The 115,343-nt window shown below is 65.5% G+C and carries 100 protein-coding genes, 1 tRNA gene and 1 pseudogene (1 of these 102 running past the window's edge); 65 read left to right on the forward strand and 37 right to left on the reverse strand.

The genetic code is table 11. The annotated features are described in order from the left end of the window. Positions 1–666: 666 nt before the first annotated feature. From dnaA to JQ616_RS25730, 9 genes are all read left to right on the forward strand, one after another. On the forward strand, positions 667–2,097 hold the full coding sequence (gene dnaA, locus JQ616_RS25690; RefSeq protein WP_212019370.1) for a chromosomal replication initiator protein DnaA: 1,431 nt from the start codon (positions 667–669) through the stop codon (positions 2,095–2,097). A 255-nt stretch (positions 2,098–2,352) separates the two neighbouring features. Next, positions 2,353–3,471, forward strand: a complete 1,119-nt coding sequence (dnaN, locus tag JQ616_RS25695; protein WP_212019372.1) for a DNA polymerase III subunit beta — start codon at positions 2,353–2,355, stop codon at positions 3,469–3,471. A 51-nt stretch (positions 3,472–3,522) separates the two neighbouring features. Then, positions 3,523–3,810 (forward strand): GIY-YIG nuclease family protein, encoded by a 288-nt coding sequence (locus JQ616_RS25700; RefSeq protein WP_212019375.1) that lies wholly within the window; start codon positions 3,523–3,525, stop codon positions 3,808–3,810. Between the two features lie 46 nt (positions 3,811–3,856). Beyond that, on the forward strand, positions 3,857–4,993 hold the full coding sequence (recF, locus tag JQ616_RS25705; protein WP_212019377.1) for a DNA replication/repair protein RecF: 1,137 nt from the start codon (positions 3,857–3,859) through the stop codon (positions 4,991–4,993). A 229-nt stretch (positions 4,994–5,222) separates the two neighbouring features. Further along, entirely contained in the window at positions 5,223–7,658 is a 2,436-nt protein-coding gene (gene gyrB, locus JQ616_RS25710; RefSeq protein ID WP_212019379.1) for a DNA topoisomerase (ATP-hydrolyzing) subunit B, read from the forward strand. 222 nt (positions 7,659–7,880) lie between these two features. Continuing rightward, positions 7,881–9,173, forward strand: coding sequence for a UDP-N-acetylglucosamine 1-carboxyvinyltransferase (gene murA, locus JQ616_RS25715; RefSeq protein WP_212019381.1), 1,293 nt, complete (start codon positions 7,881–7,883; stop codon positions 9,171–9,173). Between the two features lie 57 nt (positions 9,174–9,230). Further along, complete coding sequence (locus JQ616_RS25720) at positions 9,231–10,628, forward strand: MATE family efflux transporter (protein WP_212019383.1); 1,398 nt, start codon at positions 9,231–9,233, stop codon at positions 10,626–10,628. Then, on the forward strand, positions 10,625–11,098 hold the full coding sequence (locus tag JQ616_RS25725) for a DUF2867 domain-containing protein (RefSeq protein WP_212019385.1): 474 nt from the start codon (positions 10,625–10,627) through the stop codon (positions 11,096–11,098). The genes JQ616_RS25720 and JQ616_RS25725 overlap by 4 nt, the downstream gene beginning before the upstream one ends. Positions 11,099–11,101: 3 nt before the next feature. Then, complete coding sequence (locus tag JQ616_RS25730) at positions 11,102–11,758, forward strand: 2-hydroxychromene-2-carboxylate isomerase (protein ID WP_212019387.1); 657 nt, start codon at positions 11,102–11,104, stop codon at positions 11,756–11,758. Positions 11,759–11,765: 7 nt separating this feature from the next. Here JQ616_RS25730 and JQ616_RS25735 read toward each other — a convergent pair whose 3' ends face one another. Beyond that, complete coding sequence (locus tag JQ616_RS25735; RefSeq protein WP_212019389.1) at positions 11,766–12,905, reverse strand: FUSC family protein; 1,140 nt, start codon at positions 12,903–12,905, stop codon at positions 11,766–11,768. A 132-nt stretch (positions 12,906–13,037) separates the two neighbouring features. Here JQ616_RS25735 and JQ616_RS25740 point away from each other — a divergent pair, with 132 nt between their 5' ends. Then, on the forward strand, positions 13,038–14,408 hold the full coding sequence (locus tag JQ616_RS25740) for an MmgE/PrpD family protein (RefSeq protein WP_212019391.1): 1,371 nt from the start codon (positions 13,038–13,040) through the stop codon (positions 14,406–14,408). A gap of 197 nt (positions 14,409–14,605) precedes the next feature. On the opposite strand, the gene JQ616_RS25745 is transcribed toward JQ616_RS25740, so the two are convergent. The 4 genes from JQ616_RS25745 to JQ616_RS25760 form a co-directional block, all read right to left on the reverse strand. Continuing rightward, entirely contained in the window at positions 14,606–14,896 is a 291-nt protein-coding gene (locus JQ616_RS25745) for a DUF1330 domain-containing protein (protein ID WP_050425015.1), read from the reverse strand. 125 nt (positions 14,897–15,021) lie between these two features. Beyond that, entirely contained in the window at positions 15,022–16,449 is a 1,428-nt protein-coding gene (locus JQ616_RS25750; protein ID WP_212019393.1) for a serine hydrolase domain-containing protein, read from the reverse strand. A gap of 364 nt (positions 16,450–16,813) precedes the next feature. Further along, positions 16,814–17,875 carry a helix-turn-helix domain-containing protein gene (locus JQ616_RS25755; protein WP_212019396.1) on the reverse strand — a complete coding sequence of 354 codons (1,062 nt, stop codon included), beginning with the start codon at positions 17,873–17,875 and terminating at the stop codon, positions 16,814–16,816. 53 nt (positions 17,876–17,928) lie between these two features. Continuing rightward, a complete protein-coding gene (locus tag JQ616_RS25760; RefSeq protein WP_212019398.1) occupies positions 17,929–18,504 on the reverse strand; it encodes a GNAT family N-acetyltransferase in 576 nt (191 codons plus the stop codon). Between the two features lie 256 nt (positions 18,505–18,760). On the opposite strand from JQ616_RS25760, the gene JQ616_RS25765 reads away from it, so the two are divergent. From JQ616_RS25765 to JQ616_RS25780, 4 genes are all read left to right on the forward strand, one after another. Continuing rightward, on the forward strand, positions 18,761–19,678 hold the full coding sequence (locus tag JQ616_RS25765) for a pirin family protein (RefSeq protein ID WP_212019400.1): 918 nt from the start codon (positions 18,761–18,763) through the stop codon (positions 19,676–19,678). Positions 19,679–19,815: 137 nt separating this feature from the next. Beyond that, positions 19,816–20,730: a phosphoribosylaminoimidazolesuccinocarboxamide synthase gene (locus JQ616_RS25770; protein ID WP_212019402.1), complete on the forward strand. Its 915-nt coding sequence runs from the start codon at positions 19,816–19,818 to the stop codon at positions 20,728–20,730. 271 nt (positions 20,731–21,001) lie between these two features. Then, a complete protein-coding gene (locus tag JQ616_RS25775) occupies positions 21,002–21,808 on the forward strand; it encodes a crotonase/enoyl-CoA hydratase family protein (protein WP_212019404.1) in 807 nt (268 codons plus the stop codon). Positions 21,809–22,006: 198 nt separating this feature from the next. Next, entirely contained in the window at positions 22,007–24,160 is a 2,154-nt protein-coding gene (locus JQ616_RS25780) for an SLC26A/SulP transporter family protein (protein WP_212019406.1), read from the forward strand. A gap of 58 nt (positions 24,161–24,218) precedes the next feature. Here the strand turns inward: JQ616_RS25780 and JQ616_RS25785 are convergent, their stop codons facing one another. Both JQ616_RS25785 and JQ616_RS25790 read right to left on the reverse strand, forming a co-directional pair. After that, positions 24,219–25,589: an NAD(P)/FAD-dependent oxidoreductase gene (locus JQ616_RS25785; RefSeq protein WP_212019408.1), complete on the reverse strand. Its 1,371-nt coding sequence runs from the start codon at positions 25,587–25,589 to the stop codon at positions 24,219–24,221. A gap of 56 nt (positions 25,590–25,645) precedes the next feature. Continuing rightward, entirely contained in the window at positions 25,646–26,284 is a 639-nt protein-coding gene (locus JQ616_RS25790; protein ID WP_349630047.1) for a GntR family transcriptional regulator, read from the reverse strand. A gap of 203 nt (positions 26,285–26,487) precedes the next feature. On the opposite strand from JQ616_RS25790, the gene JQ616_RS25795 reads away from it, so the two are divergent. After that, positions 26,488–27,387 (forward strand): amino acid ABC transporter substrate-binding protein, encoded by a 900-nt coding sequence (locus JQ616_RS25795; protein ID WP_212019412.1) that lies wholly within the window; start codon positions 26,488–26,490, stop codon positions 27,385–27,387. 42 nt (positions 27,388–27,429) lie between these two features. Here JQ616_RS25795 and JQ616_RS25800 read toward each other — a convergent pair whose 3' ends face one another. The 3 genes from JQ616_RS25800 to JQ616_RS25810 form a co-directional block, all read right to left on the reverse strand. Continuing rightward, positions 27,430–29,424, reverse strand: coding sequence for a TonB-dependent receptor (locus JQ616_RS25800; protein ID WP_212019414.1), 1,995 nt, complete (start codon positions 29,422–29,424; stop codon positions 27,430–27,432). 675 nt (positions 29,425–30,099) lie between these two features. Further along, positions 30,100–31,596 (reverse strand): NAD-dependent succinate-semialdehyde dehydrogenase, encoded by a 1,497-nt coding sequence (locus JQ616_RS25805; protein WP_212019416.1) that lies wholly within the window; start codon positions 31,594–31,596, stop codon positions 30,100–30,102. 151 nt (positions 31,597–31,747) lie between these two features. Then, entirely contained in the window at positions 31,748–32,071 is a 324-nt protein-coding gene (locus tag JQ616_RS25810; RefSeq protein WP_212019418.1) for a hypothetical protein, read from the reverse strand. A gap of 350 nt (positions 32,072–32,421) precedes the next feature. On the opposite strand from JQ616_RS25810, the gene JQ616_RS25815 reads away from it, so the two are divergent. Beyond that, positions 32,422–33,615: a serine hydrolase domain-containing protein gene (locus tag JQ616_RS25815; RefSeq protein ID WP_212019420.1), complete on the forward strand. Its 1,194-nt coding sequence runs from the start codon at positions 32,422–32,424 to the stop codon at positions 33,613–33,615. A 147-nt stretch (positions 33,616–33,762) separates the two neighbouring features. Then, positions 33,763–35,463: an AMP-binding protein gene (locus JQ616_RS25820; RefSeq protein WP_249137276.1), complete on the forward strand. Its 1,701-nt coding sequence runs from the start codon at positions 33,763–33,765 to the stop codon at positions 35,461–35,463. A gap of 162 nt (positions 35,464–35,625) precedes the next feature. Here JQ616_RS25820 and JQ616_RS25825 read toward each other — a convergent pair whose 3' ends face one another. After that, the gene (locus JQ616_RS25825; protein ID WP_212019422.1) at positions 35,626–36,627 is read right to left on the reverse strand and encodes an adenosine kinase; all 1,002 of its coding nucleotides are present in this window, start codon (positions 36,625–36,627) and stop codon (positions 35,626–35,628) included. 240 nt (positions 36,628–36,867) lie between these two features. Between JQ616_RS25825 and murJ the strand changes: the two genes are divergently transcribed. From murJ to trmB, 16 genes are all read left to right on the forward strand, one after another. Further along, entirely contained in the window at positions 36,868–38,403 is a 1,536-nt protein-coding gene (gene murJ / locus JQ616_RS25830) for a murein biosynthesis integral membrane protein MurJ (RefSeq protein ID WP_212019424.1), read from the forward strand. A gap of 65 nt (positions 38,404–38,468) precedes the next feature. Then, positions 38,469–39,521: a tryptophan--tRNA ligase gene (trpS, locus tag JQ616_RS25835; RefSeq protein WP_212019426.1), complete on the forward strand. Its 1,053-nt coding sequence runs from the start codon at positions 38,469–38,471 to the stop codon at positions 39,519–39,521. A 140-nt stretch (positions 39,522–39,661) separates the two neighbouring features. Next, entirely contained in the window at positions 39,662–40,156 is a 495-nt protein-coding gene (locus JQ616_RS25840) for a universal stress protein (RefSeq protein ID WP_024584584.1), read from the forward strand. 145 nt (positions 40,157–40,301) lie between these two features. Then, on the forward strand, positions 40,302–40,871 hold the full coding sequence (locus JQ616_RS25845; RefSeq protein WP_212019428.1) for a NifU family protein: 570 nt from the start codon (positions 40,302–40,304) through the stop codon (positions 40,869–40,871). 75 nt (positions 40,872–40,946) lie between these two features. Beyond that, the gene (tsaB, locus tag JQ616_RS25850) at positions 40,947–41,642 is read left to right on the forward strand and encodes a tRNA (adenosine(37)-N6)-threonylcarbamoyltransferase complex dimerization subunit type 1 TsaB (protein ID WP_212019431.1); all 696 of its coding nucleotides are present in this window, start codon (positions 40,947–40,949) and stop codon (positions 41,640–41,642) included. Further along, the gene (rimI, locus tag JQ616_RS25855; RefSeq protein ID WP_212019433.1) at positions 41,639–42,124 is read left to right on the forward strand and encodes a ribosomal protein S18-alanine N-acetyltransferase; all 486 of its coding nucleotides are present in this window, start codon (positions 41,639–41,641) and stop codon (positions 42,122–42,124) included. Before tsaB ends, rimI begins: the two co-directional genes overlap by 4 nt. A 54-nt stretch (positions 42,125–42,178) precedes the next feature. Continuing rightward, the gene (locus JQ616_RS25860) at positions 42,179–42,631 is read left to right on the forward strand and encodes a Fur family transcriptional regulator (RefSeq protein ID WP_212019435.1); all 453 of its coding nucleotides are present in this window, start codon (positions 42,179–42,181) and stop codon (positions 42,629–42,631) included. A gap of 24 nt (positions 42,632–42,655) precedes the next feature. Next, positions 42,656–43,354 carry an HAD family hydrolase gene (locus tag JQ616_RS25865; protein WP_212019437.1) on the forward strand — a complete coding sequence of 233 codons (699 nt, stop codon included), beginning with the start codon at positions 42,656–42,658 and terminating at the stop codon, positions 43,352–43,354. A gap of 58 nt (positions 43,355–43,412) precedes the next feature. After that, positions 43,413–44,801, forward strand: coding sequence for a tRNA (N6-isopentenyl adenosine(37)-C2)-methylthiotransferase MiaB (gene miaB / locus JQ616_RS25870; RefSeq protein ID WP_212019439.1), 1,389 nt, complete (start codon positions 43,413–43,415; stop codon positions 44,799–44,801). Between the two features lie 5 nt (positions 44,802–44,806). Beyond that, complete coding sequence (locus tag JQ616_RS25875; RefSeq protein ID WP_433996002.1) at positions 44,807–45,877, forward strand: PhoH family protein; 1,071 nt, start codon at positions 44,807–44,809, stop codon at positions 45,875–45,877. Between the two features lie 68 nt (positions 45,878–45,945). After that, positions 45,946–46,443, forward strand: coding sequence for an rRNA maturation RNase YbeY (ybeY, locus tag JQ616_RS25880; RefSeq protein ID WP_212019443.1), 498 nt, complete (start codon positions 45,946–45,948; stop codon positions 46,441–46,443). A 1-nt stretch (position 46,444) separates the two neighbouring features. Next, on the forward strand, positions 46,445–47,557 hold the full coding sequence (locus tag JQ616_RS25885) for a hemolysin family protein (RefSeq protein WP_212019445.1): 1,113 nt from the start codon (positions 46,445–46,447) through the stop codon (positions 47,555–47,557). Next, a complete protein-coding gene (gene lnt / locus JQ616_RS25890) occupies positions 47,554–49,167 on the forward strand; it encodes an apolipoprotein N-acyltransferase (RefSeq protein WP_212019447.1) in 1,614 nt (537 codons plus the stop codon). The genes JQ616_RS25885 and lnt overlap by 4 nt, the downstream gene beginning before the upstream one ends. 261 nt (positions 49,168–49,428) lie before the next feature. Further along, the gene (locus JQ616_RS25895) at positions 49,429–49,845 is read left to right on the forward strand and encodes a helix-turn-helix domain-containing protein (RefSeq protein WP_212019449.1); all 417 of its coding nucleotides are present in this window, start codon (positions 49,429–49,431) and stop codon (positions 49,843–49,845) included. Between the two features lie 222 nt (positions 49,846–50,067). Further along, the gene (locus JQ616_RS25900; RefSeq protein WP_212019451.1) at positions 50,068–51,192 is read left to right on the forward strand and encodes a M20 family metallopeptidase; all 1,125 of its coding nucleotides are present in this window, start codon (positions 50,068–50,070) and stop codon (positions 51,190–51,192) included. Then, positions 51,189–51,929, forward strand: a complete 741-nt coding sequence (gene trmB, locus JQ616_RS25905) for a tRNA (guanosine(46)-N7)-methyltransferase TrmB (protein WP_212019453.1) — start codon at positions 51,189–51,191, stop codon at positions 51,927–51,929. The genes JQ616_RS25900 and trmB overlap by 4 nt, the downstream gene beginning before the upstream one ends. Positions 51,930–51,970: 41 nt before the next feature. Here the strand turns inward: trmB and JQ616_RS25910 are convergent, their stop codons facing one another. Both JQ616_RS25910 and JQ616_RS25915 read right to left on the reverse strand, forming a co-directional pair. Then, positions 51,971–52,804: a phytanoyl-CoA dioxygenase family protein gene (locus JQ616_RS25910; protein WP_212019455.1), complete on the reverse strand. Its 834-nt coding sequence runs from the start codon at positions 52,802–52,804 to the stop codon at positions 51,971–51,973. A gap of 205 nt (positions 52,805–53,009) precedes the next feature. After that, a complete protein-coding gene (locus JQ616_RS25915; protein ID WP_212019457.1) occupies positions 53,010–54,080 on the reverse strand; it encodes a DUF2336 domain-containing protein in 1,071 nt (356 codons plus the stop codon). Between the two features lie 346 nt (positions 54,081–54,426). On the opposite strand from JQ616_RS25915, the gene rimP reads away from it, so the two are divergent. The 10 genes from rimP (at position 54,427) to JQ616_RS25965 (ending at position 66,048) form a co-directional block, all read left to right on the forward strand. Beyond that, on the forward strand, positions 54,427–55,215 hold the full coding sequence (gene rimP, locus JQ616_RS25920) for a ribosome maturation factor RimP (RefSeq protein WP_212019459.1): 789 nt from the start codon (positions 54,427–54,429) through the stop codon (positions 55,213–55,215). Positions 55,216–55,218: 3 nt separating this feature from the next. Continuing rightward, positions 55,219–56,832, forward strand: a complete 1,614-nt coding sequence (nusA, locus tag JQ616_RS25925; protein WP_212019461.1) for a transcription termination factor NusA — start codon at positions 55,219–55,221, stop codon at positions 56,830–56,832. A gap of 15 nt (positions 56,833–56,847) precedes the next feature. Beyond that, positions 56,848–57,534 carry an RNA-binding protein gene (locus JQ616_RS25930; RefSeq protein ID WP_212019463.1) on the forward strand — a complete coding sequence of 229 codons (687 nt, stop codon included), beginning with the start codon at positions 56,848–56,850 and terminating at the stop codon, positions 57,532–57,534. A gap of 109 nt (positions 57,535–57,643) precedes the next feature. Continuing rightward, positions 57,644–60,331 carry a translation initiation factor IF-2 gene (infB, locus tag JQ616_RS25935; RefSeq protein WP_212019465.1) on the forward strand — a complete coding sequence of 896 codons (2,688 nt, stop codon included), beginning with the start codon at positions 57,644–57,646 and terminating at the stop codon, positions 60,329–60,331. Between the two features lie 158 nt (positions 60,332–60,489). Next, a complete protein-coding gene (gene rbfA / locus JQ616_RS25940; protein ID WP_212019467.1) occupies positions 60,490–60,903 on the forward strand; it encodes a 30S ribosome-binding factor RbfA in 414 nt (137 codons plus the stop codon). Continuing rightward, on the forward strand, positions 60,900–62,009 hold the full coding sequence (truB, locus tag JQ616_RS25945) for a tRNA pseudouridine(55) synthase TruB (RefSeq protein WP_212019469.1): 1,110 nt from the start codon (positions 60,900–60,902) through the stop codon (positions 62,007–62,009). The genes rbfA and truB overlap by 4 nt, the downstream gene beginning before the upstream one ends. Before the next feature lie 2 nt (positions 62,010–62,011). Further along, positions 62,012–62,281, forward strand: coding sequence for a 30S ribosomal protein S15 (rpsO, locus tag JQ616_RS25950; protein ID WP_016844725.1), 270 nt, complete (start codon positions 62,012–62,014; stop codon positions 62,279–62,281). A 314-nt stretch (positions 62,282–62,595) separates the two neighbouring features. Then, positions 62,596–64,752 carry a polyribonucleotide nucleotidyltransferase gene (pnp, locus tag JQ616_RS25955; RefSeq protein WP_212020162.1) on the forward strand — a complete coding sequence of 719 codons (2,157 nt, stop codon included), beginning with the start codon at positions 62,596–62,598 and terminating at the stop codon, positions 64,750–64,752. Between the two features lie 196 nt (positions 64,753–64,948). Next, a complete protein-coding gene (locus tag JQ616_RS25960; RefSeq protein ID WP_212019471.1) occupies positions 64,949–65,407 on the forward strand; it encodes a GNAT family N-acetyltransferase in 459 nt (152 codons plus the stop codon). Between the two features lie 44 nt (positions 65,408–65,451). Next, complete coding sequence (locus JQ616_RS25965; RefSeq protein WP_212019473.1) at positions 65,452–66,048, forward strand: glutathione S-transferase family protein; 597 nt, start codon at positions 65,452–65,454, stop codon at positions 66,046–66,048. 156 nt (positions 66,049–66,204) lie between these two features. Here JQ616_RS25965 and fabV read toward each other — a convergent pair whose 3' ends face one another. The 3 genes from fabV to fabA all read right to left on the reverse strand — a co-directional run bounded on the left by fabV (position 66,205) and on the right by fabA (position 69,244). Continuing rightward, positions 66,205–67,377: an enoyl-ACP reductase FabV gene (gene fabV / locus JQ616_RS25970; protein ID WP_212019475.1), complete on the reverse strand. Its 1,173-nt coding sequence runs from the start codon at positions 67,375–67,377 to the stop codon at positions 66,205–66,207. Between the two features lie 78 nt (positions 67,378–67,455). Continuing rightward, complete coding sequence (gene fabB / locus JQ616_RS25975; protein WP_212019477.1) at positions 67,456–68,679, reverse strand: beta-ketoacyl-ACP synthase I; 1,224 nt, start codon at positions 68,677–68,679, stop codon at positions 67,456–67,458. A 43-nt stretch (positions 68,680–68,722) separates the two neighbouring features. After that, entirely contained in the window at positions 68,723–69,244 is a 522-nt protein-coding gene (gene fabA / locus JQ616_RS25980; RefSeq protein ID WP_212019479.1) for a 3-hydroxyacyl-[acyl-carrier-protein] dehydratase FabA, read from the reverse strand. 331 nt (positions 69,245–69,575) lie between these two features. Here fabA and irrA point away from each other — a divergent pair, with 331 nt between their 5' ends. Next, positions 69,576–70,067: an iron response transcriptional regulator IrrA gene (gene irrA / locus JQ616_RS25985; protein WP_283812672.1), complete on the forward strand. Its 492-nt coding sequence runs from the start codon at positions 69,576–69,578 to the stop codon at positions 70,065–70,067. A 72-nt stretch (positions 70,068–70,139) separates the two neighbouring features. Here the strand turns inward: irrA and JQ616_RS25990 are convergent, their stop codons facing one another. Beyond that, entirely contained in the window at positions 70,140–70,664 is a 525-nt protein-coding gene (locus tag JQ616_RS25990; protein WP_433996003.1) for an SH3 domain-containing protein, read from the reverse strand. A 336-nt stretch (positions 70,665–71,000) separates the two neighbouring features. Here JQ616_RS25990 and JQ616_RS25995 point away from each other — a divergent pair, with 336 nt between their 5' ends. After that, on the forward strand, positions 71,001–72,005 hold the full coding sequence (locus tag JQ616_RS25995) for a 2-hydroxyacid dehydrogenase (RefSeq protein WP_212019483.1): 1,005 nt from the start codon (positions 71,001–71,003) through the stop codon (positions 72,003–72,005). Between the two features lie 259 nt (positions 72,006–72,264). Here the strand turns inward: JQ616_RS25995 and JQ616_RS26000 are convergent, their stop codons facing one another. Then, positions 72,265–73,176 (reverse strand): LysR family transcriptional regulator, encoded by a 912-nt coding sequence (locus JQ616_RS26000; RefSeq protein ID WP_212019486.1) that lies wholly within the window; start codon positions 73,174–73,176, stop codon positions 72,265–72,267. Between the two features lie 122 nt (positions 73,177–73,298). On the opposite strand from JQ616_RS26000, the gene JQ616_RS26005 reads away from it, so the two are divergent. Then, on the forward strand, positions 73,299–74,306 hold the full coding sequence (locus JQ616_RS26005; RefSeq protein ID WP_212019488.1) for an aldo/keto reductase: 1,008 nt from the start codon (positions 73,299–73,301) through the stop codon (positions 74,304–74,306). Here JQ616_RS26005 and JQ616_RS26010 read toward each other — a convergent pair. After that, positions 74,303–75,109, reverse strand: coding sequence for a HesA/MoeB/ThiF family protein (locus JQ616_RS26010; RefSeq protein WP_212019490.1), 807 nt, complete (start codon positions 75,107–75,109; stop codon positions 74,303–74,305). The genes JQ616_RS26005 and JQ616_RS26010 overlap by 4 nt on opposite strands. A 108-nt stretch (positions 75,110–75,217) precedes the next feature. On the opposite strand from JQ616_RS26010, the gene JQ616_RS26015 reads away from it, so the two are divergent. Beyond that, positions 75,218–76,576 carry a serine protease gene (locus tag JQ616_RS26015; RefSeq protein WP_212019492.1) on the forward strand — a complete coding sequence of 453 codons (1,359 nt, stop codon included), beginning with the start codon at positions 75,218–75,220 and terminating at the stop codon, positions 76,574–76,576. A 207-nt stretch (positions 76,577–76,783) separates the two neighbouring features. Here JQ616_RS26015 and ggt read toward each other — a convergent pair whose 3' ends face one another. The 3 genes from ggt to mutM all read right to left on the reverse strand — a co-directional run bounded on the left by ggt (position 76,784) and on the right by mutM (position 80,012). After that, the gene (gene ggt, locus JQ616_RS26020) at positions 76,784–78,463 is read right to left on the reverse strand and encodes a gamma-glutamyltransferase (protein ID WP_212019494.1); all 1,680 of its coding nucleotides are present in this window, start codon (positions 78,461–78,463) and stop codon (positions 76,784–76,786) included. Between the two features lie 108 nt (positions 78,464–78,571). Next, entirely contained in the window at positions 78,572–79,129 is a 558-nt protein-coding gene (locus tag JQ616_RS26025) for a GNAT family N-acetyltransferase (protein WP_212019497.1), read from the reverse strand. A gap of 1 nt (position 79,130) precedes the next feature. Beyond that, positions 79,131–80,012, reverse strand: a complete 882-nt coding sequence (gene mutM, locus JQ616_RS26030; protein ID WP_212019499.1) for a bifunctional DNA-formamidopyrimidine glycosylase/DNA-(apurinic or apyrimidinic site) lyase — start codon at positions 80,010–80,012, stop codon at positions 79,131–79,133. A gap of 139 nt (positions 80,013–80,151) precedes the next feature. Here mutM and ubiE point away from each other — a divergent pair, with 139 nt between their 5' ends. The 8 genes from ubiE to JQ616_RS26070 all read left to right on the forward strand — a co-directional run bounded on the left by ubiE (position 80,152) and on the right by JQ616_RS26070 (position 90,049). Then, positions 80,152–80,913, forward strand: coding sequence for a bifunctional demethylmenaquinone methyltransferase/2-methoxy-6-polyprenyl-1,4-benzoquinol methylase UbiE (gene ubiE / locus JQ616_RS26035; protein ID WP_212019501.1), 762 nt, complete (start codon positions 80,152–80,154; stop codon positions 80,911–80,913). After that, a complete protein-coding gene (gene ubiB / locus JQ616_RS26040; RefSeq protein WP_212019503.1) occupies positions 80,910–82,484 on the forward strand; it encodes a 2-polyprenylphenol 6-hydroxylase in 1,575 nt (524 codons plus the stop codon). Before ubiE ends, ubiB begins: the two co-directional genes overlap by 4 nt. 65 nt (positions 82,485–82,549) lie before the next feature. Beyond that, positions 82,550–83,974, forward strand: coding sequence for a bifunctional phosphopantothenoylcysteine decarboxylase/phosphopantothenate--cysteine ligase CoaBC (coaBC, locus tag JQ616_RS26045; RefSeq protein ID WP_212019505.1), 1,425 nt, complete (start codon positions 82,550–82,552; stop codon positions 83,972–83,974). Next, positions 83,971–84,429 carry a dUTP diphosphatase gene (gene dut / locus JQ616_RS26050; protein ID WP_212019507.1) on the forward strand — a complete coding sequence of 153 codons (459 nt, stop codon included), beginning with the start codon at positions 83,971–83,973 and terminating at the stop codon, positions 84,427–84,429. The genes coaBC and dut overlap by 4 nt, the downstream gene beginning before the upstream one ends. A 319-nt stretch (positions 84,430–84,748) precedes the next feature. Next, a complete protein-coding gene (locus JQ616_RS26055; protein ID WP_212019509.1) occupies positions 84,749–87,259 on the forward strand; it encodes a sensor histidine kinase in 2,511 nt (836 codons plus the stop codon). Beyond that, the gene (gene tsaE, locus JQ616_RS26060; RefSeq protein ID WP_212019511.1) at positions 87,256–88,779 is read left to right on the forward strand and encodes a tRNA (adenosine(37)-N6)-threonylcarbamoyltransferase complex ATPase subunit type 1 TsaE; all 1,524 of its coding nucleotides are present in this window, start codon (positions 87,256–87,258) and stop codon (positions 88,777–88,779) included. Before JQ616_RS26055 ends, tsaE begins: the two co-directional genes overlap by 4 nt. Positions 88,780–88,877: 98 nt before the next feature. Then, on the forward strand, positions 88,878–89,198 hold the full coding sequence (locus JQ616_RS26065) for a PilZ domain-containing protein (RefSeq protein WP_176534653.1): 321 nt from the start codon (positions 88,878–88,880) through the stop codon (positions 89,196–89,198). Positions 89,199–89,326: 128 nt separating this feature from the next. Continuing rightward, a complete protein-coding gene (locus JQ616_RS26070; protein ID WP_212019513.1) occupies positions 89,327–90,049 on the forward strand; it encodes a nucleotidyltransferase family protein in 723 nt (240 codons plus the stop codon). Positions 90,050–90,061: 12 nt separating this feature from the next. On the opposite strand, the gene JQ616_RS26075 is transcribed toward JQ616_RS26070, so the two are convergent. Both JQ616_RS26075 and JQ616_RS26080 read right to left on the reverse strand, forming a co-directional pair. Then, positions 90,062–91,075, reverse strand: coding sequence for a DUF2891 domain-containing protein (locus JQ616_RS26075; RefSeq protein ID WP_212019515.1), 1,014 nt, complete (start codon positions 91,073–91,075; stop codon positions 90,062–90,064). Then, positions 91,072–91,974, reverse strand: a complete 903-nt coding sequence (locus JQ616_RS26080; protein WP_212019517.1) for a hypothetical protein — start codon at positions 91,972–91,974, stop codon at positions 91,072–91,074. Before JQ616_RS26080 ends, JQ616_RS26075 begins: the two co-directional genes overlap by 4 nt. Before the next feature lie 117 nt (positions 91,975–92,091). Between JQ616_RS26080 and JQ616_RS26085 the strand changes: the two genes are divergently transcribed. The 4 genes from JQ616_RS26085 to trxA all read left to right on the forward strand — a co-directional run bounded on the left by JQ616_RS26085 (position 92,092) and on the right by trxA (position 100,141). After that, the gene (locus tag JQ616_RS26085; RefSeq protein WP_212019519.1) at positions 92,092–93,009 is read left to right on the forward strand and encodes a LysR family transcriptional regulator; all 918 of its coding nucleotides are present in this window, start codon (positions 92,092–92,094) and stop codon (positions 93,007–93,009) included. A 78-nt stretch (positions 93,010–93,087) separates the two neighbouring features. Continuing rightward, a complete protein-coding gene (addB, locus tag JQ616_RS26090) occupies positions 93,088–96,234 on the forward strand; it encodes a double-strand break repair protein AddB (protein WP_212019521.1) in 3,147 nt (1,048 codons plus the stop codon). Next, entirely contained in the window at positions 96,228–99,704 is a 3,477-nt protein-coding gene (gene addA, locus JQ616_RS26095; protein ID WP_212019524.1) for a double-strand break repair helicase AddA, read from the forward strand. The genes addB and addA overlap by 7 nt, the downstream gene beginning before the upstream one ends. A gap of 116 nt (positions 99,705–99,820) precedes the next feature. Continuing rightward, positions 99,821–100,141 carry a thioredoxin gene (trxA, locus tag JQ616_RS26100; protein WP_016847387.1) on the forward strand — a complete coding sequence of 107 codons (321 nt, stop codon included), beginning with the start codon at positions 99,821–99,823 and terminating at the stop codon, positions 100,139–100,141. Positions 100,142–100,197: 56 nt separating this feature from the next. On the opposite strand, the gene JQ616_RS26105 is transcribed toward trxA, so the two are convergent. The 10 genes from JQ616_RS26105 to rpsA form a co-directional block, all read right to left on the reverse strand. Further along, complete coding sequence (locus JQ616_RS26105) at positions 100,198–100,938, reverse strand: metallophosphoesterase family protein (RefSeq protein WP_212019525.1); 741 nt, start codon at positions 100,936–100,938, stop codon at positions 100,198–100,200. Between the two features lie 48 nt (positions 100,939–100,986). After that, positions 100,987–102,231, reverse strand: a complete 1,245-nt coding sequence (locus JQ616_RS26110) for a bifunctional folylpolyglutamate synthase/dihydrofolate synthase (protein WP_249137326.1) — start codon at positions 102,229–102,231, stop codon at positions 100,987–100,989. Positions 102,232–102,326: 95 nt separating this feature from the next. Then, positions 102,327–103,268, reverse strand: coding sequence for an acetyl-CoA carboxylase, carboxyltransferase subunit beta (gene accD / locus JQ616_RS26115; protein WP_212019529.1), 942 nt, complete (start codon positions 103,266–103,268; stop codon positions 102,327–102,329). A gap of 104 nt (positions 103,269–103,372) precedes the next feature. Beyond that, positions 103,373–104,209: a tryptophan synthase subunit alpha gene (gene trpA, locus JQ616_RS26120; protein WP_212019531.1), complete on the reverse strand. Its 837-nt coding sequence runs from the start codon at positions 104,207–104,209 to the stop codon at positions 103,373–103,375. Next, on the reverse strand, positions 104,206–105,423 hold the full coding sequence (gene trpB / locus JQ616_RS26125; RefSeq protein WP_092120781.1) for a tryptophan synthase subunit beta: 1,218 nt from the start codon (positions 105,421–105,423) through the stop codon (positions 104,206–104,208). The genes trpA and trpB overlap by 4 nt, the downstream gene beginning before the upstream one ends. Then, positions 105,420–106,079: a phosphoribosylanthranilate isomerase gene (locus tag JQ616_RS26130; protein WP_212019533.1), complete on the reverse strand. Its 660-nt coding sequence runs from the start codon at positions 106,077–106,079 to the stop codon at positions 105,420–105,422. Before JQ616_RS26130 ends, trpB begins: the two co-directional genes overlap by 4 nt. Before the next feature lie 76 nt (positions 106,080–106,155). After that, positions 106,156–106,539 carry a LapA family protein gene (locus JQ616_RS26135; RefSeq protein ID WP_212019535.1) on the reverse strand — a complete coding sequence of 128 codons (384 nt, stop codon included), beginning with the start codon at positions 106,537–106,539 and terminating at the stop codon, positions 106,156–106,158. A gap of 100 nt (positions 106,540–106,639) precedes the next feature. Continuing rightward, positions 106,640–106,969, reverse strand: coding sequence for an integration host factor subunit beta (locus tag JQ616_RS26140; RefSeq protein ID WP_212019537.1), 330 nt, complete (start codon positions 106,967–106,969; stop codon positions 106,640–106,642). A 174-nt stretch (positions 106,970–107,143) separates the two neighbouring features. Then, on the reverse strand, positions 107,144–108,121 hold the full coding sequence (gene sppA, locus JQ616_RS26145) for a signal peptide peptidase SppA (RefSeq protein WP_212019539.1): 978 nt from the start codon (positions 108,119–108,121) through the stop codon (positions 107,144–107,146). A gap of 183 nt (positions 108,122–108,304) precedes the next feature. After that, positions 108,305–110,014, reverse strand: coding sequence for a 30S ribosomal protein S1 (rpsA, locus tag JQ616_RS26150; protein WP_076863580.1), 1,710 nt, complete (start codon positions 110,012–110,014; stop codon positions 108,305–108,307). Between the two features lie 495 nt (positions 110,015–110,509). On the opposite strand from rpsA, the gene JQ616_RS26155 reads away from it, so the two are divergent. Further along, positions 110,510–110,683 (forward strand): hypothetical protein, encoded by a 174-nt coding sequence (locus JQ616_RS26155; protein WP_212019541.1) that lies wholly within the window; start codon positions 110,510–110,512, stop codon positions 110,681–110,683. 95 nt (positions 110,684–110,778) lie between these two features. Here the strand turns inward: JQ616_RS26155 and cmk are convergent, their stop codons facing one another. Together cmk and aroA are read right to left on the reverse strand one after the other, a co-directional pair. After that, positions 110,779–111,408, reverse strand: coding sequence for a (d)CMP kinase (gene cmk, locus JQ616_RS26160; protein WP_212019542.1), 630 nt, complete (start codon positions 111,406–111,408; stop codon positions 110,779–110,781). Then, a complete protein-coding gene (gene aroA / locus JQ616_RS26165) occupies positions 111,405–112,742 on the reverse strand; it encodes a 3-phosphoshikimate 1-carboxyvinyltransferase (protein WP_212019544.1) in 1,338 nt (445 codons plus the stop codon). The genes cmk and aroA overlap by 4 nt, the downstream gene beginning before the upstream one ends. Positions 112,743–112,888: 146 nt before the next feature. On the opposite strand from aroA, the gene JQ616_RS26170 reads away from it, so the two are divergent. From JQ616_RS26170 to JQ616_RS26180, 3 genes and pseudogenes are all read left to right on the forward strand, one after another. Continuing rightward, a complete protein-coding gene (locus JQ616_RS26170; RefSeq protein WP_163153987.1) occupies positions 112,889–113,293 on the forward strand; it encodes a TIGR02300 family protein in 405 nt (134 codons plus the stop codon). Positions 113,294–113,387: 94 nt separating this feature from the next. Next, a tRNA-Ala gene (locus JQ616_RS26175) sits at positions 113,388–113,463 on the forward strand. A 102-nt stretch (positions 113,464–113,565) separates the two neighbouring features. Next, positions 113,566–113,802: pseudogene (locus JQ616_RS26180) on the forward strand (GIY-YIG nuclease family protein); the annotation flags it as partial. A gap of 17 nt (positions 113,803–113,819) precedes the next feature. On the opposite strand, the gene JQ616_RS26185 reads toward JQ616_RS26180, so the two are convergent. After that, a complete protein-coding gene (locus JQ616_RS26185) occupies positions 113,820–114,281 on the reverse strand; it encodes a MarR family winged helix-turn-helix transcriptional regulator (RefSeq protein WP_212020164.1) in 462 nt (153 codons plus the stop codon). Positions 114,282–114,454: 173 nt separating this feature from the next. Between JQ616_RS26185 and JQ616_RS26190 the strand changes: the two genes are divergently transcribed. Both JQ616_RS26190 and JQ616_RS26195 read left to right on the forward strand, forming a co-directional pair. Beyond that, on the forward strand, positions 114,455–114,880 hold the full coding sequence (locus tag JQ616_RS26190; RefSeq protein WP_024584324.1) for an organic hydroperoxide resistance protein: 426 nt from the start codon (positions 114,455–114,457) through the stop codon (positions 114,878–114,880). A gap of 199 nt (positions 114,881–115,079) precedes the next feature. After that, positions 115,080–115,343 carry the beginning of a CaiB/BaiF CoA transferase family protein gene (locus JQ616_RS26195; RefSeq protein WP_249137277.1) on the forward strand. Its footprint extends 942 nt past the window's final position, so only the first 264 of its 1,206 coding nucleotides appear in the window; its start codon is at positions 115,080–115,082; its stop codon lies off the right edge, out of view.

The raw sequence follows: 115,343 nt of genomic DNA on the forward strand, positions 1-115,343 counted from the left end.
CGCGACGCCCACGGCTCTCCAGATCAGCGCGGTTTGAGACCCAAGGGTGGACGCACAAATCGGCGGCGGTGTGTGCGTTAGCGACGCTCTCCAAGCGAAGCTAGATTGACGGCTCATAGCGATATGAGGACGGTCGACCTGTGTCAAAATTTCTCCGGCGATGTCCCCCGCAATTTGGGGGATCGAACAAGAGAGACCAGGGCGTCAGTCGGAATCTGGCAGCGGGAACGCGGCGCGAGCGAACGGGTTGACGACGACACGCGGCGGCGAAGCGCCGGGCATTTAGGTGTTCGGTAGCGGCAGTTCGAATTTGAAGACACGAGCAAGCTGACACCTTGCCGCGATACGTCGCGGCGGGAGGGGGAGGACTTATGCCTTACGGTATCAACACTGCAGTCGGACCAACGACAACTGAAGTGCAGATTTCCAGTGGTGCCGTAATCAATCCCTCGGACCTTGGCTCTTACCCGGAGCGGCCGTCGAGTACGCGCTGACCTCGCGGGACGCATCTTCTCCAAACAGCTGATCTGTCGCGTGGCGCCTGGCCGCCACACGGGAGAGCTTTGTCCGGAGCGGACCGCGCCCGCTAGAGGTCGCGTCGTGGCAGGAAACCTGCGCGGCGCTTTCGCAATCATCATCTCTCAGATTTGGAAAAGTACGAAAGCTATGACGAACACGGAACAGGATCGCTGGTCGCGGGTGAAGGGACGTTTGCGGACGAGCGTCGGCGAGGACGTTTACACCAGCTGGTTTGCGCGGATGGATCTGGAGAGCGTGCACGACGAGAGCGTGCACCTGTCGGTTCCGACCCGGTTCCTGAAGAGCTGGATCCAGGCGCATTACGCCGACCGCGTGCTCTCCTGCTGGCAGGCCGAGATGCCGGAAGTGCACAAGATCGACCTTACGGTGCGCTCCGCGATCCGTGCGATGGCTCCGGCGAAGGAAGCGGTTGCTCCGGTCGAGGTACGCCGCGTCGAGCGCCACGATGGCCGTCCCGCGCCGGAACTGCGCTCGGTTGCGACCGCGCCGGTGTCCGCCAGCCACGACGCGCTCGGCGGCTCGCCGCTCGATCCGCGCCTGACCTTCGCAAGCTTCGTCGTCGGCCGCTCCAACACGCTGGCCCATGCGGCTGCGCGCCAGGTCGCCGAAGGACGCCGCGGCGATCCCGTGATGTTCAATCCGCTTTACATCCATGCCGGCGTCGGCCTCGGCAAGACGCATCTGCTGCAGGCGGTGACCTGGGCCGGCAATTCCGGCGGCGAGCGCAAGGTGCTGTATCTCACTGCCGAGAAGTTCATGTACGGCTTCGTCGCCGCGCTGAAGACCCAGACGGCACTGGCGTTCAAGGAGGCGCTGCGCGGTATCGACGTGCTGGTGATCGACGATCTGCAGTTCCTGCAGGGCAAGTCGACGCAGGCCGAGTTCTGCCACACGCTGAACGCGCTGATCGATGCCGGCCGTCAGGTCGTGATCGCGGCCGACCGTCCGCCGTCCGATCTCGAAAGCCTCGACGATCGCGTGCGTTCGCGGCTCGCCGGTGGCCTCGTGGTCGAGATGGGTTCGCTCGGCGAGGAACTGCGGCTCGGCATCCTGAAGTCGCGCGTCGCCGCGGCCCGCGTCCACCATGCGACCTTCGACGTGCCGGAGGAAGTGCTCGACTATCTGGCGCGCACCATCACCCATAATGGCCGCGACCTCGAAGGCGCGATCAATCGCCTGTTGGCGCACTCCAAGCTCAACAACCAGCCGGTGACGCTGGAGATGGCCGAGCGCGAGGTGCGCGACCTGATCCGCCCGCAGGAGCCGAAGCGGATCAAGATCGAGGACATCCAGCGCGTGGTCGCCCGGCAGTACAATGTCAGTCGCTCCGACTTGCTGTCGTCCCGCCGCACCGCCAATGTGGTGCGCCCGCGCCAGGTTGCGATGTATCTGGCGAAGACGCTGACCCTGCGCTCGCTGCCGGAGATCGGCCGGCGCTTCGGCGGCCGCGACCACACCACGGTGCTGCACGCCGTGCGCAAGATTGAGGCACTGGTCGCCAAGGACACGACGCTGTCCGAGGAAGTCGAATCGCTGAAGCGTCAGCTGCAGGAATAGACTTCCGTCGCAGGCCGCGCCGGTTCTGTCGCCCTCCCCTTTGCTGCAAGGGGGAGGGCGACGCATTTTCGGCCCCAAAACGTGGGGAACAGACGCCGTCTCCCTTGCGCCAGCCCGCCATCCGCGCCACCTTGCGGTCCCCCCGTGGGTTTGATCAAGTCCGGTATTGATCCGACTTATCGGGTTTCCGACGCCGCGATGCTGCCCTCAACGGCCGCCCGGCTTTTCTATCTGAGGGATCTGGCGGGTATTGCAATGAAGGTCACCGTCGAGCGCGCGCAACTGCTGAAATCGCTGGGTCACGTTCACCGCGTGGTCGAGCGCCGCAACACCATCCCGATCCTCGGCAACGTGTTGATCCGCGCCGAGGGCGCCAAATTGTCGCTGAAGGCGACCGACCTCGACCTCGAGGTGACGGAGACCCTGGCCGCCGAGACGGCAACCGCCGGCTCGACCACGGTGCCCGCGCACATGTTCTACGACATCGTCCGCAAGCTGCCCGAAGGTTCGCAGATCGTGCTGGAGGCCGACGGCGACCGCTCGGTGCTCGCGGTGCGCGCCGGCCGCTCGCGCTTCACGCTGCAGACCCTGCCCGAGAGCGATTTCCCCGGTCTAGCCGCCGGCGACATGACGCATTCGTTCTCGCTGCCGGCCTCCGACATCAAGCGCCTGATCGACCGCACCCAGTTTGCGATCTCGACCGAAGAGACCCGCTACTACCTCAACGGCATCTATCTGCACGCCGCCGGCAGCGCCAAGGCGGCGACCTTGCGCGGGGTTGCGACCGACGGCCACCGGCTCGCGCAGATCGACCTCACGCTGCCCAAAGGCGCGACCGGCATGCCCGGCGTGATCGTGCCGCGCAAGACGGTCGGCGAGGTGCAGCGGCTGATCGAGGGCGACGACGCCGAGATTTCGATCGAGCTGTCGGACGGCAAGATCCGCTTCACGCTCGGCAATGTGGTGCTGACCTCGAAGCTGATCGACGGCACCTTCCCGGACTACGGCCGCGTCATTCCGCAGAACAACGACAAGGAACTGGTCGTCGACAAGAAGGATTTCGAAGCCGCCGTCGACCGCGTCTCGACCATTTCCAGCGAGCGCGGCCGCGCCGTGAAGCTGGCGCTGTCCGCGGGTAAGCTGATCCTTTCGGTCACCAACCCGGATTCCGGCAGCGCCACCGAAGAGATCGAGGTCGAATACGCCTCCGACGCACTCGATATCGGCTTCAACTCGCGCTACCTGCTCGACATCGCCGCCCAGATCGAGGGCGAAGTCGCGGTGCTCAAGCTCGCCGATCCCGGCTCGCCGACGCTGGTGCAGGACAAGGACAGCAAGGGCGCGCTCTACGTGCTGATGCCGATGCGGGTGTGATTTCTCACCTCGTCATGGCCGGGCTTGACCCGGCCATCCATCGAGCAAGAGATGACCTTTTGGGTGTACATCCTCGCGAGCAAGCCGGGCGGAACTCTCTACGTTGGAGTGACCAACAATCTTGTTCGGCGGGTTTACGAACACCGCGAGGGTCTCGCCGAAGGCTTTACCAAGCGATACGGCGTCAGGACCCTCGTCTACTTTGAGGCGCATGAGACAATCGCCGCGGCGCTTCAGCGCGAGAAGAATGTCAAGCATTGGTCACGCGAATGGAAAATTGACCTGATCGTTGCAGGCAATCCCGAGTGGCGCGATCTATATGATGAAGTTGTCCGCTGACGCGGACGATGGATTGCCGGGTCAAGCCCGGCAATGACAAGGTAACATGACCCCGTCCCGCATTCATCGCCTGTCGCTGACGCATTTCCGCAATTACCGGGCGGCGACGCTGCAGGTCGCGGGCGACATGGTGGTGCTGGTCGGGCCGAATGGCGCCGGCAAGACCAATTGCATGGAGGCGGTCTCGTTCCTGTCGCCGGGCCGCGGCCTGCGCCGCGCGACCTTGGAGGACATCGCCGACAATCAGGGCGATGGCTCCTGGGCGGTGTCGGCCGAAGTCGAGGGCGCGCTCGGCCTCGCCACGCTCGGCACCGGCATCGATCCGCCGACCGCTGAGGCAAGCAACAACAGGCGATGCCGGATCGACCGCGAACCGGTGGGGTCTGCAACCGCGTTCGGCGATCATCTGCGCATCGTGTGGCTGACGCCGGCGATGGACGGCCTGTTCATGGGCGCAGCCTCGGAACGGCGACGCTTCTTCGACCGCCTGGTGCTGGCGATCGATTCCGAGCATTCCAGCCGCGTCTCGGCGCTGGAGCGCTCGTTGCGCTCGCGCAACCGGCTGCTCGAGGTGCGCAACTATGACGACCATTGGTGTGACGCGATCGAGCGCGAGACCGCGGAGCTTGCGGTCGCGGTCGCCGCATCGCGCGGCCAGACCGCCGCCAAGCTCGCCGCGATGCTGCGCGAGCGCGGCGCCGCCTCGGCCTTTCCGTCCGCCGAGATCATGCTCGACGGCTGGATGGAGAATGCGCTGCTACAGGAGCCCGCCACCGCGGTGGAGGACCGCTATCGCGAGATCCTGCGTGCCGGCCGTCCGCGCGACGCCGCCGCCGGGCGCACGCTCGACGGGCCGCATCTGACCGATCTGCAGGTGGTCTACGCGCCGAAGAACATGCCGGCGCGCGACGCCTCGACCGGCGAGCAGAAGGCGCTGCTGATCGGGCTGGTGCTGGCGCACGCCACGATGGTCGCGGAGATGACCGGCATCGTGCCGCTGCTGCTGCTCGACGAGGTCGTCGCCCATCTCGATCCCAACCGCCGCAAGGCGCTGTTCGAGGAGCTCGGCAAGCTCGGCGCGCAGGTCTGGATGACCGGCGCCGATCCCGCAGCCTTCGCCGACATCGGTCCGCGCGGAGAGATTTTCGACGTCGAATCCGGCCGCGCCACGCGGCGTGGCTAAGGCCGCGAAACAGGCTCCGAAAGGGGCTCGAATCCGCCTCCGAATCGGGCTTTTCAGAGTGTTCGGAATCGGCCTTCCGAGACCTTGAAAAAGGCCTAAAAAATCCTATCTATTCAATAGTTTGTAGAGAGAGACTTTGCGCTAGGCGCAACCCCTCTTTCATGGCACAAATAGCGGAATCAGCGCCTCATATTGCGCAGCTGATTCGGGACATCCTCGAAGGCCTCACATGACTGAACCTGCCCGGCAGACCCCTGCCGAATCTGAGCACCCCATTCCGGCGGAATATGGCGCGGAATCGATCCGGGTGCTGAAGGGCCTCGACGCCGTCCGCAAGCGGCCCGGCATGTATATCGGCGACACCGATGACGGCTCCGGCCTGCACCACATGGTCTACGAAGTCGTCGACAACGCGATCGACGAGGCCTTGGCGGGGCATGCGAGCCGCGTCCTGGTCACCCTCAACGCCGACAATTCCGTCACCGTGTACGATGACGGCCGCGGCATTCCGGTCGACATTCACAAGGGCGAAGGCGTCTCGGCGGCCGAGGTCATCATGACCCAGCTGCACGCCGGCGGAAAGTTCGACCAGAACTCCTACAAGGTCTCCGGCGGTCTGCACGGCGTCGGCGTCTCCGTCGTCAACGCGCTGTCCAGCAAGCTGGGCTTGCGGATCTGGCGCGACGACAAGGAGCACTACATCGAATTCGCGCACGGCGACGCCGTGGCGCCGCTCAAGGTGGTCGGCGATGCGCCGGGCAAGCGCGGCACCGAGGTCACCTTCCTGGCCTCCACCGAGACCTTCAAGAACGTCGAATATGATTTCGCGACGCTGGAGCACCGGCTGCGCGAGCTCGCCTTCCTCAATTCCGGCGTCCACATCGTGCTCTCAGACATGCGCCACGCGGTCGAGAAGCGCGAGGAGATGCACTATTCCGGCGGCGTCGAGGAATTCGTCAAATATCTCGACCGCAACAAGAAGGCGATCGTGCCGGCGCCGATCATGGTGCGCTCGGAATCCAACGGCATCGGCGTCGAAGCCGCGCTGTGGTGGAACGACAGCTACCACGAGAACGTGCTGTGCTTCACCAACAACATCCCACAGCGCGATGGCGGCACCCATCTGGCCGGCTTCCGCGGCGCGCTGACGCGCCAGGTCAACGGCTATGCCGAAGCCAACGCGAAGAAGGAAAAGATCGCGCTGACCGGCGACGATTGCCGCGAAGGCCTTACCGCGGTGCTGTCGGTCAAGGTGCCCGATCCGAAATTCTCGTCGCAGACCAAGGACAAGCTGGTGTCCTCGGAGGTTCGACCTGTGGTCGAGAACGTCCTCAACGAGGCGCTCGCCGCCTGGTTCGAGGAGAATCCGAAGGAAGCCAAGGAAATCGTCGGCAAGGTGATCCAGGCCGCCGCCGCCCGCGAGGCCGCGCGCAAGGCCCGCGAGCTGACACGCAAGAACCCGCTCAGCGTCTCCTCGCTCCCCGGCAAGCTTGCCGACTGCCAGGAGAAGGATCCGGCGAAATCCGAACTGTTCATCGTCGAGGGTGACTCGGCAGGCGGCAGCGCCAAGCAGGGCCGTAACCGGGAATTCCAGGCGGTGCTGCCGCTGCGCGGCAAGATCCTCAATGTCGAACGCGTCCGCCCCGACAAGATGCTGTCATCCGAGCAGATCGGCACGCTGATCACCGCGCTTGGCACCGGCATCAGCGACGATTTCTCGGTCGACAAGCTGCGTTATCACAAGATAATCGTGATGACCGACGCCGACGTCGACGGCGCCCATATCCGCACGCTGCTGCTGACTTTCTTCTATCGCCAGATGCGCTCGATCATCGATGGCGGCTTTCTCTATATCGCCCAGCCACCGCTCTATAAGGTCTCGCGCGGCAAGTCCGAACAGTATCTGAAGGACGAGCGCGCGCTGGAGGATTATCTGATCTCGACCGGGCTCGACGAATGCGTATTCAAGCCGGCTTCCGGCGACGACCGCTCGGGCCGTGATCTGCTGTCGCTGATCGAAGACGCAAGGGTCATCCGCTCGGTGCTGCGCAACCTGCACAGCCGCTATAATCGCGCTGTGATCGAGCAGGCCGCGATCGCGGGCGTGCTGAGCCCGAGGATCACCGCCGAGATCGCCACCGCCAACTCGGCGGCGGAATACATCGCCAAACGGCTCGACGCCGTGGCCGAAGAGGTCGAGCGCGGCTGGGTCGGCACCTTCACTGAAGGCCACGGCTTCCAGTTCGAGCGCACCGTGCGCGGCGTCAAGGAAGTGGCGGTGATCGACGACGCGTTCCTCGGCTCGGCCGATGCACGCAAGCTCGATGAATACGCCACCAGGCTGCAAGAGATCTACGTGCGGGCAGGCAAGCTGCGGCGCAAGGATGCCGAGCAGACCATCCATGGTCCGATCGACCTGTTCGAGGCCGTGACCGACGCCGCCCGCAAGGGCATCTCGCTGCAGCGCTACAAAGGTCTCGGCGAGATGAATCCGGAGCAGCTGTGGGAGACCACGCTGGACAAGGACGCGCGCTCGCTGCTCCAGGTGAAGGTCAAGGAAGTCGACGAGGCCGACGATATCTTCACCAAACTGATGGGCGACGTGGTCGAACCGCGCCGCGACTTCATCCAGGAAAACTCGCTCAGCGCCACCATCGACATCTAACGGCCTGCGCCCTCAAAGGCCGACATGCGCTTTCCGGCGCAATGGCGCGGCGAGAGTGACGTCTCCGTGACAGCGTGATCGACACCGGCGCGCGGCTACCTTTCGGGTGGAAGCTGCGCCGGGATTTGTGTTACGGTGCCGGACAGCCATTGATTCCGCTATGGAATTTCGAATGGCTCAGTTTGAATCCAAGTCTGCATGATGCGTTAGGGGACATTCCGCGTGCCGCCGATCCAATACATCGTCGAAGGCGGCCGCCGCCTTTCGGGCACCATCGAGCCGTCGGGCAACAAGAACTCCGCGCTGCCGATCATCGCGGCCGCCCTGCTCACCGAGCATCCGGTCACGCTGACCAACGTGCCGCGCATTCGCGACACCGAGACGCTGGTCGAGCTGTGCCGTTCGGTCGGCGCCAGTGCCGAATGGACCGAGCGCAACACGCTGCTGATCCACGCCAAGGAGATCCGCGCCGCCGATCTTGATCCGGCGCTGTGCGCGCGCATCCGCGCCTCGATCCTGCTCGCAGGTCCGCTGCTCGCGCGTTGCGGCGAGGTCGCGCTGCCGCCGCCAGGCGGCGACGTGATCGGCCGCCGCCGGCTCGACACGCACTTTCTGGCCTTCGAGCAGCTAGGCGCGACGGTCACCGCGACGCACCGGCTCGAATTCCGCGCCTCGAAGCTGAAGGGCGCCGACGTGTTCCTCGACGAGCCCAGCGTCACCGCGACGGAGAACGCGCTGGTCGCCGCCGTCGCTGCCCGCGGCACCACCTATCTGCGCAACGCCGCCTCCGAGCCGCATGTGCAGGACCTCGCCAATTTCCTGATCGCGCTCGGCGCCAAGATCGAAGGTGTCGGCACCAACACCATCATCGTGCATGGGCCGGCGACGCTCGGCAGCACGAGTTTCGCGATCCAGCCCGACCATATCGAGGTCGGATCGCTGATCGGGCTTGCCGCGGTGACCCGCTCGCCGCTGCGCATCGCGCGCGCCGGCGTCGAGCATCTGCGCTCGATCCGGATGGGCTTCGAGCGGCTCGGCATCGTCTGTGGCGTCGAGGGCGACGACCTCGTCGTGCCGTCGAACCAGACCTTGAAGATCCACGACGATTTCGGCGGTCATGTGCCGAAGCTCGAGGACCAACCCTGGCCGGCCTTCCCGGCCGACCTGATGTCGATCGCCATCGTCACCGCCACACAGTGCGACGGCGTCATCCTGATGCACGAGAAGATGTTCGAGTCGCGGATGTTCTTCGTCGACAATCTGATCGCGATGGGCGGCCGCATCGTGCTGTGCGACCCGCACCGTGCGATCGTCGCCGGTCCGAGCCGCCTGCGCGGCGCGCCGATGAACTCGCCCGACATCCGTGCCGGTATGGCGATGCTGCTGGCCGCGGTGTGCGCCAACGGCACCTCCACCATCAACAACGCCGACCAGATCGAGCGCGGCTATGAGCGGATCGATGAGCGCCTCAACGCGCTCGGCGCCAAGATCAAGCGGATCCCCGCGCGATCATAACTCCCTGCGGCAGCTTGGCCATCCTTCGGGCCGGTTCGCCGTGCTAGACGTGCCATCATGACCTGCATCGACAAGATCGACCCGGCCGCGTCGCGCGCGGCCGTCGTCCCCTCTCGCAAGCTGCTCACGGCCGAGCTCGCGGAGACGCTGAAGCTCGCGGTGCCGCTGGCGCTGACGCAGCTCGGGCAGATCGCGATGATGACGACCGATCTCGCATTCATCGGCCGGCTCGGCAGCGAAAGCATCGCCGCGGCGGCGCTGGCGCATACCGTGTATTTCGTCAGCTTCACGATCGGCATGGGCATGATGTCGGCGGTCTCGCCATTGGCCGCGCAGGCGTTCGGCGCACGCGACCCGCGGGTGATGCGGCGTGCGCTGCGCGTCGGCCTCTGGGCCGGGTTCTTCATGGTGCTGCCGCTGATGGCGCTGCCGTTCCAGGGCGAGCGCATCCTGCTTGCGCTCGGCCAGACAAAGGCCACCGCGCATCTCGCGCAGCAATATCTGTTCGGGCTCGGCTGGGGCATCCTGCCGGCGCTGTGGTTCATTGCGCTCCGCGGCTTCATGAGCGCGGTGAACCGGCCGGAGCCGGTGCTGTGGATCACGCTCGCCGCGATCCCGGCCAATGCGCTGATGGTGTACCTGTTGCTCTACGGCAAATGGAGCATGCCCGAGCTCGGCATGTTCGGCGCCGGGCTTGCGACCACGATCGTCAATCTCGGCACCTTCCTCGCCGGCGTCTGGTTCGCGGCGCGCCGCCGCCCGTTCCGCAAATATCACGTGTTCAGCCGCGTCTGGCGCATCGACTGGCCGCTGATGGGCAAGCTGGTCGCGGTCGGCGCGCCGATCTCGATCGCCTTTTTGCTGGAATACGGCCTGTTCGGCGCGGCCGGCCTGTTGATGGGGCTGATCAGCACCACCGCGCTGGCGGCACACCAGATCGCGCTGCAGATCGCCGCGATCCTGTTCATGGTGCCGTTCGGCGTCAGCATGGCAGCCACCGTGCGGGTCGGCCAGGCGGTCGGCCGCCGCGACGCTGAGGCGGTGCAACGCGCCGGCTTCGTCGCGGTCGCGCTGTCCGGCATCTTCATGAGCGTCATGACGCTCGCGGTGATCCTGGCGCGCTTCGAGATCGCGGCGCTGTTCCTCGGCGAGGCCTCCGACGCCACCGCGCAGCTCACCGCGATGCTGCTCTTGATCGGCGCGACGTTCTTCATCGCCGACGGCATCCAGACCACCAGCGCCGGCGCACTACGCGGCATGAACGACACAAAGGTGCCGCTGCTGTTCGCCGTCATCAGCTATTGGTTGATCGGCTTCACGTCGGCCGCCGCGCTGGCCTTCTGGGCCGGGCTCAAGGCGCCCGGGGTCTGGATCGGGCTGTCGCTCGGGACTGCGGTCTATGCGACGCTCCTGATCTTGCGTTTTCGCCTGCTGGCACGCAGACTGGTGGGATGAGGGTCGACGAGGTCACGCCGAACGTGGATTCCGCAGCGCTGCTCGCCGGCGCGCAGTTCGCCGATGCGTTCCGGATCGCGACCACGCGCGCCGATCTCGACGCGCGGCATGCCGCCGAAGCGATGGTGGCGCGCCAGCCGCGCTGGTTCGAATGGCTGGTCGCGTTACGCAATCTCCTGGTGGCGCCCTTCGGCCTGAAGACCTCGGGTGCGACCGAGGGCGTGGCGCGCGACATGATCGGGATATTTCCGGTGGTCAGCGAAACGCCGGAGCGGCTGGTCGCGGGCTTCAACGACAAGCATCTCGATTTCCGGCTTGTCGTCGACATCGCGCCCGCAGGGCCCGCGCGCAGCATCACCGCAACCACGCTGGTGCTCACCCACAACTGGTTCGGCCGCGCCTATCTTGCGGTGATCATGCCGTTCCACCGCCTGATCGTGCCCGTGATGCTGCGCAAGGTCGGCGGCTGACGCATGACCTTGTCGGTCGACCTGTTCTTCTCGTTCCGCAGCCCCTACAGCTACCTGGCGCTGCCGAAGACGCTCAAGATGGTCGCCGACTACGATGTTGCGGTGAATTTGCGGCCGGTCTATCCGCTTGCTGTGCGCGTACCCGGCTTCTTCAAGAAAACCGATCCGCGTTTCGCCCGCTATGTCGTGCTCGATTCCAGCCGCATCGCCAAGCACGAGAACATCCCGTTCCGCTTTCCGCGCCCGGACCCGATCGTGCAGGACATGACGACGCTCGACGTCGCCGCGCATCAGCCGTACATCCACCGCCTGACGCGGCTTGGCGCCGCAGCCCAGCTCGACGGCCGCTCGCTTGCCTTCACCTCTGCGATCAGCCGCGTGCTATGGGACGGCTCGGTAAAGGGCTGGAACGAGGGCGATCATCTGGCGCAAGCCGCAACAATTGCCGGCTTCGATCTCACCGCGATGGACGTGGCTGTCGCCGCCGATCCCGATCACTATGAAGCGGTCATCAAAGGCAACGAGGACGCCCACGCCGCGTCCGGCCATTGGGGCGTGCCGACCTTCGTCTTCGAGAACGAGCCGTTCTTCGGTCAGGACCGCATCGACCTCCTGATCTGGCGCATGGAGAGCAAGGGCCTGACGCGTCGCCCGGCGTAATGCGGGGTCACGCCGTGCTCTTCTCCGGTGTATCGGCGACGATCTTCTCCGCGGTCTCGGCATTCGTGCACCAATTGCCGTGACAGCGTTTGAGGTCGTTGAGGTTCTGCCGCATCTGGTCGAGCGAGAAGCCGAGCGCGTAGAAGCGTTCGGCGGCATCGACCGGCAGGCCGCGGATCAGACCGTCCCTGCGGACCGCAGCGACCTCCTCGCTGTAGGCATGCAGCGCGGCATCGACCGGCGCCATGTCGGCCGGGCCGCTGCCGGCGCGCAACGCGGTCGCGACCGCCACCATGTATGTGACGATCGCCTTGCTGACGTCGGCCAGCGGCCGCGCCAGCCTGACCTGGATCTCGGCCGGCAGCGGCACCACCGAGGCGCGCCCGATCATCACGACGTCATGCCGCAGCCGCTGGATGGTCCGCAGCAACGGACCGGTATCCGGCCCCGACGACAGATGCATCGAGCGCTCGCGCTCGGCTTCCATGCCGGTCGCGTGCAGATTGGTCACCGCGGTACCGATGCCATCCTGGATCCGGTGCAGCGCGTCGTTGTCGAGGCCGCGCGTGAGGCCGGCGAGCAATTCGGCAAACGCCGCCGCAAGCAATTCCAGCAACTTCGATCCATTGACCCGGATCTGGCTGACCGCGCGCGACGGCAGCACCAGGAACGAGATCGCAAGGCCCGTGAGCGCACCGACCGTGACCTCGAGGACGCGGTCGATCGCGGAGTCCAGCGGGTTGGAATGATGCATCGTCGGCAACAGCAGCACGATCACCGCCGTCACCGTCGCCGAATTCAGGCTGGGGTTGAGCGCGGCGATGAAGGCCAGAGGTACGATCGCCAGCACCAAGAGCGCCAGCAGGCTGCCCTCGCCGGAGTGCGGGATCAAGACCGCGATGGCGCCGCCATAGACGGCGCCGCCGATGGTGCCGAGCATGTAGTCGCGGGTCGCCTTCAGCGAGCGGCCGACGCTCATCTGCGTCACGATCAGCGAGGTCAGCACCGCCCACAGCGGCAGCATCAGGTTGAGCGCCAGCGCGATGGTATAGGCCGCCACGCCGGCGGACGCGATCCGGACCGCCAGCGCCAGCTGGGTCTTGCGGGTCCAAAGCTTGTCGAACATGCGTTTTGCGAAGGTCCTCATGCACCCTGATCCGCAATCAATGGAAAGGCCTATGTTAAAGGACGTCAAGCATGGCTGCTGCCCGCGGCGGCAAGGTGGCTTGAAAGGCCAGACCCGCCCGCCTACCCTGCGCCGCAAAATTGAGGAAACACGATGGCCCACGAAACCGCAACGCTCGCCGCCTATGTCGCCGACCTGAAATTTTCCGACATTCCGCCGGAGGTGCTGGAGCGCGCCAAGGTTTTGACGCTGGATTTCCTCGGCAGCACCATTCGCGCCCGCCGCGATGCGGAATCCACCCCCTCGCTGATGAAGATGCTGGAGGCGCTGGCGCTGGACGGCAAGGGCGAGGCCACCGTGTTCGGCGACACCAAGACCTGGACGCCGGCGGTCGCGGCGCTGCTCAACGGCGCGCTCGGCCATTCGCTCGACTTCGACGACACCCATGCCGATTCCTCGCTGCATCCGAGCGCGCCGGTGGTGCCCGCCGCGTTCGCGGTCGGCGAGATGGTCGGCGCCTCGGGCCGCGATGTACTGACCGCGATCGTCGCCGGCTATGAAGTGTGCTGCCGGCTCGGCAACGCGCTCGACCCGACCTCGCATTACGCCCGCGGCTTCCACCCGACCGCGACCGCCGGCACCTATGGCGCTGCAGCGGCGGCAGCCAAGCTGTTCGGCCTGTCGAAGCAGCAGATCATCTCCGCGTTCGGGGTCTCCGGCAGCCAGGCGGCAGGCTCGCTGCAATTCCTGGTCAACGGCGCCTGGAACAAGCGCTACCAGGTCGGTGCCGCCGCGATGAACGGCGTGATCGCGGCGACCCTGGCGCGCAACGACTTCATCGGTTCGAGCGACTCGGTCGAGGGCAAGCATGGCCTCTTGGTCGGCTACACCGACGACGCGCATCCGGACAAGGCCGTCGCCGGCCTCGGCAGCACCTATGAGACGCTGAAGATCGGCGTAAAGCCCTATCCGAGCTGCCGCTACACCCATGCCGCGATCGACGCGCTGATCGCGATGCGGCGCGAGCACAATCTGACGCCGGACCAGATCAAGAAGGTCGAAATCGGCCTGCACCGCAACGGCATCACGCTGACCGGCGATGCCGCCACCAAGCGCCACCCGACCTCCGTGGTCGGCGGCCAGTTCTCGATGTTCTTCACCGGTGCGATCGCGCTCGACCAGGGTCATTTCGGCTGGGATGACTACAGCCGGCTGGGCGACAAGGCGATCGACGCGCTCGCCGACAAGTTCGACGTGGTGCAGGACGACCGCCTCGAGGTCGGCCGCACCCATCCGTTCGGCGCCCGCGTCTCGATCACGACGGATGACGGCACCCATGAGCGCCTCTACGCCGATCCCTCCGGCGAGCCGACCTCGTTCCCCGACGCAAAGGCGATGCAGCAGAAGTTCCTGACGCTGGCCCGCCCGGTGCTCGACAAGCGCGCCGACCAGCTCGCCGACGCGATCCTGACGCTGGAACGGTTCGATCGCGTGGAGCAGGCGACGCAGCTGGGGCGGCAGTAGAGGGGCGCCTTCATCTGAAGCAGAGTCGAAGCGGCATCTACCGCTGTCGTCCCTGCGAAAGCAGGGACCCATAACCACAGGGCCGTGTTGCGAGAGTGAGCTGCGGCCCCAGCGTCGCGCGACAACAGAGATTTGGGGTAATGGGTCCCTGCTTTCGCAGGGACGACACCGCGTTTGGGAAAAGACGAGCGCCTCACCTACTCCGGCCCATCGATGATCACGAAATCCCCGTCCGAATATTTCTGCCGGATCGCCTTGGCAGCCTGATAGTCCGCGCAGGTGTAGCATTCCATCGCGGTGGCGCGATCCTTGAATTCGATGACGAAGTTGCGCTGGCGCGTTGCGCCTTCCATCACCTCATAGGGGCCGTTGCGCACGATGAAATTGGCGCCGTATTTCTCGAATACCGGCATCGCGGCGGCGAGGTATTCGGGATAACGCGCTTCGTCGTGCACCGTGACGTGCACGATCCAGTAGGCTTTCGGCATGATGGTCTCCGGCTGAGGCGATAATCGAAGAAGTGGCGCACCTCCTGCGAGATGCACCACCGCATCAGAAAATTCCTCGCGCGGAGATTCAATTCACGATCACGCGGGCAGTGTGTGAGAGCCGGTCAATTGCCGCCCGCGAGCTTCGCGTTGGCGGACGTCGCCGCGACGACATCACTAACCAGGTCAAACACACCGTCCGCCTTGGGCGGCGCGTTCGGCGAACGGCCGAGCCGCACGATCACCAGCCGCTGTGACGGCACGATGATCACATACTGCCCGATCGTGCCCTTGGCGAAGAAGGCGTCGCGCGGCCAGCCGTGCTCGACGCGATACTTGGCACCAAAACTGTCGCCGAGATTGGTCCAGAAACCCGCGCCGATGCCGACCCAGGCGTTCGGCGTCGGCGATGCCGAGTATTTCACCCAGCCCGCGGGCAGGATGCGCCGGCCACCGGCCACGCCGTCATCGAGATAGAGTTGGCCAAATCGCGCCCAATCGCGTGCGCTCGCCAGTATCTCGCCTGATCCTTCCGGCGTACCCGCCGCATCGAACTGCATGACGACGTTGCGCATGCCGAGCGGATCGAACAATTCGCGGTGCGCGAAACGCAACACGTCGGCGGCATGGCCACCGGCCGCATCGCGGATCAAATGCGAGAGGATGATGAAATTGCCGTCGTGATAGTTCCACGCCGCGCCTGGCGCGGTCTCGAGCGGAATGCTCTCGGCGTACGCGGCCATGTCGGATTCCATGTACTTCATGCGGTTGACCGGTTCGAGTGCGGAGGCGAGCGAGGCCTGCAGCGAGCTGCCGAGCGCAAGGCCCGCGGTGTGACGCAACAGCTGGTCAACCGTGATGGCGTGGCGCGGATCGTCGGGATTTTTCCAGGCCACGACCGGCACCGGCTGGTCGACCGCGAGCTTGCCGTCGCGCACCAGGATTCCGATCAGGGCCGAGATCACCGATTTGGTCGCGGAGAAGCCGAGCAAGGGAGTCTCGGTGCCGATACCGTCGGCATAGCGCTCGGCGACGATGCGACCGTCCTTCATCACGACAACCGCGCGGGTGCGGCGGAACGGCGGCTCCGCCGGCTCGGCAAAGGCGCGATCCAGCGCGGCCGTGAGCTGTGGGGTCTGCGGCACGACAATCGCGGAGCCGGCGATCTCGGGCAGCAGCGCGGCCTGCGGCCGTGCAGGCGGCAATGCGATGTCCGCCAACGCCTCGCCATGTTCGAGGGTGCAGCCGACCCCCTCGCGATAGACCGCATGGCTGCGGCCGAGGCCGAGCAGCGTCACGGTGACGTCCCTGCGGTCGAGGTCGACCTCGGTATCCATCGCCCAGGTGATCAGGCCGGTGCCCGGCATCGCATCGGTGGTCTCGGTGAAGTCCCGCTTCGGGTCGAGCCCGCTGACGAACGTCTCCGAGCAGATGACGTTGGCGACAAAGCCGGTCGCGACCTTCGGGACGTCGCGGGCACGGGCGGCGGACAGCACCAGCGCCCCGAAAGCAGTGGTGGCGGCGAGAATGAAGATGAGTTTTCGACGGGTCACGGGATCCTCCGGCATGACGCAATGGGTGCGTGGCCGGGATGAGGCCGTGCGGGACGGAAGCGTGCTCGCCGGATTTCGAAATCGGGCTAGCCGAGGATTGGGGGCGGCTGGCCGATTCTGGAATTATTCAATGATTACAGAACTCTACGAGCGAGGCACCTCTTCCCTTCTCCCCGTGTGGGAGAAGGTGTGGCCTAGGCGGCCCAAGGGCCGCCGTTCTTAAGGACGCCGATGCTTCGCATCGGCTATGCGCAGTCCGCGACGGATGAGGGGTCTCTATCCGCGGAAACGGACCCCTCACCCCGCTTCGCTGCGCGAAGCCCTCTCCCACAAGGGGAGAGGGTGCACTTGCGTACGCCGAGGGTTACGCCGCGGTCGCCTTCAGCTTCCGGTACTCCGTCGGGGTCACGCCGGTCGTCGCCTTGAAGGCGCGGTTGAAGGGGCCGAGCGACTGGAAGCCGGCGTCCATGGCGATGGTGATGACGGGGACTTCGGACTGCGAGGGGTCGGCGAGCGCGGCCTTGGCCTCCTCGATCCGGTGGTTGTTGAGGAAGACATTGAAGTTGCGGTAGCCGAGCCGCTGGTTGATCAGCCGCCGCAAACGGTACTCGGGAATCTTCAGCCTCGTCGCGAGCGTGCCGATGGTGACGTTGTCCTGGCGGTAGATGCGCTCGTCCGCCATCAGCCGCATCAGGGCATTGACCAGCTTCTGGTCGGCGGCCTCCTCCATCGCGACCGGCGGCGCATTGGCAATGACGGGCTCGACCGGCGCGGCGAACAGATCGGCACCGTCGACGCGCATCATCGCCCAGGTGATGGCGGCGACGATGGCGGCGAGCACGGCGGCGTTGAGCACATTGGCCCACTCCACCGTCACGCGGCTGCCGGCATAGGCGATCTGCAGAAGCGCGTTCATTCCGCCATACAGCGCTGAGGCGGCGACGATGAAGACACGGACACGGCGGCGGCGCTCGACCAGATCCGCCGACCATGATCCGATGGTCTGCGCCACGGCCAGCGCGATGAAGACGAGCCCCAGCAAATTGACGGTGGTAATCGCCGCTTGCGCGTGGCCGCCGGGCGCGATCCACATGCAGTTGACGTAGCTGAACGCGACCATCGCGATCCAGATCAGCCCATGCCACCAGCGCAGGGCGAAGGCTTCATCGAACAGCGCGCGGGTGAACAGCCAGAACACCACCATGTCGCCGGTCGCGAGCGCGATCAGCGGCGCGTGCCAGACCGAGATCGGCGGTCCGGCGCCAATCGACGCGGTCACCGCATGCGCGGCCGCGCCGAGCGCGAAGGCGATCACGAGCCGACCCGCCAGCACCTTGCGGAAATCCGCGAACATCGAGGCCGCAAGCACCAGCAGCAGCGTCACGGCGGCGGCGCGCAGGCAGAGTTCGGTTGCGGCCAAGGTCATCGGTCGAAAGGCTCTCCGGGTCAGCCGAACAATCGTCGCTCAAGCGGGGTTTTTCAAGCCGGATCGCGGCGCCACCGCTCGCGCGTCGTGACCCAGATATCGACCACCTCGCCCTCGAGCTTGCCCGGCCCCTCGTTCACGGCACCGAGCCGCCGCGCCACGGCCTGCGAGGCGGCGTTGGCCGGATCGATGCAATGGATGATGCGGTCGACGGTGAAATTGGCGAACACAAAGTCGATCGCGGCGCGCGCCGCTTCCACCGCATAGCCCTTGCCGCGATGCTCCCTGGCGATGCCCCAGCCGACCTCGAAGCCGGGCCATTCCGGCGGATAATACGGGCCGACACGACCGATGTAGCGGCCGGAGGATTTCTCCTCGACCGCGAACATGCCGAAGCCATGCAACGCCCAGTGACCGGAGATGACGGCCGCGTTGCGCCAGCCTTTCAGCTCCGAGGTGACGGGTTGATGATCCGGTGTGATGAAGCGCGCGGTTTCGGGATCGGACAGCATTTTCGTGTTGTCAGCGATATCGGACGCGCGCCATGGCCGCAGGATGAGCCGCGACGTCTCGATCACGGGACCATCGACCCGCAACAGCTTTGCGCCCGGCTTGATCAGAGAAACCATCGGCAGCTCCGGTTTCCAAGATTATGCTGCTGGCGTCGCCGGCGCGCTAGTGCCGCACATTCCGCCGTCGTCCCTGCGAAAGCAGGGACCCATAACCACCGCTATCAGTTGGTATGCAGGGCTGGGGCCCCAACCGTCGCAACATAGACATTTGTGGTTATGGGTCCCGGCTCGCGCTTCGCTTGGCCGGGACGACGGATGGAGAGTATGATCGCGGCAAAAGAGTATGATCTGGCAAAACTGCAAGGAGTCCGACATGAGCTGGCAGCCCTCGACCGATCCCGAACTCGGCGATCCCCAGACCTGCGACGCGCTGGATCTGATCATCGTGCCGCGCACCCGCGATCTCGGCGACGGTTTTGCCGTGCGGCGCGCGCTGCCGCACGGCAAGCGGCAGATGGTCGGGCCCTTCATCTTCTTCGACCATTTCGGCCCGGTGCAGTATCTCGCCGGCAAGGGCATGGACGTGCGGCCGCATCCGCATATCGGGCTCGCCACCGTCACCTATCTGTTCGACGGCAGCATCATGCACCGCGACAGCGAGGGCAACATCCAGGAGATCCAGCCCGGCGCCATGAACCTGATGACCGCGGGCCGCGGCATCGCGCATTCCGAGCGCACTCCCGACGTACAGCGCCGCGACGGCCAGAAAATGCTGGGCCTGCAGAGCTGGATCGCGCTGCCGGCGGGCAAGGAAGAGATCGCGCCGTCGTTCCAGCATTATGGCGCGGGCGACTTGCCGATGATCTCCGAGCGCGACTTCACCGCGCGCGTCATCGCAGGCTCCGCGTTCGGCATCACCTCGCCGGTCAGCATGGTCTCGCCCTGGTTCTATACCGAGGTCACCGCACAGGCCGGCACGAGCCTGCCGCTCGACCCCGACCATGAGGAGCGCGCGATCTATCTCGTCGACGGCGAGGTGGAGATCGCGGGAGACCGGCACGAGGGGCCGCGGCTGCTGATCTTCCGACCCGGCGACCGTATCACCGTGAAGACGCTGCGGCCGACCCGCATGATGTTCCTGGGCGGCGACGCCCTGGAGGGGCCGCGCCACATCTGGTGGAATTTCGTTTCCTCCTCCAAGGAGCGGATCGAACAGGCCAAACAGGACTGGAAAACCGGGCGTTTCACGCAGGTTCCGCACGAACACGAGTTCATTCCGCTGCCGGAGTGAGCTATTTCCTGTAGCTCTTTTGAGCATGATCTTTGCGGAAAACCGCTGCACACTTTTCCGGATCATGCTCTAGTCTCCCGCGCCCGCACGGCTCGTGCGGGCGCTCTTCGTTGAAGCCACCCGGAAAGACCACGCCCATGACCGCGATGCTATCCAGCGACCTGCCCCTGCCCCGGATCGGCCGCGGCAAGGTGCGCGATATCTACGCCGTCGGCGACGATCGCGTGCTGCTGCTCACCACCGACCGCATCTCGGCGTTCGACGTGGTGATGGCGGAAACCATTCCGATGAAGGGCGCGGTGCTGACCCAGATCAGCGCCTGGTGGTTCCGGCAGCTCGAAGGCACCGTGCCGCATCACATGATCAGCGCCGATGCCGACGAGATCATCCGCGCGGTGCCTGAACTGAAGAACCATCGCGCCGACATCCTCGGTCGCGCGATGCTGTGCAAGCGCACCACGGTGTTTCCGATCGAATGCGTGATTCGCGGCTACATCTCCGGCTCGGCCTGGAAGGAATATGCCGCCGAGGGCACACTCGCCGGCGAGAAGCTGCCTGCGGGCCTGGTCGAGAGCCAAAAGCTCGAGCCCGCGATCTTCAGCCCCGCGACCAAGGCCGAGGCCGGCCATGACGAGAACATCACGGTGGCACGGGTGCGTAAGATCGTGGGCAACGACGTCGCCGCAACGCTGGAGAAGATGGCGCGCGATGTCTACGGCTATGGCGAACGGACCAGCCGCGCCCGCGGCATCATCATCGCCGACACCAAGTTCGAGTTCGGCACCGACAAGGACGGCCGCATCATTCTGATCGACGAGGTGATGACGCCGGATTCGTCGCGCTTCTGGGCGGTCGATGCCTACAGGCCCGGCCAGCCGCAGCCGAGCTTCGACAAGCAGCCGTTGCGCGATTATCTCGACGTCGAGCGCCACGCCGGCCGCTGGAACGGCGACGCTCCGCCCCCGCCGCTGCCCGCCAGCGTGGTGGATGCGACGAGCAAGCGATACCTCGAGGCGTATCGTCGCGTCACGGGGACAGAGCTGAAGATCTGATCGCCGTTCTATCACCGTCACCCTGAGGAGCGCCAACGGGTCCGCGCACAGCGCGGCCCGATGACAGGCTCCGCGCGTCTCGAAGGGTCGACGGCCCGGCTGGTGGCCGTGCATCCTTCGAGACGCCGCTTCGCGGCTCCTCAGGATGACGGGGAGAAAACGGCGCTCGCCTCGCCCGCCCTGCGGAATTGCGCGCGTGGCTGCGGGATTGCGCGCACCGCGCCACTGATGTCACTCTCCGGAAACAACAAGAACACCCAGGGAGCGCCTCATGTCCGAATCCGATTCCGTGCTCGTCGAGCGCGACGGTCCCATCACCATCATCTCCATCAACCGTCCGCACAATCGCAACGCCGTCGACGGCGCGACCGCGCGCAAGCTGTATGACGCGTTCCTCGCCTTCGATGCCGACGCGAGCGCATCGGTCGCGGTGTTCACCGGCACCGGCGGCTATTTCTGCGCCGGCGCCGATCTGAAAGCGGTGGCGGCGGGCGATCCCGAGAAGAGGCGCGAGATCGGCGGCCACAACACCATCGCGCCGATGGGACCGAGCCGGCTGCGGCTCTCGAAGCCTGTGATCGCCGCGATCGAGGGCTATGCGGTCGCCGGCGGCATGGAACTCGCGCTATGGGCCGACATGCGCGTCGTCGCCGAAGACGCGACTTTCGGGGTGTTCTGCCGCCGCTTCGGCGTGCCGCTGATCGATCTCGGCACCATCCGCCTGCCGCGGCTGATCGGCCATTCGCAGGCGATCGATCTGATCCTCACCGGTCGGCCGGTCGGCGGCCCCGAGGCGCATCGCATGGGGCTCGCCAACCGGCTGGTGCCGAAGGGCGAGGCCCGCGCGCACGCCGTCGCACTCGCCAAGGACATCGCCAAATTCCCGCAGAATTGCATGCGCGCCGACCGCCTGTCGGCGCTGCGGCAATGGGACCTCGAGGAAGAAGAGGCGATCAAGAACGAGATGCGCGGCGGGCTCGATGTGATCGCGTCGGGCGAGACACTGTCGGGTGCTGCGCGCTTCGCCTCCGGCATCGGCCGTCACGGCGCCTTCAATAATGAGGGCGGGCACGGCTGAAGCGCGCGCCTCGCGCGGGCGATCGCCTCTCCCCGTCGCGTGGGAGAGGCGAACAAAGCGCGCGTTGGGAACCGGCTGTCATAAAAATCCTGTTGTCGTCCTGCGCCGGGCTCGTCTACCACTGGCGGCGAAAGTTTAGGACATTTTTCAAACGTGATTAGTCGGTCGCTTTATTTCGGCTCGCGGGCGCGGCGGGCGATGCATGACGTTCTCGGCGGCGGTGCGGCCAGCGTGCTCGGCATCACGTTCGGCCTGTCCTACGCGCTCTTGATCTTCGCCGGGCCATTGTCGCCCTATCTGTCATATGGCGTCGCCGCGACATTCATGTCTTCGGCGGTGCTCGCGACCTTCATTGCACTCGGCAGTTCTCTGCCTTTCGCGGTCGCCGGCCCCGACACCTCCACCGCGGCGGTGACGGGAATCCTGATGGCTTCGTTGGTCGAGCGCGTCGTTGCCGCCAATCCGACGGCGCCGCTGCTCGCACCGGTGTTGATCACGCTCGGGCTATCGACCATCGTCACCGGCATCGTGCTGTGTTGCCTCGGGTTGACGCGATTCGGCCGCGCCATTCGCTACGTGCCATACCCCGTGGTCGGCGGGTTCCTCGGAGCAACCGGCCTGCTGATCGTGCTGGGGGCGATCAGGGTGATCACAGGTTACCCGGTGCAGCTCAGCACTCTCTTCCATTTTACGAATATCGTCACGATCTCCGAGCTCAGCGCCGCCTGCGCGATGGCGCTGGTGCTGTATCTGACCTGGCATCGCTCGCGCACTCCGTTCGGCCTGCCGATCATCCTGATCGGCGGCGTGATGGTGGCGCATCTCGCATTCTGGATCATCGGCATCACGCCCGAGGAAGCGCACCTGACCGGCTGGACCTTCGCGCCGCCGCCGGCATCGACCTTCATGCTGCCGTGGCACGCGGCCGAGCTGGCGCAATATCCATGGTCGGCGGTGCCGGATCTGCTCGGCAACATGGTCGCGGTGGTGTTCGTGACAGCGGCGAGCACGTTGTTCAACACCACCGGCATCGAGGTCGCGGTGCATCGCGAGGCCAATCTCGAACGCGAACTCAACATCACCGGCTTCGCCAACATCCTGACCGGCGCACTGGCCGGCTATGCCGGCTGCATCTCGGTCAGCCGCTCGATTCTGAATTTCTCCAGCGGCGGGCGGGGCCGGCTGTCGGGACTCACCGTCGCGGCGATCTCGCTGCTGATGCTGGCTGTGGCGCCGCAGCCGCTCGACTACATGCCGAAATTCGTGCTCGGCGGGCTGCTGCTCTATCTCGGCGCCGACCAGCTGCACAAATGGATGATCGAGTCGCGCAAGCGACTGTCGCAAACCGAGTATGTGTCGCTGCTCGCGATCATCGCCATCATCGTGATCTGGGGCTTCGTGCCGGGCATCCTGATCGGCGTCATCATCGGCTGCGCCACCTTTGCGCTCAGTGCGGCGCGGGTCGAGGCGATCAAATACGGCTTTGACGGCTCGGAATATCGCAGCTCGCTGGATCGCTCGCGCGACGACCGCGAGGTGTTGATGGCCCATGGCGGCAAGATCCAGGGACTGACGCTGCAAAGCTATCTGTTCTTCGGATCCGCCAACCGGCTCTACCAGCACGTCAAGACGCTGCTGCGCGAGCACCCGGAGTGCCGCTATCTGCTGTTCGACTTCAAGCTCGTCACCGGCGTCGATTCGTCGGCGGCCTACAGCTTTGCGCAGATCAAGCGCAGCGCGCACGAGGTCGGCGTCGAGCTGGTGCTGGTGCATCTGTCGGCCAAGGCCGAGCAGGTGCTGCGCTCCAGCGATTTCATCACCGAGGGCGTGACCGTGATCGACGAGCTCGACCGCGCGCTGGAGTGGTGCGAGAACGAGATCATCGCGCAGCATCAGGAGCTGGCGCAGGAAGAAGCAGATCTGCACGGCTGGTTCACGGAGATGCTCGACAGCGAGAATGACGCCGACACGTTGATCCGGCGCTGCCAGCGCATCGAGGTCGACACCGGCGAGATCATCGTGCACGCCGGCGACGCCGCCGATTCCATGCACTTCATTCTCGACGGCCGGCTTGGCATCATGATCCCCGCCGAGGACGGCCGTACCACGCGGGTGCGCAGCCTCGGTCGCTACACCACGATCGGCGAGATGGGTCTGGTCGCACACACACCGCGCAGCGCGACCATCCAGGCCGAGATGGCGAGCGCGCTCTATGTGCTGAACACCCACCAGTTCGCCGCGATCCGCGACGAGGCCCCCGAGCTCAGCCACAAGCTGCTGACCTATTTCGTCTCCGTGATGGCGGAGCGGCTGACCTTTGCGAATCGCACGATTGCAGTGCTGCGGCGCTGAAGCTGCGCAACCGGGATTTCACCTCGCTTCATCCGGGCCACGAGGCTGCGCTGGTGAGCTACAGCAATCCCCGGCTCTCGCTCGCTGCAAGCTCGCCCATCAGCGCCTTGTCATCATAGCGCGCGAGCGACAGGCTACGGGCGAATTCGGGTGCCGACGCGCCGACCACGGCGCGGGCGCAGAGATCGCCGGTGGCGCAGGCGCCCATCGTGCCGTAGCCGGAGAGCGCCGTTGCGAGGAACACGCCCGGGGTCTTAGCTGCACCAATCAGCGGCCAGTTCTCCTTCGTCATCGGATAGTAGCCGCCGTAATGCACGCGGTCGCGCGGCAGCACGCCGAGATATTGCGCAAGGCGTGGCTGCAGCCGGCTCGCGGCACGCAGCACCACCTCGGGGAAATAAGGATTCAGCTCGGGCTCGCGGACCGGCGCCGTGGTCTGCTCGGCGTTGAAGGCCCAACCCAGCTTGATCCACTCGCCGTGATCGCCGCCATCCGGCCGGCAATGGATGCTGCCCGGCATCGGCGCCAGCAGCTGCGCAAATTCCGGCGCCGCCGACAGCGCCTCGCGCTCGTCCTCAGACCACGCCAGCGTCTGGCCGTCGAGATCGATCGCGAACGGCATCTTTCGATCGACCGCGCGGTTGCGATCGGCGAACGCGATCTTCTGCTGCAGGACGTTAACGATCGGAAGCGATTCGTCATGCATCGCCGCGACATGCGCCGCGAATGGGCCCGCGGCATTGACGATGATGTCGGCCTTGATGGTTTGCCGCACGCCATCGGCGAGCACCGCAACGGTGAAGCGATCGGCCCTTGCGATGCCGACCACTTTAGCCTGCTTGAATTGCGCGCCCAGCGGACGCATGGTCTCCAGCATGTACTGGCCGAGCTGCTGGCCACTGATGTCGCCTGCCCGGCGGATATGCAGCGCGGTCGCGACGTCCCTGTCGAAGGTCGGGTAATGGGCCTGGATCAGATCACGACCGAGCAGCACATCGACACCATCTGGCGCGGTCTGCCAGTCCGCCGAGTGAGGCGGCACATAGCCGCGGCTCGTCCCCTCATGCAAGCGGATCAGCTTCGCCGCCTGCGCGCCATAGCCGGCGTGGAGCTGCTGCAACAATTCCTCGGGCTTTGCCTCGCGCGTGACCAGGAGATAGCCGCGCCGCGTCATGTGGATGCGGTTGTCGCTGCGGCGCGCGATTTCTTCCATCAGGTCGGTCGAGTGGTTGGTGAAATCGGCCATCGTCGGATGCGGCCACCAATTGCGGTAGTTCTCGCCCGACTGCGCCGAGGTCAAGGCCATCGGCTGGCCTTCATCGACGATCAACAGCCGCGAACGCTTGTGCTGGACGGCGAGGTAATAGGCCGTGGCGATGCCGACGATGCCCGCACCGATCACCAGGATTTCGACATCGTTGGTCTTCACGCGTGGTCTCCCATAGGCTCGCGGCGGAGCCTGCGATGTTTCATATGGCTGAGCGATCAGGCCGGCCGTTCAGGGCCTGCATCGCGCAACGCCTGACGCTGCGCCGAGCGCAGCGTCTTCTGCGTCTCCTCGATGTGATCGCGCAGCAGGCGGACGGCTTTCTTGACCTCGCCGTCACGGCAGAATTCGAGCAGCCGGTAGTGTTCGCGCTGCGGACGCTCCTTGCCGGTCGCCTGCGACACCAGCGCCCGGGTGAAGCGGCCGACATGACCGTAATTCGCCTGGATCATCGCGAGCAGGCGCGGGCGATTGCACGGCGCGTAGAGCGTGGCGTGGAATTTCCAGTTGAAGGCGCCCCATCGCGCCGGATCAGGCTCGGCGTCGTAGGCGTGGAGGATTTTCGTTGCCGCCTCGAGATCGACCTCGCCCATCGCGGGGATCGCCAATCGCAACGCGTGACATTCGAGCGCGATCCGGATCTCGAGCAGCTCGATCACCTCGTCGATCGACAGGTCGGAGACGACGGCGCCGCGGTTGGGCAGGAAGGTGACAAAGCCCTCGGCCTCAAGCTGGCGCAGCGCCTCGCGCACCGGGATACGGCTGGTGCCAAACCGCGCGGCGAGCTCGTCCTGACGGAGCTGCAATCCGGGCGCGAGCTCGCCCGAGCTGATCGCGGCCCGCAAGGCCTCGCGCACGGCGTCCGGCGCGGACCCGTGAGGTCCGGCTCCTCTGGGGCTTGGGGCGGCTGCAGGTTCCATCCGGGTTCTCTCGATGATGGGTCGGGCTCAGATATCCGATCTAACCTAGATTGTATAAAATCGATTGGCCGAATATGCAATCCTGTGTATAAAATCGAGATCGATCATATCCAATCTGGTACCTGCTCACGAGCAAATTGATGAATCAAGCCGCCAAGCCATTGATCTTTTTTGCATTTCTTGCAGCCGCGACATCCGCCCCGGCACAGGCCCAATCACCCAGCGGCACGCTGGCCAAGATCCGCGACACCGGCGAGATCCGGCTCGGGCACCGCGACGTCTCGGTCCCATTCTCCTATCTCGACGACAACCAGAAGCCGGTCGGCTTCGCGATGGACCTTTGTGGGCGGATCGTCGATGCGGTGAAAAGCGAGCTCAAGCTGCCGGCGCTGCAGATCAGGCTGCAACCGATCCAGCTCTCGACCCAAATTCCGCTGATCGAGAACGGCACCATCGACATCGTCTGCGGTCCCGCCACCAACACGCTGGAGCGGCAGAAGGTCGTCGCCTTCAGCAACACGATCTTCGTGTCGAGCATCCGCGCTGTCGTGCAGAGGGATGCGCCGATCAAGACCTTCGAGGATCTCGGCGGCCGGCCGGTCTCGCTGACCTCGGGCTCGACCTCGATCGGCCTGTTGAGCGCGCGTGCCCAGGAGAAGAACTTTCAGACCAAGAACATCCTGACCGCGGACCATGCCGCGTCGTTCCTCGCGCTGACCACCGGGCGCAGCGAAGCCTTCGTGATGGACGATATCTTGCTGGCGAGCCTGATTGCCGGCAGTCGCAACCCGGCCGACTGGCGCATCATCGACGACAGCCTGCGCACCGAGCCCTACGGGCTGATCATCCGCAAGGGCGATCCGGAGTTCAAGGCGCTGGTCGACAACACGCTGGGCGCCATGATGAAGAGCGGCGAATTCCAGCAGCTCTACGCCAAATGGTTCACGCAGCCGATTCCGCCGAAGAACGTGAACCTGAATTTCCCGATGACGGCGCCGTTGAAGGACGCCGTCGCCAATCCGAACGACAAGGGCGTGTGACCGACAATCGCCCGGCCGGCGGCGGAGCTCTCGGCGCTTCCCCTAGAAATCGACCGTCATGGAAAGCCACAGCGTCCGCGGCATGCCGCTGATGACATAACCGGTCGGATTGCCGATCCAGTAATGCTTATCGAACAGATTGGTCAGCGACGCCCGGAACGTGGTCGGACGCCCCGCGAGGTTCGTCGCGTAGCGCGCACCGATATCGAAGGTCGTCCAGGATGGGACGCTTTGGGTGTTGTCGGCACTGACATAGGCCCGGCTGGTGTAGATGGCGCGCGCCGTCGCGGTGAGGCCGGGCACGAAGGGCGTATCCCATTCGACGCCGAGATTGCCCTGCAAGTTGGGCGCGCCGATCGCGCGATTGCCGTCGTAGAGATGGCCTTGCGTTTGAGTGAGCCGGGCATCCAGCCAGGTCACGCCGCCAAGCACACGGACGCCGGGCGCGACCTCGCCAAAGGTATTGAGCTCGATGCCACGATTCCTCTGCTGGCCGTCGAGGCTGTAGATCTTGGTGATGGGATCGATCACACCGCTCGGTTGGCTGATCTGGAACGCGGCGAGGCTCGCACCGAAGCCGCCGAGATCGAGCTTTGTGCCGACCTCGGCTTGCCGCGTCTTGAACGGCGCGAACACCGCATTGGTGTTCACCGCGCCGGAGGGCGGCGTCGGTCCAGGCGTCAGGCCCTCGATGTAGTTGGCATAAAGCGAGAGCTGCTTGATCGGCCTCACCACCAGCGCAATCGAAGGCGACGTCGCGCTGTCGTCGTAGTGGGTCGTTTCCAGGCCACTGACCGGACTGAAGCTGTTCGCGATCACCTGTTGCTGGCGCGCGCCCACGATCACTTGCAGCATGCCGCCCATGGTCGTGATGGTGTCGGCAACGCCAACGCTGCGGAGCCCGAGGAAGCCGGACTTGCCTTCGGCAAAGGTCGACACCGGCGCGCCGGGGGTCGCGAGCACTACCGGCGTGTAGATGTTGGTGAGGTAGGTCGCGTAGTTGGTCTGACCAAGCCAATCCGTGCGGTCTTGCGCGCTGCCGCTGACCACGACCTCGTGACCGACAGGGCCGGTGTCGAAACGCGCGCGGACGCCCGCTTCACCCGAGATGCCCTCCGACTTGCCGGTCTGGAATCGCGACGCGCCCAGGGCATCGCCCGCCGTGTTGAGAAGCGTCGCGCCCGGATCTTCCCGCTTGTCGTAGCGGAATTGGTTGGCGCCAACAGCGCCGAACACGGTGACGTTGTTGCTGAGATCGTATTCGGCCCGGGTCAGGCCGGTCAGGCTCTGCGAGCGCGCATAGTCGAATGGCTGCGCGAGGTTGATGCGCGGATCGGGAGCGCTCGGCATGGCGATGCCAGGCATCGGCGTGTAGCCGCGCTGCGCCGCCTTCATCCAGTCGTCCTGCGAGATGATGTCCGCGGACCAGCGAAAGCGTTCGCCATGATAATCGACGCCGAGCGAGCCCACGCCATTGCGGGTGGCCTGCCGATCGATGGAGGTGTTGCCGCCATCGATCCCGCCATTGAAACGCACGCCCCACTCCTTCTGCTCGCCATAGCGGCGGGCGAGGTCGAGCTCCGTTCCAAAGCGTCCATCCGAAATGTAGCCGGCGGTCAGGCGGGTGATGTCTTCCGACGCGCGCTTGGTTACGACATTGACGGTGCCGCCGATGCTGCCTTGCGGGGCCATGCCGTTGAGGAAGGCGGCCGGCCCCTTGAGCAGCTCGATGCGCTCGATCGGAGCCGGGTTGACACGATAGGCCGGAACGAGGCCGTAGAGTCCGTTCAGCGCGATTTCGCTGTTCTCGACCCGGAAGCCACGGATGGTCAACGCATCATAACGATTGCTGCTGCCGATCGCTGCCCGTACCGACGGGTCGGAGTTCGTCAGCACTTCGGCAACGCTGGTCGCCTGCTGATCGCGGATCGTCTTCTCCGTGTAGCTCGTCAGGCTGTACGGCGTGTCCATATAGTCCTTGTTGCCGAGCAGACCGAGTTGCCCGCCCCGCGCAACCTGTCCACCAATATAGGGCACCGGCAACGCCGCCCGCAGCGCGCCGGCCGTCGGCGTGGCTGCGGATGTTTGTACGTGCTCACGCCTGTTCGCCTGCTGTGACGCCGACGAGCGCACCGAGCGCGACGATGACGGCCTCCGAGTCGCCGTGGCGCGATGCTGTGGCGCGGCGACGACGACCGGCGGCAACGGCGCCGCGCTGCTTGCAGGTTGCTGTTCCGGCGATTGCGCGAGCGAAGGAACCGCAGTCAGGAGCAGCGACGCGCACGCGAGTCGGACTGCGCACGGAACGTTTGAGGTGACGAGCATAAAGTCCCCGGAGTCTTTTTCTTGGTTTCGTCTCGAACATCGAGAGAAGTTCGAGCGCGACCACCGGGGCATAAGCATCACGCGCCGTGACGCCAACTAGAACGCATCTAAGGGAATGGGGATGAAGTCAGTCGCGCGAGGCGACATCGATGCGCGAGACTCAGCGCTTTTGCTGTTCGTTCGCCGGCGCTGCGCCTACGCAGCTTGATTTCGGCAGCCAACTTCAAGTTTAGAGAGATTCTTGATGCGATCGCCATCGCGATCGGAGAGATACGTACGCGGTCGCGGTGAATTGTCGCAGAGCGCTGATCAAAAAAGAACGGCCAGCAGATTCGCCGGCTTGCGTCCCCTCGCCCATCAGGGCGAAGGGATCCGCGGCAACGGCGATCAGACGCCGGCCATCATCACGTATTTGATCTCGACATACTCATCCATGCCGTGACGCGAGCCTTCGCGGCCGAGGCCGGATTCCTTGACGCCGCCGAACGGCGCGACCTCGGTCGTGATCAGGCCGGAGTTGACGCCGACCATGCCCGACTCCAGCGCTTCGGCGACACGCCAGACGCGGCCGATGTCGCGCGAATAGAAGTAGGAGGCGAGGCCGAATGGCGAGGCGTTGCACATCGCGATCACGTCGGCCTCGTCCTTGAAGCGGATCACCGGCGCGAGCGGGCCGAAGGTTTCCTCCTGAGCCACCAGCGCATCCGGCCGCACATCCGACAGCACGGTCGGCTCGAAGAAGCTGCGACCAAGCGCCGAGCGCTTGCCGCCGGTCACGATCTTGGCGCCGCCCTTCACGGCGTCGGCAATGTGCCGCTCGACCTTTTCGATCGCCTTCATGTTGATCAGCGGTCCCTGGGTCACGCCTTGCTCGGTGCCGTCGCCGATCTTCATCTCGGCGACCTTCTTCGAGAGCTTCTGCACGAACTGATCGTAGATCTTATCCTGCGCATAGAGGCGGTTGGCGCAGACGCAGGTCTGGCCCATGTTCCGGTACTTGGAGACGATAGCGCCTTCGACCGCGGCGTCGATGTCGGCATCGTCGAACACCACGAAGGGCGCGTTGCCGCCGAGCTCGAGGCCGAGCTTCTTCACGCCGACCGATGCTTGCCGATAGAGGATCTTGCCGACATTGGTCGAACCCGTGAAGCCGACGAACCGCACCGCCGGATGCTCGCACAGCACCTGGCCGATCGGCGGCGCATCGCCCGTGATGATGTTGAGCACGCCCTTCGGCACGCCGGCCTTTTCGGCCAGCACTGCCAGCGCGAGCGCGGACAGTGGCGTCTCGTTGGCGGGCTTCAGCACCACGGTGCAGCCGGCGGCCAGTGCCGGCGATACTTTGCGGGTGATCATCGAGTTCGGGAAATTCCACGGCGTGATGGCGCCGCAGACGCCGATCGGCTGCCGGATCGCGAGCAGGCGCGCATCCGGACGCTGAGTGGGGATCGTCTCGCCATAGACGCGGCGCGCCTCTTCCGCGAAGAACTCGACATAGGCGGCGCCGATATCGACCTCGCCGAGCGCTTCCGCCAGCGGCTTGCCCTGCTCGGAGGTCAGGATCAGCGCGAGGTCCTCGCGATTGGCGATGATCAGATCGAACCATTTGCGCAGGATGTTGGAACGCTGCTTGGCGGTCAGCTTTGCCCAGGCCGGAAACGCGCGCTGCGCGGCCTCGACGGCCCTGGTTGCATCATCGGCGCCCAGCTGCGCGATCTTGATCAGCTCCACGCCGGTCGCCGGATTGTTGACGGCGAATTCGGGCGTGCCGACCCAGGCGCCATCGATATAGCTGCGGTCGCGCAGCAGCGACGGGTCCTTCAGGCGGCTTTCGAGGGACGATGCTGCGGATTGCGTAGCGCGTGCGGCAACGGGCGGGGTCATGGCGTTACTCCTGGAATTTCTTTGGGAGGGTATTCGCCGCCTATATAAGCGGAAAGCCGCCGCGATGCACCGGCGGCGGACGCGACCCTGCTTCAAGCAATACTGAGGGCTGGCGAACGAACTTTCTTCATGCGCCGGCGCGCGTCCGCGCTCAGACCGCCCCGCCCGACATGTAGGCTTCACGACGGCCGATCATGCGCTCGGCCGCTGCCTTGGCATCCGCCTTGGTCGAGGTCGCGCAGGTCCGGTATTCGAGGTCGGCCTGCGCCCGCGCATCGCGGCGGCCGAACCAGGACTTGGTGCCGGTCTGCAGCAGCGCCAGGGCCTGGGCGACATTGTCGACTGCCTCGAACGAGTGCAGCGCGCCGGTACCCGCGTAGCGGACTTCGTAGAGACCTGGGCTGATCGGCGCCTCGATATTCTCGCCGCGGCCCGGCCGCGGATAGCGCTTCCATTCACTCCATGTCGAAATCATTGCTGCGTCCCCGCAAGGCGCGAAATGACGAATCTTTTCGTCAAATCCAGCCTAATTCGCCGCACCTTTTGTGCAGCGATCTGAATGCGTTAATGCAAAAAAACAGGTACGAAAATCAATCTGCCGATCACGTTACCGTGGCCACCCTCCGGGGTCATCCGGGCTTGCGCGGAGTCCACCGCAAAATCTGCGCGCGTGGTGAACACCCGCTGGGCCAGGCCATTCCTGCGCTGCCCGCCTTCACGACATCGCGACACATCATCTCCGCGCGGGCGCCTTGCGGGAGCGGACAAGCGGGAGGATGATCCCGCCCACTTCAAAACAATAAACCCCACCGGAGGACGCCCCCAATGCAGAGCAAGGCTCAGATCGATCAGGTATTGCGGCAGAAGAGCGAGGCAAAGGAGATTCCCGGCGTGGTCGCGGTCGCGGCCACCGGCAAGGACGTGATCTATGAAGGCGCGTTCGGCAAGCGCGATCTCTCCAAGAGCGATCCGATGACGGCGGACAGCGTGTTCTGGATCGCCTCGATGACAAAAGCGGTGACGTCAGCCGGCGCAATGCAGCTGGTCGAGCAGGGCAAGCTGTCGCTCGATGAGCCGATCGGCAAGCTGTTGCCCGATCTCGCCGCGGTCAAGGTGCTCGACGGCTTCGACGCCAAGGGCGAGCCGCAACTGCGCCCGGCGAAAAAGCCGATCACGCTGCGCCAGCTGATGACCCACACCGCCGGCTTCGCCTACGACATGTGGGACGTCAACCTCGGCAAATATCTGGAAAAGACCGGCACGCCCGGCATCATCACCTGCCTCAATGCCGCGCTGAAGACGCCGATTATGACCGACCCCGGCACGCGCTGGGAATACGGCACCAATATCGATTTCGTCGGCAAGGCGGTGGAAGCCGCATCCGGCAAGAAGCTCGATGCCTATCTGCGCGACAACATGTTCGCGCCGCTCGGCATGAGCGACACCGCCTTCAAGATCTCCGACAACATGCGCAAGCGGCTGGTCGGCATGCATGCGCGCGGCGAGGACGGCACGCTGGCCGCGATCCCGTTCGAGCTCGAGCAGAACCCTGAATTCCACATGGGTGGCGGCGGCCTGTATTCGACCGCGGCCGACTACCTCAAGTTCTGCCAGATGATCCTCAACAAGGGCAAAGGCAACGGCAACCAGGTGCTGAAGGCCGAGACCGTCGCGACGATGGGGCAGAACCACATCGGCGAGCTCACCGTCGAGAAGATGCCGACGGCAGCACCGATGTACACCAACGACGTCGATCTCTATCCCGACATCGTCAAGAAGTGGGGACTGAGCTTCCTGATCAACACCGCCAAGACGCCGGAAGGCCGCAGCGCCGGCAGCCTCGCCTGGGCGGGCCTCGCCAACACCTATTACTGGATCGATCCGGCGCGCGACGTCTGCGGCGTGATCCTGACCCAGCTGCTGCCGTTCGCCGACAAGCACAGCCTGGAAGCCTTCGCGGGCTTCGAGAAGGGCATCTATGCCGGGCTCGACGCCGGCAGCGGACAGCGGGCGGCGTAAGGTTCCAGTCAAGCAAGGAAAATCCCTCCCCTCACGGGGAGGGATTTTTCATACCCGCCATAGGTCGGGCCTGTCCGATCGGCGCCAAACGACTAAGATCGCGCAAAAAAGTGCGACGACACGAACACGACCACGAGGAGGACGATCTTGGCACCCACACCTGAGGCAGACAGCTATGTCTGCGGCATTTCCGATACGCCGCTGCTCGGCGAAACCATCGGCCGCAGCCTCGACTGCGCACGCGCGCGCTGGGGCGACCGCGAGGCGCTGGTGTCGCCCAGCCACAATGTGCGCTGGACCTGGAACGATTTCGCCGAGCGGGTCGAGGCGGTGGCAGCAGGCTTCCTCGCACTCGGGCTGCAACGCGGCGAGCGGATCGGCATCTGGTCGCTGAACCGGCCGGAATGGACGCTGACGCAATTCGCCGCCGCAAAAGCCGGACTGATCCTCGTCACCATCAACCCGGCGTATCGCCTGAGCGAGCTCGAATTCGCGCTGCGCAAGGTCGGCTGCGCCGCGATCGTGACCGCGACCGCGTTCAAGACCTCGGCCTATATGGAGATGATCAACACGCTGCTACCGGAGCTTGCGAGTTCGGAGCCCGGCCAATTGCGATCGGCGCGGCTACCGCAATTGCGCGCCGTGATCCAGATCGGCGGACCGGCAGCGCCGGGCACGATACCATTCGAGCAGGTCGCGCAGATGGGCGGCGAGCGCCACCGCGAGCAGCTTGCGGCGCTCGGCGACAGCCTGCAATTCGACGATCCCGTCAATATTCAATTCACCAGCGGCACCACCGGCTCGCCCAAGGGCGTGACGCTGACCCATCACAACATCCTCAACAACGGCTATTTCACTGGCCGCGCAATGCGCCTGACCGAGCAGGACCGCATCTGCATTCCGGTGCCGCTCTATCACTGCTTCGGCATGGTGATGGGCAACCTCGCTTCGGTCACGCTCGGCACCACGATGGTCTATCCCGGCGAGGGTTTTGATCCCTTGGCGACGCTGACCACGGTCGCGCAGGAGAAATGCACGACGCTGTATGGCGTGCCGACCATGTTCATCGCCGAGCTCGACCATCCGGAATTTTCCCGCTTCGACCTGTCGTCGCTGCGCACCGGCATCATGGCCGGCGCGCCCTGCCCGATCGAGGTGATGAAGCGCGTCAACACCGAGATGAACATGCGCGAGGTGACGATCGCCTACGGCATGACTGAGACCAGTCCGGTGAGCTTCCAGAGCGCGACCGACGATCCGCTGGAGCGCCGTGTCTCCACCGTCGGCCGCATCCATCCGCATGTCGAGGTCAAGGTGGTCGATCTCGACGGCAAGGTGGTGCCGCGCGGCGAACGCGGCGAGCTCTGCACCCGCGGCTACAGCATCATGCTCGGCTATTGGGACGAGAAGGAAAAGACATCAGACGTGCTCGACGCCAATGGCTGGATGCACACCGGCGATCTCGCCGTGATCGACGACGGAGGCTATTGCAACATCGTCGGCCGCATCAAGGACATGGTGATCCGCGGCGGCGAGAACCTGTATCCCCGCGAGATCGAGGAATTCCTCTATCGTCATCCGAAGATCCAGGACGTCCAGATCTTCGGCGTTGCCGACAGCCGTTATGGCGAAGAGCTGTGCGCCTGGGTCAGGGTCAGGCAGGGCGAGACGCTGACCGCAGACGAGGTGCGCGCGTTCTGCCAGGGCCAGATCGCCCACAACAAGATCCCGCGCTATGTCGAGTTCGTCGACGAATTCCCGATGACGGTGACAGGGAAAATCCAGAAGTTCGTGATGCGCGACGCGGTGGAGAAGCGGCTGGGATTGAAGGCGGCGAAGACGGCGTGATGCTTCCCCCCTCTCCCCGTCCTTCACGGGGAGAGGGTTGGGGTGAGGGGCTGCCTCCGCAAAAAAGATTGAGCTGAGTACGCGGAGACTCCCCCTCACCCGGATCGCATCTGGCGATGCGATCCGGCCTCTCCCCGCAAGCGGGGCGAGGCAGGAAGAGCCTTAAACCAACAGCCCCTTTTGCTTCGCCAGATCCTTCAGCGACACCAGCGGCCGGGCGCCGATGTGCTGGATCACTTCGGCGGCAGCGAGCGCGCCGAGGCGGCCGGCATTCTCGTGGCCGACATTGCGCACCAGGCCGACCAGGAAGCCGGCGGCGAACAAATCGCCGGCGCCGGTGGTGTCGACCAGCTTGTCGATCGGCGAGGCCGGCGCCGATGTGACGTCATTCCCCGAGATCACGACGCAGCCTTTCTCGCTGCGGGTGACGACGCCGAGCTTGGTGTCCTTGCCGTACTGCTTCAGCGCGGTGTCGAAATCGGAGGTCTGGTACAGCGAGTGCAGCTCGGACTCGTTGGCGAACACGAGGTCGACAATGCCCTTGCGCATCAGATCGAGGAATTCGTCGCGGTAGCGATCGACGCAGAACGAGTCCGACAGCGTCAGCGCGACCTGGCGGCCCGCGCCGTGCGCGATCGTGGCCGCCTTCACGAAGGCGTCCTTGGCGTTCTTCGGATCCCAGAGATAGCCCTCGAGATAGATGATGCTGGCGGCGGCGATCTGGGCCGGATCGATATCGTCGGGGGTCAGGTCCTGCGCGGCGCCGAGATAGGTGTTCATGGTGCGCTCGCCGTCCGGCGTCACCAGGATGTAGCAGCAGCCGGTGGCCGGGCCGGCCTTGGCCGGTGCGGTGTCGAAGCTCACGCCGGCGGCGCGGATGTCGTGGACGTAAAGCTTGCCGATCTGGTCGTCCTTGACCTTGCCGACATAGGCGGCACGGGCGCCGAGATTGCCGACGCCGACGATGGTGTTCGCGGCCGAGCCGCCCGACACCTTGGTCGCCACGCCCATGTCGCTATAGATCGCGCTGGCACGCGCCTCGTCGATCAGCTGCATCGAGCCCTTGGTCATGCCGTGACGGCCGAGGAATCCCTCGTCGGTCTGCACCAGCATGTCGAAGATCGCGTTTCCGATCCCGAGAACGTCATATTTTGCGTCAGCCATAGACCTGCCCTGTGTTAACGCCACCCAACAAGAGCCGCGACCTATCACGTTAGGCCTTGGGGCAGCAAGGGAAGCTCTACGTTCCGTCATCCTGAGGAGCGCGGAACGCGCGTCTCGAAGGATATACGGCCCCGACTATGGCCGATTCATCCTTCGAGGCTCGCTGCGCTCGCACCTCAGGATGACGGGTTTAGTAGAGCGGGCGCTGGCAGCAAGGCACGCTACTGCTATACAGACCCGATGTTCCGCTCCTTCCTCACCGTCTCCTCGGGAACGCTGGCCTCGCGACTCCTCGGTTTCGTGCGCGATTCCGTGATCGCGGCGCTGCTTGGCGCCGGACCGGTGGCGGATGCTTTTCTGGCGGCATTCCAGCTTGTGAATGTTGTACGACGGCTCTTGTCCGAGGGCGGGCTGAATGCGGCCCTGGTGCCGGCCTGGCTCAGGGTTCGCGACGGCGATGGCGAAGCGGCGGCGCGGGCGTTTGCCGGCCGCGTGCTCGGCACCGTCAGTGCCGCCGTGATCGCGGCCGCGCTCGTGATCGGCTTCGCGATGCCGCTGGTGATCGCCGCAATCGCGCCGGGCTTCGTCGGCCGCGAGACACTGCAACTCGCCGTCGACAACGCAAGACTGATGCTGCCGTATCTGGCCTTCGCCGGTCCGGTCACCGTGATGATGGCGCTGCTCAACGCGCAGGGACGCTTCACGTTGACCGCGTTCTCGCCGCTGCTGTTCAACATCGCGCTGATCGCGGTGATGGCCGTGCTGCTGGCGCGGCAACAGGAGCCGGTGCAGGCCGCGCTGGTGATGGCGGCGACGATCGGCGTCGCCGGCTTCCTGCAACTGTCGATGCTGGCGCTGCGCGGCGCAAAACTCGCGGCGCCGCTGCGCATCTCCTTCGATCCCGAGATGCGCGGCTTTCTCGGCCGCGCGGTCCCCGGCATGGTCGCGAGCAGCGCGCCACAATGGCTGATGGTGGCGGGCGCGGTGATCGCATCGACCTCGCCGTCGGCGGTGTCCTGGCTCTATTTCGCCAACCGCCTGCTCGAGCTGCCGCTCGGCATCGTCGGTGTCGCGATGGGCACCGTGCTGATCCCGGAGATGACGCGCGCGGTGCGCAGCGGCGAACACATCGCAATCGCGCATGCGGAATCGCGCGGGCTTGAGCTCGCGGTCGGGCTGGCGCTACCGGCCACGCTCGGCCTGATGGTGCTGAGCGGGCCGATCGTGCGGATGCTGTTCGAGCACGGCGCGTTCACCGCGGAGGATTCCGCGGCCACCGCGCAGGCCCTGATCTGGCTGACGCTGGCGCTACCGGCGCATGTGCTGGTGAAGGCGCTGTCGCCGGCATTCTTTGCGCGCGAGGACACGATGACGCCGCTGTTGGCGACGCTGAAGGCCATCGTGGTGGCGATCGCGGCGGCCTTCCTGCTCGGCCATATCTTCGGCGCCAGTGGCATTGCCGCCGGCATTGCGCTCGGCGCCTGGAGCAATGCGCTGGCGCTGATCCGCAAGGGCGCCGCGACCTTCGGCTTTTCGATCGATCCCGACGCGCGCCGCCGGCTGCCCCGCATCCTGGCTGCGGCGCTCGCGATGGGAGCCCTGCTCTGGCTCGCAGAGGGCGCCCTCCCCACGGCAGCACACGGTTTGGTGCAGGCGGCCTCCCTGCTCGTGCTGATCGCGGCCGGCATCGCCGGTTACGGGCTCCTGTTGCAGCTTTTCGGCGTCACCGGCTGGCGCGAGGCGGTTAACGCCGTCAGGCAAAGACGCGCCGCCTGACTTGCGCACGCGGGGCTTAAGTGGCAAACGAGCCCGCAAAAGCGGCCATTTCCGGGAATTAGACCATGGCGTTCGTTGAACGGGTTTTCTCAGGCGTCCAGCCGACGGGCAATTTGCACCTCGGCAACTACCTCGGCGCCATCGTCAACTTCGTGAAGATGCAGCAGACCCATAACTGCATCTATTGCGTCGTCGACATGCACGCGATCACGCAGGGCGTCGACGTCTGGGGCGGCCCAGCCGAGCTCGCGCGCAACACCCGCGAGGTGACCGCGGCCTTCATCGCCGCCGGCATCGATCCAAGGAAACACATCGTGTTCAATCAGAGCCAGGTTGCCGGCCATGCCGAGCTGACCTGGATCTTCAACTGCGTGGCCCGCGTCGGCTGGCTCAGCCGGATGACCCAGTTCAAGGAGAAGGCGGGCAAGGACCGCGAGAACGCCTCGGTCGGTCTCTACGACTATCCAGTGCTGATGGCGGCCGACATCCTGCTGTACCGCGCCACCCACGTGCCGGTCGGCGAGGACCAGAAGCAGCATCTGGAGCTGTCGCGCGACATCGCGCAGAAGTTCAACAACGACTTCGGCGATTCGATCCGCGCCCACGGCTTCAATGAAGGCCTCTATTTTCCGCAGCCGGAGCCGTTCATCACGGGCCCGGCGACGCGGGTGATGAGCCTGCGCGACGGCACCAAGAAGATGTCGAAGTCGGATGCGTCAGACAATTCGCGCATCAACCTCACCGACGACGCCGAGACCATCGCGCAGAAGATTCGCAAGGCGAAGACCGATCCGGAGCCGCTGCCGTCGGAGGAGAAAGGCCTGGAGCCCCGCCCCGAAGCCGACAATCTGGTCGGCATCTACGCGGCGCTCGCCGACATCTCCAAGCAGGAGGTGCTCAACCAGTTCGGTGGCGGGCAGTTCTCCAGCTTCAAGAACGCGCTGGTCGAGCTGTGCGTTGCGAAACTGGCGCCGATCGCCGGTGAGATGAAGCGGCTGGTTGCCGATCCCGGTCATGTCGACGCGATCCTGGCCGACGGCGCCGATCGTGCGCGGGTCATCGCCGACGAGACCATGCGCATGACCAAGGACATCGTCGGCTTCATCTGCCCGCGCTGATACCACCGGCAGACCTGCGCGCTCCCTCTCCCCAACGGGGAGGGAGTATGGCAGCATGGGTCTCGTTTGAGCATGATCTTTTCGGAACGCCGCTGCACACTTTTCCGGATCATGCTTGTTGGTTCAGCACCGGGACATGCATGACCACCCAGCGACGCAGCTACGAGACAGGTCACAAGCCGAAATGCCTCGTCATCGTTGACGACACCGCGGAATGGGACCGCGCGGTCTATTACGCCAGCCGGTGGGCGATCCGGGTCGGCGGCGGCGTTTTGATGCTGCGGGTGATCGAGACCGAGGACCAGAACCAGCAGTGGCTGGGGGTCGCCGACATCATGCGGGCGGAGGCCGAGGAAGCCGCCAATGAGGCGCTCGACCGCGCCGCCGGCCGCGCCAACGGGATTGCCGCGATCACCCCGGAGCGGGTGATTCGCGAGGGCGACCCGACCGAGCAGATCCTCGACGTGATCGACAAGGACGTCGACATTGCGATGCTGGTGCTGGCCGCCAATCCGGGCGCCGAGGGGCCCGGGCCGATCATCACCACCATGGCCAAGACCATGGGCGCGTTCCCGATCCCGGTGACCATCGTGCCGGGCGGCCTGACCGATGCCGAGATCGACGCCCTGTCTTAAGCGGTTATTCGGCCCCGAACCCGCTTCCGGGCATGGGTAACGGCCTGGAACCGCGGTTTTGCGGCTTGATCGCGGGCTTTTTAGTTGCCATTTGATGGGGGAACCCAACGCGCCGGCCTTGAACCGGCGACGCCGGAGACAGCAAATGTTCATTCAGACCGAAGCCACACCGAATCCCGCCACCCTGAAATTCATTCCGGGCCGCCTGGTGCTCGACACCGGCACCATGGAATTCTCCTCGGCCGAATCCGCCGCCCGCTCGCCGCTCGCCGAACGGCTGTTCGCCGTATCCGGCGTCACCGGCGTGTTCTACGGCGCCGACTTCATCACCGTGACCAAAGCAGACGGCGACTGGCAGCACCTCAAGCCCGCGATCCTCGGCGCGATCATGGAGCACTACATGTCGGGCGCGCCGCTGCTCGCCGACGGCACCGCCGGCAGCGATGATGCGCGCGACGAGGAAGACGAGTTCTTCGACGAGGCCGACGCCGAGACGGTCGAGCAGATCAAGGATCTGATCGAGACCCGGGTGCGCCCGGCGGTCGCCAATGACGGCGGCGACATCACCTTCCGCGGCTTCAAGGACGGCATCGTCTATCTCAACATGAAGGGCTCCTGCGCCGGCTGCCCGTCATCGACCGCAACCCTGCAACACGGCATCCAGAACCTGCTCCGGCACTTCGTCCCCGACGTGCAGGAAGTCCGGCCGATGTAATGGGAGGCGAATGGTGAAGTGCGAATGGCGCTTTGATCTACTGTTCGCTGCTCCCTATTCACTGTTCGCCCTCCCATGATGATTCTCGCCATCGATACGGCTCTCGACGCCTGCTCCGCGGCGGTGCTCGACACCACCTCGGGCAATACCATCGCCATTGAATCGATGGCGATGCAGCGCGGCCATGCCGAGGCGCTGATGCCGCTGATCGCTCGGGTGATGAAAGAGAGCGGCATCGGCTTTGCCGGGCTCGATCGCATCGCCGTCACCACCGGCCCCGGCAGTTTCACAGGTCTCCGCGTCGGCCTCTCGGCGGCGCGCGGCTTGGCGCTGTCCGCGGCGAAGCCGGTGGTTGGACTATCGACGCTCGCCGCCTACGCCGCGCCCGTGGTCGCCGAGAATCGCGAACATGCCGTCCTGTCGGCGATCGATGCGCGGCACGACCACGTCTATTTCCAGCTGGTCGGCGGCGACGGCAGCTTGATGCTCAAGCCGAAGGTGGCGCCGATCGCGGAGGCGCTCGAAGCCTCTCAATTCGGCGCGCTGCATCTGGTCGGCAACGCCGCCAACATCCTCGCCGAACGCTGGCCCGCCGATGCCGCACCGCCGGTCAAGGTCGACAGGCAGCCCGCGCCTGACATTACCTGGGTCGCCTGGGTCGGCGCGGCCATCGATCCCGAGAGCGCGCCGCCGCGGCCATTCTATCTGCGCGCGCCCGACGCCAAGCCGCCGAAGGATCGCCTCGTCATCAGCGCGCCGCCGTCGACATGATCGAATTTCTGTCACGATGGTGGGGCGGCGCTGCGCCCGCGATCGAGCCGGCATCGCTGCGCGATGCGGCGCGGCTCGCGCAATTGCACGGCGCGTCGTTTCATCGCGGCTGGGGCGAGGGCGAATTCGAGGCGATGCTGACCGAGCGCAACACGCTGGTGCACCGGCTGCGCCAGGGCCGCAGGGTGATCGGCTTTGCCGTCTCGCGAATGGCCGCGGACGAAGCCGAAATCCTGTCGATTGCGATCGATTCCAATCAGCGCGGGCGCGGCCTGTCGCGCGACCTGCTCTTGACCCATCTTGGCCACCTTGCCGGCCGCGGCATCCGCACCATCTTCCTCGAGGTGGAAGAGAACAATCAACCGGCGCGACGGCTGTATGAAAGGGCCGGATTCGGCGTGATCGGCCGCCGCGAACGCTACTACAAGCAGCCCGGTGGGGAACATTTGAACGCGCTTCTGATGCGGCGCGACTTGTCGTAACATCGCCGCGATGGCAGAACAGCGCCCTGCTCTGTCCCTCAAGGCTCTTGACCCATGACGACGGTGAAAATCACGCCTGCGCAAAAGAATACCGGCATCGAGGCGCGCTGCGCCGCGACCGGCATGCGCATGACCGAACAGCGCCGCGTGATCGCGCGGGTGCTCGCGGAGGCCATGGATCATCCCGACGTCGAGGAGCTGTACCGCCGCTGCGTCGCGGTCGACGACAAGATCTCGATCTCGACCGTCTACCGCACCGTCAAGCTGTTCGAGGATGCTGGGATCATCGAGCGCCACGACTTCCGCGAGGGCCGCGCGCGCTACGAGCAGATGCCCGAGAGCCATCACGACCATCTGATCAATCTGCGCGACGGCAAGGTGATCGAATTCACCTCCGAGGAGATCGAGAAGCTGCAGGCCGAGATCGCGCGCAAGCTCGGCTACAAGCTGGTCGATCACCGTCTCGAGCTGTACTGCGTCCCACTCGACGACGACAGCAAGTCGTAGGCACGTGCCACGTCTCGCCACACCATGAGTTTCGAACTCGTCATTTTCGATTGCGACGGCGTGCTTGTCGACAGCGAGGTGATCTCCTGTCGCGCGCATGCGGACACGCTGACGCGGCACGGTTTTCCGATCACACCCGACGGTGTGCTGAAGCGCTTCCTCGGCGTGTCCGACCGCGAGGCGCGACGGATCGTGGAGAGCGAGATCGGCCGCGCACTGCCCGACACGTTCGAGGCCGAGGTCAAGCACGCGACGCTGAGCTTCTATAAAGACGATCTCAACGCCATCGCGCATGTCGGCGACGCCATCGCCGCACTCGGCTTGCCGAAATGCGTGGCCTCCAGCGGCACACCGGAAAAGATCCATCACGGCCTGACCTGTGCCGGGCTCTACGACCAGCTCGCGCCGCATATTTTCTCCGCCACCCAGGTCAAGCGCGGCAAGCCGGCGCCCGATCTCTTCCTGTTCGCGGCCGAACAGATGGGCGCGAGCCCTTCGCGCTGCGTCGTGATCGAGGACAGCGTGGCCGGCGTCACCGGCGCCCGCGCCGCCGGGATGACCGTGCTCGGCTTCTACGGCGGCAGCCATTGCACGGCGGAACACGAGGACATGCTGCGCCAGGCCGGCGCGGCCATTACCTTCGCCGATATGCGCCAATTGCCCGATTTGATCGCCCAAGCGGGCCAAAAACACGGCTCGATCGCTGGATTTTCGGCGGTTTAGGCTATATTTGAGCCTCGGCGCCCTGATGGCGCCGTTTCCTTTTCGTACCCAGGGTTCCATGACGACGCCGCGCAAGCTGCACATCAAGTCCTATGGCTGCCAGATGAATGTCTACGATGCGCAACGCATGGTCGACACGCTGGCCGGCGAGGGCTTTGTCGAGACCGCGAGCGCCGAAGACGCCGACCTCGTGATCCTCAACACCTGCCACATCCGCGAGAAGGCATCGGAGAAGGTCTATTCCGAACTCGGCCGGCTCCGGGCCGCCAAGGATGAGGCCGCGCGGGCGGGCCGCGAGATGAAGATCGCGGTCGCCGGCTGCGTCGCGCAGGCCGAGGGCGCCGAGATCATCCAGCGGGCGCCGACCGTCGACATCGTGGTCGGGCCGCAGAGCTACCATCATCTGCCGGAGTTGTTGAAGCGCGCCAAGGAAAACGGCCGCGCACTGGAAACGGAATTCCCGGTCGAAGACAAGTTCGGCTTCCTGCCGCAGCCGAAGCCGGATGCGATCCGCGCCCGCGGCATCTCCGCCTTCGTCACCGTGCAGGAAGGTTGCGACAAGTTCTGCACCTTCTGCGTGGTGCCCTATACGCGCGGCGCGGAAGTGTCGCGTCCGGTTGCGAAAATCATCGATGATGTGAAGCAGCTCGCCGACAACGGCGTGCGCGAATTCACGCTGATCGGACAGAACGTCAACGCCTATCACGGCGAAGGCCCCGACGGCCGCATCTGGTCGCTCGGCAAATTGTTGCAGCGGCTTGCCGAAATTCCCGGCGTTATCCGGCTGCGTTATTCCACCAGCCATCCGCGCGATGTGGATGACGATCTGATCGCGGCGCATCGCGATCTGCCCGGACTGATGCCGTTCGTCCACCTGCCGGTGCAGTCGGGGTCAGACCGGATCCTTGCCGCCATGAACCGCAAGCATACCGCCGATGACTACCGGCGCGTCATCGACCGATTCCGTGCTGCGCGGCAAGATATTGCTTTTTCATCAGATTTTATCGTGGGCTTCCCGGGGGAGAGCGAGGAAGAATTTTCCGCTACTCTCGCGCTTGTCATGCAAATCGGGTACGCTGCGGCATATTCGTTCAAGTATTCGCCACGGCCAGGTACGCCGGCGGCGGAGATGCGGGAGACGGTGTCAGCAGCCGAGATGGACGAGCGCTTGGGGCGGCTTCAGGAACTGATCGACAGCCAGCAATCGGCCTTCAACCGGGCTGCGATTGGCACAACGGTCGATGTGCTGTTCGAGCGCGCCGCGCGCAATCCGGGCCAGATCGTCGGCCGCACCGCCTATCTGCAGCCTGCCCATGTGATGGCATCGCCTGACATTATCGGCCAGGTCCGCTCCGTGCGGATCGACAGCCTCGAGCGCTACAGCCTGATCGGCGAGCTTGCGACGCCGGCAGCGCCGCGCCTCATTTCGCAGACCATTGGAGCCTGAAATCCTTGCCAAAAAGCGCATCGGATTCGTCTTCGCTTGCTCCCAGCCGCAAACCTGACCGCGACATGCAAATGCCACCTGAGACCCGGCCTCCTGAAACTCAGGTCGTCATCGATTTCGACGACAACCGTGCCGCATCCGCGCTGGTCGGCCCCTACGGACAGAATCTGGCGCTGATCGAGCGGCGGCTTGGTGTCGTGGTCGATTCCCGCGGCAATCATCTCACCATCGCGGGCTCCCGCGACGGCTGCGACGCGGCGCGGCGCGTGCTCGAAACACTCTATGCGCAGGCCGTCGAAGGGCAAGACCTCGATCAGGGCGAAGTCGAAGGCGCGATCCGCGCCGTGATCGCGCAGGGTTCGCTGTTCGAATTCGACAACAAGACCGCCAAGACCACGTTCGAAACGATCAATCTGCGCAAGCGCCCGGTGCGCGCCCGCACCGCGGCGCAGGATTCCTACATCCGCGCGCTGAAGCGGCACGAGCTGGTGTTCGGCATCGGTCCGGCCGGTACCGGCAAGACCTGGCTCGCGGTCGCCCATGCGGCGCAGCTGTTCGAGCGCAAGGAAGTCGATCGCATCATCCTGACGCGGCCCGCGGTCGAGGCCGGCGAACGGCTCGGCTTCCTGCCCGGCGACCTCAAGGAGAAGGTCGATCCGTATCTGCGCCCGATCTATGACGCGCTGTACGACCTGATGGACGCCCGCGTCGTCGAGCGCGCGCTGCAAGGCAACGAGATCGAGATCGCGCCGCTCGCCTTCATGCGCGGACGCACCTTGACCAACGCCGCCATCATCCTCGACGAGGCGCAGAATACCACGACGATGCAGATGAAGATGTTCCTGACGCGTCTCGGCGAGAACAGCCGGATGATCGTCACCGGAGACCCGTCGCAGGTCGACCTGCCGCATGGCCAGGCCTCGGGGCTCACGGAAGCCGTGAAGCTGCTCGACGGCGTCGAAGGCATCGCGCAGGTGCATTTCAAGGCCGAGGACGTCATCCGCCATGAATTGGTGGCGCGCATCGTGGCCGCCTATGAGGGATTGCCGCAAAAGCCGGCAAACGCCAGATCTTGAGCCCAATAGCTTCGGCCGCGAGCCCGCGCGATGCGGGGTCCGGCCATAACGCAGATTTTGAAACGAAAGTGTCTGCTTTTCCTGCAACCGAGGTTCTCGTCACCGCCGAATGCTGGCAGGCCGAGCCCCATGCCGACGCGGTGATTCACCGCGCCATCGAGGCTGCCTCCGAAATCGCCGACGCCGATGTCGCCGGCGCCGAGCTTGCGGTGATGCTGACCGACGATTCCGGCATCCGCACCCTGAACGCCAACTGGCGCAGCATCGACAAGCCGACCAACGTGCTGTCGTTTCCCGCGCTGCAGCCGGAAGGCGCCGTCGGCCCCGACGATGCCCCGCGCATGCTCGGCGATATCGCGATCGCCTATGAGACGACACGGCGGGAAGCCGATGAGGAACAGAAACCGTTCGACCATCATTTGAGCCATCTCGCGGTGCATGGCTTCCTGCATCTGATCGGTTACGACCACGAGAACGACGACGATGCCGAGGACATGGAGGCGCTCGAGCGCGAGATCCTGTCCTCCCTCGGCATTCCCGACCCCTATGCGGATCGGACCGCCTGACATGCCGGATTCCGAACCAACCCATGACAATCCGCGCAACGTGAGCAACCTGCCCGCGGTGGTGCACGAAGGCGAGGTGCAGCGCCCTGCCGCCGAGGGCTGGCTGGTGCGCGCGATCCGCACCCTGTTCGGCTGGAAGGCCGGCTCGGTGCGCGACGATCTGCAGGTGGTGCTCGACGCCTCGACGCCCGACGATGTCGGCTTCTCGGCGATCGAGCGCACCATGCTGCGCAACATCCTGTCGCTGAACGAGCGACGGATCGCCGACGTGATGGTGCACCGCGCCGACATCGTCGCGGTCAAGCGCGACATTCCGCTCGGCGAATTGATGAGCCTGTTCGAGAGCGCGGCGCATTCGCGGCTCGTCGTCTACAACGAGACCCTCGACGACCCCGAGGGCATGGTGCACATCCGCGACCTGCTCGCCTTCATGACCGCGAAGGCGCGCGTCACCGAGGCGACCAAGACCAAGCGCAAGAAGCCGTTCCCGGCCGGGCTCGACCTGCGCAGCGTCGACCTCGCGCTGCCGCTGGCGGACGCCAACATCATCCGCAAGCTGCTCTACATCCCGCCGTCGATGCGCGCGATCGACCTGCTGGCGCAGATGCAGGCCTCGCGCATCCATCTCGCGCTGGTGGTCGACGAATATGGCGGCACCGACGGGCTGGTGTCGATCGAGGACATCGTCGAGCAGATCGTCGGTGAGATCGACGACGAGCACGATTCCGACGAGCCGCCATCGATCGTTCGCCAACCGGACAACTCCTTCATCGCCGACGCGCGCGCCGGCCTCGACGATGTCCGATCGGTGATCGGCGAGGATTTCGTGACCGGCGAGGCCGGCGAAGAGGTCGAGACGCTCGGCGGCTATCTGGTGTCGTTCGTCGGCCGCCTGCCGGTGCGCGGCGAGGTGATCTCGGGGCCCGGCAATTACGAGGTCGAGGTGCTCGACGCCGATCCGCGGCGGGTCAAGCGCGTGCGCATCACGACGCGCAAGGAGCGGCCGGCGCCGCGCAAGGAGCGCGAACGGCGCCGCGAGCAGACCCCGGACTCCGGAAACCCACAGGCGAATGACAATCTGCCGCCGCCCGGCGAGGGAGCCGGACCGCAGTGAGGCTCTCCGACAGGCTCCGATCGATCGGCCTTGCGGTCATCCTGACCTGGGGATGGAAGCGTGCCGCGCTCGCGCTCGCCGCCGGTGCGCTGTCTTCGCTGGCGATGGCGCCGTTCAACGCCTGGCCGGTGCTGTTCTTGAGCTTTTCCATCGCGGTCTGGCTGATCGACGGCAGCGCCGCCGGACGCGGGCGCGGCCTGCCCGCTGCGGCGCTGTCCGGCTTCTGGTTCGGCCTCGGCTATTTCGTGCCGGGACTGTACTGGATCGGCTATGCCTTCTTCGTCGATGCCGACACGTTTGCCTGGCTGACCCCATTCGCGGTGCTCGGCCTGCCGGCCTATCTCGCGCTGTTCACCGCCTTCGGCTTCGCGCTGGCGCGGCTGATCTGGCCGCGGGACGCCTCGCGCGTGCTGGCGCTCGCGATCAGCCTGACGATTTCGGAATGGCTGCGCGGCCATCTGCTGAGCGGCTTCCCGTGGAATGCGTTCGGCTATGCGCTGACCGAACCACTGGCGCTGGCACAAACTGCATCATTGATCGGGCTGTGGGGCATGACGTTCCTGGCCGTTGCGATCTTCGCAAGCCCCGCCGTGCTGATCGACGGCGCCTCGCGCGGCCGCAAACCGTGGCGCGCGCCGGTGGCCGCGGTGCTGGTTCTCGCCGCGATGCTGGCGTTCGGCACCGTCCGGCTCGCGCAGACGCCGACTACGATGGTCGACGGCGTCAAGCTTCGCATCATGCAGCCCGATCTGCAGCAGGACGCCAAGTTCAACTATTCCGCCAAGGCGGCGGTGATGCAGAAATATCTCACCCTGTCGGATCGTGCGTCCGGGCCGCACTCCACCGGCGTGAGCGACTCCACCATCCTGATCTGGCCGGAATCCGCGTTTCCGTTCTTCCTGACCAAGGAAGCCGACGCGATGGCGCAGATCGCCGACCTGTTGCCGAAGGGAACCGTGCTGATCACCGGTTCGGTGCGCGCGCCCGATCTGCCGCCCAATGTCCGCATCACGCGCGCCTATAATTCCATCTACGTCATCGACCACGACGGCAGCGTGCTCGCGGTGTACGACAAGCTGCATCTGGTCCCGTTCGGAGAGTATCTGCCGTTCCAGGACTGGATGGAGAAGATTGGCTTCGTGCAGCTCACCAAGGTGCAGGGCGGCTACATTCCCGGCACGATCCGCCGCACGCTGGCCATTCCCAATGCGCCGCGCGCACTGCCCCTGATCTGCTACGAGGCGATCTTCCCCGGCAATGTCGTGAGCCGCGACGATCGTCCCGGCTGGATCGTCAACGTCACCAACGACGGCTGGTTCGGGATCTCGACCGGCCCCTATCAGCATCTGCAACAGGCCCGGATGCGTTCGATCGAGGAAGGCCTGCCGCTGGTGCGTGCCGCCAATACGGGCATCTCGGCCATCATCGACCCGCTCGGCCGGATTGTCGCCCAACTCGGGCTCGGCCTCGAAGGCGTGCTCGATGCCGGCCTGCCGGCGGCCATCCCGCCGACGATCTATGCGCGTGTCGGGAATATCCCGGTCGCTGTAATTGTGTTGGTTGCCCTCGCAATCGTCTTGCGGAGGCGTTTTGTCAGGCGAAAAGCCTGACCGCTGCATATCGCCGGTTGTCGCGAACCCGAAAAAACGTCGAAATTTACCTCTGCGCGATTCCACCAGTTGACAGATCGACCGTGCGCTTCGCATTGTACGGGTCCACGCGAAATCACAAGCCAAGTCAGCCCCTTTGCGCAAATTGTCCGCATTTTGTCCCGATCCTCCTTGCAGGATTTGACGGCACCGGCGCCTGAGGCATACTCCCCTTCCAACTTGCCTCATCCACGGGCGCGCAATCCCCTAGGAGAGTTGGAGATGTCCACCAAAGCGCCCAATCCTGTTGACAAATATGTCGGCAGCCGCGTCCGCATGCGACGCATCATGCTCGGCATGAGTCAGGAAAAACTGGGCGAGGCATTAGGCCTGACGTTCCAGCAAGTGCAGAAATACGAGAAGGGCACCAATCGTGTCGGCGCCAGCCGGCTGCAGCAGATCTCCGAGATCCTGCAGGTGCCGGTCTCCTTCCTGTTCGATGGCGGCCCGAGCGGCGTCAAGACCGCCGACGGCTTCAGCGAGGGCTCTTCGCCAACCTATGTCTCTGATTTTCTGGCAACCGCCGAAGGCCTGGCCTTGACCCGCGCCTTCACGCGGATCGCCGACGCCAAGCTCCGCCGCAGCATCGTCGAGCTGGTCGAGCAGATCGCAGCGCGCGAGGCCGCCGAACAGGTCTGATTCGGCCCCATATCCGTTTGAGCGATCGTCAAATCTGGAATATGTCATTCCGGCGCGCGTTAATGCGCGATGGGTTCAGCTTGAACGCCATCGCGCTCTAGCTCGTTGTTTGAGCATGATCTTTTCCGAAAGCCGCTTCACGCTTTTCCGGATCATGCTCTGGCGCGTGCGCTGAATGACAAAGCGAATTCACAGACCAAATTCACAGGCGACGACAACAGCATGTCCAGCAACCCGTTCGAAACCGCTGACATTCTCGACGGCATCCGCCGCTGGGTCGAGATCGAGTCTCCGACCGAGCGGCCGGATCAGGTCAACAAGCTGGCCGATCTCGTCGCGGCTGGCTATCGCGACCTGCCGGCCACGGTCGAGCGCATTGCGGGGCGCGACGGCTGCGGCGATCATCTGGTCGCACGCTCGTCCTGGGGACAGGACGCGCCGGGCATTCTGGTATTGAGCCATCTCGACACAGTCCATCCGATGGGATTCATCGAACGGTTACCGTTCAAGATCGACGGTGACAGCGCGTTCGGCCCCGGCATCTACGACATGAAGGGCGGCGCCTACCTCGCCTATCATGCGTTCCGGCAAATCTGCGCCGAAGATGCGCGGCCGCCACTCGGCATCACCCAGCTCTACGTCTCGGATGAGGAGATCGGCAGCCCGACCTCGCGTGCGCTGATCGAAGCCGAGGGCCGCAAGGCCAAATATGTGCTGGTGACCGAGCCCGCGCGCGACGGCGGCAAGATCGTCACCGGGCGCAAGGGCGTGGCGCGCTTCGACGTCAACATCAAGGGCGCGCCGGCACATGCCGGCACGCGCCCCGAGGACGGCCGTAGCGCGATCCGGGAACTCGGCCATGTGATCCTGGCGCTGGAGGGGATGAACGACCTCAAGCGCGGCATCACCGTCAATGTCGGCGTGGTCCGCGGCGGCACCAAGCCGAACGTGATCGCCGAAGAGGCCTATGCGGAAGTCGATCTGCGCGTACCGACCATGGCCGACGCCGACGAGCTGGTGCCGAAGATCCTCGGCATCACCTCGCGCACCGAGGGCGTCACGGTGAAGGTGACGGGTGAACTGAACCGTCCGCCCTATGAGAAGAGCAATGCCGGTGCCGCACTTTACGAACACGCCAAGGGGCTTGCCGCCGAACTCGGCTTCGAACTGATCGACGTCTTCACCGGCGGCGGTTCCGACGGCAATTTCACCGCGCCGCATACCGCGACGCTCGACGGCCTCGGCGTCGACGGCAAGGGCGCACACACCCATTATGAGCAGCTCTATATCTCGTCGATCGAGCCGCGCGCGCGGCTGCTCCACCGGCTCTATCAGACGCTGCGATGACTTCAGCTCCGAACGACACCGACGATCGCGAGTCTCCTGATGACGGCGCGATGGCCCATTCGCGCGGCTCGTTCTTCGGCCGGCGCAAGGGCCACAAATTGCGCGCGCACCAGGCCGACCTGATCGACACGCTGCTGCCGCATCTGTCGGTCGACATCTCGATGCCCGCACCCGGGGCGCTGACCGAATTGTTCGATGACGGCATCGAAAACGTCAGGCTCGAGATCGGCTTCGGCGGCGGCGAGCATCTGATCGCGGAAGCGCAGGCATTCCCGGCGACCGGCTTCATCGGCTGCGAACCCTATGTCAACGGGATGGCGAAGATCCTGACCCAGATCGAGGCGCACAACGTCGGCAACATCCGACTGTTCGCCGGCGACGCCGCCGAGCTCCTGGCCTGGGCGCCAGCGCGCTCGCTTACACGTATCGACCTGATCCATCCCGATCCCTGGCCGAAGCGGCGGCACTGGAAGCGGCGCTTCGTGCAGGATGCAACGGTCGCTGCAATGACGCGGCTGCTGCCGCCCGGCGGCGAATTCCGCTTCGTCAGCGACATCGACGATTACTGCGCCTGGACCTTGGCGCATCTGATGCGCTCGCCCGACTTCGCCTGGCTCGCCGAGCGCGCGATCGATTGGCTCGAGCCGTGGCCGAACTACACGATGACGCGCTACGGCGCCAAGGCCGAGCGCGAAGGGCGCAAGGCGGCGTATTTGAGATTCAGGCGATTGGGCTAGTCGTCATTCGGGGGCGCGACACAGTCGCGAGCCCCGAATAGTCAGCCTTGCCGCGCCTTCCTGACGTCGGTCGCCTCCCAGACCATGCGCTTGCCGCGCTCGCGGCCGAGCAGCTCGATCGGATCGTGATTGTCGATGTGGCCGAACTGGCCCTTGTAGACGCTGTAGCCGCACAGCTCCTGCAAGCGGCGCGGAAAGCGCTCCGCGGTCTCGCGCGGAATGCCGAGTTGCAGGTTTTCCTGCTGTCGCATCCAGCCCCAGCAGTAGGCGCAGGAGAAGGCAAAGCGCCTCCTATCGCTGGTGTTGGCGCCACCGCCGTGCCACAGCGCGCTGTCAAACAGCATCACGCTGCCGGCCGGCATGGTCGCGGTGACCGCGTCGTAATCCCTGCCGTATTCCGGCGACGAATCGAGTTTGTGGCTGCGCGGAATGATCCGGGTCGCGCCATTGTCGTCGCGGAAATCCGAGAGCGCCCAGATCGCGTTGATCGTGATCGGAATGTGCGGCCGCGGCAACGGGATCAATTGGGTGTCTTCATGAATCGGCTGCGCCACCTCGCCGGGGCCGAGCACCAGCGAGCAGAACGACGACAGCAGGCATTCCTTGTCCAGCACGCGCTCGACCACCGGCAACACGTTGTCATGCAGCGGCACCTCCCAGAACAGATCGTCGTAGGTCAGGAGGTTGTTGATGCGCAGCGTCTTGAAGCCTTCGAACGACGTCCGCGCAAGGCCGAGATTGTGCTCGCTCTCGATTCTGAGCACCGCCGCCTTCAATCCCTCGACCAGGTCCGGTGAAGCGGCGCGCTCGATCACGGTGTATCCGTCGTCGCGGATCCGCTCGGCGTGCGATTGGATGTCGGCGTCCGTCAGCATGACAATCTCCCCGTTGGCGCTGTGTCGCGCCTTGCGGAAAGCATAGCGGAACGCGCTGAGTTTGGGAGATATTTTGACGGTACCGTCACCCTGAGGAGCGCGGAACGCGCGTCTCGAAGGGTCGACGGCCACCGACCGGGCCGTGCATCCTTCGAGACGCGCTACGCGCTCCTCAGGATGACGGAATGAAGAGTGTCCTTGCGGGCTACCGCGACTTCCAGAAATCCACGACGCGCTGCGCCGTCGACGGCATCAGGCGCGTGAAGTTCACCCGCGCGCCTTCGATATCGGCCGGCGACGGCACACGGTTCGGCCCGAGCCGCATCAGGATCAGGGCACGCACGGTTGGCCATTCGAAGCCGATCGTCTTGCCGGCGATCAGGATCGGATCGTAGCGGTCGCCGGAGATCAGGCGATCGAGCGTGACGATCTTCACACTGGCCATCGCGGCGATCGCCGCGACGCATTCCTCGTATTTGAAGGCCTTTGCGAAGCCTGCCACCGCGGCCTCGTTCAATTGGCCGGCGCGATGCAGCGCCAGGATCGTGCGCTGGGCGGCGGCGAAATCGCGGCCCTCGACCTGCGCGACGACGCCCTCGATCTCGCTCAACGCCAGCTTGATCTCGGCCTGCCGTTCCGGTTTGGCGACGATGTGCAGACGGCGGCGGATCACGTCGATCGAACCGGCCAGCAGGCCTTTCAGATGCTCGGGCGGAAGATCGTCACGGCGGCCGATCCGCAAGGTCAGCACGCCGTCCTGGCTGGCACGGCGCACCATCGTCGCAAAGGAGATGTCGGAGAACGCGGCGCCCGCATTGCCGGCCGCGCATCGGATCACGTCGCGATCGCCGCGACGGACGAGGACATCGGTCAGCGCGGTCGAGATCTTCGACCGTTCGGCCATCGCAAGCAGATGGCCCTGACCCTTGGCATTGGCGATCTCGACCAGCACCTTGTCGTCAATCACCGGCGAGCGCCGCAGCACCGGCCCCGCGATCGCGACCTCGTCTTCGCGGGCGAGTTGCCCGACCAGGCGCCGCGGCGCATTGGCGAGTGGCGCGAGCCGTTCGGCGAGATCGATCCGCGCCGCGAGCTCGGCATGCGGCACCAGGCTGGTCAGCACCCCGTCGAACAGGTCGATATGATCGGGACGGAAGCTCGAGGCGCCCTGCAGGAACAGCTCGCCGAGCCGCCGCGCGGCGTCGGCGCGGCGCTGTGGGTCGCCGCGACGGACGATGTCGTCGAGTTCCGGGATCAGCGCAGGGGCTGTCGTCATGAGCCTTGTCCAACCGGCGACTTCTGCCGATTTTCGGCAATCTATGACCCCGTTCGTAAACGGAGGGTTAGATCGAATCCGGCTCCGGGACGCCGCAAAATCGCGTTCCGCGGGGCCCGGAGGCCTTGCCGGACCCCGGCAAAAGGGCTATATCCACCGCAACTTATGGTATCTCATACGATCGCGTAGGAGAGTGGGCCCCCCGGGACCCGCTCTTTTTTATTACCTGACGGGACCCAACGAGGCCGGGTCCAGTTTGGGTAGCGTTAGCGGCCCCTTAAGGCCACCTGAACAACACAACAGACCTCAGCAGCCTTTAGACGTTAGACAGCTTTTGACACTGGATATGACCGATCCGATCGCCACGCCCGTGGACACCGAACTGCTCGCCGAGCCGCGGCTTGTCGTCGAGCCCGGGGTCGCGGCGCGCGTCGCTGCGGTCGCCGTCCCGGTGCTGCAGGGCATGGGCTATCGCCTGGTGCGCATCAAGGTCTCGGGCGACGCCGGCTGCACCGTGCAGATCATGGCGGAACGCCCCGACGGCTCGATGCAGCTCGAGGATTGCGAGGCGATCTCGCGCGCGCTGTCGCCGGTGCTCGATGTCGCCGATCCGATCGAGCGCGCCTACCGGCTGGAAATTTCATCGCCCGGCATCGACCGACCGCTGGTGCGCCGCTCCGACTTCGAGCGCTACACCGGCCATCTCGTGAAGATCGAGATGGCGGTGCCGCATGAGGGCCGCAAGCGGTTCCGCGGCCTGCTCGCCGGCGTCGAAGGCAATGCCGTGCGTATCAAGCGTGACGATCCGCGTCCGACCGAGGACGCCGAGGTTCTGCTGGTGATGGAAGACATCTCGGACGCGCGGCTGGTGCTGACCGACGAGCTGATCGAGGAATCGATGCGCCGCGGCAAGGCCGCCGAACGCGAGCTGCGCCGCGAGCTCGGCCTCGCGCCGCCGCAGCCGGCCCACGCCAAGAACAGCGATCCTACCAAGAGCCAAAAGCCGAAACCCAAGTCCGATCACAAGCCTGGTACCAAGCCCGGCAACAAGCCGGCGCCGACCAACACCAAAAAGCACCGCCTGGCCGCCGAGCGCGCGCGCCGTGGCGAGATCGATCCATTCGAAGGAGACTAAGCCATGGCAGTCAGCGCCAACAAACTCGAACTGCTGCAGATCGCAGACGCAGTTGCGCGCGAAAAGTCGATCGACCGCTCCATCGTGATCGCGGCGATGGAAGACGCCATCGCCAAGGCCGCACGCGCCCGCTACGGCAGCGAGACCGACGTCCATGCCGAGATCGATGCCAAGAAGGGCGAGCTGCGGCTGACCCGCCACATGCTGGTGGTCGATGTCGTTGAAAACTCGTCGAACCAGATTTCGCTGCACGATGCGCAGCGCGCCAATCCCGGTGCCCAGGTCGGCGACACCATCGCCGACACGCTGCCGCCGCTGGAATATGGCCGCATCGCCGCGCAGTCCGCCAAGCAGGTGATCGTGCAGAAGGTGCGCGAGGCCGAGCGCGACCGGCAGTATCAGGAATTCAAGGATCGCATCGGCGACATCGTCAACGGCATCGTCAAGCGCGTCGAATATGGCAGCGTGATCGTCGACCTCGGCCGCGGCGAAGCGATCGTGCGCCGCGACGAGATGCTGCCGCGCGAAGTGTTCCGCAACGGCGACCGGGTCCGCGCCTATATCTTCGACGTCCGCCGCGAGACCCGCGGTCCGCAGATCTTCCTGTCGCGCACCCATCCGCAGTTCATGGCGAAGCTGTTCGCGCAGGAAGTGCCGGAAATCTATGACGGCATCGTCGAGATCAAGGCGGTCGCCCGCGATCCCGGCTCGCGCGCCAAGATCGGCGTGATCTCGCGCGATTCCTCGGTCGACCCGGTCGGCGCCTGCGTCGGCATGCGCGGCTCGCGCGTGCAGGCCGTGGTGAACGAGCTGCAGGGCGAGAAGATCGACATCATTCCGTGGTCGCCCGACATCGCGACCTTCGTGGTCAACGCGCTGGCGCCGGCCGAAGTCGCCAAGGTCGTGATCGACGAAGAGCGCGAGCGCATCGAGGTCGTGGTTCCCGACACCAACAACCAGCTGTCGCTGGCGATCGGCCGCCGCGGCCAGAACGTCCGCCTCGCCTCGCAGCTCACTGGCTGGGACATCGACATCCTGACCGAGCAGGAAGAATCGGAGCGCCGCCAGGCCGACTTCGAGAACTCGACCCGCGTGTTCATGGAAGCGCTCAATGTCGACGAAGTGGTCGGCCAGCTGCTCGCTTCCGAAGGCTTCACCTCGGTCGAGGAACTCGCACTGGTCGACGTCAAGGAACTCGCCGGCATCGAAGGTTTCGACGAGGAGACCGCGACCGAGCTGCAGACCCGCGCCCGCGAATATCTGGAACAGCTCGAGGCCGAACTGGAAGCCAAGCGCAAGGAACTCGGCGTCGAGGACGCCATGAAGGACGTCCCCGGCATCACCGGCAAGATGCTGGTGAAGCTCGGCGAGAACGACGTGAAGACCGTCGAAGATCTCGCCGGCTGCGCCACCGACGATCTGGTCGGCTGGACCGAGCGCAAGGAAGGCAGCGAGCCGACCAAGCATGCCGGGTTCCTCGACGGCATCGAGATCTCGCGCGACGAAGCCGAGGCCGTGATCATGCAGGCCCGCCTCAAGGCCGGCTGGATCACCGAGGCCGATCTCGCCAAGCCTGCTGAGGAGGCCGAGGCCGCCGAAGCAGAAACGGCGTCGTAAGGAGATGCCCCACGGATGCTCGCTCAGGCTGACCCCGATCTCGACGATGGGCCGCGGACGCAGAAGTCCGCGACCACGCGGATGTGCGCGGTCAGCCGCGAGGTGCGTCCGCTCGACGAGCTGATCCGGTTCGTCGTCTCGCCGACGGGCGAGGTGATCCCCGACCTCAAGCGCAAGCTGCCCGGCCGCGGATTATGGGTTTCCGCGTCGCGGCGCAGCGTTGCGGAAGCGGTCCGTCGTCACCAATTTAGCAAGGGATTCAAGCGCGATGTCCGTGTCGCGCCGACCCTTCCCGCCGACACCGAGACCCTCCTGGTGCGCAGCGTGACCGAGGCCCTGGCGATGGCCGCCAAGGCCGGTCAGGTCGTTGCGGGCTTCGGCAAGGTCGAGGACGCACTCAACCGGAACGAAACTGCAGCCCTGATCCACGCTTCGGACGGCGCCGCGGACGGAATCCGCAAATTGGACGCGATCCTCAGGCAAAGGGGCGAAAAACGTGGTGAATCGGCGGTAATCGCCGTCGTCAATGTTTTGACGTCGGATGAATTGGATTTGGCACTTGGGCGGTCAAATGTGATACATGCTGCGCTGCTCGCGGGCCCGGCGAGCAAGACGTTCCTGTCGCGCTGCCAGATGCTGGTCCGATACCGGATGGCCGACGACGACAAGACCGCCGAAGCGGCCAGAAATTCCAGAGCCTGATCCAGGAAGGCGGACGCCGTCTTTCCGACCGGATCATGCTCAGCAGAAGAACGACGCATTGAAGGATTTGTGCGGCAAACGCACAGCGAAACGAGATTAGGACTGCTGAATGGTTGATACCAAGACCCCTGGCGACAAGACTCTGAGTGTCCCGAGCAAGACGTTGTCGCTGAAGCCGCGCGTCGAGACGGGCACCGTGCGCCAGAGCTTCAGCCACGGCCGGACCAAGCAGGTCGTGGTCGAGAAGCGCGGCAAGCGCCGCGTCGGTGGCGACGGCCCCGGCGAGGCGCATGCGCCGGAACCCGTGGTTGCAAAGCCTGCGGCACCTCCTGTCGCCAAGCCCCCGCTCGGCCGCCCCGCGGCCCCGCCGCAGCGTAACACCCGCTCCGGCGTGGTGCTGCCGACCCTGACCGAGGACGAGCGTTCCGCGCGCGCCAACGCGCTTGCCGACGCGCGCCAGCGCGACGTCGAGGAGCGCCGCCAGGCTGAAGAGGAAGCCAAGCGCCGCGCCATCCGCGAAGCCGCCGAGAAGGTCGAGCGCGAGGCCGCCGAAACCCGCCGCAAGGCGGAAGAAGAGCGCCATCGCCACGAGGAAGAGGCCAAGCGCAAGGCCGAGGTCGAGGCCAAGCGCCGCTTTGGCGAGGGCGAGGGCAAGCCCGCCGCGCCGGCCGCCACGGCACCCAGGCCCGCGACAGCCGCACCTGCATCTGCTCCGGCCGCCCGCGCGCCCGCAGCCCGCCCGACGACCACGACAACCGCGCGCACACCGGCCTCTGCGCCGCGGGCGCCGGCGGTTGCGGCCGGACCGGACGAAGACGAGGGTCCGCGCATGGTGCGTCGCCCCGGAGGCGCCGTGCGCCCCGTCGCGGCTCCGAAAACCACCCACAAGCCTGGTCCGCAGAAGGAGCGCGGTCGCCTCACGCTGACCACTGCGCTCAACGCCGACGACGTGCGCGAGCGCTCGATTGCCTCGTTCCGCCGCCGCACCCAGCGCCTGAAGGGGCATGCGTCGAACGAGCCGAAGGAAAAGCTGATCCGCGAAGTCGTCATTCCGGAAGCGATCACGATCCAGGAACTCGCGAACCGTATGTCGGAACGCGCGGTCGACGTCATCCGCATGCTGATGAAGCAGGGCGCGATGCACAAGATCACCGACGTGATCGATGCCGACACCGCGCAGCTGATCGCCGAAGAGCTCGGCCACAGCGTCAAGCGCGTCGCGGCGTCCGACGTTGAAGAAGGCCTGTTCGACGTCGTCGACAATTCCACCGACACCGAGCCGCGTTCGCCGGTCGTTACCGTCATGGGTCACGTCGACCACGGCAAGACCTCGCTGCTCGACGCGCTGCGCCACGCCAACGTGGTGTCCGGCGAAGCCGGCGGCATTACCCAGCATATCGGCGCCTATCAGGTGCTGTCGCCCGAGAGCGGCACCAAGATCACCTTCATCGACACGCCCGGCCACGCCGCGTTCACCGCGATGCGCGCCCGCGGCGCCAAGGTCACCGACATTGTCGTGCTGGTGGTCGCGGCCGATGACGGCGTGATGCCGCAGACGATCGAGGCGATCAACCACGCCAAGGCGGCCAAGGTGCCGATGATCGTGGCGATCAACAAGATCGACAAGCCCGATGCGCGGCCCGAGCGCGTGCGCACCGAGCTGCTGCAGTACGAGGTGCAGGTCGAATCGCTCGGCGGCGACGTCGTGGACGTCGAGGTCTCGGCCAAGAACAAGACCAATCTCGACAAGCTGCTCGAGATGATCGCGCTGCAGGCTGAAATCCTCGATCTGAAGACCAACTCGGAGCGTCCGGCGGAAGGCACCGTGATCGAAGCCAAGCTCGATCGCGGCCGCGGTCCGGTCGCGACCGTGCTGGTCCAGCGCGGCACGCTGCGCGTCGGCGACATCATCGTGGCCGGCGCCGAGATGGGCCGCGTCCGCGCCTTGATCTCCGACCAGGGTGAGAATCTCGAAGAGGCCGGTCCGTCCGTGCCGGTCGAGGTGCTCGGCTTCAACGGCCCGCCGGAAGCCGGCGATCGTCTGGCCGTTGTCGAGAACGAAGCCCGCGCCCGCCAGGTCACGAGCTACCGTGCGCACCAGAAGCGCGAGAACGCGGCTGCCTCGATCTCCGGCATGCGCGGCTCGCTCGAGCAGATGATGTCGCAGCTGAAGACCGCGGGCCGCAAGGAGTTCCCGCTGATCGTCAAGGCCGACGTGCAGGGCTCGCTGGAAGCGATCCTGGGCTCGCTGGAGAAGCTCGGCACCGACGAAGTCGCCGCTCGCATCCTGCATGCGGGTGTCGGCGGTATCTCGGAGTCCGACGTCACGCTGGCGGAAGGTTTCAACGCCGCGATCATCGGCTTCTCGGTCCGCGCCAACAAGGAAGCGGCTGCGGCAGCCAAGCGCAACGGCATCGAGATCCGCTACTACAACATCATCTACGACCTCGTGGATGACATCAAAAAGGCGATGTCCGGCCTGCTCGCGCCCACGCTGCGCGAAACCATGCTGGGCAACGCGCAGATCCTGGAGGTGTTCAACATTTCCAAGGTCGGCAAGGTCGCGGGTTGCCGCGTCACCGACGGCACCGTGGAGCGCGGCGCCAATGTTCGCCTGATCCGCGACAACGTCGTGGTGCACGAAGGCAAGCTGTCGACGCTGAAGCGCTTCAAGGATGAAGTGAAGGAAGTGGTCTCCGGCCAAGAGTGTGGCATGGCATTCGAGAACTACGGCGACATGCGTGTCGGCGACGTGATCGAATGTTACCGCATCGAAACGATCCAGCGCTCCCTGTAAGTCCAAATCTTACCAAGCGTTGGGTCCATTTGACTGAAAATGCGACGACGTGGCCGGACTTTGGTCCGGCCACCAGCGCATTGTCTGATTGAAAGCAAAGCTAGGACATTGATGCCCGCGGCCACGGCCTGCGGGCGCGACGGTTTTGGAAAAAGGTCATGCCCCGTCAAAAGAAGAGTTCCAGCCCCGGCGGCTCACAACGTCAGCTGCGCGTTGGCGAAACGGTTCGCCATGCAGTTGCCGAGATTCTGTCACAGGGTGAGGTCCACGATCCCGATCTCGAAGGCCACATCGTCACCGTTCCCGAGGTGCGTATGTCGCCGGACCTGAAGCTCGCGACGGTCTATGTGATGCCGCTCGGCGGACGCGACACCGACACGGTGATCGCAGCGCTCGAACGCAACAAGAAGTTCCTGCGCGGCGAGATCGCGCATCGCGTCAACCTGAAATTTGCACCCGATATTCGCTTCCGCGTCGACGAGCGGTTCGACGAGGCGGAGCGCATCGAGAAACTACTGCGGACACCTGCGGTGCAGCGAGACCTTGCACCCGATTCGGACGACGAGGAATGACTGTGATGACGACCAACAGCGTTATCGACGCGAAGGATGCCGACGCGCGCGACGCTGAGCGGGATGCTTTTGCCGGACAGCGCAGCGACGATGCGCGCCGCACCAACAACGACCCGCGCCAGAAGCAGGGCAGGCAGAACCAGCAGCCGCGCCGCGACAAGCGCGACGTCCATGGCTGGGTGGTGCTCGACAAGCCGATCGGGATGACCTCGACCCAGGCGGTCGCCGTGCTCAAGCGCCTGTTCCAGGCCAAGCGTGCCGGCCATGCCGGCACCCTCGATCCGCTGGCCTCCGGCGGCTTGCCGATCGCACTCGGCGAAGCCACCAAGACGGTGCCGTTCGTGATGGACGGTCGCAAGCGCTACCGCTTCACGGTGGCCTGGGGCGAGGAGCGCGACACCGACGACACCGAGGGACGGCCGGTCCGGACCAGCGAGAACCGGCCGACCGCCGATTCGATCCGCGAGCTGCTGCCGCGCTTCACCGGGGTGATCGAGCAGATCCCGCCGCAATATTCGGCGATCAAGGTGCAGGGCGAGCGGGCCTATGATTTGGCGCGCGACGGCGAGACCGTGGAACTGAAGCCCCGCCCGGTCGAAATTCACGAATTAACCCTTGTGGAACATGGAGATAACGGCCAGTCCGTGTTCGAGGCCGAGTGCGGCAAGGGAACCTATGTCCGGGCCCTGGCTCGCGATATGGGCCGGATTCTGGGTTGTTTCGGCCATATCTGCGCCCTGCGGCGGACCCTTGTCGGTCCGTTTACCGAAGCGGACATGATTCCGCTGGAACAGTTGGAGGCTTTATGCAATAGAGCCGCGTCTGGCGAGGGCAGCCTCGCCGACGCGCTTTTGCCCGTTGAGACCGCGCTGGACGACATCCCGGCACTGGCCGTCACACGGGCTGATGCGGCAAGGCTCCACAGGGGTCAGGCCGTTTTATTGCGCGGACGGGATGCGCCCAATACCAGCGGCACAGTCTATGTCACGGTAGCAGGCCGACTTCTCGCGCTTGCCGAAATTGGCAATGGCGAACTCATCCCCAAGCGCGTGTTCAACCTGAACGGACTGACTGCCAGTCCGGCTCGCAACAATGAAAGTAACTGACGATGTCGATTACCGCAGAACGCAAAGCGGAAGTCATCAAGACGAATGCCAACAAGGCCGGCGACACCGGCTCGCCCGAGGTTCAGGTCGCGATCCTGTCGGAACGCATCAATAACCTCACCGAGCACTTCAAGAGCCATGTGAAGGACAACCATTCACGCCGCGGCCTCCTGAAGCTCGTGTCGACGCGTCGTTCCCTGCTTGACTACATCAAGCGCAAGGACGAGGCGCGCTACAAGGCGCTGCTCGAAAAGCACAACATCCGTCGTTGATTTGAGAAGCACGCGCGCGAGGTTCGCGCGCGTTTTCGCATGGTCGTCCGTGAACTCGGGCTTTCGAATTGTCGAAAGATGATCATGCGCAACAGCATGGCAATCGCCATGCGCACTAGCGTCCAGCAGCAATCCGGCAGCTGGACCGGGCAAGATGCCCAGATGACCGAAAGGATGGACGCCATCCGAAATCCAGAGACCATGGCAGGATCGCCGGATGCTGATCGCCACAAGCGCATCAGTGTCTCGCCGTCTTGGCATGGTCTTTGTGCTTCAGGGCACCGTGCTTTCGTGAAACCATGAAAGAAACCGAAATGTTCAATTCGCATTCCGTCGAGATCGACTGGGGTGGACGTCCCCTCAAACTTGAAACCGGCAAGATCGCCCGTCAGGCCGACGGCGCCGTGATGGCGACCTATGGCGAGACCGTGGTGCTCGCCACCGTCGTCGCGGCGAAGGCGCCGCGCGAGGGCGTCGACTTCCTGCCGCTCACGGTCGACTACCAGGAGAAGACCTACGCTGCCGGCCGCATTCCCGGCGGCTATTTCAAGCGCGAAGGCCGTCCGACCGAGAAGGAGACGCTGGTCTCCCGCCTGATCGACCGCCCGATCCGTCCGCTGTTCGTCGACGGCTGGCGCAACGAGACCCAGGTCATCGTCACCGTGCTGTCGCACGACATGGAGAACGATCCGGACATCGTCTCGCTGGTCGCCGCCTCCGCCGCCCTGACGCTGTCGGGCGCACCGTTCAAGGGCCCGATCGGCGCCGCACGCGTCGGCTTTGCCAATGACGAATTCATCCTCAACCCGACGCTGGACGAGATGACCGAGACCCAGCTCGACCTGGTCGTCGCCGGCACCGCCGACGCCGTGCTGATGGTGGAGTCGGAAGCCAAGGAGCTCAACGAAGACGTGATGCTCGGCGCGGTGATGTTCGGCCACCGCCACTTCCAGCCGGTGATCAACGCGATCATCCAGCTCGCCGAGAAGGCCGCCAAGGAGCCGCGCGAAGTCACCACGATCGACAATTCGGAGATCGAGAAGGAGATGCTCGGCATCGCCGAGCAGGAGCTGCGCAAGGCCTATGCGATCCCGGTCAAGCAGGAACGCTATGCCGCGGTCGGCGCCGTCAAGGAGAAGGTGCTCGCGCACTTCTTCCCGGAAGGCCAGGAGCCGAAATACGACAAGCTCCGCGTCGCCGCGGTGTTCAAGGAACTGGAAGCCAAGATCGTTCGCTGGAACATCCTCGACACCGGCAAGCGCATCGACGGCCGCGACGTCAAGACCGTGCGCAACATCGTCGCCGAAGCCGGCGTATTGCCGCGCGCCCACGGTTCGGCGCTGTTCACCCGCGGTGAGACCCAGGCGATGGTCGTGACCACGCTCGGCACCGGCGAGGATGAGCAGTACATCGACGCGCTGTCGGGGACGTACAAGGAAACCTTCCTGCTGCACTACAACTTCCCGCCCTACTCGGTCGGTGAAACCGGTCGCCTCGGCGGCACCAAACGCCGCGAGATCGGCCACGGCAAGCTCGCCTGGCGCGCGATCCACCCGGTGCTGCCGCCGCATCACGAGTTCCCGTACACGATCCGCGTGGTCTCCGAGATCACCGAGTCGAACGGCTCGTCCTCGATGGCTTCGGTCTGCGGCGCCTCGCTGTCGCTGATGGACGCCGGCGTGCCGCTGAAGCGGCCGACCGCCGGTATCGCCATGGGCCTGATCCTCGAGGGTCAGCGCTTCGCGGTGCTGTCGGACATCCTCGGTGACGAGGATCATCTCGGCGACATGGACTTCAAGGTCGCCGGTACCGACCAGGGCATCACCTCGCTCCAGATGGACATCAAGATCGAGGGCATCACCGAGGAGATCATGAAGGTTGCGCTTGGCCAGGCCAAGGAAGGGCGCATCCACATTCTCGGCGAGATGTCCAAGGCCCTGACCGCGGCCCGCGCCGAGCTCGGCGAATATGCGCCGCGCATCGAGACCTTCAAGATCGCCACCGACAAGATCCGCGAAGTGATCGGCACCGGCGGCAAGGTGATCCGCGAGATCGTCGAGAAGACCGGCGCCAAGGTCAACATCGAGGACGACGGCACCGTGAAGGTCGCCTCCAATGACGGCGAGGCGATGAAGGCCGCTATCAAGTGGATCAAGTCGATCGCTTCCGATCCGGAGGTTGGCCAGATCTACGAGGGCACCGTCGTCAAGGTGATGGAGTTCGGCGCGTTCGTGAACTTCTTCGGCGCCAAGGACGGCCTGGTCCACATCAGCCAGCTTGCCTCCAGTCGCGTGCAGAAGACCTCCGACGTCGTCAAGGAAGGCGACAAGGTCAAGGTCAAGCTGCTCGGCTTCGACGACCGCGGCAAGACCCGCCTGTCGATGAAGGCAGTGGACCAGGAGACCGGCGAGGACCTCGAGGCCAAGCAGAAGAGCGACGCCCCGGCGCCGCGCGAAGCCGCCGGCGAGTAAGCCTGTTTGGAACGAAACCACGAGGGGCGGCCGAAAGGCCGCCCCTCGTTTGTTTGTCGTTTGATCCGGCGCGCTCCGGCTCGGCGTATGAGCCGGATGGCGGAACTCGCCGGCAGCGTCATCATCGCGTAGGCTGGCGACAATGATAGCGCGCCACAATTCCACGCGAAGCGCATCGCAGCCCGAGAGATCAACGATGACGCCAACGGTGATCCGCGCCGCCCGGCCGGACGAATACGACGAGATCGCCCGCGTCTGGATGGAGAGCTGGGTCACGACGGGCCTCGCCGAGGCCAATGATGCCCTGCTCGCCAATCTGCGCGAGCGTCTGCGCCACGAGATCGCGCAGGGCTGGAGCCTGTTCGTCGCCGACGACAACGGTAAGCTGGCCGGCATGCTGGCACTGCACATCTCCGGCCATTACCTCGATCAGCTCTTCGTCGCCCCCGACTATCAAGGCAGGAGCATCGGGCGCCACCTGCTTGCCTTCACACGCGCGCAGATGCCCGACGAGATCTGGCTGAAATGCGCCCGCGGAAACGAAAAGGCCTGGCGTTGGTATGAACGCGAGGGCTTTTTGTACGAAGAGGAGAAGATCAACCCGCTGAACGGGCTGATGATGAAGTATTACCGGTGGAAGAGAGTTCGCGGCTGACCTGCCGCGCATGTTCGTCCACGCCGAAGAAAGGCTCAAGCACCATGATCAAGCTGTACTGGTCGCCGCGCTCGCGCTCGTTCTCCGCCATCTGGCTGCTGGAGGAATCCGGCCTGGCTTACGAACGGGTGCTGACCGATATCAGCACCGGCGCGCAGAAATCGCCGGACTTCCTCAAGATCAACCCGATGGGCAAGGTGCCGGCGTTGACCAACGGCGACGCGGAGCTCGCCGAAGCGGCGGCGATCTGCGCCTATATCGCCGATCGCTATCCCGAAACGAAGCTCGCGCCGGCCGCGACCGACCCGAAGCGCGCACGCTATCTGCAGTGGCTGTTCTTCTCGCCGAGCTGCATCGAGCCGGCACTGATCCAGCTCTTCACCAAGCTCGAAGTGCCGACCAGCACCGCATCATGGGGCAGCGCCACGCAGGTGTTCGACGTGCTCGACGCCGAATTGCAGAAGGGGTCGTGGATCCTCGGCGATCAGTTCTCCGCCGCCGACATCGCGATCGGCGCGGGACTGAATTTTGCGGTGCGCGTGTTCAAGATGGTGCCGCCGCGGCCGTCGTTCGATGCCTATATCGACCGCTGCGTGGCGCGGCCTGCATTCCAGCGCGCGGAGAAGATCGCGGCGGGGTGAATTTGCGATCTCGCGTAGCCCGGATGAAGCGCAGCGCAATCCGGGACATTTTCTCCGCGGCGACGGACCCGGATTTCGCGGAGCCTGTCATCGGGCGCGCGTTCGCGCGACCCGTTGGCTCCATCCGGGCTACCAAGCAGTGGAGTTCCGAACGACCTATCTCGGCACGACGCGCGGATCGACGTCCTGCGTGTAGTCGACGCCGTCGATGCCGAAGCCGAACAGGCGCAGGAACTGGGTCTTGTATTCGCCGAGGTCGGCCAGCTCGCCGAGCGTCTCGGTGGTGAGCAGCGGCCAGCGCCGCGACACTTCGGTCTGCACGTCCGGCGAAAGCTCCCAATCGTCGACCCGGATGCGCTGTGCGTCATCGAGCGCGACGTCCTTGCCGAGGCGGGTGCGGAACAGGCGGTCGATCTGCTCGATGCAGCCTTCATGCAGACCGAGCTGCTTCATCACCTTGAACAGCACGGTGCCATAGAGCGGCACCACCGGTATAGCCGAGCTCGCCTGGGTGACCACGGCCTTCAGCGCGACGACGCGGGCCGCGTCGGCACCAAGCCGGCCGCGGATCGCTTCCGCCTTGCTGTCGAGATCGACCTTGGCGCGGCCGAGCGTGCCGTTCCAGTAGATCGGCCAGGTCAGCTCACTGCCGATATAGGTGTAGTTGAGCGTGCGGAAGCCCGGCGCCAGCACCCCGGCATCCGCGAGTTGATCGATCCAGCGCTTCCAGTCGTCGCCGCCCATCACCGCGACGGTCGCCGCGGTCTGCTCTTCGTTCGCCGGCTCAAGGGTGGTCTGGAACACCTCGCCGGTCTCGGTGTCGAGCGTCTTGATCTCGACCGGGGCGCCGAGCGGCTTGATCACCGAGCGATAGGTCTTGCCGGTGTCCGGATCGGTCCGAACCGGCGCGGCCATGCTGTAGACCAGCAGATCGAGCTGGCCGAATTTTTCGCGCACGCGCGCGATGAAGTCTTTCTTCAGCTCGTCGGAGAAGGCGTCGCCTTCCAGCGTGAGCGGAGAGCGTCCGATCTTCTCGGCCTCGATCTCAAAGGCGCGGTTGTTGTACCAGCCGGCGCTGGCGCTTCTCTTTTCCGACGGCTCGCGCTCCAGCGACACGCCGATCGTATCGGCGCCGCCGGCGAAGGTCGCGACGATACGGCTCGCAAGACCATAGCCTGTCGAGCAGCCCAGCACGGCGACGCGCTTCGGGCAGTCGGCAACCGGGCCCTGCTTGAGGACATAGGCAATCTGTTCGCGGACATTGGTGGCGCAGCCAACCGGATGCGCCGTCGTGCAGATGAAGCCTCGCACGCGCGGTTCGATAATCATTCCCACCCCATTCCGGATCGTTGCAATATCCCCATTCGCTGCCTGCGGACCTCCCTCAGCAAGCGAGGAGAGATGAAATCACGCGTCAAGCCGCCTGAACACCAGCGTCGCGTTGGTGCCGCCGAAGCCGAACGAATTCGACAGCACGGTGGTGAGCTTGGCGTTGTCGATGCGCTTGCGCACGATCGGCATGTCGGCGAATGCCGGATCAAGCTCGGTGATGTGCGCGCTCTCGCAGACGAAGCCGTTGTTGAGCATCAGCAGCGAGTAGATCGCTTCCTGCACACCGGTAGCGCCGAGCGAATGGCCGGTTAGCGCCTTGGTCGCCGAGATCGGCGGGCATTTGTCGCCGGTGCCGAACACCTTGCGGATCGCCTCGATCTCCGGCGGATCGCCGGCCGGCGTCGAGGTCGCGTGCGGATTGATGTAATCGACCGGCGTGTTGACCGTCGACATCGCCATGCGCATGCAGCGCTCGGCGCCCTCGCCCGACGGCGCCACCATGTCGTATCCGTCCGAGGTCGCGCCATAGCCGACGACCTCACCATAGATCCGCGCGCCGCGTGCCTTGGCGTGCTCGAGCTCTTCCAGCACCACGACGCCGGCACCGCCGGCGATCACGAAACCGTCGCGGCTGATGTCGTAGGGACGCGAGGCCGTCGCCGGCGTGTCGTTATACTTCGAGGACATCGCGCCCATGGCGTCGAACAGCACCGACAGCGTCCAGTCGAGTTCCTCGCAGCCGCCGGCGAAGATGACGTCCTGCTTGCCGATCTGGATCGTCTCATAGGCGTTGCCGATGCAGTGGTTCGACGTCGCGCAAGCGGACGAGATCGAGTAGTTCACGCCCTTGATCTTGAACCAGGTCGCGAGCGTCGCCGATGCGGTCGACGACATGCCCTTCGGCACAGCGAACGGACCGACGCGCTTCGGGCCCTTGGCGCGCGCGATATCGGCGGCCTCAACCAGCGTGCGCGTCGACGGTCCGCCGGATCCCATGATGATGCCGGTACGGATGTTGGAGACTTCGTTCTCCTCGAGGCCGGAGTCGCGGATCGCCTGTTCCATCGCGACGTGATTCCAGGCCGCACCTTCGGCAAGGAACCGCATCGCGCGGCGATCGATCACCTCGGCAGGATTGAGTGTCGGCGCACCGTGCACCTGCGACCGGAAGCCAAGCTCAGCGGCCTTCTCCGCACGCGAAATGCCCGATTTCGCCTCATAGAGGCTCGCAAGCACTTCCTGGGTGTTGTTACCGATGGACGAGACAATGCCCATCCCCGTGATGACAACCCGCCTCATGTTCGCCTCGCCCTGCCTTTAAGTTTCCGCATCACGGTCCTGCTCAAGACGGCGCCGTGCCCTGCTTGAACAATCCGACTTTCAAGTCCTTGGCGCGATAAATAATCTCGTCGTCCATGGAAAGCCACCCGTCGGCAATTCCAAGCACGAGCTTGGACCGCATCACGCGCTTGATATCGATGTTGTACACAACCTTGCGCGCGTGCGGCAGCACCTGTCCCGAGAACTTCAGCTCGCCGAGGCCGAGCGCGCGGCCACGACCTTCGCCTCCGCTCCAGCCCAGGTAAAAGCCGACCATTTGCCACATGGCATCGAGGCCGAGGCAGCCCGGCATCACCGGATCGTTCTTGAAATGGCAACCGAAGAACCAGAGATCCGGCTTCACTTCGAGCTCGGCGCGCACCAGACCCTTGCCGTACTCGCCGCCGGTTTCCGAGATCTCGCTGATCCGATCGAACATCAGCATCGGCGGTAGCGGCAACTGGGCGTTGCCGGGACCGAAAAGCTCGCCCCGCCCGCAAGCCAGCAAATCCTCGTATTCGTAACCGCCGCGCCGATCCAGCATCCTCTATCCACCTCTGATATCCCGATGAAGCGCCCTTTGCTTGGTCGGACCTTAATCTACCCACGGGAACTGGAATATCTCGTCCCGCATCTTGGCGCTACCTGGGTACGCTACCGGCCTGTTATCTCTGCCGAAAGCGCATATGTGGTCCGCGCGCTCTCTAACATAGGGCTAACTGGGCGGCAAAGCCGCATTCCGATGATAAATGACCGTCATCCAATAGGTTTCTACCGCAGCTTGGATTCGTTCTAGTTGCGAAAAACTTGCATCTGATGGGCATCCTTTTTATATTTATGAGGAATATTGCCTGAGTTGGGTGCATAGAGTGGATATGAACGAGGAAGTACCGGCTGTGAACGATGATGCCGTGCACCCGGCTGCCCGGGGCGCTGGGCACCACCCTGCCCTGACTGGCTGCCCGTGGCACGACGTCAACGAGATGCTGCAGTCTGCCGGTCTCCGGCCGACCCGGCAGCGCATGGCGCTGGGCTGGCTGCTGTTCGGCAAGGGTGCCCGCCACCTGACCGCTGAAATGCTGTACGAGGAAGCCACGCTGGCCAAGGTTCCGGTGTCGCTGGCGACCGTCTACAACACGCTCAACCAGCTGACCGATGCCGGCCTGCTGCGCCAGGTCAGCGTCGACGGCACCAAGACCTATTTCGACACCAACGTGTCGACCCATCACCACTTCTATCTCGAGCACAACCACGAGCTGGTCGATATTCCCGACCCGAACCTCGTGCTGTCGAAGATGCCCAACGTGCCGGAAGGCTACGAGATTTCCCGCGTCGACATGGTCGTGCGGCTGCGCAAGAAGCGCTGAGCCGGCCTAACCGTCGATTTGAGTTGTGATGGCCGGGCTCGTCCCGGCCATTTTCGTTTGGGACGAGGAAGCTCAGTCCACCTTCTCGTCGGCGTAGACGCCCCAGAGGCGCTGCTGCTCGATCCAGCCGTCGAAGCCGTTGCCGGTGACCCGGCACCAGTTGTTGGCGCACTTCTTGACCTGCGCGACGACACCGGCCTGCAGCCGTGCCGCGATCGCGCTGGTGGCGTCGGGACGATCGTACAGCGAAGCCAGATCGTCCTTGTTCTTCATCGTGACGACCGCGGTACGGCGGCCCGACAGCAGGGAGTGATAGACCCAGCCTTCGGCTCCTTCCGAATCGCGCACCCGGCGCCAGTTCTCGAACTCGGCGGTGATTTCGACCGGCAACCCCGAACGGGTGTAGACCCAGGCGACGTCGTTGTCCTTGGTCGGGCCTCCCCTGACGTTCACATGGTCGGATTTCAGGCTGACATAGCGGGGAATCGGCAGGCCGCTGGTGGTGGGGCTCAAATCCTTGGCGGTATGTCCGGGATTGACCGACGCACTCAGCATGCTCCCGACCAGCGCCACCAACGAACCGAAACGCCAGACCATCAACTCGTCTCCTGCCGAGATGTCCAACCCGCATACGGCGAGCTGCAACCCAAACCCAAATCCATGCCCGAAGGCCCCTGCGCCTGCGCCATTCCCTGCCCGCGTGGATCCGAGGGGTTCTTGTCTTGGCCCGGCCTTCTGCTAGAGAGGACGGAACGCCTGAGAGCCAGAACACCCGAATTTCCCCTGACGAAAGTCGGGGCAAGTATCGGGGAACCCTAGGAAACGCGAAGGAAACGCCGGGACAGCGCGGCTATCAGCAGTGTCGAACAACCGGGTTAATGAGGCCTCAACGGCTCGGTTTTTGACGAGCCGCGCGCCTCATGAAAGCAGGACATGTCGGTGAAGAAAAAGCCTCTCGTCGTCGTCACCCGCAAGCTGCCGGACTCGATCGAGACCCGGATGCGCGAGCTGTTCGACGCCAGACTGAATCTCGACGACACGCCGATGACGCCGGAACAGATCGCGGAGGCGGCGAGGACCGCCGACGTGCTGGTGCCGACCGTGACCGACATGGTCCGCGAGGACGTGATCAACCAGCCCGACTGCAAGCTGAAGATGATCGCCAATTTCGGCAATGGCGTCGACAATATCGACGTGGCGGCTGCGCATGCCCGCGGCATCACGGTGACCAACACGCCGAAGGTGCTGACCGAGGACACCGCCGACATGACCATGGCGCTGATCCTCGCGGTGCCGCGCCGCATGATCGAGGGCGCCTCGATCCTGACCGAAGGCAAGCAGCATTGGGCAGGCTGGTCGCCTACCTGGATGCTCGGCCACCGCATCGGGGGAAAAAGGCTCGGCATCATCGGCATGGGCCGTATCGGCCAGGCCGTGGCACGCCGCGCCCGCGCCTTCGGCCTGCAGATCCACTATCACAACCGCCGCCCGGTGGCGCCCATGATCGCCGACGAGCTCGGGGCGACCTATTGGGAAAGCCTCGACCAGATGCTGGCGCGGATGGACATCATCTCGGTGAACTGCCCCCACACGCCCGCGACCTATCATCTGCTCTCGGCGCGGCGGCTCAAGCTGATCCGGAAAGAGGCCTATATCGTCAACACCGCGCGCGGCGAGGTGATCGACGAGGACACCCTGATCAAGCTGATCGAAGCCGGCGATGTCGGCGGCGCCGGCCTCGACGTCTATGAGCACGAGCCCGCGGTCAATCCGAAGCTGGTGCGGCTCGCCCGGGCCGGCAAGGTGACGCTGCTGCCGCATATGGGCTCAGCCACCATCGAAGGCCGCGTCGAGATGGGCGAGAAGGTGATCATCAACATCCGAACCTTCCTCGACGCCCACAAGCCGCCGGACCGCGTGCTGCCGAGCATGCTGTAGGGCGCCTGTAGCCCGGATGGAGCCAACCTCCCCTGAAAAGGAGCGGTCGCCTAGCTCGTCAGAGCAAATATCGAAAACAACCCCATGCACAGTAGCCGGGGCGGCCGATCCGCATTCGGTGTCGTCCCTGCGAAAGCAGGGACCCATAACCACCGATGTTCATGGTTGTACTGAGCTGGAGCCCCAGCCTTAGTCATTGGAAGAGCTGTGGTTATGGGTCCCGGCTTTCGCCGGGACGACGATATGGTGGCAGCTGGACCTATTTCTTCCGCCGCGCCTGCTTGCGCCAATCCGCCACGAACGACACGAACGCAGCGAGCGCGGGCGGCGGCTGGCGGCGGCTCGGATAATAGAGGAACGGTCCGTCGAACGGCGGGCACCAATCGTCGAGCACGCTGACCAGCGCACCGGACTTCACGCCGTAGCGGACGTAGCCCTCGAACGTCGCCCAGTAGCCGACGCCGTCATGGACCGCACGCAGCGCGAGGCCGAGATGGGTCGCGGTCAGCTTGGCCGGCGGCGAGATCTTCACCACCCGGCCGTTCTTCTCGAACTCCCAATCGAACATCACGCCATTGCTGAAGCGGCTGCGGATGCAGGCATGCGCCAGCAGATCCTTCGGCTGCATCGGCCGGCCATGCTTCGCGACATACTCGCGCGACGCCACGATTGCGTAGCGCTGCGGCGCACCGAGCGGCACCGCCACCATGTCCTGCGCCAGATGCTCGCCATAGCGCACGCCGGCGTCAAAGCCCTGCGCGACGATGTCGACGAAGGCGCTCTCGGCCACGAGGTCGAGATCGATCTGCGGATATCTGGCGAGGAACGGCGCGATCATCGGCGCCAGCACGAGGTCGACCGCAGGCGGCGGCGCATTGATGCGCAGGCGCCCCGACGGCTCGGCGCGCAGGCCGCGCACCTCGGTGATCGCGTCCGCGACATTGACCATCGCCGGCGCGACACGGGCCAGCAGCAGCTCGCCGGCCTCGGTCAGCGCGACGCTGCGGGTGGTGCGGTTCATCAGGCGGACGCCGAGCCGCTCCTCCATGTCGCGCAGGCGCTGGCTGAGGCTCGAAACCGAGACGCGGCTCTCCAGCGCCGCACGCCGGAAGTTGCGCGTGCGCGCCACCGCCACGAAGGCATCGAGGTCGCGAAGGTCGAAATCCTGCATTGTTCGATATAGTGAACAACCCATTCTGGATTGTCCAGCTTATCCCGAAAACCGGATCGGCCCATATCAGCCGCGTCATTTTGGCGGCGGATAATCCGTCGCGACCTCCAGGGAGCACCACCATGGACACACGCAAACTCGGTTCCACCGGCCCCACGGTTTCGCAGATCGGCCTCGGCTGCATGGGGATGTCCGACTTCTACGGCCCGACCGACCGCGGCGAGAGCATCGCCACCATCCACGCCGCGCTCGAGGCCGGCATCACGCTCCTCGATACCGGCGACTTCTACGGCATGGGCCACAACGAGATGCTGATCGGCGAGGCGCTGAAGAGCCGCAGCCGCGACAATCTGCAGATCAGCGTCAAGTTCGGCGCGCTGCGCGACCGCAATTACGGCTTCCTCGGCTATGACAGCCGCCCGGTCGCCGTGAAGAATTTCGTCGCCTACTCGCTGCAACGGCTCGGCGTCGATCACATCGACATCTACCGCCCGGCGCGGCTCGATCCCAACGTTCCGATTGAGGACACGGTCGGCGCGATGGCCGACATGATCAAGGCCGGCTGGATCAGGCATATCGGGCTGTCCGAGGTCGGCTCCGACACCATCCGTCGCGCTCAGAAGGTGCATCCGATCGCCGATCTGCAGATCGAATATTCGCTGGTATCGCGCGGCATCGAGACCGACATTTTGAAAACCTGCCGCGAGCTCGGCATCGGCATCACCGCCTATGGCGTGCTGGCGCGCGGGTTGATCAGCGGGCACTGGTCGAAGGACCGCGGCGGCGCAAAGGATTTTCGGCTGCTGAGCCCGCGCTTCCAGGCCGGCAACATCGACACCAACCTGGCGCTCGCGGATCGGCTGCGCATCATCGCCGGCGAGATCGGCGCCTCTCCGGCGCAGGTCGCGATTGCCTGGGTCGCGGCGCAGGGCAAGGACATCGTGCCGCTGGTCGGCGCACGGCGGCGCGAGCGGCTGACCGAGGCGCTCGGCGCGCTCGATGTGAAGCTGACCGCGGCGCATCTTGCCGCACTCGCCGAGGCATTTCCGCACGGCGCGGCCGCCGGCGGACGCTATCCGGAGGATCACCTCCGACACATGGACAGCGAGAAGCCCGCGACCGTGTCCTAGCTGACTATATGCCCGCTCAGATCGGTGATCCCAGGTGCATCACCGTTGAGCGGGTTCTGCGGATCGCGCGCGTAGCGCAAGGTTTCGAACCGCATCGCGCGCGCATCCACCATCAGCAGGCGGCCGACCAGGCCGTCGCCGAAGCCGACGATCTCGCGGATCGCCTCCAGCGCCATCATCGATCCCAGCACGCCGGCGAGCGCGCCCATCACGCCGGCCTCGGCGCAGGCCGGCACCGTGCCCGGCGGCGGCGCTTCCGGAAACAGGCAGCGATAGGTCGGGTTGAACACGCCTTCGGCGTTCTTCTCATGCGCGCGGATCGTGGTCAGCGAACCGTCGAACTGTCCCAGTGCCGCCGTGATCAGCGGCCGCTTGGCGAGGAAGCAGGCATCGGCGACCAGATAGCGGGTCTCGAAATTGTCGGAGCCGTCGAGCACGAGATCGTAATTTCCGATCAACGCCATCGCATTGTCGGCGGTGAGCCGCATCGGATGCGCCTCGAACGTCACGTGCGGATTGAGCGCGTGAATCTGCGCCGCCGCGCTGTCGACCTTGCGCTTGCCGATGTCGGATGTCGTGTGGATGATCTGGCGCTGCAAATTGGAGAGCGAGACGATATCGTCATCGATCACGCCGAGCCGGCCGACGCCGGCGGCGGCGAGATACATCAGCACCGGCGCGCCGAGGCCGCCGGCGCCGATCACCAGCACCGACGCCTTTTTCAGCGCGTTCTGGCCGGGGCCGCCCACCTCGCGCAGCACGATGTGGCGGGCATAGCGTTCGAGCTCGTCAGCACTCAGCATTGTCACGTCCTGCGCGTTCCCTGAACCGGAGCGCGGTTGTTGCCGACCAAGCAGATGTGCTTAATTGCGTCGACGTCAATGGTATCAGTCATTTCCCCCGGATTTGTCATGAGATTGGTGCTTTCGGCAACATTGATGGTCGCGGCTATTGGCGCGGCGCAGGCCCAGATGACACCGCCGACGACGGCGGGTGCCAAGCCGAAAACGGTGACGACGGTGCCGGTTCGCCCGGCGCTGCAGAAGCCGGAGGATACCGCGGGCGCGATGGCGCAGGCCGAGCGGCTGGCGCTGCAATCCGACCTCGCCTGGGTCGGCGAATATAACGGCGCGATTACCGGCGACGTCAGCGAGCGCATGGTCAATGCGATCAAGGAATTCCAGAAGAACCGCGGCGGCAAGCCGACCGGCGTGCTGAACCCGCAGGAGCGCGGCGTGCTCGCCGATACCGCGCGGCGGAAGCAGGAGAGCGTCGGCTGGCGGATCGTCACCGAGCCCGCCACCGGGGCGCGGCTCGGCATTCCCACAAAACTGGTGCCGCAGCTCATCAGCGATGCTTCCGGCGCCAAATGGACCTCGCCGACCGGCACGGTTCAGGTGCTGCTGACCCGGCGCAAGGAAGCGAGCCCGACAACCGCAAAGCTTGCCGAGCAGGAAAAGAAGGAGCCGGCCGGCCGCACCATCGACTATACCGTGGTGAAGCCGGATTTCTTCGTGCTGTCGGGCATGCAGGGGCTGAAGAAGTTCTATCTCCGCGGCACCTTGAAGGGTGACGAGGTCCGCATCCTCACCATCCTCTATGACCAGGCGATGCAGACCACCGTCGAACCGGTTGTCATCGCGATGTCGAGCTCGTTCAGCGCATTTCCATCGGGCGTGCAGGCCGGGCCGCCGCCGCGCAAGACCGTCGAATATGCCACCGGCGTTGTGGTCAGCGACGACGGCGCTGTTGTAACCGACCGCGTGGCGACCGCCGACTGCATCGCGCTGACGATCCCCGGCTACGGCAGTGCCGATCGGGTCGCCGAGGACAAGGAGCACGATCTCGCTCTGCTGCGCATCTACGGCGCGCGCGGGTTGAAACCGCTCAACATCGCCGGCCAGGCGACGCAGACCGCACTCGATATCACCGGCATCGCCGATCCGCAGAACCAGGGCGGCGGCGCGGCCGCGAGCAGCGTCAAGGCTTCGGTCGCGCAACTCGGCGGCGGCGATCAGGCGCTGTCACCGCCGCCTGCGCTCGGATTTTCCGGCGCGGCGGCACTCGACGGCAGCGGCAAGTTCGCCGGTATCGCATTGCTCAAGCCCGTCATCGTTGCAGGCCCGGCGAACGCGGCACCGCCGGCGCAGGCCGCGCTGGTGCCGGCCGACACGGTGCGCAGCTTCCTGAAGGCGCAGGGCGTCAACGCGGCGGGCGAATCGGCCGACGTCAAGGCCGCCGTGGTCCGCGTGATCTGCGTCAGGAAGTAGGGTGCTGTCATCGGCCGCGCATGCGGTCGATCGGGTATTCCAGGGATTCCTGTGATTCAGCCACGGCCCTTCCCACACGTCGTCCTGGCGAAAGCCAGGACCCATAACCACCGCATTCAGCGATGAAACCGGATCGCGGCCCCGGCGTCGCACAACGACGAGATCTGGGGTAATGGGTCCTGGCATTCGCCAGGACGACGTTGAGGATCACTCCAACGCAAACCGTACCCCGGCGCGGGCGAGACCACCGGCGATGCCGACCGGCGTGCCGTCGGCGCGCCAGCAGGCCGCGCCCGACATCGTGCCGTCAGCATGAAACTGGATCGCGTTCATGCCGCCGGCGACCGTCCGCACCGCCTGCACCCTGTGGCCTTTCGCAGCCAGCGTGGCGCGGATGCTCTCCGGCACCGTTTGCTCGACTTCCAGCGCATTGCCCTCGGTCCACACCCGCGGCGCCTCGACCGCCTCCTGCAGGTCCATGCCGTGATCGATCAGATTGATCAGCGCCTGCATCGCGCTCGGGAAGATGCGTTTTCCGCCGGGCAGGCCGAGTGCGTAAACCAGCTTCCCGTCGCGCAACGCCATCATCGGCGACATCGAGGTGGTGACGCGCTTGCCCGCGGCCAGCGACAGCGCGTGCCCCGGGCGCGGATCGAACAGGTTCATGTAGTTGTTCGGCACGGCGCCGAGGCCCGGGATCAGGATCTTGGCGCCGAACAGATTGTTGATGGTCTGGGTGGTCGCGACCACATTGCCCATCGCATCCGCCGCGGTCATGTGCGTGGTATGCGCGCTTTCGAGCTGGGTGACGCCGGCGCCCCAGGCTTGCGCGCGGTCGGGATCGATCGCGCGGCGGCGTTCCTCGGCATAGGCCTTTGAGGTGAGCTGCTCCACCGGCACGTTGATATAGGCGGGATCGCCGCTCGCGGCCTCGCGATCGGCAAAGGCGATCTTCAGCACCTCGGCGAGATAATGGATCGTCTCGGTCGTCCCGAAGCCGAGCCGCGTAATGTCGTAGCCTTCGAGAATATTCAGCATCTGCGTGATGTGCACGCCCGACGCGGCCGGCGGCGGCGGCCCGAGGATTTCCCAGCCGCGATAGTCGCAGCGGATCGGCTGCCGCTCGACGGTTTTGTAGGTTGCGAGATCTTCCTGCGCGATGAAGCCGCCGTGCTTCTTCATGTAGTCGACCAGGACGTCGCCGAGCGGTCCCTGGTAGAGCGCGTTGTCGCCGTGGTCGGCGATGTATTTCAGCGTCTCGGCATATTCCGCCTGCACCACGCGCTCGCCGGGCTTCAGCGGCGTACCGTTGGGCAGATAGATCGCCGCGATCGGCTTGTCCTTCAGCATCTGCTCGGCGCTGTCGCTGATGCATTCGTGCAGATAGGGCGTCACCGCGTAGCCGCGCGCGGCATGCTTGATCGCGGGCTGCATCACGTCGGCAAGGCTCATGGTGCCGAACCGGCGCAGCGCCTCGCACCAGGCCTTCAGTGAGCCCGGCACCGCGACCGCCTTCGGCCCGTTCAAATTCTCGTTGCCGACGGTGTCGAACACGTCATGCGCCGAACCGGGCTTCGAGGTGTAGGTATCCGGCCGCACTGCCTTCGGCACTGTGCTCTGGCCGTCAATGAAGCGATGGCTGCCGTCGGCGAGGCGAATATGCGCCATGCCGCCACCGATGATGCCGACCATCATCGGCTCGACCACGGTCAGCGCAAACAGCGTGGCGATCGCCGCATCGATCGCATTGCCGCCGGCCGCAAGCATCTCGGCGCCGGCGCTCGACGCGAGCGGATGATTGCTGACCACCATGCCGCGGCTGCCGTTGGCCGGTTGTTTCTGGCATTGAAAGCTTGTCGCGGCGCGATCGCGCCAGTTGCTGGTCATCGCTATGTGTTCTCGTTCTTGATGGAGCGATGGACCCATGTTCTCCGGCATCGCATGCGCGGTCAAGGTATCGCGATTTTCCTCATGGCGGCATTCGCAAATGCGATGTCAGCGCCGATCACGCAACCAGGTCTCGCGCGTGACCTTCCACTTCTCCGCTCGGGATTCGCCATTGTGGTGCGGCAGCTCGACGAAGCCGACAAATTCGGCCCCGGTCTTCTGCTTGACCCGGCGCGAGGCGACGTTGGACGGCGCGTTGCAAACATAGAAGCTGTCGAGGCCGAGCGTCAGGAAAGCGAAATCATTCACCGCGGCGATCGCCTCGGTCATGAGGCCCTGCTTCCAGTAGGGCTCGGCAAGCCAGAACCCGCGGTTGCCCTTGCGGCCGTCGGCGCGCGGCCGAAAATTGATGTTGCCGATCGCCTCGCCATCACCGGCGCGCAGCACCAGCACCCATTGATAGCTCTCCTCGCCGGCCGCGATCTTGTCGAGCTCGCGCTTGATGAAGCTTTCCCCGCCGTCGCCGGGATACGGCCACGGCACCACCGTGGCGAGAGTCTTGATCACGTTCCAGTTGTTGAAGTGATGCTGAATCGCCGGGGCATCCGACAGCGCAAGCGGCCGCAGGGTCAGGCGCGATGTCTGGAGGGTCGGCGTCTCGAACATGTCACTTCTGGCACTTCGGACACCAGAACGTCGAACGGCCGTTCTGGGTGAAGCGCCTGACGATGCCCTCGCAGCCCGAGGTACGGCAGGTCTCGCCTTCGCGGTCGTAGACCTGGAACGAATGCTGGAAATAGCCGAGATCGCCGTTGGTCAGGCGATGGTCGCTGATCGAGGAGCCGCCGGCCTTGATCGCCTGGTTGAGCACCGAATGGATCGAATCGACCACCCGCTTGGCATGATCCGTCGGCTCGGCCTTTTTAGTCGCGAGCGTCGCGGCCAATCGCCGCGGCGACAGATGCGAACGAAACAGCACCTCGCAGACATAGATGTTGCCAAGTCCTGCCACCACGCGCTGATCGAGCAGCGCTGCCTTCAGGCTGGTCTTCTTGTTGTGGCAGGAGCGCGCCAGCATCGCCGCGTCGAACGCGTTGCCGAGCGGCTCGGGACCGAGCCCCTTCAGCAGCGGTTCATCCTCGATCGCGTTGCGGGCGATGACCTTCATGTAGCCGAAGCGCCTGGGATCGTTGAACACGACCGCCGCGCCGGACGACATGTGGAACACGACGTGATCATGCGCGCGATCGTCACTGCGCGGATGGTGGAATTGCCCCGGCGTCGCCGCGCCCTCCTGCTTCAGCACGCGGAACGAGCCCGACATGCCCAGATGCATCAAAAGCACGTCGCCGGAGTTCAGGTCCGCCATCAAATATTTGGCACGGCGGCCGAGCCCGGTGATGGTCTGGCCCTCGAGCCGCGCGATAAAGTCTTTTTGAAACGGAAACCGCAAATCCTTGCGGCGGGCCTCGGCCTTGAGGATTTTGGAGCCTTCCATGGCCGGTTGCAGGCCGCGGCGGACGGTCTCGACTTCGGGTAATTCCGGCATGGCAGGCATTCACCTTTTGGAAGTGACGTGATAGCGCCATTGCGGCCGCCGCGCTATGGTTTGGCTGGAGCGTTTTCGAGCGAACTGGGCCCCGGTCCGCGTGAAGAAAACGCGACCAAAAAGGTAAGAGTATCAGTTGATGGATCGGCCGGATCAAACCACCCATTTCGGCTTCAGGGACGTGCCCCTGGGCGAGAAGCAGACGCTGGTGAACGACGTGTTTCACAGCGTGGCGTCGCGCTACGATTTGATGAACGATCTGATGTCGGTCGGGCTGCACCGGGCCTGGAAGGACGTCATGATCACGACGCTCGACCCGCCGAAGGGCGACCGGCCGTTTGCGCTGCTCGACGTCGCCGGCGGCACCGGCGACATCTCGTTCCGGGCCGCCAAGGCCGCCGGCACCGGTTTCCATGCCACGGTCTGCGACATCAATACCGACATGCTCGCCGTCGGCCGCGAGCGCGCCACCAGACAGCATCTCGATGACCGCGTGTCGTTCGTCGAGGGCAATGCCGAGACGCTGGGCTTCGCCGACCGTTCGTTCGACGCCTACACCATCGCATTCGGCATCCGCAACGTGCCGCAGATCGAGCTGGCGCTGCGCGAGGCCTATCGCGTGCTCAAGCCCGGCAGCCGCTTTTTGTGCCTGGAATTCTCCACCGTCGACGTGCCTGGCCTCGACAAGATCTACGATCTGTTCTCCTTCAAAGTGATCCCGCCGCTCGGTCGCGCCGTCACCGGTGACGCCGAGTCCTACCAATATCTCGTCGAGTCGATCCGCAAATTCCCGCGGCCGAACGCGTTCGCCGAGATGATCGGCGCCGCCGGCTTTGCGCGCGTGAAGTGGCAGAGCCTCTCCGGCGGCATCGTGGCGCTGCATTCGGGCTGGCGTTTGTGATCTCTGCACTGACCCACATCGCGCGGCTTGCCCGCGCCGGTTTCGTGTTTGCGCGCGAAGGCGTGTTCGGCGTCGTCGATCCCGCGCTGGTGCCGCCGCCCGGGCAGCTCGCGCTGAAGCTGGCGCGGCTGGTCGAGCGCCGCACCGCCAAGTCCGGTCCGCGGCTGTCGCGCGCGCTGACCCGGCTCGGACCGGCCTATCTCAAGCTCGGGCAATTCCTCGCCACCCGCCCCGACGTGGTGGGCGTCGCGATGGCGCGCGATCTCGAAAGCCTGCAGGACCGGCTGCCGCCGTTCGCGCAGGAGGAAGCCGAGACCGTCATCACGCAATCGCTGGAACGGCCGGTATCGCAGGCCTTCGTGCATCTGGGCCCTGCGGTTGCCGCCGCCTCGATCGCGCAGGTGCATCGCGCCGAGATCGAGCGCGACGGCGTGCGCCAGCAGGTTGCGGTCAAGGTGCTCCGGCCCAACGTCGCCGCGCGCTTTCGCCGCGACCTCAGCGACTTCTTCTTTGTCGCGCACAAGGCGGAGGCGCATTCCGCCGAGGCGCGGCGCCTGCGCCTGATCGAGGTCATCAACACGATGTCGCGCTCGGTCGCGATGGAGATGGACCTGCGGCTGGAAGCGGCCGCGCTGTCGGAGATGGCCGAGAACACGCGCGACGATCCGGATTTTCGCGTGCCCACGGTGGATTGGGATCGCACCGCGCACAGCGTGCTGACCATGGAATGGATCGACGGCATCGCGCTGAACGATCACGCGCGGCTCGCGCAGGCGCAGGTCGACCTGCCTGATCTCGGCCGCAAGGTGATCCAGAGCTTCCTGCGCCACGCGCTGCGTGACGGCTTCTTCCATGCCGACATGCATCCGGGCAATCTGTTCCTCGACGAGGCAGGCCGGCTCGTTGCGGTGGATTTCGGCATCATGGGCCGGCTCGGGCTGAAGGAACGGCGCTTCCTGGCCGAGATCCTGCTCGGCTTCATCACCCGCGATTATCGCCGCGTCGCCGAGGTGCATTTCGAGGCCGGCTATGTGCCGGGCCACCATTCGGTGGAGAATTTCGCGCAAGCGATCCGCGCCATCGGCGAACCGATCCACAACCGCACCGCCGAGGAAATCTCGATGGCGAAGCTGTTGACGCTTCTGCTCGAGGTCACCGGCCTGTTCGACATGCAGACGCGGCCTGAACTGATCCTGTTGCAGAAGACCATGGTGGTGGTCGAGGGCGTGGCGCGCGGCTTCGACCCGAAGCTCGACATCTGGAAGATCGCCGACCCCGTGGTGCGCGAATGGATCACGCACAATCTCGGGCCGGCCGGACGGATCCAGGGTGCGATCTCGGGCGCGGGCGAGCTCGGCCGCATCCTCGCCAATTTGCCGTCGATCGCCAACCGCGCCGTGACGGTGCTCGAGCAGCTGGAGACCATGACCCGGGAAGGCCACATGCTGTCGTCGGACTCGATCGACGAAATGGCCCGCGCCGAGGCCCGCAAGGCGCGGGTCCAGACCGTCGGCCTCTGGGTCATTGCCGCCGCCCTGATCGCAATCTTCTTCGCCATCCGCGCGCACTGATTGCAATGCATGCATCATGTGATAGCATCGCTATCACATTTGAGCATGATGCCCGAGGGCACGCCATGGCCAGCCTGACCATCCGCAAACTCGACGACGCACTGAAGGCCTATCTGCGGCTGCGCTCCGCCAAAAACGGGCGCTCGGTCGAAGAGGAGATCCGGGTGATCCTCCGGGACCTCGCAGAGGGCGGCGCGGAGCCCACGGAGGCGCCCAAATCGGGTTCCGTCACGGCTGCAGCCCCTGCGCCACGGGCCGCCAGCGCGGCCGGCGAGCCCAAGGTGACCCTGATCATCGGGGGCGGGATCGCGGCCTACAAGGCGCTGGATCTGATCCGGCGGCTCAAGGAGCGGCACATCCAGGTCCGCTGTGTGCTGACCAAGGCGGCCCAGCAGTTCGTGACCCCGCTGGCTGCCAGCGCGCTGTCGCATGAGCGCGTTTATACCGACCTGTTCGACGCCGAGAGCGAGTTCGACGCCGGCCATATCCGGCTGGCGCGGGACTGCGACCTGATCGTGGTGGCGCCGGCGACCGCCGACCTGATGGCCAAGATGGCGCAGGGCCATGCCGACGACCTTGCCACCGCCACGCTGTTGGCGGCCAACCGGCCCATCCTGCTGGCGCCGGCGATGAACCCGCTGATGTGGAACAACCCGGCCACCCGCCGCAATGTGCTGCAGCTCCGCCGCGACGGCGTCCACACCGTCGGCCCCAATGCGGGCGAGATGGCGGAAGCCGGCGAGGCCGGGGTCGGGCGGATGGCCGAGGCCGTCGAGATCGCCGCCGCCGCCGACCGCATGCTGCGACCGCCGCAACCGCGCCCGCTCGCTGGCAAGCGGGTGCTGATCACCGCCGGCCCGACCCATGAGGCGATCGATCCGGTCCGCTACATCGCCAACCGCTCGTCGGGCAAGCAGGGCTTTGCTATCGCTGCCGCGGCGCGCGCCGCCGGCGCCGACGTGGTGCTGGTGACCGGGCCGGTCGATCTCGCCGATCCCCAGGGCATCTCGGTGATGCGCGTGGAATCCGCGCGCGACATGCTGCACCGGGTCGAGGCCGCGCTGCCGGTCGACGTCGCGATCTTTGCCGCCGCGGTCGCCGACTGGCGGGTCGCCACCGAGGGCAGCCAGAAATTGAAGAAGACCGCGGCCGGGATGCCACCGCTGCAGCTGGTCGAGAACCCCGACATCCTTGCGACGATCGCCAAGCTGAAGGAGAAGCGGCCGCCGCTGGTGATCGGCTTTGCCGCCGAGACCGAGCATCTGATCGAGAACGCCAAGGCCAAGTTCGCGCGCAAGGGCTGCGACTGGATCGTCGCCAACGACGTCTCCCCGGCGACCGGCGTGATGGGCGGCGACCGCAACACCGTCCATTTGCTCTCGCGCGAGGGCAAGGACGTCACCGTCGACTCATGGCCTGTCATGACCAAGGAAGAAGTCGCGACTGCGCTGGTGTCGCGGATCGCAAGAGAAGTAGGAACCGCATCGTGAGCGCCACCATCAAGGTTGAAGTCCACCAATTGCCGCATGGCGCAGATCTGTTGCTGCCGATCTACCAGACCGATGGCGCCGCCGGGCTCGACCTCCTGGCCGCGGTGCCGCGGTCGGCGCCGCTGCTGCTGCTGCCGGGCCGCTACGAGATGGTTCCGACCGGGCTGACGATCGCACTGCCGCCGGGCTATGAGGCGCAGGTGCGGCCGCGCTCCGGGCTCGCCGCCAAGCACGGCATCACAGTGCTGAACTCGCCCGGCACGATCGACGCCGACTATCGCGGCGAGATCAACGTGCTGCTGATCAATCACGGCCAGGAGGTGTTCTCGATCCGGCGCGGCGAGCGCATCGCGCAGATGGTGATCGCGCCGGTCACAAGGGCCGAGCTGGTTCCGGTCGACGTGCTGTCGTCGACCGAGCGTGGCAGCGGCGGCTTCGGCTCGACCGGACGCTAGCGCGCGAAGTGTGCGGACGGCTCCGGCAGATCACGCTTCGAACGCACTCCCGCGTGAATACGGAGTCAATTCGCGTAAAATCCACAGCACCGGCCGCATTTTTTCACAGCGGATTCTGCGTTCACGGTCTGGACTCTTACTCGCCGAGTCCCGTTGGGACTATTCTGGATTGATTCGAGCGCGACGGGGGGTCTTCGTCGGGCTGTCGGGTCCTGCTTGGGCATGATCCACGGACAAACGCGAAACGTTTGCCGTGAGGGAACACCGGTCTCCTCTTTTCCGGATCATGTCTTAAGGTTTGTGCGTTCTGGGGCAACATATGTCGGGCGTAGTCGCGGCAATGCGTCGAACCCTGCTGTCATGCACCTCACTGGCGCGCGACGGCATGATTGGGCTCGCCATGTCAGCATTGCTGCCGGCCCGCGCCTCGTTTGCCGCCGAAGGCCTGGTTGCCCAGGCGATGTCGGATCATCTCGGCTTCAATCACCAGGAGGTCGCGGTTCTCGCGACGTCGTTCGCGCTGGTCGGCTTCTCCGCCGTCGCCGCGATCCTGTTGATGCGCACCCGGCTGCGCGCGACCCGCAACGAGGAACAACTGCAGTCCGAGATATCGGACCTGCAGGCGCAATCGGATCGGCTGCGCGCGCTGCTGTTCGTCGAGCCGCAGGTCCTGATCTCCTGGGCCGCGGGCGACAACCGGCCGCAGATCTCGGGCGACATCTCGCTGGTGATGTCGCAGGACAGTTCGCCGCAGCGCGTCCTTGCCTTCGGAACCTGGCTGCCGCCGGAGCCGGCGCTGCAGATGGACCACGCCGTCGACGCGCTGCGCGAGAAGGGCGAGGCGTTCCTGCTCAACCTCTCGACCTCGGCCGGCCGTGCCATCGAGGCGATGGGCCGCGCGATCGGGGGACAGGCCATCGTGCGGATCCGCGAGCTCGGCGGCCTGCGCCGCGAGCTTGCCGAATCCAACCTGCGCTACAAGACGCTGCAGGAAGAGACCGAGCTGCTGCGCGACTTCGCAGCCGCAGCCCCATGGCCGATCTGGGCCAAGAGTCTCGAGGGCAATCTGCGCTATGCCAACGCGGCCTATGTCCGCGCCACCGAGGGCAAGAGCGTGTCGGATGCGCTGCAGCGCAATCTCGAACTGCTCGAAAGCGACCAGCGCACCGAATTGACCCGCGCGCTGAACGACAACGCCAATTATGCCGCGCGGCTGCCGATCGTGGTCAGCGGCGAGCGACGGATCTACGACGTCCAGGCGCTGAAGCTTTCCGGCGGCAGCGCCGGGATCGCGATCGACGCCAGCGAAGCCGCGGCGCTGCGCGCGGCGATCGCGCGGATGCTCGAAGCGCACCGGCGCACCCTCGACCAATTATCCTCGGGCGTCGCGGTGTTCGACGCCGACCGCCGGCTCACCTTCTACAATGAGTCCTATCGGCGGCTGTGGGGCCTCGACCAGGCCTTCCTCGACAGCAACCCGGATGATTCCAGCGTCCTCGACCGGCTGCGCGCCAACCGCAAGCTGCCCGAGCAGCCGGACTTCCGCGCCTGGAAGGCCAAGCTGCACGAGGCCTACCGCGCGGTCGAATCCGAGGCCTACACCTGGTTCCTGCCCGACGGCCGCGCCATCCACGTCGTCACCACGCCGAACCTCGAGGGCGGCGTCACCTATCTGTTCGACAACGTCACCGAGAGTCTCGACCTCGCGCGCCGCTATGACCGCCTGACCCGGGTGCAGCGCGAGACCCTCGACAATCTCAGCGAAGCGGTCGCGGTGTTCGGCAGCAATGGCCGCGCCGAATTGTTCAATCCGCCGTTCGCCAAGATGTGGAAGCTGCCGGCCGACGCGTTGCAGGGCGAGCCGCATATCGAGGCGGTGGAAGCGCTGTGCCGGCCGCTGTTCGACGACGCGCTGACCTGGCGGACGCTGCGCGAGCAGATCACCGCGATCGAGAACCGTGCCCAGGTCGCGCTCAAGCTCGAGCGCAAGGATGGCAGCGTGCTGAACTGCATGACCATCCCGCTGCCGGACGGCAAGACCTTGCTCGCGTTCCAGGACATCACCGACACCGAGAATGTCGAGCGGGCGCTGCGCGAGCGCAACGAGGCGCTGGAAACCGCCGACCAGATGAAGGTGGATTTCGTCCACCACGTCTCCTACGAGCTGCGCGCGCCGCTCACCACCATCATCGGCTTCGCGCATTTCCTCAGCGATCCCTCGACCGGGCCGCTGACGCCGAAGCAGGCCGAATATCTCGACTATGTCACCAAATCGACCAACGCGCTGCTGGCGCTGACCAACAACATCCTCGACCTCGCCACCATCGACGCCGGCGCGATGAAGCTCGAGCTCGGCCCGGTCAATATCGGCCAGGCCATCGAGGCCGCCGCCGAAGGCATCCAGGACCGACTGGCGACCGACCGCATCACGCTGAAGGTCGACATCGAGCCCAATATCGGCGCCTTCGTCGGCGACGAGCGGCGCGTCGTGCAGGTGCTCTACAATCTGCTCGCCAATGCGGTCGGCTTCTCGCCGCATGACGCCACCGTCACGATCGGCGCCCACCGCACCGCGCACAACGTGGTGTTCGCGGTGACCGATGCCGGTCCCGGCATTCCGGCCGAGATGCGCGACAAGGTGTTCAACTGGTTCGAGAGCCATTCCCATGGCTCGCGGCATCGCGGCGCCGGGCTCGGGCTGTCGCTGGTCCGCTCCTTCGTCGAGCTGCACGGCGGGCGGGTGCGCGTCGATTCGACCGTAGGCCAAGGCACGACCGTGACCTGCGACTTCCCGATCGATCAGACCGCACATCGCAACGCGGCCGAATGACGGCGACCTCGACATTCTCGGTGGCGCTCGCGAACGAAACCGCGACGTCAGAGCTGATGGCCGACCTCGCGCTGCTGATCGGCGCCGGCGACGTCATCACGTTGTCCGGCGACCTCGGCGCCGGCAAGACGGCGGCCGCGCGAGCGCTGATCCGCTACCTCGCCACCGACGATACGCTGGAAGTACCGAGCCCGACCTTCACGCTGGCGCAGAGCTACGAGCTGCCGTCGTTTCCGCTGGTTCACGCTGATCTTTACCGCATCAACGACGCCAGCGAGCTCGAGGAGATCGGGCTGTCGCCGCTGCCCGACGATATCGTGGCGCTGATCGAATGGCCGGAACGCGCGCCGGACGCGATGCCCGCCGATCGCATCGACATCGCGTTCAGCCACCGCCCGGCGCTCGGATCGGCCGCACGCGCAGCCGAGATCACCGGCCACGGCAAGGCCGCGGCCAAGGTCGCGCGGCTCAACGAGCTGCGCCAGTTCCTCGAGCGCTCCGGCTTCCTCACCGCGCGGCGTGAGCGGATGCCGGGCGATGCCTCGACACGCTCTTATGCGCGGCTGCGCAACGACGACGGCAGTGTGATCCTGATGAACTCGCCGCGCCGCCCCGACGGCCCGGCGATCTATAACGGCAGACCCTACAGCGCAGCGGTGCATCTCGCCGAAGATGTCAGGCCGTTCGTCGCGATCGGCAACGGCCTGCGCAAGCAGGGTTTCTCTGCGCCCGCGATCCGGCACACCGATCTGGAATCCGGCTTCCTCATCACCGAGGATCTCGGCGCCGAAGGCGTGATCGAGGGCGATCCGCCGCAACCGATCGCCGAGCGTTACGAAGCCGCCGTCGACATGCTCGCGGCGCTGCATCGCGAGGCGCTGCCCGACACGCTGCCGCTGACAGCAGACGAGACGTACGAAATCCCGGTGTTCGATATCGACGCCTGGCTGATCGAGATCGGGCTGATGCTCGAATGGTATCTGCCCGACCGCGGCGTACAGCCGAGCGAGGAGCTTCGTGCCGATTTCCTCGGCATGTGGCGCGGCCTGCTGGAAAAGCCCGCCGCGGCACCGCAGACCTGGGTGATCCGCGACTTCCATTCGCCGAACATCATCTGGCTGGCCGAGCGCACCGGCATCCTGCGCGTCGGCATCATCGACTTCCAGGACGCAACGCTCGGCCCCGCGGCCTACGATGTGGTGTCGCTGCTGCAGGACGCGCGGATCGACGTGCCCGAGCAGCTCGAACTGGCGCTCTTGACCCGCTACATCAAGGCGCGGCGCGCCACCGACGAGCGCTTCGATCCGGCCGGGTTCGCCGAGCTCTATGCGATCATGTCGGCGCAGCGGAACACCCGCCTGCTTGGCACTTTTGCGCGGCTCAACCGCCGCGACGGCAAGCCACACTATCTCAAGCATCAGCCGCGGATCTGGACCTATCTGGAGCGGTCGCTGGCGCATCCGGCGCTGACCAGCTTCCGGATCTGGTACACAGCCAACGTCCCTCCCCCGGTACCGTAGTTTACGGCTTGTTAGCCGTTTATTAGCCTTGGGTCCCCTAAGCTTGCCGAGGCCGCACCACATCCTTGGCGCGACCGGATCGGGAGCGGGACCACACGATGGGGACGGAACGACGCAGGGGCGATCGTGTCACGTTTGAGCGCGGCATCGCCGCGCACATGATGGGCATTGACGGCACCTGGCGGCGCGACTGCACCATGGAAGACGTGTCGGAGACGGGCGCCAAGCTCTCCGTCGACGGCTCGGTCGAGGGCCTGAACCTGAAGGAGTTTTTTCTGCTGCTGTCGTCCACAGGATTGGCCTATCGCCGCTGCGAGCTGGCGTGGGTCAATGGCGACCAGATCGGCGTCAACTTCCTCAAACAAGGCGACAAGAAGAAGAAAACAGCCAAACGCGGCGCGCAAGCTGCCGACGTCTAGGCCATCGTCGTCACTATTGCCGTCTTACGGCCGTCATGTCCTATGACTATGGCGTCTGATTGATGTGCTTGCCGAATCGCCGTGATAGGATCGGCGCATGAGAGATGATGACCGAGAATATCCGGAAAATGCCCGTCACTCCCCATAAGGCCATGGTGCTCGCTGCGGGTCTCGGCGTCCGCATGCGCCCGCTGACCAACACGATGCCGAAGCCGCTGGTCAGCGTCGCCGGCCAGCCGCTGCTCGACCATGTGCTCGACAAGCTCGCCGGCGCCGGTGTCGTTGAGGCCGTCGTCAACGTGCACTATCTGCCCGACCAGATCATCGAACACGTCAAGACCCGCAGCCGTCCGCGCGTGATCATCTCCGATGAGCGCGACCAGGTGCTCGGCACCGGTGGCGCGGTCGTCAAGGCGCTGCCGCTGCTCGGCGATGCGCCGTTCTTCCATCTCAATGCCGATACGATGTGGATCGACGGCGTGCGGTCCAATCTGGGGCGGCTCGCGGAAGCCTTCGATCCCGAGCGGATGGATATCCTGCTCTTGATGGCGCCGACCGCCTCGAGCATCGGCTATAGCGGCCGCGGCGACTATTCGATGCTGCCGGACGGCGCACTGCGCAAGCGGCGAGAGAATCAGGTGGTGCCGTTCGTCTATGCCGGTGCTGCGATCATGTCGCCGTCGCTGTTCGCGGACGCTCCGGCCGGCGAGTTCTCGCTGACCAAGATGTTCGACCGCGCCAACGAGCAGGAACGGCTGTTCGGCCTGCGCCTCGATGGCGTCTGGATGCATGTCGGCACCCCCGACGCGATCTTGGCCGCGGAAGAGGCCTACCTGGAAAGCGTCGCGTAAGCGGCGCCGTCGTCAGCCCTCGGCGTCGATCGCGAGCACCGCAAAGCTCGCCAGCCAGTGTTCCCCCATATAGTCGCTGGCGATATGCGGCAGGCCGGCGTCGAGATGGCGACGCGCGGCATCAAGTAGGATCGCACGCCGCGCATCAGCTTCCGGCAACGCACCGGCCAGTGCGCGCCAGCACCATGCGCGGCTGAGATTGAGCCCATCGAGATGCGCGAGCTTGCCGTCCGATCGATCGGTCACCGTGGCCGGCCGGAACAGGGTTGCGGGTTCGTGTTGCGCGAGCCGCGGCAGGAAGCGGTCGAACCACGGCAGGAAGTCGCCGGGCGACAGCAGCCGGCGCATGCACTCCGCTTCGATCAATGCCGAGGACTGGAAGTCGTCGCCGCTCGGCTCGCCCCAGGCGGGACAATCCTGATCGGCGCCGTACCAGCGCAGCGCCGTCTCGCGCAGCAGTGCGCTGAACGCATCGTCCTGCGTCGCCTCGGCATAGTCGGCGGCCATGCGCAGACCGAACGCGGTGTTGAAGTGCGTGCCGACCCGTACCGGATAGGTGGCGAGCGGCAGGAAATCGCGAAAGCGCTGCGCGAAGATTTCGGCGAGCGGCGCGATCCGATCGCGCCATCGCATCTCGTCGAGCGATGAGAGCTCCGCCGCAAGCTTCAACAGCCAGCCCCAACCATAGGGCCGCTTGAAACCGCGTGCCGTCGGGGCTGCGAGATAAGCGCATTCGGCGGCAACCTTCTCCGCAACGAACTGCGCGTCGAACAGCGCACGAATATCATCCGCCACTTCGGATGCCGGATAACGGCGCAACAGCCGGGCGAGCATCCAGTAGCTGTGGACGCAGGAATGCCAGTCGTAGCTGCCGAAGAACACCGGATGCAGCTCGCGCGGCGTGCGCGCATCCTGCGGCCCCGCCAGCACGTGATCCGGCTTGTTGGGATATTCGCGGCCGACATGGCCGAGCGCGATGCGGGCGAAACGGACGGCGAGGTGTTCGGTCAGGGTGGTCTCGCTCATGATGAGGCTTTCTCCTTGCGCGCGTGCCGGACCAGCAGCTCGATCAGGCGCGGCGTCATATAGATGGGAAACTGGGTGGCCGCGAAGAACAGCGCCGTCATCGGCGACACCGCCGCGCCCATCGCCGACCAGACCAACCCGACATTGCGGTTGCCGAGCACGAGACCGCTGGTCAGCCGCGCGGCAAGATTGCCCGGCGTGAGCAGCGCGCCAAGCGCTTGCAGCGCGAGATTGCAGGCGAAGGCAAGCCCGATGCAGGTCGCCGCGGCGATCGGCTGCGTCTCGATCTGCGCGCGCACCCCGGCCATGGTCGCAATCGCAAACAGCAACAGCGAGGCGAGCACGAGGGCGTCGATGCTGCGCGCATGCCGCGCCAATTGTGCAGCGGCCTGACGGCGCAGCAGCAAGGCCACCGCACCGGCGCCGCCGACCAGCAGCGCCAGCCGCACGGCAAGCGCCAGCGGATCGAGCGTGAGACCGGCAAATCCCGCAGCGATCAGCGGCACCGTGACCGGCGCTAGCGCCATCGACAGCAAGGTCACGGCCAGCGGAATGGTGGCGTCGAAGCCGAGCATGCGGGCCACCGCCGCGGTGCCGCTCGACGGCGGCGCGCACACCGACAGCACCAGCGCGACGATCAGTTCGGCGCGAAGTCCGGCGCCGCGCGCGGCGAAACCGACCGCCAGTGGACAGGCCAGCATGGCCAGCGCCGGCAGCAGCAGCCAGACCAGCGGCCGTCGCAATGCGCGCCGGAACGCGTCGCCCTCAATCTGGAGAAAGGTGCCGAGCACCAGAACGAAGATCGCCGCGGCCATCAGCGGGCGCGCGCCGTCGGCCAGGGCAGGGAAAGCCAGTCCGGCCAGCACGCCGATGATCAACAAGGTGGGCCCCCGGGGCACCAGCCTTTCCAATGATCGCGCCAAATCGTCGGGTCTCATCGCCATGTCCTGACGGGCAGCATAGGACTGGACAAATCATTGTTGAAATCGATTATTTCTATAATCATTATTGCTACGATGAATTTAGCCGCCGTCGATCTCAATCTGCTGGTCGCCTTCGAGGCGCTGATGGAGGAGCGCCACGTCACCCGCGCGGCCGAGCGCATTGGCCTGGCCCAACCGTCGATGAGCAGCGCGCTGCGGCGGCTGCGCGCGCTGTTTGCCGACGAACTGTTCCTGCGCGCCGGCGCGGGCATGCAGCCGACCGAAAAGGCACTGGCGCTGGCCGGGCCGATCGGCGAGGCGTTGCGGCAGATCAGAGGCGCACTGGCGCCCGATCAGGGCTTCGATCCCGTCACCGCGCGACGGCGCGTCACCGTCGCCGCGACCGACTATGGCGATCTGGTCCTGGTGCCGGAACTGACCCGCCTGCTGCGCATGGAAGCGCCGGGCATCGACCTCGCCGTGCGCCCGCTGACTGACACGACGACGGCGCTGGCAAAACTCGAGCGCGGCGAACTCGATGCGCTGATCGGCGGCCATCTGCCGGTGTCGCCACGCTGCGTTCGGCACCGGCTGTTCGAAGAGCGCTTCGTCTGCATCCGCGACGCCGCGCGCGCCAATCAGTCGGAACGCCTGAGCCTGCAAGACTATGCCGCCCTGCCGCATGCGCTGTTCTCGGCGGCCGGCGGCGATGGCCTGCCGAGCGTGATCGACGGGCTGTTGGCGCGGCATGGGCTGAAGCGGCGAGTTGCCGTGACGCTTGCGCATGTGGTGGCCGTTCCGTTCGCGGTCACGGGCACCGATCTCATCGCCACGATGGCGGAGCGCGTCGCTCGCCGCTTTACGCATCTCGCCGATGTTGCCGTGGTGATGCCGCCGATCGACATTCCAGCGTTCGCGATCGACCTGATCCATACCAGCCGTGCTGCTGAGGATCCGGCGCTGCGCTGGTTCCTGGATGCCGTCGATCGCTGCGTCACCCGATTGCGATAGTGAACGCAGTGAGCTTGAGGGGGTGGCTAACGATAGCCGCCGCTCCCTATATTGGCGCCTGATCGAATCAGGCAGCCCATGCGCGTTTTCAGCGTTCCCGTTTCTGCGCCGTTCCTGCGCACCGTCATCTCGGCGCTGGTCGATGGCCGGCTGGTCGCGGGATTCGAGGCACGCAACGATCCGGCAAAGCTCGCCAACGCCACGCTCTATTTGCCGACCCGCCGCGCCGGACGGCTGGCGCGCGAAATCTTCCTCGATGTGCTCGATTCCGACGCCGCGGTGCTGCCGCGCATCGTCGCGCTCGGCGAGATCGACGAGGACGAACTCGCCTTCGCCGACCAGGGCGACGACGTCGGCGGCGCCGCGCCGCTGGAGATTCCGCCACGGCTCGGCGAACTCGAACGCCGGCTGACCCTGGCGCATCTGGTCGCGGCCTGGGCGAAGACGCCGGTATCGGCGCCGCTGGTGGTCGGCGGGCCGGCCTCGACCTTGCAGCTCGCCGGCGATCTGGCGCGGTTGATGGACGACATGGTGACGCGCGGCGTCGACTGGCGCGCACTCGACCGCCTGGTGCCGGATCAGCTCGACAAATACTGGCAGCACTCGCTCGATTTCCTGCGCATCGCGCGCGACGCCTGGCCGAATTACCTCAAGGAGATCGGGCGCATCGAACCCGCGGCGCGCCGCGATCAGCTGATCGAGGCGGAAGCCGCGCGGCTGACTGCGCATCACGCAGGTCCCGTGATCGCAGCCGGCTCGACCGGCTCGATGCCGGCGACGGCAAAATTCCTGCACGCGGTGGCGAAGCTTCCGAACGGCGCGGTGGTGCTGCCCGGGCTCGACATCGATCTCGACGAAGACAGCTGGGACACGATCGGCGGCGAGCGCGGCGACGACGGCCGGTTCACGACGCCGCCCTCGTCGAACCATCCGCAATTCGCGATGCACGCGCTGCTCGACCGTTTCGGCATCAAGCGTCGCGATGTCGAGAGCCTCGCCGAGCCTACGCCGCAGGGGCGCGAGGTGCTGGTGTCGGAGACGATGCGTCCCTCGACCGCCACGGCACAATGGCACGACCGGCTGGAACGGCCGGAGATCGTGGCGCGGATTTCCGCCGGGATGAACAATCTCACGGTGGTCGAGGCGCCCAATCCGGAGATGGAGGCGCTGGCGATTGCGGTCGCGATGCGCGAGGCGCGGCATCTCGGCAAGTCGGCCGCGCTGGTGACGCCGGACCGCGCGCTGGCGCGCCGCGTGATGGCATCATTGACGCGATGGAAGCTCGAGTTCGACGATTCCGGCGGCGATGCGCTGATCGAAACGCCGGCCGGCGTCTTCGCCCGTCTCGCGGCGGAGGCCGCGGCCAACGGGCTGGAGCCGCCGACCTTGCTCGCGCTGCTCAAGCATCCGCTGTTCCGGCTCGGCGGCGCGCATGGCGCACTGAAGCGTGCGACCGAGGTGCTGGAGATCGCGCTGCTGCGCGGCACGAGGCCGCAAGCCGGAACCAGCGGCCTCGCGCGCGACTTCGCCCGCTTCCGCGCCGAGCTGGTCAAGCTGCATGGCGGCGAGACCTCGTCGCTGCATAAAATGGAGCCACGCGCCCGGCTGCGCGACAACGAGCTCAACCAGGCGCAGGACCTGATCGCCAAATTGCAGGCAGCGCTGGCGCCGCTGGAAGGCATGGCGTCGTCAAAGCCGTATGATTTCGCCGAGCTGGCCGCGCGTCATCGTGAGGCGCTGATCGCGCTGTCCTCCGACGAGAACGGCGTCGCCATCGCATTCGAGGAGCGCGCCGGGGCGTCGCTCGCGTCCGCCTTCGACGAGCTGCTGGCCAAGCAGCAGCCGAGCGGGCTGATGACCCCGCTGTCAGATTATCCCGAGGTGTTCCAGACGGCGTTCGCCGACCGCATGGTGCGGCGGCCGGAATCAGCGCGGGCGCAGCTCAACATCTACGGCTCGCTCGAAGCCCGTCTCACCGAATCCGATCGCATCATCCTCGGCGGCCTGGTCGAGGGCGTCTGGCCGCCAGCGCCGCGGGTCGACCCATGGCTGAGCCGGCCGATGCGGCATGAACTCGGGCTCGATCTTCCGGAGCGGCGCATCGGCCTGTCCGCGCACGACTTCGCGCAGCTGCTCGGCCATGACGAGGTGATCCTGACCCACGCCGCAAAAGTCGGCGGTGCGCCGGCGGTCGCCTCGCGTTTCCTGCATCGGCTCGAAGCGGTCGCGGGCGAAGCGCGCTGGAAGACCGCGACGTCGGCCGGCGAAACTTACGTGCAATATGCCGCCGAGCTCGACCGGCCCGACAAGGTCGAGCCGATCCCGCAGCCGGAGCCGCGGCCACCGCGCGAGGCGCGGCCGCTCAAAATGTCAGTGACCGCGATCGAGGACTGGCTGCGCGATCCCTACACGATCTATGCGCGCTATATCCTCAAGCTCGATCCGCTCGATCCCGTCGACATGCCGCTGTCGGCGGCCGATCGCGGCTCGGCGATCCATGAGTCGCTCGGCGAATTCACACAAACTTACGCCGACGCGCTGCCTGACGACATCAAGAGCGCGCTGCGCGACATCGGTGCCAAGCATTTCGCGCCGCTGATGGAGCGGCCCGAGGCCCGCGCGCTGTGGTGGCCGCGCTTCCAGCGCATCGCGGCATGGTTTGCCGAATGGGAACAGGCGCGGCGCGGCAGCATCGCCGCAATCAAGGCCGAGATCCGCGGCGAGATCGGCATTCCGCTCGACGATGCCAGGACCTTCACCCTCTCGGCGCGCGCCGACCGCATCGAGCGGCGCGACGACGGCAGCTTCGCGATCCTCGACTACAAGACCGGCCAGCCGCCGACCGGCAAGCAGGTGCGCATGGGCCTGTCGCCGCAGCTGACACTGGAAGCCGCGATCCTGCGCGAAGGCGGCTTTGCCGAGATTCCCGCGGACTCCTCCGTCGGCGACCTCGTCTACGTCAGGCTGAGTGGCAACAACCCGCCGGGGGAGCAGCGTTCGCTGGAATTGAAGATCAAGACCAACGACACGCCGCAGCCGCCCGATGAAGCCGCCGACAGCGCCCGGCGCAAGCTGGAAGCCCTGATCCGCGCCTTCGACGACGAGCAGCAGGCCTACACATCGCTGAACCTCTCGATGTGGGCGAACCGCTACGGCGCCTATGACGATCTCGCGCGGATCAAGGAGTGGTCCGCCGCCGGCGGCCTGGGGATCGAGGAATGGTGAAGGCGCCCCGTCCAATTCCCTCAGCGGTGCGCGACGCGCAGGCGCGCGCGTCCGATCCGAAGGCATCGACCTTCGTGTCGGCCAATGCCGGCTCGGGCAAGACCCATGTGCTGGTGCAGCGCGTGATCCGCCTGCTGCTCTCAGGCGTGCCGCCGGAGAAAATCCTCTGCATCACCTTCACCAAGGCCGCCGCGGCAAACATGGCCGAGCGCGTGTTCACGACGCTGGGCCACTGGGTGACGCTCGACGATTCCGGGCTCGATGCCGCGATCCGCGAGGCGGGCATCCCGCATCCCTCCGCCTCGCTCCGGCGCGAGGCGCGCAAGCTCTTCGCGTGCGCGCTGGAGACGCCTGGCGGGTTGAAGGTGCAGACCATCCACGCGCTGTGCACCCGCCTGCTGCAGCAGTTTCCGTTCGAGGCCAATGTGCCGGCGCGGTTCGCGGTGCTCGACGACCGCGACCAGAACGAGATGATGGAGCGCGCCAACCTCGCGGTGTTCCTCGAGGCGTCGCGGATTCCCGACAGTCCGATCGGCCGCGCGCTGCGGACGGCGATGGCAAATGCCGCCGACGTCACTTTCAAGGAGGTGGTGCGCGAAGCCTGCCTCAGCCGCGACCATTTCATGGCCTGGACCGACGCCGCCGGCAGCGCCGCGGCCGCCGCGGCACAGATGTCGACCGCGCTAGGCGTTTCCGCCGACATTTGCATCGAGGATGTCGAGCGCGAGATCGTCGACGGGCCGAACCTGCCGCGGTCGAGCTGGAAGGAGACGGCCACGCTGCTCGATACCAGCAGCAAGGCGGATCAGAAGCAGGCCGAGCGGCTGCGCAGCGCGCTGACCTTTACCGGGGCAGCGCAAGTCGAGGAATATCTCGGCGTGTTCCTGACCGATGAGCGCGCGCCGCGCGCCTCAATCGTCACCAACAATTTCATCAAGAAGAACTCCGTCGCGGGCCACCGGTTCGAAGCCGAGATCGACCGTCTCGGTCCCCTGATCGAGCGTCGCCGCGCCGTGGTGGCGCGCGACCGCACCGAGGCGCTGATCCATATCGCGACCGCGGCGGCTGCACATTATCGGCGCGAGAAGCTGGAACGCGGCCTGCTCGACTATGACGATCTGATCGACAAGACGCTGGCGATGCTCGACCGCGTCTCCTCGGGCTGGGTGCATTACAAGCTCGACCGCGGCGTCGATCACGTGCTGATCGACGAGGCGCAGGACACCAGCCCGCGGCAATGGGACATCGTCGCCCACATCATCTCGGAATTCACCTCCGGCGCCGGTGCGCGCGACGGCCTGGTGCGCACCGTGTTCGCGGTCGGTGACGAGAAGCAGTCGATCTTCTCGTTCCAGGGCGCTGCTCCGCGCGAATTCGACCTGCGCCGCCGCGAGCTGAAGCGGCGGTTTGAGGAAGCCGGGCTGAAATTCGATCCGGTGTCGTTCACCTATTCGTTCCGCTCCGGGCCGGTGATCCTGCACTCGGTCGACCATGTGTTCCGCGAGCAGGAGATCTTCCGCAGCATCCACGCGGTCGAGAACGGCTATCCGATCCACAACGCGATGGCCGATGCCGGCCCCAGCCTGATCGAACTGTGGGATCTCGCGGTTGCCGACGACCGCCAGGACATCGAGGGCTGGCGGGCGCCGTTCGACGGCGTCTCGGTGACCAGCCCCGAGGTCAAGCTGGCGCGGCGTATCCAGGCCGAGATCAAGCACCTCGTCACCAGCGGCACCATGACCGGCAGTGCCGGCGGACGGCGGCCGTTGCGCTATGGCGACATGCTGATCCTGGTGCGGCGGCGCGGCAATGCGTTCGACGCGGTGATCCAGGCGCTGAAGCACGCCAACATCCCCGTCGCCGGCGCCGACCGGCTCAAGCTGACCGAGCACATCGCGATCATCGACCTGATGAACCTCGCCGACGCGCTGCTGCTGCCGCAGGACGACCTCGCGCTCGCGGTGGCGCTGAAGAGCCCGCTGTTCGGCCTCGACGACGACGATTTGTTCAAGCTGGCCTACCAGCGCCGCGGCGCGCTGCGCGAGGCATTGACCGCGCAGGCGCCGGGCGATGAGCGATTCGCGGCCGCGCTGCGCCGCCTCGAAGACTGCGAGCGCCGCTTCACCCAGGAGACGCCGTTCGCGTTCTACGCCTGGCTGCTCGGCGGCGATGGCGGGCGCGCGCGCATGCTGCGCCGGCTCGGCCACGAGGCCAACGACGCACTCGACGAATTCCTCGAGCTTGCGCTGGGCTATGAGCGGAAGGCGCCAGCCTCGCTGCAAGGCTTCATCGCCTGGCTGCGCGCCGCCGACACCGAGGTGAAGCGCGACATGGAGATCTCGCGCGACGAGGTCCGCGTGATGACCGTGCACGGCGCCAAGGGCCTCGAGGCGTCGGTCGTGTTCCTGGTCGACACCACGACCTCGCCGTCGGACACCCAGCGGCTGCGGCTGATCCATCTGCGGCAGGGCAATGCCGCGCCGAACGCGCCCGGCGTCGTGGTGTGGGCCGGCAAGAAGGCCGAGGACCCGCCCGGCGTCGCCGATGCGCGCAAGGCGATGCTCGGCGATACCGAGGACGAATATCGCCGCCTGCTCTATGTCGCGATGACCCGCGCCGCCGACCGGCTGATCGTCGGCGGCTGCATGCCCGGCAACATGAACACGGTGCGGAAATCCTCCTGGTACGATCTGATCACCAAGGGGCTCGCCAATGCCGGGCTCAAGCTCGAGGAGATCGAGACGCCGGCCGGCAAGGTGATGCGCTATTCGCGGCCGGATGACGCTGCTGATCTCACCGGCGCTGCGGCGTCACCGGCTGCGACGCCGATCGTACTGCCGTCCTGGCTGCGTGCCGATGCCGCCCCCGAAGCCGTCGCCCCGGGCATGTTGCGCCCGTCCGATCCGGCTGACGACGACAGCCACAAGATACGCACCGGCGAATCGGTGCTGCTGCGCGCCCGCGCCCTGCAACGCGGCACGCTGGTTCATCGCCTGCTGCAATCGCTGCCCGACGTCGCGGTGGAACGACGGCTCGGCGCGGCGCTTGGCTATCTTGCCCGTAACGCCGATGGCTGGAGCGAGGAAGAGCGCGCGGCGCTGGCTCGGCAGGTGGTTGCCCTCACCGTCGATCTGCGCTTCGCGCCGGTATTTGCCCCCGGCAGCCGTGCCGAGGTTTCGATCGTGGGTCGGCTGGAGCGGCCGGGCCGGCCGAAGGCGCTGGTCTCGGGCCAGATCGACCGGCTGGTGGTGACGCCGAACGAGGTCCTGATCGTCGATTTCAAGACCAACCACGCCCCGCCAAAGTCCGCCGCCGAGGCCCCCAAGGGCTATGTCCGGCAGCTCGCGCTGTACCGTGCGGTGCTGGCAAAACTTTATCCCCAAAGGATCATCCACGCCGCTCTGCTCTGGACCGAAACCCCTGAAATGATGGAGATTTCGGCCCCCGCGCTGGACGCCGGGCTGGCATAAGGTCATGTCGGCGTGAGCGAGCTTGACCCGGCAAGGGGGCATTCATACGTTTGCCCCATGCTCCCGGGCGCGATTCTCAACCGCGCCCTTTTGTCCCAACCGAACGAGGTACTCACATGGCCGTTGGCAAGGTTTCTGACGCCGATTTCGAAGCCGAAGTGCTCAAGGCGACCGGGCCGGTGGTCGTCGACTTCTGGGCCGAATGGTGCGGCCCCTGCCGCATGATCGCGCCCGCTCTCGATGAGATTTCCGGCGCGATGGGCGACAAGGTCAAGATCGTGAAGCTCAACGTCGACGAGAGCCCGAAGACGGCGTCGAAGTATGGCGTGATGTCGATCCCGACCCTGATGATCTTCAAGGGCGGCGAGATGGCCTCCCGTCAGGTCGGCGCCGCGCCGAAGGCCAAGCTGCAGCAGTGGATCACCGCTGCGGTCTGATCCGGTTTGAATTAGCTGATTTGCGGAACGGCCGGCGTCATGCCGGCCGTTTTGTTTTACCTGATCCATCCCGTGGCCAGCGCCGAGGCGAGCTCGGCCTGGCCGTGCTGCCGCGCCAGCGCCGCCATCGCTTCGTGGTCGTACGGGATGTGGCGGAAGGTGACGTCCCAGTCGCCACCAACCTGTTCGAGGATCGCGTAGCGCGCGTCGGGCGAACCGGCCTCGACGACATGCGGATACGGCTTGCCCGCACGATAGCCGGGCGAGCCGACGCTGCCAGGATTGACGATCAGCCTTCCGTCGCGAAGCCGCACCGCCCGCGCGGTGTGCGTGTGTGCGCAGAGGATCAGCGATTGCGCGATGCCTGCGGCCCTCGCCTCGATCGATTCCAGCGCCGATATGCAGACTTCGCCGCCCGGCAGCACCGTGTCGAGCCAGTAGGTCTCGTCGTCCTGTGGCGTGGCGTGACAGAGGAAAACCGCGTCGCGATAAACTGAGTTCGCCGGCAGCGTACGCAGCCAGTCGAGATGACGCGGCTCGAGCTGGGTATAGGTCAGCCGTTCCCAGGAGCCCATTTTCTCATGCGGGCGGTCGATCAGATAGCGATCGTGATTGCCGAGCAGATGGACTGCATCGAGCGCCATCAGCATATCGATCGTCGGCCGGGCGTCGAGCGGCCCGCTCACCATGTCGCCGAGATCGACGATGTCGGAAATGCCCTGGGCACGGATGTCGGACAGCACGGCTTCAAGTGCGAGATGGTTGCCGTGGATGTCGGCGATCGCAGCAAAGCGCATGATGTCTCGTCCTCCCTCATGCGCACCGCATCCGGGACGCGAGGCTATTTATGCAGGAGGCGTGCCGTTGGCCGCAAGCACTGGGCCGGCAAGGTACAGCGAGCCCGTGATCAGGATGCGCGGCGGCACCTCGTAGGCCAGCGTCGCCAGCCGCTGCAGCGCGGTGTCGACACCACTTGCGATCTCGACCCGCATGCCGAGCGCACGCGCGGCCTCGGCGAGTTTGTCCGGCGCCATGCCGTTGTCGCGGCCGGGCACCGGGACCGCGATGATGTGTCGCGTCAGCCCGGCAAAATTGGCGAGGAAGGCATTGGCATCCTTGTTGGCCATCATGCCCGCGATCACGACGAGCGGCCGCGACACCCGCTCCTCGAGATCGCCGAGCGCCGCGGCGGCAACGCGGCCACCCTCGGCATTGTGACCGCCATCGAGCCAGACCTCGGAGCCCTGCGGGCCCTGGCAGACCAGGCTGCCCGAGACCAGCCGCTGCATTCGCGCCGGCCATTCCGCATTGACGATGCCGGCCTCGAAGGCTGCGATGTTGAGCTTGAACGTATCGATCGCGCGCAGCGTCGCAATCGCAAGGCCGGCATTGTCGAACTGGTGCCGGCCGAACAGCTTTGGCGCGGCGAGATCGAGCAGGCCGCGCTCGTCCTGATAGACCAGCCTGCCGCGTTCGACGCCGACATGCCATTGCTGGCCGGCGGCATGCAGCGGCGCGCGCATGCGGTTCGCCTCCGCCTCGACCACGGCCATCGCATCCGGCGCCTGTTCGGCACACACCACCGGCACCTTGCGCTTGATGATCGCGGCCTTCTCGCCGGCGATCGCCGCCAGATTGTCGCCGAGAAATTCCATGTGATCCATGCTGACCGGCGTGATCACCGAAGCGAGCGGCGTCTCCACCACATTGGTGGAATCCAGCCGGCCGCCGAGGCCGACCTCGAGCACCGCGACGTCGGCCGGATGCTTTGCGAACAGGCAGAACGCAACCGCCGTTTCCATCTCGAAGATGGTTATGGGATTGCCGGCGTTGATGCGCTCGCAATCCTCGAATGTCGCGCGCAGCTCGTCGTCGCCGACCAGCTTGCCGCCGCCTGTGGCGCCGAGCCGGTAGCATTCGTTGATCCGCACCAGGTAAGGCGAGGTGAAGACGTGCACGCGCAGGCCTGAGGCTTCGAGGATCGCGCGCAGATAGGCAACCGTCGAGCCCTTGCCGTTGGTGCCGGCGACATGGATCACCGGCGGCAGCTTGCGCTCGGGATGATCGAGCCGCTCCATCAGGCCGCGCATGCGATCGAGGCTGAGATCGATGCGCTTGGGATGCAGCGCCGATATCCGCGCGATCAACGCCTCGAACGAGGCTTGCGATGGGGCGGCGCTTGCGGTCACGCGTGCGGCGCGGCGGGCACCGTCTCAGGCGCCGTGACGATCTGGGCCGGCTCGGTGACCGGCGTCGTGGGCTTCGATGCGGTTTCCAGCGCCGGCGCCTTGGTCAGCAGGCGGCACAGCCGCGCCAACGTCGCCTTCATCTCATGGCGGTGCACGACCATGTCGACCATGCCGTGCTCGCGCAGATATTCGGCGCGCTGGAAGCCTTCCGGCAGCTTCTCGCGGATGGTCTGCTCGATCACGCGCGCGCCGGCAAAGCCGATCAGTGCACCGGGTTCAGCGATCTGGATGTCGCCGAGCATCGCATAGGACGCGGTGACGCCACCGGTGGTCGGATTGGTCAGCACGACGATGTAGGGCTGCTTCGCCTCGCGCAGCATCTGCACGCCGACGGTGGTGCGCGGCATCTGCATCAGCGACAGGATGCCTTCCTGCATCCGCGCGCCGCCGGATGCGGCGAACACGATGAAGGGCGACTTCTTCTCGACCGCGAGCTCGAGCCCGCGCACCAGCGCCTCACCGGCGGCCATGCCGAGCGAGCCGCCCATGAAATCGAAATCCTGCACCGCGACCACGACGCCGGCGCCCTCGAGCTTGCCGTAACCGACCTTGACCGCGTCGTTCAGCCCGGTCTTGGCACGGGCATCCTTGATGCGGTCGACATATTTGCGCTCATCGCGGAATTTCAGCGGATCGGCCGTCACCTCGGGCAGCGCGACGTCGAACCAGGTCTCGTTGTCGAAGATCGACTTCAGCCGCGCCACCGCGCCCATGCGCATGTGGTAGTTCGAGCCGGGGATCACGAACTGGTTGGCCTCGACGTCCTTGTAGAACACGAGCTGCCCGGAATCCGGGCACTTGATCCAGAGATTCTCCGGCGTCTCGCGCCGCAGGATGTTGCGGATCTTCGGCCGGACGACGTTGGTGAGCCAGTTCATGGTTCGCTCCGAAATGCGGGTCGGTCCCGCACCAGCTGGATATATGGCGGGCCGGGCGAACCCGGCAAGCCGCCATTGGCGGCCTTGTTGCCGCAAAATGTGGCTTATTCAGCGGCCTGCTTGGCGCCCCGGACCCCCTGGGCCAAGGCGGACACCAGGTCCGCCACCGCGCTCACGGTCTTCGGCGTCGCGCGGCCCTCGGCATCGAGATTGGCACGCACCGCATCGACGATCGCGGTACCGACCACCGCGCCATTGGCGCTTTCGGCGATCGCCCGCGCCGTCTCCGGAGTACGGATGCCGAAGCCGACGCAGACCGGGAGCTTGGTGTGCCGCTTGATGCGGGCGACGGCTTCCGCAACCGCGGTCGAATCGGCCGCCGCGGCGCCGGTGATGCCGGTGATCGAGACGTAATAGACAAAGCCCGAGGTGTTGGCGAGCACCGCCGGCAGCCGCTTGTCGTCGGTGGTCGGCGTCGCCAACCGGATGAAGTTCAGCCCGGCCTTCATCGCGGGGATGCAGAGTTCGGTGTCTTCCTCCGGGGGCAGGTCGACGATGATCAACCCGTCGACGCCGGCGGTCTTGGCATCGGCCAGGAAGCTGTCGACGCCGTAGATGTAGATCGGATTGTAATAGCCCATCAGCACGATCGGCGTGGCGTTGTCCTCCTTGCGGAAGTCGCGGACCATCGCCAGCGTCTTGCGCAAGGTCATGCCGCCCTTGAGCGCGCGCAAGCCGGCAGCCTGGATCGACGGGCCGTCGGCCATCGGATCGGTGAACGGCATGCCGATCTCGATGACATCGGCACCGGCCTTCGGCAGCGCCTTGAGGATATCAAGCGAGGTCTTGGCGTCGGGGTCGCCGGCCATCACGAAGGTGACGAAAGCAGAGCGGCCCTGCTGCTTCAGCTCGGCGAAACGTGCGTCGATACGAGTGGTCACTTCTGCCTCGCCTTCAAGATGTCGCCGACCTGCGGCACGTCCTTGTCGCCACGGCCCGAGAGGTTGACCACCATCAGATGATCCTTCGGCCGCTGCGGTGCGAGCTCGGACAATTTCGCGATCGCGTGCGCGGATTCCAGCGCGGGGATGATGCCTTCGAGCCGCGACAGCAGCTGGAATGCGGCCAGCGCCTCCTCGTCGGTCGCCGAGAGATACTTGACGCGGCCGGTCTCATGCAGCCAGGCGTGTTCGGGGCCGATGCCGGGATAGTCGAGGCCGGCGGAGATCGAATGCGCTTCCTCGATCTGGCCGTCGGCATCCATCAGCAGGTAGGTGCGATTGCCGTGCAGTACGCCGGGGCGGCCGCCGGCGAGCGAAGCAGCATGCAGCTGCGTCAATCCATGGCCTGCCGCCTCGACGCCGAAGATCTCGACGGAGGGATCATCAAGGAACGGGTGGAACAGGCCCATCGCATTGGAGCCGCCGCCGATGCAGGCGATCAGCGAGTCCGGCAGGCGGCCCTCGGCCTCCTGCATCTGCGTGCGCGTCTCGTGGCCGATGATCGACTGGAAATCGCGCACCATCATCGGATAGGGGTGCGGGCCCGCGACCGTGCCGATGCAATAGAAGGTGTTGTGCACGTTGGTGACCCAATCGCGCAGCGCGTCGTTCATCGCGTCCTTTAGCGTGCGCGCGCCTGACTGCACCGGCACCACCTTGGCACCGAGCATTTCCATGCGGATCACGTTCGGCTGCTGCCGCTCGACGTCGACCGCACCCATATAGACCACGCATTCGAGCCCGAACCGCGCGCACAGCGTCGCCGTCGCGACGCCGTGCTGGCCGGCGCCGGTCTCGGCGATGATGCGCTTCTTGCCCATGCGGCGCGCGACCATGATCTGGCCGAGCACGTTGTTGACCTTGTGCGAGCCGGTGTGGTTGAGCTCCTCGCGCTTCAGATAGATCTTGGCGCCGCCGAGATGCTCGGTGAGCCGCTCGGCGAAATACAGCGGCGAAGGCCGGCCGACATAATCCTTCAGATAGACATTCATCTCGGCCTGGAACGCCGGATCGGCCTTGGCGTCGGCATAGGCCTTTTCGAGATCGAGGATCAGCGGCATCAGCGTTTCCGCGACGAAGCGGCCGCCGAAAATGCCGAAATGCCCGCGCTCGTCGGGACCGCTGCGGAAGGAATTGGGCAGGTTTTGATTCATCGAACCATCAGTTCCTGAGTTGCGCGTGCGGCGCGGATGAAGGCGCGGATCAGCTCGGGATCCTTGACGCCGGGCGTGCGCTCGACACCCGACGAGACGTCGACCCCGCCGGCGCGGGTGACCCGGACGGCTTCAGCGACGTTACCGGCATTGAGCCCGCCGGAGACCATGTAGGGCAGCGCGAGATCGAGATGTTCCAGCAAGTGCCAATCGAACGGCGCGCCGAGACCGCCCGGCCGCGTCGCATCCTTCGGCGCGCGGGCATCGAACAGGATGCGGTCAGCGACGCCGGCATAGCCCGGCAGCGGCGCAAGGTCGGCCGACGTCTCGACCGGCAGCGCCTTCATCAGCGGCAGGTCGAATTTCTGCTTGAGGTCGCGCAGCCGCGCCGTGGTCTCCTTGCCGTGCAATTGCAGGATATCCGGCCGCAGCGTCTCGATGATGTTCTCGATGGTCGCGTCGTCGGCGTCGACGGTCAGCGCGACCTTGACGGCACGGCCCTTGGCGCGGCTGCCGAGCTCGCGCGCGGTCTCGAGGCTGATATGGCGCGGCGACGGGGGAAAGAACACGAACCCCACCATGTCCGCGCCGCCCTCGAGCGCGACGTCGAGCGTCTCGCGCGTGGACAGGCCGCAGATTTTGACGAGCAGGGGCATGGTCTCGAAACGGGTCTTCAAAACGGGTTTTCGGGCGTCCGGAACCGGGGTTGACCCAAGTCCGACGGGGCGGGTTCTACAACGTCGCGCCCTGCTTGTCTCGCCCATTGGGCCCGTAAAAGCCGAGCTGTGCCGGGGCCGGACGGCGCTGCGCGTCGTCCCGGGCGGCGGCCCTGAGGTCGGCGAGCTCGGTGCGGACCTGGCGGGCGTCCGCCTCGTGCTGTCGGGCGGCGCGGCGCCAGCGCCCCTGCCTGAACCAGGTCGCGATGCCGCCCGCGATCACACCCAGGATCGCGGAGGCGATGATGACGACGAACAGCGGCAGTGTGACCGCAATCGTCGGCGTCACAGAGTTGAAGGGATCAAACGACACCGTCACCCAGTGACGGTTGGCGACGGCAAAGATGACGAAGATCAGTCCGAGCGGAATGACGACCACTGCCGTGAAGAACTTTCGCATGACCATCTCTCGCAGCGATGGAGAAAGTAGCGGGCCGATCGCCCGCAGCACGGCAACGCCTGATCTCGCTCGCTAGGCGTCAGCCCTAAGCATCAGCCTTCTAAGCGTCGGCTTTGGGTGCGTCGACCTTGGAGGCTCCCGCCTCGGCCTCGTCGCGATTGAGGCGCTCGCGCATTTCCTTGCCGGTCTTGAAGAACGGCACGCTCTTCTGATCGACCGGCACATGCTCGCCGGTACGCGGATTGCGGCCGGCGCGCGCCGGGCGATGCTTCACCGAGAATGCGCCGAAACCGCGCAACTCGACACGGTCGCCACGCGCCAGCGCCGCGACGATTTCATCGAGAATCGCATTCACAATATTCTCGACATCCCGCTGATAGAGGTGCGGGTTGTGCTCGGCGATACGCTGAACAAGTTCGGATTTGATCATCGAAAGTGGGATCCGGGCTCTTGCGGAAACCCATTTCCGTGAAAATGCCGTGCACTGTCAAGACGCTAAATCGATTTAGAGCGCCGTGAAATCGCGTGACAAATAGCCCGATTGGGGCATGCGGCGATTCCCGCAGAGCGAGAATTCATCAAACGATACCCGTTTGGCAGCCGATCAGTCGGTTCCGCCCGGGCTCCACAGCGCCAGCATGCCGTCGAGGCCGAAGCGGTCGGCCGCCTGGGCCACGCCGCCCTGCTCGATCCGCCGTGCGATGCCGCCGAGGCCGAGCGCATCGAGCGTCATGGATGCCGCCGTGCGCAGGAAGGTCAGGTCGCTGAAGCGCGGATTGAGCTTGTAATTGCGCACCGGCAGGTCGCTTTTGATCTTCTTTTCTGCAACCAGCCAGGCAATCGCAGTCTTCTCGTCCCCGAGCTGGTCGATCAGCTTGAGATCGACCGCCTGCCGGCCGGTGAAGACGCGGCCGTCAGCGACCTTCTCCAGCAGGGCGTCGTCCATGCCGCGCCGCTCCTTCACCAATCCACGGAACCAGGCATAGGAATCCTTGACCAGACCCTCGATCGCGGCGCGGGCCTCGGGGCTGGTCGGCTCCATGCCGTTGGGCGCCGCCTTCAGCGGGGAGGATTTGATCTCCTCCATCTTCACGCCGACGGTCTTGAGCAATTCCGAAACGTTCGGAAACTGAAAGAGCACGCCGATCGAGCCGACCAGCGAGGTCTGCTGGGCGACGATATGATCGGAGGCGATCGCGGTGATGTAGCCGCCCGAGGCGGCCAGGCCCTCGACCACCACGACCAGCGGCTTCTTCGCCTTCAACTGCATCAGCGAGTCGTAGAGCTGCTCGGAGCCCGCGGTGGTGCCGCCAGGCGAATTGATGTGCACGACGACCGCCGCGTAGCTCGACTTGCCGAGCCGCTCCAGCGCCTCGACGCGCTCCTGGTCGCTGCGGATCAGTCCATCGATATTGATCCGCGCGATCGCGTTTGCCGTCGAGAAGCTGCCGCGGCCGCCGGCGACGATCACGCCCACGCCGACGATCGCCGCGATCGCAATCACCGCAGCGGCGACGCGCCAGAAGGTCAGCTTGCGCCTGATGCGGCGGCGGTCGACGATCACATCCGAATCCAGCGACATCCGATCTCTCCAGAAAATAGTTCGCGCGCAGTCCCGCGCGTTTTGCAGTCGCAGCATCACTATCTGCTTAGCCAAATACATCAATTGCGGCGCAATTTGAAGAAAACAAGGCCCGCTGCTCAGTAAACAAAAAGGGCCCCGGCTTGCGCCGGGGCCCAATCGTTCGCCTCAATCGGCGAAGGCTTACTTGTCGGTACCGCGGTTCTTCAGCGCGGTGCCAAGGATGTCGCCGAGCGTCGCCCCCGAATCGGAGGAGCCGTACTGCGCGATGGCTTCCTTCTCTTCGGCAACTTCCAGCGCCTTGATCGAGACCTGCACCTTGCGGGCCTTCTTGTCGAACTGGATGACGCGGGCATCGACCTTCTCGCCGACGGCGAAGCGTTCGGCGCGCTGGTCGTTGCGATCACGGGCCAGCTCGGACCGCTTGATGAAGGTGGTGAACTCGGTGCCCGAGATCCGGACCTCGATGCCGCTTTCCTTCACTTCGAGCACTTCGCAAGTCACGACCGCGCCCTTCTTGACGTCGCCCGGCTCGGCGAAGGGGTCGCCTTCGAGCTGCTTGACGCCAAGCGAGATGCGCTCCTTCTCGACATCGACATCGAGCACCACGGCCTTGACCATGTCGCCCTTCTTGAAGTTGTCGATGACCTGCTCGCCCGGAAGCTTCCAGTCGAGGTCCGAAAGATGGACCATGCCGTCGACGTCGCCGTCGAGACCAAGGAACAGACCGAACTCGGTCTTGTTCTTGACCTCGCCTTCGACGGTCGAACCGACCGGGAACTTCTCGACGAAGACTTCCCAGGGATTGCGCATGGTCTGCTTGAGACCGAGCGAGATGCGGCGCTTGACCGAATCCACTTCCAGCACCTGCACTTCGACTTCCTGCGAGGTCGAAACGATCTTGCCGGGGTGCATGTTCTTCTTGGTCCACGACATCTCGGAGACGTGGATCAGGCCTTCGATGCCCGGCTCGAGCTCGACGAACGCGCCGTAGTCGGTGATGTTGGTGACGCGGCCGGTGAAGCGGGCACCCAGCGGGTACTTGGCTTCGATGCCCTGCCACGGATCATCCAGCAGCTGCTTCATGCCGAGCGAGATGCGGTGCGTCTCGTGGTTGATCTTGATGATCTTGACCTTCACGGTCTGGCCGATGGTCAGCACCTCGGTCGGGTGGTTGACGCGGCGCCAGGCGATATCGGTCACGTGCAGCAGGCCGTCGATGCCACCGAGATCAACGAACGCACCGTAATCGGTGATGTTCTTGACCACGCCGTCGATCACCTGACCCTCTTCGAGGTTCTGCACCAGTTCCTGGCGCTGCTCGGCGCGGGTCTCTTCGAGAACCGTGCGGCGCGACACCACGATGTTGCCGCGGCGGCGGTCCATCTTGAGGATCTGGAACGGCTGCGAGTTGTTCATCAGCGGCGCAACGTCGCGGATCGGACGAATGTCGACCTGCGAGCGCGGCAGGAAGGCCACCGCACCGTCGAGGTCGACCGTGAAGCCGCCCTTGACCTGGTTGAAGATGACGCCGTTGACCTTTTCGTTGTTCTGGAACGCCTTCTCGAGCTTGCCCCAGCTCTCCTCGCGGCGCGCCTTGTCACGCGACAGCACGGCTTCGCCGAGCGCATTCTCGATGCGGTCGAGGAACACCTCGACTTCGTCGCCGACCTTGAGGTCGCTTTCGCGGCCGGGGCCGGCGAATTCGCGCAGCGCGACGCGGCCTTCGGTCTTCAGGCCGACGTCGATGACGGCCATGTCCTTCTCAATTGCAACCACCTTGCCCTTGATGACCGAGCTTTCCTGCAAATTGCCGCCGGCAAAGGACTCATCAAGCATCGCCGCGAAATCGTCGCGGGTCGGGGTGTAAGAAGACGCAGAATTCGAAACCATTTGATCTCCAGATGCGGAATCTCGCCGGCAGTTCGGGTTGATGGGCGCACCGCGCGTGAAGTGTCAGGGTTCCGCAAACCCTGACGACCGCTCATTGCAGGAGGTGCAACAGCGGGCCGGCAGCAAGACTGCACGTTCGGTACGTTTGAATGATCCGGAGCCTGATTAGGAAATATCGACTGCAAGACCTGGGAGCGGGCGTTCCTCCAGATGCGGCGAGGGCTCAAACCCGGCGCCGGCCCGCTCAGACACGATCTCGACAATGTCGATGGTGCTCCGAACGGCGCTGATATAGCCCCGGGGGCCATTTTGGGCAAGCCGGAAATGCCCGATTTACGGGCGGTTAAGGCCAATCGCGGCAGACCGCGCCCCGGACATGGCATCTCAACGCGCTGTTGACTGCGTCGGGCGAAATGCCCCGCCGGGGACCGCCCTGTGCCCCCGCCGTTAAGCAGCGCCCCATACGATAGCACCGTTTCAACAGGGGGACTTTCAGTGAAAAGCTTTGTGGTGCTGGCGGCGATCGCCGTCCTGACGATTGGAAATGCGATTGCCGGGATGCCCGGCGCGGTTTCGGCCGAGAACGGGACCTCGGCCAAGGCGGCGCAGCCGCTGCTGAGCATGGCCGAGCAGGAACTGCCGTTCGACCGCTACTGGTCCAAGAACTAATCCCAAGAAACGGATCCAACAGGCCTCAAATCGGCCCGGAGCGCGATGACCTCGTCATCGCGCTCTTTTTCTTTTCAGGGCCAGTTTCGGCCGGATCAGCGCCGGGCGCGCGCCGCCTCGACGATCGCGATGGCGGCGCGGACGCCGGCCTCGATGTCGAGGTTGGAATTATCCAGCGTATGGGCGTCCGCCGCCGGCCGCAGCGGCGCGATGGTCCGGTTCTGATCCCGCTCGTCGCGCTTGAGGATGTCGGCGAGCACGGCCTCCTCGTCGGCGTCCTCGCCGCGGGCGCGGGCTTCCAGGGTGCGCCGCCGCGCACGCACGCGGGGATCGGCGACCACGAAGATCTTCACGTCGGCATCGGGGCAGATCACGGTGCCGATGTCGCGTCCATCCAGCACCGCGCCGGGCGGATCGGCGGCGAACTGGCGCTGGAAGTTCACCAGCGCTTCGCGCACCTTGGGAAAGGCCGAGACAACGGACGCGCCCTCGCCGACCTTCTGGGTCTTCAGGATCGGATTGCCGAATTTCTCGGGATCGAGCTCGAGCGCGACGGCCACCGCCAGCATCTCATCATTGAGGTCGGCGCCCTGCGCCATCATCGCATAGGCAACCGCGCGGTAGATCACGCCGGTGTCGAGATGGCGATAGCCGTAGTGGTGGGCGAGCCGCTTGCCGAGCGTGCCCTTGCCGGAGGCGGCGGGTCCGTCGATGGCGATGATCATGCGAAGTCAGCTCCAAGCGAGCGCATCATCGGAATGAAGTCAGGGAAACTGGTTGCGATGAAGGCGGTGTCGTCGACCTTTACCGGCCGATCCGACGCGCAGCCCATCACCAGCGCCGACATCGCGATGCGATGATCCATGTGGGTGGCAACGAGACCGCCGCCCGGCACATGGCCGCGGCCCTCGACGATCAGATCGTCGCCGGACACCTCGACCTTGACGCCGTTGACGCGCAGCATATCCGCGGTGGCTTCGAGACGATCGGATTCCTTGACCCGCAGCTCCTGCAGGCCGCGCATGATCGTGGTGCCTTCGGCAAACGCAGCCGCAACCGCCAGCACCAGATATTCGTCGATCATCGACGGCGCGCGCTCCGGCGGCACCTCGACGCCCCTGAGCTTCGAGGCCCGCACGCGCAATTGCGCCATCGGCTCGCCGGCATCGCCGCGTACGTCGTTCTCCTCGATCGCCGCGCCCATTTCGCGCAGCGTGGTGAACAGGCCGGTGCGCAGCGGATTGGTCATCACGTCGGAGAACACGACGTCGGAGCCTTCGACGATCAACGCCGCGACGATCGGGAACGCCGCCGAGGACGGATCGGCGGGCACCACGACGTCCGCGCCGCGCAGCTCGGGCTCGCCGTTCAGCGTGATCCGGCGGCCATGGCTGCCTTCCTTGTCCGAAGTGATCTCGGCGCCGAAATGCTTCAGCATCAGCTCGGTGTGGTCGCGGCTTGCTTCCTGCTCGATCACGGTGGTGATGCCGGGCGCGGACAGGCCCGCCAAGAGCACCGCGGACTTGATCTGGGCCGAGGCGACCGGCGTCTTGTAGACGATCGGCACCGGATAACGGGCACCATGCAAGGTCAGCGGCAGCCGGCCGCCGGCCCCGATATCGCTGGTTCGGGCGCCCATCAGCTCCAGGGGGTCGAGAATCCGGCGCATCGGGCGCGAACGCAGCGAAGCATCGCCGTCGAAAATGGCCGCGATCGGACAGCCGGCCACCGCGCCCATCACCAGCCGACAGCCGGTGCCGGAATTGCCGAAATCAAGCGGGGCTGCGGGCTGGGCGAACCCGCCGACGCCGACGCCTGCGACCGACCAGGCAAACGGCGCCGTTCGCTCGACCCTGGCGCCCAGGGCGCGCATGGATTTGGCGGTATTGAGGACGTCCTCGCCCTCCAAAAGGCCGGAAATGCGGGATTCGCCCACCGAAAGCGCCCCCAGGATCAGGGCGCGGTGGGAAATCGATTTGTCGCCAGGAACGCGGACCTTGCCGGCCAGCGGGCCGCAGGCACGTGATTCCAGCGGGGTTTGGGTGTCGGAATGGGCCAAGATTGTGTCCTCTCGCGCCGCGGCAGGTATCACATAGGCAACACCGCGTCACGCGCCCGTCACTTGCGCGCAAACCGCTATTGACAGCGGCTGCTCAACTAGCCAAGTGAAGCACCGTTTTTCAGCAAAATTCTGGGATGACCACGTTGGCCAAGTCCGAGCTCGGAACCAAGCGCATTTGCCCGACCACGGGCAAGAAGTTCTACGACCTCAACAAAAATCCGGTGATTTCGCCCTACACCGGCGAGGTCGTGCCGATCGCGCCGGTCGCCCCGCCGCGGGGCCGCGGCGCGCCCGTAAACTCGCCGGCAACCGCAGCCGAGCCAGAGGCGGCCGAGACCGAAGAGATGGTCTCGCTCGAGGAGGCCGATGCCGAGGAGAACACCGGCAAGGTCAAGGCCCAGGTTCCCGAATCCGAGGACGATATCGAGGTCGATGAGACCATCGATGACGATGACGACGACGATTCGACCTTCATCGCCGACGAGGAAGAGGGCGATGAGGACGTGACCGACATCATTGGTGACGTCGGCGGTGATGAAGAGACTTGAGATCGGCGCCGATCTATGATCAACGGTGCTGCCGCGCGAGTCATCTAGGCCGCGCGGACCGGGATTGATCCCCCAGGATCATCCCACTGGATAAGGGGCCATAGCTCAGCTGGGAGAGCGCTTGCATGGCATGCAAGAGGTCGGCGGTTCGATCCCGCCTGGCTCCACCACGCTTCGCCCTTCGGGCTACGCGTGGCGCAGCCACGGGTTGCCCGAAGGGCGAAGACGGACGGCCAAGGGTTCTATTACCCATCCGGCTTCAATGGATGCGAATGTGGTACGTCTACATCCTCCGCAGCATCAATTTCCCTGATCAAGAATACGTTGGCGCCACCGAGGATCTGAAACGGCGGATTCCCGAGCACAACGCCGGCAAGTCGGCCCACACTTCAAAATTCAAGCCCTGGCAGCTCGTCTGGTACTGCGCATTTCCGGACAAGTACAAAGCCCTGGCATTCGAGAAGTATCTCAAATCTCACAGTGGCCGCGCCTTCGCCAAGAAGCGCCTCAGCCGCAGCCCCCGCCCCTACTCCCCCAACACCGCATTCAGCCGATCACGCAGCGCGACGATCTCATCCTTCATTGCCAGCAGTTCGCCGACCGTACAGTCCGAGGCCGCGAGGATCGATTGCGGGACGGCTTTGGCCTTTTCGCGCAGCGCGTGGCCTTGCGGCGTCAGCGCGATCAGCACCACGCGCTCGTCTTCGGTGCTGCGGGTCCGCTTGACCAGCTCGGCCGCTTCCAGCCGTTTCAGCAGCGGCGTCAGCGTGCCGGAATCCAGGAACAGCCGCTCGCCGAGGTCCTTCACCGGCACGTCGTCGCGCTCCCACAACGCCAGCATCACCAGATACTGCGGATAGGTCAGCCCGAGCCGGTCGAGCAGCGGCTTGTAGACCCGGTTGAAGGCGTGCGCGGTCGAATAGACCGCAAAGCAGATCTGGTTGTCGAGCCGCAGCGCCTGATCCGCCGCCGTCTGTTTCCTGACCATGACTGTCATCGAATCCATCTCGTTTCCGGGTCATTCTGGGCTCACGGGACCGAGGATTCAATTGCGAACAATTAAATGTGAGGCCGCGCAATTTATATTGCGCGCAATTCGATTGCGTGCAATACGTTGACTGTCGAATTTCAAACCCAAGCCCAAAACCAAGGGAGACCACGATGTCTGTGAACGTGCTCTACAAGACCAGCGCCAAGGCAACCGGCGGCCGCGACGGCCATGCGGCAACGCTCGACGGCGCGCTCGACGTCAAGCTCACGACCCCGAAGGAACTCGGTGGCGGCGGTGGCGCCGGCAACAATCCGGAGCAGCTGTTCGCGGCCGGCTATGCCGCCTGCTTCATCGGCGCGATGAAGTTCGTGGCCTCGCAGGGCGGCCCCAAGGTTCCCGCCGACGCCGCGGTGACCTCGACGGTCGGCATCGGCCCGCGCTCGGAAGGCGGCTTCGGCCTCGCGGTCGACCTCGCAGTCTCGCTGCCCGGCCTGTCCCGCGCGGATGCCGAAGCGCTGGTCGAGAAGGCCCACCAGGTGTGCCCCTATTCCAACGCGACCCGCGGCAATGTCGACGTCAAGCTGACCGTCGTCTAATCCACCGCTTGCCAATAGTCCGCCACGCCTGCCGCGTGGCGGACTATTGTGTTTCAGACAGTCATTGCATGTCAGATGCCAGCTCGCTTGCGAACGCCCGCTGCATGGGCCTGCGCCGACGGGAGCATTGCTGCCTCGCCTGAAGACCGTTAGCTCTGGGACCGCATTTTCCGATCCCAACTGAGCGAAGGTTGTTTCCATGAATACCCCAGCGGCTGCGGGCGCGATGACCGGACTGCGCGTGATCGATCTGACACGCGTGCTCGGCGGCCCGTATTGCACCCAGATTCTCGCCGACCACGGCGCCGACGTGATCAAGGTCGAGCCGCCCGCCGGCGACGAGGTGCGCGAGTGGGGCCCTCCCTTCCATGAGGAAGACGCGGCCTATTTCGTCGGCATCAACCGCAACAAGCGCTCGATCGGCCTCGACCTCGCCTCCGAGGGCGGCCGCGCGGTGCTGATG

It is taken from the genome of Bradyrhizobium tropiciagri (assembly GCF_018130545.1).
Lineage (GTDB): Bacteria > Pseudomonadota > Alphaproteobacteria > Rhizobiales > Xanthobacteraceae > Bradyrhizobium > Bradyrhizobium tropiciagri_A.

Excerpts from the sequence above, each read along its gene's own strand:
- dnaA (WP_212019370.1), top strand. The coding sequence starts at position 667 with ATGACGAACACGGAACAGGATCGCTGGTCGCGGGTGAAGGGACGTTTG.
- dnaN (WP_212019372.1), top strand. The coding sequence starts at position 2,353 with ATGAAGGTCACCGTCGAGCGCGCGCAACTGCTGAAATCGCTGGGTCAC.
- JQ616_RS25700 (WP_212019375.1), top strand. The coding sequence starts at position 3,523 with ATGACCTTTTGGGTGTACATCCTCGCGAGCAAGCCGGGCGGAACTCTC.
- recF (WP_212019377.1), top strand. The coding sequence starts at position 3,857 with ATGACCCCGTCCCGCATTCATCGCCTGTCGCTGACGCATTTCCGCAAT.
- gyrB (WP_212019379.1), top strand. The coding sequence starts at position 5,223 with ATGACTGAACCTGCCCGGCAGACCCCTGCCGAATCTGAGCACCCCATT.
- JQ616_RS25720 (WP_212019383.1), top strand. The coding sequence starts at position 9,231 with ATGACCTGCATCGACAAGATCGACCCGGCCGCGTCGCGCGCGGCCGTC.
- JQ616_RS25725 (WP_212019385.1), top strand. The coding sequence starts at position 10,625 with ATGAGGGTCGACGAGGTCACGCCGAACGTGGATTCCGCAGCGCTGCTC.
- JQ616_RS25730 (WP_212019387.1), top strand. The coding sequence starts at position 11,102 with ATGACCTTGTCGGTCGACCTGTTCTTCTCGTTCCGCAGCCCCTACAGC.
- JQ616_RS25735 (WP_212019389.1), bottom strand. The coding sequence starts at position 12,905 with ATGAGGACCTTCGCAAAACGCATGTTCGACAAGCTTTGGACCCGCAAG.
- JQ616_RS25740 (WP_212019391.1), top strand. The coding sequence starts at position 13,038 with ATGGCCCACGAAACCGCAACGCTCGCCGCCTATGTCGCCGACCTGAAA.
- JQ616_RS25745 (WP_050425015.1), bottom strand. The coding sequence starts at position 14,896 with ATGCCGAAAGCCTACTGGATCGTGCACGTCACGGTGCACGACGAAGCG.
- JQ616_RS25755 (WP_212019396.1), bottom strand. The coding sequence starts at position 17,875 with ATGACCTTGGCCGCAACCGAACTCTGCCTGCGCGCCGCCGCCGTGACG.
- JQ616_RS25760 (WP_212019398.1), bottom strand. The coding sequence starts at position 18,504 with ATGGTTTCTCTGATCAAGCCGGGCGCAAAGCTGTTGCGGGTCGATGGT.
- JQ616_RS25765 (WP_212019400.1), top strand. The coding sequence starts at position 18,761 with ATGAGCTGGCAGCCCTCGACCGATCCCGAACTCGGCGATCCCCAGACC.
- JQ616_RS25770 (WP_212019402.1), top strand. The coding sequence starts at position 19,816 with ATGACCGCGATGCTATCCAGCGACCTGCCCCTGCCCCGGATCGGCCGC.
- JQ616_RS25775 (WP_212019404.1), top strand. The coding sequence starts at position 21,002 with ATGTCCGAATCCGATTCCGTGCTCGTCGAGCGCGACGGTCCCATCACC.
- JQ616_RS25780 (WP_212019406.1), top strand. The coding sequence starts at position 22,007 with ATGCATGACGTTCTCGGCGGCGGTGCGGCCAGCGTGCTCGGCATCACG.
- JQ616_RS25795 (WP_212019412.1), top strand. The coding sequence starts at position 26,488 with ATGAATCAAGCCGCCAAGCCATTGATCTTTTTTGCATTTCTTGCAGCC.
- JQ616_RS25805 (WP_212019416.1), bottom strand. The coding sequence starts at position 31,596 with ATGACCCCGCCCGTTGCCGCACGCGCTACGCAATCCGCAGCATCGTCC.
- JQ616_RS25810 (WP_212019418.1), bottom strand. The coding sequence starts at position 32,071 with ATGATTTCGACATGGAGTGAATGGAAGCGCTATCCGCGGCCGGGCCGC.
- JQ616_RS25815 (WP_212019420.1), top strand. The coding sequence starts at position 32,422 with ATGCAGAGCAAGGCTCAGATCGATCAGGTATTGCGGCAGAAGAGCGAG.
- JQ616_RS25825 (WP_212019422.1), bottom strand. The coding sequence starts at position 36,627 with ATGGCTGACGCAAAATATGACGTTCTCGGGATCGGAAACGCGATCTTC.
- murJ (WP_212019424.1), top strand. The coding sequence starts at position 36,868 with ATGTTCCGCTCCTTCCTCACCGTCTCCTCGGGAACGCTGGCCTCGCGA.
- trpS (WP_212019426.1), top strand. The coding sequence starts at position 38,469 with ATGGCGTTCGTTGAACGGGTTTTCTCAGGCGTCCAGCCGACGGGCAAT.
- JQ616_RS25840 (WP_024584584.1), top strand. The coding sequence starts at position 39,662 with ATGACCACCCAGCGACGCAGCTACGAGACAGGTCACAAGCCGAAATGC.
- JQ616_RS25845 (WP_212019428.1), top strand. The coding sequence starts at position 40,302 with ATGTTCATTCAGACCGAAGCCACACCGAATCCCGCCACCCTGAAATTC.
- tsaB (WP_212019431.1), top strand. The coding sequence starts at position 40,947 with ATGATGATTCTCGCCATCGATACGGCTCTCGACGCCTGCTCCGCGGCG.
- rimI (WP_212019433.1), top strand. The coding sequence starts at position 41,639 with ATGATCGAATTTCTGTCACGATGGTGGGGCGGCGCTGCGCCCGCGATC.
- JQ616_RS25860 (WP_212019435.1), top strand. The coding sequence starts at position 42,179 with ATGACGACGGTGAAAATCACGCCTGCGCAAAAGAATACCGGCATCGAG.
- JQ616_RS25865 (WP_212019437.1), top strand. The coding sequence starts at position 42,656 with ATGAGTTTCGAACTCGTCATTTTCGATTGCGACGGCGTGCTTGTCGAC.
- miaB (WP_212019439.1), top strand. The coding sequence starts at position 43,413 with ATGACGACGCCGCGCAAGCTGCACATCAAGTCCTATGGCTGCCAGATG.
- JQ616_RS25885 (WP_212019445.1), top strand. The coding sequence starts at position 46,445 with ATGCCGGATTCCGAACCAACCCATGACAATCCGCGCAACGTGAGCAAC.
- JQ616_RS25895 (WP_212019449.1), top strand. The coding sequence starts at position 49,429 with ATGTCCACCAAAGCGCCCAATCCTGTTGACAAATATGTCGGCAGCCGC.
- JQ616_RS25900 (WP_212019451.1), top strand. The coding sequence starts at position 50,068 with ATGTCCAGCAACCCGTTCGAAACCGCTGACATTCTCGACGGCATCCGC.
- trmB (WP_212019453.1), top strand. The coding sequence starts at position 51,189 with ATGACTTCAGCTCCGAACGACACCGACGATCGCGAGTCTCCTGATGAC.
- JQ616_RS25910 (WP_212019455.1), bottom strand. The coding sequence starts at position 52,804 with ATGCTGACGGACGCCGACATCCAATCGCACGCCGAGCGGATCCGCGAC.
- JQ616_RS25915 (WP_212019457.1), bottom strand. The coding sequence starts at position 54,080 with ATGACGACAGCCCCTGCGCTGATCCCGGAACTCGACGACATCGTCCGT.
- rimP (WP_212019459.1), top strand. The coding sequence starts at position 54,427 with ATGACCGATCCGATCGCCACGCCCGTGGACACCGAACTGCTCGCCGAG.
- nusA (WP_212019461.1), top strand. The coding sequence starts at position 55,219 with ATGGCAGTCAGCGCCAACAAACTCGAACTGCTGCAGATCGCAGACGCA.
- JQ616_RS25930 (WP_212019463.1), top strand. The coding sequence starts at position 56,848 with ATGCTCGCTCAGGCTGACCCCGATCTCGACGATGGGCCGCGGACGCAG.
- infB (WP_212019465.1), top strand. The coding sequence starts at position 57,644 with ATGGTTGATACCAAGACCCCTGGCGACAAGACTCTGAGTGTCCCGAGC.
- rbfA (WP_212019467.1), top strand. The coding sequence starts at position 60,490 with ATGCCCCGTCAAAAGAAGAGTTCCAGCCCCGGCGGCTCACAACGTCAG.
- truB (WP_212019469.1), top strand. The coding sequence starts at position 60,900 with ATGACTGTGATGACGACCAACAGCGTTATCGACGCGAAGGATGCCGAC.
- rpsO (WP_016844725.1), top strand. The coding sequence starts at position 62,012 with ATGTCGATTACCGCAGAACGCAAAGCGGAAGTCATCAAGACGAATGCC.
- pnp (WP_212020162.1), top strand. The coding sequence starts at position 62,596 with ATGTTCAATTCGCATTCCGTCGAGATCGACTGGGGTGGACGTCCCCTC.
- JQ616_RS25960 (WP_212019471.1), top strand. The coding sequence starts at position 64,949 with ATGACGCCAACGGTGATCCGCGCCGCCCGGCCGGACGAATACGACGAG.
- JQ616_RS25965 (WP_212019473.1), top strand. The coding sequence starts at position 65,452 with ATGATCAAGCTGTACTGGTCGCCGCGCTCGCGCTCGTTCTCCGCCATC.
- fabV (WP_212019475.1), bottom strand. The coding sequence starts at position 67,377 with ATGATTATCGAACCGCGCGTGCGAGGCTTCATCTGCACGACGGCGCAT.
- fabB (WP_212019477.1), bottom strand. The coding sequence starts at position 68,679 with ATGAGGCGGGTTGTCATCACGGGGATGGGCATTGTCTCGTCCATCGGT.
- fabA (WP_212019479.1), bottom strand. The coding sequence starts at position 69,244 with ATGCTGGATCGGCGCGGCGGTTACGAATACGAGGATTTGCTGGCTTGC.
- irrA (WP_283812672.1), top strand. The coding sequence starts at position 69,576 with ATGAACGAGGAAGTACCGGCTGTGAACGATGATGCCGTGCACCCGGCT.
- JQ616_RS25990 (WP_433996003.1), bottom strand. The coding sequence starts at position 70,664 with ATGGTCTGGCGTTTCGGTTCGTTGGTGGCGCTGGTCGGGAGCATGCTG.
- JQ616_RS25995 (WP_212019483.1), top strand. The coding sequence starts at position 71,001 with ATGTCGGTGAAGAAAAAGCCTCTCGTCGTCGTCACCCGCAAGCTGCCG.
- JQ616_RS26000 (WP_212019486.1), bottom strand. The coding sequence starts at position 73,176 with ATGCAGGATTTCGACCTTCGCGACCTCGATGCCTTCGTGGCGGTGGCG.
- JQ616_RS26005 (WP_212019488.1), top strand. The coding sequence starts at position 73,299 with ATGGACACACGCAAACTCGGTTCCACCGGCCCCACGGTTTCGCAGATC.
- JQ616_RS26010 (WP_212019490.1), bottom strand. The coding sequence starts at position 75,109 with ATGCTGAGTGCTGACGAGCTCGAACGCTATGCCCGCCACATCGTGCTG.
- JQ616_RS26015 (WP_212019492.1), top strand. The coding sequence starts at position 75,218 with ATGAGATTGGTGCTTTCGGCAACATTGATGGTCGCGGCTATTGGCGCG.
- ggt (WP_212019494.1), bottom strand. The coding sequence starts at position 78,463 with ATGACCAGCAACTGGCGCGATCGCGCCGCGACAAGCTTTCAATGCCAG.
- JQ616_RS26025 (WP_212019497.1), bottom strand. The coding sequence starts at position 79,129 with ATGTTCGAGACGCCGACCCTCCAGACATCGCGCCTGACCCTGCGGCCG.
- mutM (WP_212019499.1), bottom strand. The coding sequence starts at position 80,012 with ATGCCGGAATTACCCGAAGTCGAGACCGTCCGCCGCGGCCTGCAACCG.
- ubiE (WP_212019501.1), top strand. The coding sequence starts at position 80,152 with ATGGATCGGCCGGATCAAACCACCCATTTCGGCTTCAGGGACGTGCCC.
- coaBC (WP_212019505.1), top strand. The coding sequence starts at position 82,550 with ATGGCCAGCCTGACCATCCGCAAACTCGACGACGCACTGAAGGCCTAT.
- JQ616_RS26055 (WP_212019509.1), top strand. The coding sequence starts at position 84,749 with ATGTCGGGCGTAGTCGCGGCAATGCGTCGAACCCTGCTGTCATGCACC.
- tsaE (WP_212019511.1), top strand. The coding sequence starts at position 87,256 with ATGACGGCGACCTCGACATTCTCGGTGGCGCTCGCGAACGAAACCGCG.
- JQ616_RS26065 (WP_176534653.1), top strand. The coding sequence starts at position 88,878 with ATGGGGACGGAACGACGCAGGGGCGATCGTGTCACGTTTGAGCGCGGC.
- JQ616_RS26070 (WP_212019513.1), top strand. The coding sequence starts at position 89,327 with ATGCCCGTCACTCCCCATAAGGCCATGGTGCTCGCTGCGGGTCTCGGC.
- JQ616_RS26075 (WP_212019515.1), bottom strand. The coding sequence starts at position 91,075 with ATGAGCGAGACCACCCTGACCGAACACCTCGCCGTCCGTTTCGCCCGC.
- JQ616_RS26085 (WP_212019519.1), top strand. The coding sequence starts at position 92,092 with ATGAATTTAGCCGCCGTCGATCTCAATCTGCTGGTCGCCTTCGAGGCG.
- addB (WP_212019521.1), top strand. The coding sequence starts at position 93,088 with ATGCGCGTTTTCAGCGTTCCCGTTTCTGCGCCGTTCCTGCGCACCGTC.
- addA (WP_212019524.1), top strand. The coding sequence starts at position 96,228 with ATGGTGAAGGCGCCCCGTCCAATTCCCTCAGCGGTGCGCGACGCGCAG.
- trxA (WP_016847387.1), top strand. The coding sequence starts at position 99,821 with ATGGCCGTTGGCAAGGTTTCTGACGCCGATTTCGAAGCCGAAGTGCTC.
- JQ616_RS26105 (WP_212019525.1), bottom strand. The coding sequence starts at position 100,938 with ATGCGCTTTGCTGCGATCGCCGACATCCACGGCAACCATCTCGCACTT.
- JQ616_RS26110 (WP_249137326.1), bottom strand. The coding sequence starts at position 102,231 with ATGCGCGGCCTGATGGAGCGGCTCGATCATCCCGAGCGCAAGCTGCCG.
- accD (WP_212019529.1), bottom strand. The coding sequence starts at position 103,268 with ATGAACTGGCTCACCAACGTCGTCCGGCCGAAGATCCGCAACATCCTG.
- trpB (WP_092120781.1), bottom strand. The coding sequence starts at position 105,423 with ATGAATCAAAACCTGCCCAATTCCTTCCGCAGCGGTCCCGACGAGCGC.
- JQ616_RS26130 (WP_212019533.1), bottom strand. The coding sequence starts at position 106,079 with ATGCCCCTGCTCGTCAAAATCTGCGGCCTGTCCACGCGCGAGACGCTC.
- JQ616_RS26135 (WP_212019535.1), bottom strand. The coding sequence starts at position 106,539 with ATGCGAAAGTTCTTCACGGCAGTGGTCGTCATTCCGCTCGGACTGATC.
- JQ616_RS26140 (WP_212019537.1), bottom strand. The coding sequence starts at position 106,969 with ATGATCAAATCCGAACTTGTTCAGCGTATCGCCGAGCACAACCCGCAC.
- sppA (WP_212019539.1), bottom strand. The coding sequence starts at position 108,121 with ATGTCGCTGGATTCGGATGTGATCGTCGACCGCCGCCGCATCAGGCGC.
- rpsA (WP_076863580.1), bottom strand. The coding sequence starts at position 110,014 with ATGGTTTCGAATTCTGCGTCTTCTTACACCCCGACCCGCGACGATTTC.
- cmk (WP_212019542.1), bottom strand. The coding sequence starts at position 111,408 with ATGATCATCGCCATCGACGGACCCGCCGCCTCCGGCAAGGGCACGCTC.
- JQ616_RS26185 (WP_212020164.1), bottom strand. The coding sequence starts at position 114,281 with ATGGTCAGGAAACAGACGGCGGCGGATCAGGCGCTGCGGCTCGACAAC.
- JQ616_RS26190 (WP_024584324.1), top strand. The coding sequence starts at position 114,455 with ATGTCTGTGAACGTGCTCTACAAGACCAGCGCCAAGGCAACCGGCGGC.